The following is a 115,343-nucleotide window of genomic DNA, read 5'->3' on the forward strand; positions in this document are numbered from 1 at the left end:
GTCCAATCTCCCCCCCCCCCCCCCCTCCCCCCCCCCCCACCCCCCCCCCTCCCCCCCCCCCCCCCCCCCCCCCCCCCCCCCCCCCCCCCCCCCCCCCCCGGGCCCGCGACCGCGAAGGGCAGCCTCGTCGCGCGAGGGGTCAGCTACTCGTACGGCCCCGACCGCCAGGTGCTCCACGACGTCGACGTGCGGTTCGAGGCGGGGGAGCGGGTCGCGCTCGCCGGCGAGACCGGCTCCGGCAAGACGACGCTCGCGAAGCTCCTCGCCGGGCTGTACACGCCGGACAGCGGCACGGTCACCTACTGCGGCACCGACCTCGCCGACGTGCCGTACGCCGCGCTGCGCCGCCGGATCATCCTCGTGCCGCAGCAGGTGCACCTGATCACCGGCACCCTCGCCGACAACCTCGCGCTCGCGCCCGGCGGCCCGGGCCGCGCCGACTTCGAACGCGCGGTGCGGACCCTGGACCTGGAGGGCTGGGTCGCCGCCCTGCCCGACGGCTTCGACACCGACCTCGGCCCGCGCGGCGCCCACCTGTCCGCCGGCGAGCGGCAGCTCGTCGGGCTGGTCCGCGCCGCGCTCGTCGAACCCGACGTGGTCATCCTCGACGAGGCCACCGCCGACCTCGACCCCGTCACCGCGCACCGCCTCGAGACCGCCGTCGGTAACCTGCATGCCGACCGGACCCTGATCGTCATCGCCCACCGACAGGCCACCATCGACGCCTTCCCCAGGGTGATCCGGATGGCCGCCGGAGCGATCGTCCAATGAGGACCCACGCATGCCGTTCGTGAACACCGGTGCGGTGACCCTGCACTATGAAGACTCCGGCAGCGGCGACGCTGTCGTCCTGCTGCCCGGCACCGGCGCCGGCGGGCGCACCTGGCGGCTGCACCAGGTGCCCGCGCTCGTCGCCGCCGGGTACCGGGCCATCACCGTCGACAACCGCGGCATCGCCCCCAGCGAGCCGGCGGCACCCGGGCTCACCGTCGCGGACCTCGTCGCCGACACCGCCGGCCTGATCGAGCGGCTGGTCGGCGGGCCCTGCCGGCTCGTCGGCTCGTCGATGGGCGCCCACATCGTGCAGGAGCTCCTCGTCGCCCGCCCCGACCTGGCCCGCCAGGCGGTGCTCATGGCCAGCCGGGGCCGCCCCGACGCGTACTCCCGGGCGCTCGCCGCCGCCGAGCAGTCGCTGTACGACGAGCGCGTGCGCCTGCCCGTCGCGTACGACGCCGCCATGCGGGCCATGCAGAACCTGTCGCCGCGCACGCTGCGGGACGAGCAGGCGGTGCAGGACTGGCTCGACCTGTTCGAGATGGCCACCGCCGACATCGAGGACGTGGGTGTGCGCGCGCAGCTCGAGGTCGACATCACCACCGACCGGCTCGCCGCGTACCGGGGGATCCGCACCCCGACGCTCGTGGTGTCCTTCGCCGACGACCTGGTCGCGCCGGCGGCCCGCGGCCGGGAGCTCGCCGCCGCCATCCCCGGCGCCCGCTACACCGAGATCCCCGACGCCGGGCACTACGGCTACCTGGAGCAGCCCGCGCCGGTGAACGCCGCCCTGCTCGAGTTCTTCGCCGACCCCGCCTCCGCAGACCCCGCCTCCGCAGACCCCGCCTCCGCAGACCCCGCCTCCGCAGACCCCAGGGAGCCCCGATGACGACCCCGACCCGCGAGATCGAGATGGTCTGGCACGACCTCACGCCCCGGCTGCTGGAGGTGGCCAGGGTCGAGCGGGTCACGCCGCGGACCGTGCGCGTCACGCTCACCGGCGAGGACCTCGACGGGTTCTGCTACGCCGCGCCCGACGACCACGTCAAGGTGTTCTTCCCGGAGCCCGGCGCCGAGCTGCCCGTCATGCCGACCCTCGGCGAGGACGGTCTCGAGCCGCCGCCGCCCGGCGCGCCCCGGCCCACGTTCCGCGACTACACGGTGCGCCACCTGCGGCCCGAGCGGCGCGAGCTGGACATCGACTTCGTCCTGCACGGCTACGGGCCGGCGGGGGCGTGGGCGGCGCAGGCCGCGCCCGGGCAGAAGGTCGGCGTCCTCGGCCCGCGCGGCTCCAACATCAACCCGATGAACTTCGACTGGTACCTGTTCGCCGGGGACGAGACCGCGCTGCCGTCGCTCGCCGCCTGGCTGGAGAAGGTCCCGGCCGGGGTGCCGGTCTTCGCGTTCGTCGACGTCGCCGACGCCGCCGAGGAGCAGGACCTGGCCGTCACCGCCGACACCACCCTGGTGTGGCTGCACCGCGACACGAGCATCGACGGCGGGCACCTGGAGCGGGCCATCCGCGGCCTGGAGCTGCCGCCCGGCGACGGGTACTGCTGGGTCGCCGGCGAGGCCGGGACGCTCAAGCCGATCCGCCGCTACCTGCATACCCTCGGCCTGCCCCGGGACTGGGTCGAGGTCGACGGGTACTGGAAGCGCGGCGTCGTCAACCTCGACCACCACGACGATGACGAAGACTGACGCGTTACCCACCCTGGTCAAGGCGCGGTCTCCCTGGCGGGCGCGGGTCGCCGTGCTCGCCGGGCTGGTCGCGCTCGCCGGCGTGGCGGTGCTGCTGAGCCTCGGCCTGGGCGCGCAGACGCTGCACCCGGCCGAGGTGTGGGGCGCGATCGTCGCCCCCGACGGCGGCGACGCGACCGCGGTCGTGCGGGAGCTGCGGCTGCCGCGCACCGTCCTCGGCGTGCTCGTCGGCGTCTCCCTCGGCGTCGGCGGCGCGCTCATCCAGGGCCACACCCGCAACCCGATCGCCGACCCGGGCCTGCTCGGCGTGTCCGCGGGCGCGTCGTTCGCCGTCGTGCTCGGCACCGCCGTGTTCGGCGTCGGCTCGCTCACCGGCTACATCTGGTTCGCGTTCGGCGGCGCGCTCGCCGCCAGCCTCGTCGTGTTCGGCATCGGCGCCACCCAGCGCGGCGGCCCCACCCCGGTGACGCTCGCCCTCGCCGGCATGGCGATCAGCGCGCTGCTGAGCTCGTTCACCTCGGCCGTGCTGCTGTCCGACGCGGCGTCGCTCAACAGCTTCCGCTTCTGGGTCGTCGGGTCGCTGTCTGGCCGCGACCTGGACGTCGCCTGGCAGGTCCTGCCGTTCATCATCGTCGGTCTGGTACTGGCCGCCGTGAACGCGCCCGCCCTCAACGCCCTCGGGCTCGGCGAGGACGTCGCCCGCGCGCTCGGGCAGCACATCGGGCTCGCCCGTGCCGTCGGCGTCGCCGCGATCATGCTGCTCACCGGGGCGGCGACCGCCGCGTGCGGGCCGATCGGCTTCGTCGGCCTCGTCGTGCCGCACCTCGCCCGTGCCATCACCGGGCCGGACCACCGCTGGCTGCTGCCGTACTCGGCGTGCCTCGGCAGCTGCCTGGTGCTGATCGCCGACGTCGCCGGCCGCCTGGTCGCCCGCCCCGCCGAGCTGCAGACGGGCATCGTCCTGGCCGTCTTCGGGGCGCCGTTCTTCGTGTACCTCGTCCGCCGCGTCAGGCTGGTGGCGCTGTGACCGTGCCACGCACCCGGCGCGAGACCGTGCTCCTCACCCCGCGCACCTCGCACAGGACCTTCGTAACCGTGCCTTCCGCGCCGCGCACCTCGTGCAGGACCTTGGTGACGGTGCCTTCCGCGCCGCGCATCTCGTGCAGGACCTTGGTGACGGTGCCTTCCGCGCCGCGCATCTCGTGCAGGACCTTCGTGACGGTGCCTTCCGCGCCGCGCACCTCACGCGGGATCGGACCGGTGGCGCCGTGACCGTGCTGCCCCGCGCGCCGCGCAAGACCGGCGACGCCGTCACCGCGCTGCCGCTGCCCGGCCGGGTCGTGCTGCGCGCCGGGCCGGTGTCCGCCGCCGTGCCGTTCCGCGCGGTCGTCGTCGGTGCCCTCGCCCTCGCCGTCGCCCTGGTCCTGGCCGTGATCAGCGTCGGGCGGGGCGAGTTCCCGATCCCGCCCGGCGCCGTGTGGGACGTCCTCAACGGCGAGGGCACCCGCGCCCAGCGGCACATCCTGCTGCAGCTGCGGATGCCCCGGGTGGTGTGCGCGCTGCTCGTCGGCTGCGCGCTGGCCATGTCCGGCGCGCTCACCCAGACGTTCGCCCGTAACCCGCTCGCCAGCCCCGACGTCCTCGGCGTGACCGGGGGAGCGGCGGTCGGCGCGGTCGGCGCGATCGTCCTCGGCGGCGCCGCCGGCGGCATGCTCGGCGTGCCGGTCGCCGCGCTGCTCGGCGCCACGGTCAGCGCCGCGCTCATCTACGTCCTCGCGTACAAACGCGGCATCGACGGCTACCGACTCGTCCTCGTCGGCCTCGGCGTCGGCGAGGTCCTCCAGGCGGTCGTGTCCTACCTGCTCGTCCGCGCGGACCTGGTCGACGCCAAGCAGGCCACGATCTGGCTCACCGGATCGGTCAGCGGCCGCGACTGGAGCAACGTGCGGCCCCTGGCCGTCGCCCTGCTGGTGCTCGCCCCGTTCGCCGTCGCCGCCGTGGTCGCGCTGCGGGTCCTGCAGTTCGGCGACGACACCGCCCGCGCCCTCGGGCTGCGGCTGCAGACGGCCCAGTTCGCGGTCGTCGCGATCGCGGTCGCCCTCGCCGCGGCGGCCGTGTCGGCGGGCGGGCCGGTCGAGTTCGTCGCGTTCGTCGTGCCGCAGATCGCGCTGCGGCTGTGCGGCGGCAGCCGCCCGCCGGTGATCGTGTCGGGGCTGCTGGGCGCGCTGCTCGTGGTCGGCGCCGACCTCGCCGCCCGGATCGTGGTCGCCCCGCGGGAGCTGCCGGTCGGCCTGCTCACCGCCATGATCGGCGCACCGTACCTGCTGTGGCTGCTGCTGCGCGGCACAAGGAGGACCACCGCATGAGCACCCCGCTGAACGGCGCCGCCCCGACCGCCGCGGTCACCACGAGCCGGTTGCAGGCCCGCGACCTGCGCCTGGCGTACGGCGACGTGACCGTCGCCGAGCACCTCGACGTCGACGTCGTCGACGGGGCGATCACCGCGATCATCGGGCCCAACGGCTGCGGCAAGTCGACGCTGCTGCGGGCCCTCGGCCGGCTGCTGCGCCCGGCCGCCGGACAGGTCCTGCTGGACGGCAAGCAGATCGACCGGGTGCCGACGAAGGAGGTCGCGAAGGTCGTCGGGGTGCTGCCGCAGGCACCCGTCGCGCCGGAGGGTCTCACCGTCGCCGACCTGGTGATGCGCGGCCGGCACCCGCACCAGAGCTGGTTCAGCCAGTGGTCGCGCGCCGACGAGGGCATCGTCGCCGAGGCGCTGCGGTGGACCGACATGATCGAGCTCGCCGACCGGCCCGTCGACGCGCTGTCCGGCGGGCAGCGGCAGCGGGCGTGGATCTCGATGGCCCTCGCCCAGGGCACCGACCTGCTGCTGCTCGACGAGCCGACCACCTACCTGGACCTCGCGCACCAGATCGACGTGCTCGACCTCGCCGCCCGGCTGCACCGGGAGCGGGAGCGGACCGTGGTCATGGTGCTGCACGACCTGAGCCTCGCCGCGCGGTACGCCGACGTCCTCGTCGCCATGAAGGACGGCCGGATCGTGGTGTCCGGGCCGCCGCAGGACGTTCTGACCCCCGAGATGCTCGCCGACGTGTTCGGGCTGCGGGCGCTCGTCGTGCCGGATCCGGCGACCGGCACCCCGTTGGTGGTCCCGCTTCCCAGGTGATGTTTCCGTCAAGTGACACGGGACCGCTCGACCACTATCTTGTTAGGCAAGGCTAAGCTTAAATATAGGGAGCTGCATGCGCGCGTCTGGGATCGAGGGCATGACCGCGCTCGTCACCGGTGCCGGCCAGGGGATCGGCCTGGCCGTGTCGGCCGCGCTCGCCGCGGAGGGCGCCCTGGTCGCGGCGGTCGACCTGCCCCGCAAGGAAACCGAACCGCCCCAGGACGAGGCCGGGTCCCGCCAGGAGGCCGGGTCCCACCAAGAGGCCCGGTTCCACCAGGAAGCCAGGTCCCGCCGGGAGCCCGCCGGCCCGCGGGGCCGTGTCGCCGGCTACGTCGCCGACGTCGCGTCCTCCTGGGAGGTCGACGCGGTCGTCGAGCGGATCGAGCGGGACCTCGGCCCGATCGGCATCCTGGTCAACGTCGCCGGCGTCCTGCGCCCCGGCGCGGTGGTCGACACCAGCGACGGCGACTGGTCCGACACGTTCGCCGTCAACGCGACCGGCGTGTTCAACACCAGCCGTGCCGTCGCCCGGCGGATGGCCCCGCGCCGCCAGGGCGTCATCGTGACCGTCTCCTCCAACGCCGCCGGGGTGCCACGCAGCGGGATGGCCGCCTACGCCGCCTCGAAGGCCGCCGCGACCATGTTCACCAAGTCGCTCGGGCTGGAGCTCGCGCCGTACGGCATCCGCTGCAACGTCGTGGCGCCCGGCTCGACGGACACGCCGATGCAGCGGGCACTGTGGACGGACGGCGGCGCCGACCCCGTCATCGCCGGCGACCCGCGCCGCTACCGCACCGGGATCCCGCTGGGCCGCATCGCCGAGCCCGCCGACATCGCCGACGCCGTGCTCTTCCTCGTGTCCGACCGGGCACGGCACATCACCATGCACGACCTGTATGTCGACGGCGGCGCGACGCTGCGCGCCTGAACCCCCGCGCATCGTCCGTACCGGCACCCGGCAGCCCACCTGCCGACGAAGGGAGCACCATCCGTGACCACCGTCTCCGCCGCCTCGACCGCGGCCGACCTGATGTCCGCCTACCGGCCGGGCACGTCGTCGCTGTTCGCGTCGCCGTCCGGCACGCTGCTGGCCGAGGGCACCTACTTCGCGGTGCCGCCGTCCGGCCGCCGGGACGGCCTCGCCGACCTCGCGCGCCGGGTCGACGCGGTGCTGCGGGTCGCCGAGGCGGCCGGCCACGAGGTCCGCACGGTGGTGGGCGCCGTCCCGTTCGCCCCGGACGCCGCCGCCCGGCTGATCGTGCCGATGCGGCTGCGGCGCGGCGGCCCGCCGGTCGCGTCGCCGTTCCAGGCCACCGGCGCGGGCGTCGTCAGGGTGCACCCGGTGCCGGATCCGTCGCGGTACGAGGACGCCGTCGCCCGCGCGGTCGGCCGGATCCGCGCCGGTGAGCTCACCAAGGTGGTCCTGGCGAGGTCGCTGCGGGTCGACGCGCCCCACTTCGACGCCCGTCCCGTGCTGCGCGCCCTCGCCGCTCGCGAGCCCGGCGGGTACACCTTCGGCGTCGACCTCGGCGACGGGCGGACCCTGCTGGGAGCCAGCCCCGAGCTGCTGGTCAAGCGGTCCGGCCGGCACGTCGTGGCCAACCCCATCGCCGGGTCCGTGCCCCGCAGCGCCGACCCGGTCGAGGACGCCCGCCGCGCCGCGGCGCTGCTCGCCTCGGCCAAGGCCCGGCACGAGCACGTCGTGGTCAGCGCCGCGGTCGTCGACGGGCTGCGCCCGTTCTGCCGCGACCTCGACCTGCCCGCCGAGCCGTCCCTGGTGCGCACCGCCACGGTGTGGCACCTGTCCACAGTGGTCACCGGCGAGCTGCTCGACCCGGCGGTGTCGGCCCTGGAGCTGGCGACCGCGCTGCACCCGACGCCCGCCGTCGGGGGCACGCCGACGGCCGCCGCGTGCGCCGCCATCGCCGAGCTGGAGCCCTTCGACCGGGGCTTCTACGCCGGCATGGTCGGCTGGGGCGACGCCGAGGGCAACGGCGAGTGGGCCGTCACCCTCCGGTGCGCCACCGCGGACGCCGACGGTCTCGACCTGTTCGCCGGCGCGGGTATCGTCGGCGACTCCGACCCGGCCGCGGAGCTGCGCGAGACCACCGCGAAGCTCGGCACGATGCTCGCCGCCCTGGGACTGTCCGATGTGGCCTGAGGACGCCGCCCGCCGTTACGTCGAGCGCGGCTACTGGACCGGCGAGACGTTCGACGACTTCCTGCGCGACCGCGCGGCGAAGCACGGTGAGCGGGTCGCGGTCGTCGACGGCGGGCGGCACATCACCTACACGCAGCTGCGCGACCGGGCGCTGCGCCTGGCCGGGGGCCTGCACGGGCTCGGGATCGGCCACGGCGACCGGGTCGTGGTGCAGCTGCCGAACGTCGCGGAGTTCTTCGACGTCATCTTCGCCCTGTTCCGCCTCGGCGCGCTGCCGGTGTTCGCGCTGCCCGCGCACCGCTCCGCGGAGATCGGCTACTTCCTGGCGCACACCGGAGCCGCCGCGTTCGTCACGACCGGCGTGCACGAGGGCTTCGACCACCGCACCCTCGGCGGCGACACCCTGACGATCGTCGCCGGCGACCCCGGTGGGCACACCGCCCTGGCGGATCTCTACACCGGCCTCGCCGGCGACGTGCCGCGGCCCGGCGCCGGGGACGTCGCGATCCTGCAGCTGTCCGGCGGCAGCACCGGCCTGCCGAAGCTGATCCCCAGGACGCACGACGACTACCTGTACAGCGTCCGCGCCAGCGCCGACATCTGCGAGCTGACGCCCGAGGACGCCTACCTGGCGGCGCTGCCCGTCGCGCACAACTTCACCCTGTCCTCGCCGGGTGTCCTCGGCGCCCTGCACGCGGGTGCCCGGGTGGTGCTCGCCCACCGCCCGGACCCGGCGACCGTCCTGCCGCTGATCGAGGCCGAGCGGGTCACCATCACCGCCGCCGTGCCGCCGCTGGCGCTGGTCTGGCTCGACGCGGCGTCCTCCGGGAAGGCGCCCGACCTGAGCAGTCTCAAGGTGCTGCAGGTCGGCGGGGCCAAGCTCGCGGCCACCGTCGCCGCGCGGGTCGGCCCGGTGCTGGGCTGCCGGCTGCAGCAGGTGTTCGGGATGGCGGAGGGCCTGGTCAACTACACCCGGCTCGGCGACGGCGACGACATCGTCCTGCACACCCAGGGCCGCCCGATCTCACCCGACGACGAGGTCCTGGTCGTCGACGACGACGACCGGCCCGTCCCGGACGGCGAGGTCGGCCACCTGCTGACCCGCGGGCCCTACACGATCCGCGGGTACTGGCGGGCCGAGGAGCACAACCGGGCCGCGTTCACCGCCGACGGCTTCTACCGCACCGGCGACCTCGTCCGGGTCCTGGACGGCGGCTATCTCGTCGTCGAGGGCCGGGCCAAGGACCAGATCAACCGGGGCGGGGAGAAGATCGCCGCCGAGGAGGTCGAGAACCATCTCCTCGCCCACCCGGACGTGCACGACGCCGCCGTCGTCGCCGTCCCGGATTCGTACCTGGGGGAGCGCAGCTGCGCGTTCGTGGTCGCCCGGCCCGGCGCGGCGCCGCTCACCCTCGCCGCCGTCCGCGCCCATCTGCGCGAGCGCGGCCTCGCCGCCTACAAGATCCCGGACCGGGTGCAGCTGGTCGCCGAGTTCCCGACCACCGGTGTCGGCAAGACCAGCCGCCGCGAGCTGCGTTCCCTGCTGCGCGACGCGGCAACCACGAAGAAGGGCTGAAACCCGTGCTCCCACGTATCACCGCGTACCAGGTGCCCACCGACATCGGACGCGGCACCGCGAAGGTCGGCTGGCGGCTGGATCCCGCCCGGGCCGTGCTGCTCGTGCACGACATGCAGAACTACTTCCTCGCGCCGTTCGGCACCGCGGACCGGGCGCTGCTGGCCCGGGTCATCGACAACATCTCCACGCTGCGCAAGCACGCCGCCGAGTTCGGCATCCCCGTCGTGTACTCCGCGCAACCGGGCGGGCAGAGCCGCGAGGAACGGGGGCTGCTGCGGGACTTCTGGGGCGACGGGCCGCCCGCCGACCCGCGCGCCCTCGCGATCGTCGACGCGCTCACGCCGGGACCGTCCGACGTGGTGCTCACGAAGCGGCGGTACAGCGCCTTCGTCGGCACCCGCCTGGACGAGCTGCTCGGCGGGCGTGACCAGCTGGTCATCACCGGCGTCTACGCGCACATCGGGGTCCTCGCCACCGCCCTGGACGCGTTCATGCGCGGCGTGCAGCCGTTCGTCGTCGCCGACGGGGTCGCCGACTTCAGCCCCGCCGACCACCGGGCCGCGCTGCGGCACGTCAACGACCGGTGCGGCGCCGTCGCGCTCACCAGCGACCTCGCCGACGACCTGCAGCGGCCCGCGCACTGACGCCGCGGCGGCGTGACCATCGCCGCTTTACTCGCCAAAAAAGTTAGGCTAGCCTTGCCTCACATTCGCCGCTGCCAGTGTGTTCGGATGCCGTTCGCGCTGCGCAGGCCGCGGTCGCGGATGCCCGGACACGCAAGACCCGATCATCGAAGGATGGCCGCATGACCGCACCCCTGAGCCTCGACCGACTGCGCAGTGACGTCGCCGAGGCGCTCGACGAGGAGCCGGGCAGCATCGCCGACGACGAGAACCTGCTCGACCGCGGCCTCGACTCGATCCGCATCATGAGCCTCGCCACCCAGTGGCGCGAGGCCGGCTTCGAGGCCGGCTACCTCGACCTGGCCCAGGAGCCCACGGTCGCCGCCTGGTTCACCATGCTCAAGCAGAACGCGGAGGCGGCCGGATGAGCGCCGTTGTCGAGCAGGCCGACGTCGTCGTGGTCGGCGGTGGGCCCGGCGGGTCCACGGTCTCCACCCTCATCGCTCAGCGCGGCCACCGGGTGGTGCTGCTGGAGAAGGAGACCTTCCCGCGGTACCAGATCGGCGAGTCGCTGCTGCCGGCCACCGTCCACGGCGTCTGCCGCCTCCTCGGCGTCACCGAGGAGATGGAGAAGGCGCAGTTCACGGTCAAGCGCGGCGGCAGCTTCCGCTGGGGCACCAACCCGCAGCCGTGGAACTTCCTGTTCGCCTTCGCGCCCGAGCTGTCCGGCCCGACGTCGTTCGCCTACCAGGTCGAGCGGATGAAGTTCGACGACATCCTGCTGCGCAACGCCGCGAAGCACGGCGTCGACGTGCGGGAGAACAGCGCCGTCAACGAGATCCTCGGCGACGACGAGCGGGTCCGCGGCGTGCGGTACACCGACCCGGCCGGCGTCGTGCGGGAGATCCAGGCGCAGTTCGTCGTGGACGCGTCCGGCAACCGCAGCCGCATCCACCAGAACGTGCGCGGCGAGCGGCTGTACTCCGACTTCTTCCGCAACATCGCGCTCTTCGGCTACTTCGAGGGCGGCAAGCGCCTTCCCGCCCCCGACTCCGGCAACATCCTGTGCGCCGCGTTCGACGAGGGCTGGATCTGGTACATCCCGCTGTCCGAGACGCTCACCAGCGTCGGCGCGGTCATCAGCCGCGAGCACGCCGCGAAGCTGCAGGGCGACCAGGAAGAGGCGCTGCTCGGCTTCATCGACCGGTGCGAGATCGTCAAGGGCTTCCTGTCCGACGCGACCCGCGTCACCGAGGGCACCTACGGCGAGATCCGTACCCGCAAGGACTACTCCTACACCAACAGCACGTTCTGGCGCCCGGGCATGCTGCTCGTCGGCGACGCCGCGTGCTTCATCGACCCGGTCTTCTCCACCGGTGTGCATCTGGCCACCTACTCGGGCCTGCTGGCCGCCCGCTCGATCAACACCGTCCTGGCCGGCGGCTCCTCCGAGGAGCGGGTGTTCACCGAGTTCGAGGGTCGGTACCGCCGCGAGTACCGGGTCTTCTACGAGTTCCTCTCGGCGTTCTACGACATGCAGAGCAACGAGGAGTCGTACTTCTGGAAGGCCCGCAAGGTCACCAACTTCAACGCCAGCGACCTGGAGGCGTTCGCGACGCTCGTCGGTGGCGTGCACTCCGGTGAGACGGCCCTCGTCGACGGCTTCCGCGCCTCCTCGGAGAAGCTTGCCGACGCGATCGAGAAGACCGGCACGATGCAGACGCCGTCCGGCGAACGCATGAACCACCTCTTCGGCACCCCGGTGGTCCGCGAGGTCATGACGGAGATGAACAACATCCAGGTCCGTGGCGTGCAGGGCGAGGCGGCCCGCGAGCTGCCCCTGCTGGAGGACGGCCTCGTCCCCTCCGCCGACGGCCTCGCCTGGGTGGAGTCGTCGGTCAAGGTCTCATGAGCACACCCTTGCCGAGCCTCGGGGGCCACGAGCTGCTGCTCTTCCTGCTGCAGGCGAGTGTCCTGCTGCTCGTGGCCCTCGCGCTCGGCCGGCTCGCCGTCCGGCTCGGCCTGCCCGCCCTCGCCGGTGAGCTGCTGACCGGTGTGCTGCTCGGCCCGTCGCTGCTCGGCACCATCGAGCTCGAGCCGGTCACCTGGCTGCTGCCGGCCGACGCGGGCCAGCTGCACCTGATCGACGCCGTCGGTCAGGTCGGCGTCCTGCTGCTCGTCGGCGTGACCGGCGCGCAGCTCGACGTCGGGATGCTGCGCCGCCGCGGCGCCACCGGACTGCGGATCAGCCTGTTCGGCCTGGTCATCCCATTCGGCCTGGGCATCGCGGCCGGCTACCTGGTGCCCTCGGAGCTCATCCCGGGCGACATCTCCCGGGACGTCTTCGCGCTGTTCATCGGCGTCGCGATGTGCGTGACCGCGCTGCCGGTCATCGCCAAGACCCTCGCCGACCTGCGCCTGCTGCACCGCGACATCGGGCAGCTGATCCTCACCGCCGGCACGTTCGACGACGCCGTCGGCTGGTTCCTGCTGTCGATCGTCGCCGCCGCGGCCACCGCCGCCGGGGTGTCCGGCGGGGCCGTGGCACTTTCCGCGGCCTACCTGATCGGGTTCCTCGCCGCGGCGCTGATCATCGGCCGCCCCCTGGTGCGCTGGGCGATGCACCACGCGGGGAAGTCCGCCGACCCCGGCCCGCGGGTCGCCGTCGCGGTCGTGATCGTGCTGCTCGGCGCCGCCGCGACGCACGCCATGAAGATGGAGGCCATGTTCGGCGCGTTCGTCGCCGGCATCCTCATCGGCCAGTGCCGGCGCGACGACGAGCCACGCACCCTGTGGCAGGACCTCGGTCCACTTCGGACGGTCACGCTGTCGGTCCTCGCGCCGCTGTTCCTGGCCACCGCCGGGCTGCGGATGGACCTCACCGAGCTGGCCGACCCGAAGGTTCTCGTGGCCGCGCTGGTACTGCTCGCGATCGCCGTGCTGGGCAAGTTCGCCGGGGCGTACCTCGGCGCGCTCGGCAGCAGGCTGAGCCGCTGGGAGGCGACCGCCCTGGGCGCCGGCATGAACTCGCGCGGCGTGGTGGAGGTGGTCATCGCCTCGGTCGGGCTCCGGCTCGGGGTACTGACCACCGCCGCCTACACGATCGTGCTGCTGATCGCCGTGGCCACGTCCCTGATGAGCCCGCCCATCCTGCGGTGGGCGATGTCGCGGGTGGAGACGACCACCGAGGAGCACGACCGCGAGGCCGCGCTCGCCGCCAAGTGATGTTCCCGAAGTTCCGACAGTTGACAAGGATGATGACCATGAAGCGCAGATTCAGCGCGGGTGTGCTGAGTGTGCTGGTGGCCTCGACGGCCGCCCTGACCGCCTGCGGCGACGACGCCAAGGACACGGCCGCACCGGCCGCGACCGGTCCGGCGTCCGCGGCGGCCGCGTTCCCGGTGACGGTGACGCACAAGCTCGGCAAGGTCACGCTGGACAAGGCGCCCGAACGGATCGTGGCGCTGTCCGACGCGGACCTCGACGCGCTGCTCCTGCTCGGCATCCAGCCCGTCGGCATCGCCGCGTCGCTGGACGAGGGCGGCATCACGCCGTGGGCGAAGCCGAAGATCACCGGCAAGCCGGCGCTGCTGGAGGCCGGCGACGAGGGCGTCAACGCCGAGGAGGTCGCCAAGCTCAACCCCGACCTCGTGCTCGCCGGCAGCGACTACTACATCGACCAGGAATACCCGAAGCTGTCGCCGCTGGTGCCGACGACCGCCTACGAGACCGGCCCGTTCGAGGACCCGTGGCAGACCACGCTGCGCCAGGTCGCGAAGCTCGTCGGCAAGGTCGAGCAGGGCGAGACGATCATCAAGGACGTCGAGGCGAAGGTCGCCAAGGTCAAGACCGACCACCCGCAGCTCGCCGGCAAGACGTTCTCGCTGTCGCAGGTCTTCGAGGCCGGCACCATCGGCGTGCTGCGCTCCGAGAAGGACTCCGGCGTCAAGGGCCTCAACGGCTTCGGCCTCACCCTCGCGCCCGAGGTGGCGAAGCTGACCGGTGACGACTTCGCGACCACACTCAGCCTGGAGAAGATCGCCACGATCGACGCCGACGTCGTGCTGATCTACTGCACCGAGCCGGACCTGAAGACGGCGCTCGAGGGCAACACGCTGTTCAAGAACCTCAACGCCGTCAAGAAGAACGCCTACGTGCCGCTGACCCGGGAGCAGTTCTCGGCGCTGCGCTACCCGACGCCGCTGACCATCCCGTACTTCATCGACAACGTCATCCCGACGATCGCGACGGCCGCCAAGGCCGGCGGCTGACTTGGCCGCTGACTTGGCCGCTGAACTGGCACCCGAACAGGACATCCGCCGGCCGGCCCAGCTGGACCGGCCGGCGGATGCCGCCACCTCGTTCCGCGAGGTGCGCGACGGCCTGTCCGACGCGGTGCTCGCCGCCGGACCCCCGCCCCTGCCGGTCCTCGGCCCGCCGTGGCGGCTGCGGCAGGCCGACCCGGACTCCGGCGACCCGGCGCTGATCGCCGAGTGGATGTCGCTGCCGCACGTCGACCGCTTCTGGGACCAGGCGTGGCCGGCCGTGCGCTGGGCCAGGCACCTGCGCGGGCAGCTGGACGGCGACTGCACCAGGCCCTGCGTCGTCACCCACGACGACATCCCGCTGGCGTACCTGGAGCTGTACCGCACCGCGCGGGACGTCGTCGGGCAGCACTACCCGGCGCACCCGCACGACCTCGGCGTCCACATCGCCATCGGGCCGCCGGACGGCACCGGCCGCGGCCACGGGCGGGCCCTCGTCCGGGCGGTCGTCGCCGGCCTGTTCGCCGCCGACCGGCGCTGCGCCAGGGTCCTCGCCGACCCCGACGCCGCGCACGTGGTCGCCCGGCGCATGTTCACCGCCGCCGGGTTCGCCCTCATGCAGGAGAGCGAGCTCGGCCACAAACGCGCGGCCCTGATGGTCGTGGACCGCCGACCCGCCCTGAGGAGCACCTGACGATGAGCAACCCCTTCGACGACGAGACCGGCACCTTCCTCGTCCTGGTCAACGACGAGGGCCAGCACTCGCTGTGGCCGTCCTTCGCGCAGGTACCGGCCGGCTGGACCGTCGTCCTGCCGGAGACCGACCGGGCCGCCGCGCTCGCCTACGTCGAGGCCAACTGGACCGACCTGCGCCCGAAGAGCCTCGCCGCACAGCTGGACGCCGCGGGCTGACCTCCTGCCCACTGTGCCCTCGCACCACTTCTGAAGACGTTATGGAGCCCGCGTTGACCCGCCACGACGAACAGCTGCCACTCACCGGCGCCCAGGCCGGAGTCTGGTTCGCCCAGCAGATCGACGCCACCAACCCCGTCTTCAACACCGGCGCCGGGATCGTCGTGCACGGGCCGGTCGACCCGGACCGCTTCGCCGGGGCGGTGCGCAGACTGGTCGACGAGGCCGACGTGCTGCGCATCCGCCTCGTCCAGGACGGCGACGACGTCCGGCAGGTCGTCGCCGCGACCTGGACCGGCGACCTCACCGTCGTGGACCTGCGCGGCGAGGCGGACCCGGACGCGGCCGCCGGCGCGTGGATGCGCCAGGACCTGCGGACCCTCACCGACCTGTCCACCGGCCCCGTGCACCACCAGGCGCTGCTGCGGCTCGCCGGCGACCGGTCGATCTGGTTCCAGCGGTGCCACCACATCGCGATGGACGCCTACACCTTCGGGCTGCTCGCCCGGCGTCTCGCCGCGCTGTACACCGCCGGCCCGGACGCGGCCGGGCCCAGCCCGTTCCGGCCGCTGCGGGACTTGGTCGCCGAGGACGCCGGCTACCGCGCCTCCGGCGCCTTCGAGGACGACCGGCGGTTCTGGGCCGAGCACCTCGCGGACCGGCCCGACACCGTCAGCCTCGCCGACGGCGCCGCACTGACCTCGCACACGTTCCTGCGCACCGACCGCGGCCTCGACGCCGCCGTCACCCAGCGGCTGCACGCCCTTGCCCGCGCCGCCCGGGCCACCCACGTCGAGGCGCTCCTCGCCGCCGTCGCCGTCTACGTGCACCGGCTCACCGGCGCCCCCGAGGTCGTCCTCGGGCTGCCCGTCATGGGCCGCCTCGGCCGGGTCGCCGCCGCCGTGCCGGGCACCGCTGTCAACGTCCTGCCGCTGCGGGTGCCGGTCGCGTCCACCAGTACGGTCGCCGAGCTCGTCGGCCGGGTCGCCGGGCAGCTGCGCACCACCCGCCGGCACCAGCGCTACCGCGGCGAGGACATCCGCCGCGACCTGCGGCTGCTCGGCGGCGACCGGCGGCTCGTCGGCCCGTGGGTCAACATCAAACCGTTCGGCGCCGAACTCGACTTCGGAGGGCACCCCGGCCGTCCCCTGTACCTCGCCGCCGGCCCCGTCGACGACATCGCCGTCACCATCGACGACCGCGGCGACGGCCGGCTCGGCGTCACCGTCGAGGCCAACCCGGCCCTGTACTCCGCCGACGCCGTCACCGCGCACGCCGAGCGGCTCGTGGCCCTGCTCACCGCGTTCGCCGCGGCGCCGGAGACGCTGCCCGTCGGCCGGCTCGGCGTGCTGCACGGCGCCGAGCTGGCCGGCAGCCGCGCGGCGGCGCAGGGCCCGGCCCGGCAGATCCCGGACGGTGACCTGGACGCGCTGTGGCGTCCACAGGTGGCCCGCACCCCATCGGCGACCGCCGTCATCGGGGACGGCGCCGCCCTCACCTACGCGGAGCTCGACGCGGCCGTCGACCGGCGCGCGGCGCACCTGCGGCGGCTGGGTGCGGGACCGGGCCGGCTCGTCGCGGTCAGCATGGCCCGGTCGCCGCAACTGCTCGTCGCGCTGCTCGCCGTCGCCCGTACCGGCGCCGCCTACCTGCCGCTCGACCCGGACTTCCCGGCCGACCGCATCGCGCTCATGCTGTCCGACGCGTCCCCGGCGCTGCTGGTCACCGACGACGGCGTGGAGACCCTGCCGGGCGGCGGGTTCGACGCGGGCGCGGCCTACGTGCTCTACACGTCGGGGTCGACCGGCCGGCCCAAGGGCGTCGTCGTCACCCACCGCAACCTCGTCAACTTCCTGCTCGCCATGCGTGACCTGGTGCCGCTGTCCGGCGCCGACCGGCTCCTCGCGGTGACGACGGTCAGCTTCGACATCTCCGCGCTGGAGCTGTACCTGCCGCTGCTGTCCGGCGCGTGCGTCGTCATCGCCGCGAAGGAGGCCGTGCAGGACCCCGACGTCCTCGGCGCGCTGGTCGCCGCGACGGGCACGACCGTGCTGCAGGCGACCCCCACGCTGTGGCGGACCATGGTCGGCGGCACCGCGCTGCGCGGCGTGCGCGCCCTCGTCGGCGGTGAGGCGTTGCCGGCCGACCTCGCCGCGGCGATGCTGGAGCGCACCGCCTCGGTCCTCAACGTGTACGGGCCGACGGAGACGACCGTCTGGTCCACGGCGCAGGCGATCGACGCCGGCACGGCCGCCGCCCCGCCGATCGGCCGGCCGATCCTCAACACCCAGGTGTACGTCCTGGACGGCGCCCTGCAGCACGTGCCCGCCGGCACCGTCGGCGAGCTGTACATCGCCGGCGACGGCGTCGCCCGAGGCTACCTGGGCCGCCCCGAGCTGACCGCGGCCCGGTTCGTCGCCGACCCCGACGGCCCGCCCGGCAGCCGCATGTACCGCACCGGCGACCTCGCCCGCCGCCTCCCGGACGGCACCTTCGAGGTCCTCGGCCGCGTGGACCACCAGGTGAAGCTGCGCGGGTTCCGCATCGAGCTCGGCGAGATCGAGGCCGCCCTCACCGCCGACCCGGCCGTCGAGCGGGCCGTCGTCGTCCTCCGTGAGGACACCCCGGGGCAGCGCCGCCTGGTCGGCTACGTCACGCCGGGCAATGGGTCCACAGTGGACACGGCCGTCCTCCGTGGACGGTTGCGGGCCGCGCTCCCGGAGTACATGGTCCCGGCCGCGGTGGTCGTGCTCGACGCGTTCCCGCTGACGCCGAACGCGAAGCTGGACCGCAACGCCCTGCCCGCGCCGGAACTCGCCGGCACCGCCGACGCGGACGTGGCGCTCACCTCCGTGCAGGAGATCCTCGCCGGGATCGTCGCCGACGTCCTCGGGCTGCCGGCCGCCGGCCTGCACGACAACTTCTTCGACCTCGGCGGCCACTCGCTGCTCGCCGCGCGGGTCGTCGCCCGGGTCCGGGCCGTCTTCGGCGCCGACCTCACCATCCGCGACGTCTTCGACGCCCCGACCGCCGCCGGGCTCGCCGCCCGCCTCGACCGGGCGCCCGCCGGTCGTCCCGCGCTGACCCGGGGCGCGGCGCAGGACCGGACGCCGCTGTCGTACGCGCAGCGCCGGCTGTGGTTCCTCGGCCAGCTCGACGGCCCTGACCCGACCTACAACCTGCCGCTCGCGCTGACCCTGACCGGTGACCTGGACTTCGCCGCGCTGCGGGCCGCGCTGGACGCGGTCGTCGCCCGGCACGAGCCGCTGCGGACCGTGTTCGCCGCCGTCGACGGCGTCCCGCACCAGGTCGTCCACCCACCCGCGCCGGTGCCGCTGCACGTCAGCGACGCCGCCGACGCCGCCGACGCCGACGGGGTCGTCGCGGCCGCCGTCCGGGTCCCGTTCGACCTCGAACGGGACCTGCCGCTGCGCGCGTACCTCTTCCGCCACCACGACCGCGAGCACACGCTGCTGCTCGTGGTGCACCACATCGCCGGCGACGAATGGTCGCTCACGCCGCTGCTCGGCGACCTCATCGCCGCCTACAACGGCGAACCCGGCCGGGCCGCGCTGCCGGTGCGGTACACCGATTACACCCGCTGGCAGCAGGAGCTCCTCGACGGCCCGGACGGCGTCCGCGCCCCGCAGCTCGCGCACTGGCGCGACGCGCTCGCCGGGCTGCCGCCGCAGCTGCCGCTCCCCACCGACCGGCCCCGGCCGACCCGCGCCACCCCGGACGGCGCCACGGTCCGCTTCGCGCTGCCGGACGGGCTGCCGGCCGCGCTGCACCGCACCGCCCGCGCCTGCGGCGTCACCATGTTCATGCTCGTGCAGGCCGCGACCGCGGTCCTGCTGCACCGGCACGGCGCCGGCACCGACATCCCCCTCGGCACGCCCGTCGCCGGCCGGCCCGACGACGCCCTCGACCCGCTCGTCGGCTTCTTCGTCAACACCCTCGTCCTGCGCAACGACCTGACCGGCAACCCCACGTTCCGCGACCTGCTCGCCCGGGTCCGCGACACCGACCTCGCCGCGCTCGCCAACGCAGACCTGCCCTTCGACGTCATCGTCGACGCGCTGCAGCCGGAGCGGACGCTGCACACGACCCCGCTGTTCCAGGTGATGGTGTCGTACCAGAACGCCCTGCCCGACACCGGCGCGCTGCGCGGTCTCGGCGTCGCGGCGCGGCTGGTGGACACCGGCACCGCCAAGTACGACCTCACGTTCGACATCGCCGAGGAACGCGGCAGCGACCGGCTCACCGGCAGCGTCGAGTACCGCACCGCCCTGTTCGACCGGTCCACCGTGGACGGTCTCGCGGAGCGGCTCGTGCGGCTGCTGACCGCCGTCGCCGCCGACCCGGGCACCCGCATCGCCGACATCGACCTGCTCGGCGACGCCGGCCGCGCCGACGCGCTGACCCGCGGCACCGGGCTGCCCGGGGCGGTCGCGCCCGCGACGCTGCCGGAGCTGTTCGAGCGGCAGGCCGCCGCCACCCCCGGCGCGGTCGCCGTCGAGTGGACCGGCGGCGCCCTCACCTACGCCGAGCTCGACGCCGCCGCGGACACCCTCGCCGCCCGGCTCGCCGCGGCCGGGGCGGCACCGGAACGGTTCGTGGCCGGGCTGCTGCCCCGCTCCGCCGACTCGGTCCGCACCCTCCTGGCCGTCGCCAAGGCCGGCGCCGCGTACGTGCCCCTGGACCCGCAGTACCCGGGCGCGCGGCTGGCCATGATGACCGCCGACACCGCACCCGTGCTGCTGGTGACCACCACCGAGCTCGCGGAGCGCGCCCCCGCCGGCATCCCGGTGCTCCTGCTCGACAGCCCCACCGGACCTGCGGCACGGCCGACCCGGCCGCAGGCGTGGCACCCGGCGTACGTCATCTTCACGTCGGGCTCGACCGGCCGGCCGAAGGGCGTCGTCGTCCCGCACGCCGGCCTCGAGGACCTCGCCGCCTCCGTCGCGCGGACGTTCGGCACGGGGCCGGGCAGCCGCGGCAGCCAGTTCGTGTCGCCCGGCTTCGACGTCGTCTACAGCGAGCTCGCCATGACGATCCTGTGCGGCGGCACCCTCGTCGTCGTCCCCGAGGACCGCCGCACCGGCGCCGACCTCACCGGCTTCGTCACCGGACGCCGCCTCACCCACGTCGACCTGCCGCCGGCGCTCCTCGCCGCGCTGCCCACCGGCGCGCTGCCCGCGGACCTCACGATCGTCGTCGGCGGCGAGCAGTGCACCCCGCAGCTCGTCGAGCGGTGGGCACCCGGTCGCGCCCTGTTCAACGCCTACGGCCCGACCGAGACCACCGTCACCGCCACCACGTGGCGCGCCACCCCCGGCGGCCCGGTCCTCATCGGCCGGCCCGACCGCGGCCGCACCGCCCACGTCCTCGACGACCGGCTGCGCCCCGTCCCGCCCGGCGTCGTCGGCGAGCTGTACCTCGGCGGCTCCGGCCTCGCCCGCGGCTACCTCGGCGCGCCCGCGGCGACCGCCGCCCGCTTCGTCGCCGACCCCTACGGCCCGCCCGGCGCCCGGCTCTACCGCACCGGCGACCTGGCCCGCTGGGTCGGCGCCGACCTGGAGTTCGCCGGCCGCGCCGACGACCAGGTGAAGCTGCGCGGGTTCCGCATCGAGCTCGGCGAGGTCGAGGCCGCGCTCGCCGCCCTGCCCGGGGTCACCGGCAGCGCCGCCACCGTCCGCGAGGACACTCCCGGCATCCGGCGGCTCATCGCGTACGTCACGGGCACGGCCGACGGCGACGACCTGCGCGCCGCACTCGCCGCCACCCTGCCGGAGCACATGCTGCCGGCCGCGATCGTGCACCTGGACACGCTGCCGTTGAACGCCTCCGGCAAGGTCGACCGGGCCGCGCTGCCCGCACCCGACCTCACCCCGGTGGTGCGGGTCGCACCGCGTACCCCCGCCGAGACGACGATGTGCGAGCTCTTCGCGGGTCTCCTCGGGCTGCCCGAGGTCGGCGCCGACGACAGCTTCTTCGCTCTCGGCGGCGACAGCATCGTGTCGATCCAGCTGGTCGCCCGCGCCCGCAACGCCGGGCTGAGGATCACGCCCCGGCAGGTGTTCGAGCACAGGACACCCGCCGCGCTCGCCGCCGTCGCCACCGCCGGCACGGACGGGCCGGCCGGCGACGACCGGGGCACCGGCGCGGTGCCGCTGACGCCGATCCTCGCCTGGGCCCGCGACCTCGGCGCCCCCATCGACCGCTACTCGCAGGCGATGCTCGTGCACGCGCCCGCCGACCTGACCGCCGACGGCCTCACCGCGGCCGTGCAGGCCCTGCTCGACACGCACGACGTGCTGCGCGCCCGCTGGACGCCGGCGGGGCTGGACGTGCCCGCCGCCGGCTCTCCGGACGCCGTGGCCGCCGCGGCCGTCACCAGGGTCGTGCCCGGCGGTGACCCGGCAGCGGAGTTCGCCGCCGCCGCGGACCGGCTCGCCCCCGCCGACGGGGTCATGCTGCAGGTCGTGTGGCTCGGCGACCGGCTGCTGCTCGTCGCGCACCACCTCGTCGTCGACGGCGTCTCGTGGCGGATCCTGCTGCCGGACCTCGCCGCCGCCTGGGCCGCCGTCCGCGCGGGGGAGCCGGTCCGGCTCGCCCCGGCCACCACCTCGTTCCGCCGCTGGGCCGAGCAACTGTCCACCGTGGACCGCACCGCCGAGCTCGACCGCTGGCTCCCGCCGGCCGGCGTCCTCGGCACCCGGGACGCCGCGGCGGGCACGGCCGGGCAGCTCGAGCACCGCGACGTCGAGCTCGACCTGGCCCCGCTCACCGCGACCGCGGACGCGTTCCACGGCAACCTGCAGGACGTCCTCCTCGCCGGGCTGGCGACCGCCGTCGCCGACGGAGCGGCCGGCACCGTCCTCATCGGACTCGAAGGGCACGGCCGCGAGGAGCACCTGGTCGCGGGCGCCGACCTGAGCCGGACCGTCGGCTGGTTCAGCACCGAGTTCCCGGTCGCGCTCACCGTGACCGGGCAGCCGGGCGCGACGCTCAAGGCCGTCAAGGAGCACCTGCGGACCCTGCCCGACGCGGGCGCCGGCTACGGACTCCTCCGCCACCTGCACCCGGAGGCCGGGCCCGTCCTCGCCGCGGCGCCCCAGCCGGCGATCGTCTTCAACTACCTCGGCCGGCTCGGCGGCGACACGGGCGGGGAGCCGTTCACGCCCGCGCCGGGGCTGCCGCCCGCCGCCGTCGCCCTGAGCCCCGGCATGCCCGTGCGGCACGCCCTGACCGTCAACGCCACGGCCGGTGACACGCTGCGGCTGCGGCTCACGTACCTGCCGGGCGGCCTCGACATCGACGGGCTCGTCGCCCGCTGGACCGCCGCCCTCGCCGCCCTGCGCACCGCACCCGGCGGGCGCACCCCGTCGGACCTACCGCTGCTGCGGCTGCGCCAGGACGACGTCGACCGGCTCGAACGCGCGCATCCCGGCCTCGCCGACGCGTGGCCGCTCTCCCCGCTGCAGGCCGGCCTGCACTTCCACGCCGACTACGACCACGACGGCGACGACGTCTACACCGTGCAGCAGGTCTTCGACCTCACCGGCCCGCTCGACGCCGGCCGGCTCCGCGCCGCCGCCGACGCGCTGCTCGTGCGCCACCCCAACCTCCGCGCCGCGTTCGTCACCATGGACGACGGCCCGATCCAGGTCATCCCGTCCACGGTGGACGCGCCGTGGTCCGATGTGGACCTCACCGCCCTGCACGGCGACGACCGCGACACCACCCTGCGGGACCTGCTCGCCGAGGACCGGGTCCGGCGCTTCGACCTGAGCGCCCCGCCGCTGCTGCGCCTCACCCTCATCCGGCTCGGCGTCGAACGGCACCTCCTCGCCTTCACCCAGCACCACCTGCTGCTGGACGGCTGGTCCGGACCGATCGCCGCCCGGGACCTGTTCACCCTCTACGCCGGTGGGACGCTGCCCGCGGTCCGCCCGTACCGCGACTACCTGCGCTGGCTGACCTCGCAGGACCCGGCGGCGACCCTGGCCGCGTGGCGGTCCGCCCTCGACGGCCTCACCGAGCCGACCCTCATCGCCCCGGACGCGGGCAGCGCCACCGCCGTCGTCCCCCGGGTGACCGAGCTGCTGATGCCGGCGGACCAGCTCACCGCCGTCGCGCGCCGGCACGGCCTCACCCTCAACACCGTCGTGCAGGGCGCCTGGGCCGTCCTCCTCGGCCGGCTCACCGGCCGCGCCGACGTCGTCGCCGGCGCCACCGTCTCCGGGCGCCCCGCCGACCTGCCCGGCGGGCAGGACATCGTCGGCCTGCTCATCAACACCATCCCGGTGCGCACCCGGCTGCGGCCCGCCGACACCTGGCTCGACCTGCTCACCCGCCTGCAGGCAGGGCAGGCGGAACTCCTCGACCACCAGCACGCGGGCCTCGCCGACCTGCAGGCCGCCGCCGGGCTGCCGCGGCTCTTCGACACGCTGACCGTCTTCGAGAGCTACCCTCTCGACGCCGGTGCCCTCGACGCCGCCGTCGCCGGCACCGGGCTGCACGTCAAACCCGGGATCCCGCTCGACGCGACCCACTACCCGCTCGGCCTGGTCGTCATCCCCGGCGACCCGCTGCGGCTGCGCCTGGAACACCGCCCCGACCTGTTCGACGAGGCCGCCGCCCGGGTGATCCTGGACCGGTTCGCGGACCTGCTCGCCGGGTTCGCCGACGCGCCGGACCGTCCACTCGCGACGCTCGACGTGCGCACCGCCGCCGAGCGCGCCGACCTCGCCGCGTGGAACGCCACCGCCCGGCCCGTCGGCGCCGGCACCGTCGTCGACGTGTTCCTCGCCCAGGCCGCCCGGACCCCGGCCGCGCCGGCCCTGGTCGCCGACGGCGAGACGCTGTCCTTCGCCGGCCTCGCCGCCCGCGTCGACGTCCTCGCCCGGCGGCTCGCCGCCGCCGGCGCCGGACCGGAGCGGGTCGTCGCGGTGCTGCTGCCCCGCGGCGCCGACGCGATCGTCGCGTGGCTCGCCGCGCTGCGGGCCGGCGCCGTCTACCTGCCCGTCGACGCGGACCTGCCGGCGGACCGGATCCGCTTCATGCTCGCCGACGCCGGCGCCGCCGTGGTCGCCACCACCCGGCGGCTGGCCGGCCTGCCCGGCACGGTGCCGGTCCTGCTGGTCGACGAGCTCGCCGAGGTCCCGGCCGTCGACCTGCCCGCGGTGACGCCCGCGATGGCCGCGTACGTGCTGTACACGTCGGGCTCGACCGGGAAGCCGAAGGGCGTGGTGGTCGAGCACGGGGCGGTGGTGAACTTCTTCGAGCACCACCGGCGAGAGCTGTTCACCGAGCGCCGGATTCGCGTCGGCCTGTCCGCGGCGCTGTCGTTCGACACGTCGTGGGAAGGCGTCCTGTGGCTCCTCGCGGGTCACGAACTGCACCTGTTCGACGACGAGACCCGCCGCGACCCCGCGCTGCTCAACGCGTATGTCGCCGAGCACGGCATCGACTTCCTCGACGTCACCCCGTCCCTCGCGGACCGGCTCGTCGCCGAGGGGCTCCTCGACCATCCGCCCGCGATCCTGGCCCTCGGCGGTGAGGCGGCGGGATCCGCGCTGTGGACCGCGATCCGCGACGCCGACGGTGTCACCGGTGTGAACCTGTACGGCCCGACCGAGGCGACCGTCGACACGTTGATGGCGTGGATCGGTGACAGCGACACCCCGCTCGTCGGCCGTCCGATCGCGAACACCCGCGCCTACGTCCTGGACAGCGCGCTGCGGCAGGTCCCGGTCGGGGTGGCGGGGGAGCTGTACCTCGCCGGGGCACCCCTCGCCCGGGGCTACCTCGGCCGGCCGGATCTCACCGCCGAACGGTTCGTCGCCGACCCGTTCGGCGGGCCCGGGACCCGCATGTACCGCACCGGAGACGTCGTCCGGTGGACCGCCGGCGGATCCCTGGAGTACGTCGGTCGGTCCGACGACCAGGTGAAGATCCGCGGGTTCCGGATCGAGCTCGGCGAGATCGAGACCGTCCTCGCCCGCCACCCCGGCGTCGTCCAGGTCGTCGTCACCGCCCGCGAGGACACCCCCGGCGTCAAGCAGCTCGTCGCCTACGCCACCGGTGACGGCCTCGACGCCGCCGCGCTGAAGGCGACCGCGGCGGCGAGCCTGCCCGAGCACATGGTCCCGGCCGCGTTCGTCGTCCTCGACGCGCTGCCGTCCACGACCGCCGGGAAGGTCGACCGCAAAGCGCTGCCCGCACCCGACCTCGCCGCCGCCGTGGGGGGCGTCGCCGCCCGTACCCCCGCCGAAACCCTGCTGTGCGCGCTCTTCGCGCAGCTGCTCGGCCTGCCGACCGTCGGCATCCACGACGACTTCTTCGCCCTCGGCGGCCACTCGCTCCTCGCGACGAGCCTCACCGCCCGCACCCGCGCCGTGTTCAACCGGCCGCTGTCGATCCGGACCGTGTTCGAGGCGCCGACCGTCGCCGCCCTCGCCCGCCGCATCGCCGAGACCGGCCCCGGCGGCGCGCCGCGCCCCGAACTGCGCCGCCGCCCCGACGGCGACCGGCCCGCCCTGTCCTACGCCCAGCAGCGCCTGTGGTTCCACCACCGGCTCACCGGGCCCAGCGCCACCTACAACGTCGCGTTCGCCGCCCAGCTCACCGGCGCGCTCGACGCCGGCGCGCTGCGGGCCGCGCTCGGCGACGTCGCCGCCCGGCACGAGAGCCTCCGCACCGTCTTCGCCGAGGAGCACGGCCGGCCGTACCAGCTGATCCTGCCGCCGACCGCCCCGGTGCTCGAGGTCGTGGACTGCACGGACGAGGGGCTGACGGCGCGGCTCACCGAGGCGGCCCGCTACCCGTTCCGGCTCGAGGCCGAACCGCTCATGCGGACCACCCTGTTCCGGACCGGCCCGCAGACCGCGACACTGCTGATCCTGCTGCACCACATCGTCACCGACGAGTGGTCCGAAGGCCGGCTCATGCACGACCTCGGCCTCGCGTACGCCGCCCGCACCGCCGGCGTGGCACCGCGCCAGCCCGCCCTCGCCGTCCAGTACGCCGACTACGCCCACTGGCAGCGGGAACTCCTCGGCGACCCGGCCGACCCGGCGAGCCTCCTGCACCGGCAGGCCACCTACTGGCGCGACGCGCTCGCCGGCGCACCTGAGGAGCTGGCGCTGCCCACCGACCGGCCCCGCCCGCCGGTCCCGTCCTACGACGGCGGCATCGTCACCTTCACCGTCGGCGCGGACGTCCACGACCGCATCCGCCGCCTCGGCCGCGACGTCGGCGCCACCACCTTCATGGTCGTGCAGGCCGCCACCGCCGTGCTGCTGCACCGGCTCGGCGCCGGCGACGACATCCCGCTCGGCAGCCCCGTCGCCGGCCGCGACGAGGAGATCCTCGACGACCTCGTCGGGTTCTTCGTCAACACCGTCGTGCTGCGCACCGACGTCTCCGGCGACCCGACCTTCCGCGACCTCGTCGCCCGCGTCCGGACCACCGACCTGGACGCGTTCGCGCACGCCGACCTGCCGTTCGAGCGGCTCGTCGAGGCGGTCAACCCCGAGCGGACCCTGTCGCGCAACCCGCTGTTCCAGGTGATGGTGTCGCACCAGCACGTGCCGGCGAAGACCCCGGCGCTGCCGGGCCTGCGCAGCACCCCGCTACCGATCGACACCGGCGTCGCGCAGTTCGACCTCGGCATCGTCGTCACCGAGGAGCACGGCGTCGACGGGCTGAGCGGCATCATCGAATACGCCACCGACCTGTACGACCGCGACACCGCCGCGCGGCTCGCGACCTGGCTGGTGCGGCTCCTCGACGCGCTCACCGCGGCCCCGGACCGGCCGATCGGCGCCGCGCCGCTGCTGTCCGGGGCGGAGCACCGCGCGGTGCTCGCCGCGTCGCACGGCGCGCCGCTGCACGCGGCGGCGCAGACCCTGCCGGCGATGTTCGAGGCGCAGGCCGCCGCGACCCCCACCGCCACGGCGCTGGTCGACGGCGGCACGACCCTCACCTACGCCGAGCTCAACGCCGCCGCGAACCGGCTCGCGAGGGTGCTCGCCGACCGTGGCGCCGGACCGGAGCGGGTCGTGCTGGTGCTGCTGCCACGCTCCGCGGACCTGATCGTGGCGGAGCTGGCCGTGGCCAAGGCCGGCGCCGCGTTCCTGCCCGTCGAGCCCGGCCAGCCCGCCGACCGGCTCGCCGCGATGATCGACGACGCGGCACCCGTCCTGGCGCTGGTCCGCTCGGCCGACCGCGTCGAGCTGCCGGTGCCGCTGCTCGCCGTCGACGTCCCCGCGCTGACCGCCCGCCGCGACGACGGCGACCTCACCGACGCCGACCGGCGCGCCTCGCTGCGCCCGGACCACCCGGCCTACGTCATCTTCACGTCGGGCTCGACCGGCCGGCCGAAGGGCGTCGTCGTCCCGCACGCCGGGCTCGCCGGGCTCGCCGAAACGTTCGTCACCACCTTCGGCATCGGCGCCGGCAGCCGGGTCGTGCAGTTCGCGTCCCCCAGCTTCGACGTCACCGTCGCCGAGCTCGTCATGTCGCTGCTCGCCGGCGCCACGCTCGTCGTCGTGCCCGACGAGTCCCGGCTCGGCCCGCCCTACGCGCAGTTCCTCGCCGACGCCGGCATCACCCACTTCGCGCTGCCGCCGTCGGCGCTCGGCGCGCTGCCCGCCGGCAGCATCCCCGCCGGCGTCACCGTCGTCACCGGCGCCGACCGGTGCCCGCCGGACCTGGTCGAACGGTGGGCGCGCACGCACCCGATGTTCAACGCCTACGGTCCCACCGAGGCGACCGTCAACGCGACCCTGTGGGCGTGCGAACCCGGCGCGGTCCGCATCGGCCGCCCCGACCACGGGCGCACCGCCTACGTCCTGGACGACCGGCTCCGGGTCGTCCCCGACGGCGTCACCGGCGAGCTGTACCTCGGCGGCGACGGTCTCGCCCGCGGCTACCTCGGGCAGCCGGGCCTGACCGCCGGGCGGTTCGTCGCCGACCCGTTCGGGCCGCCCGGCGCCCGCCTGTACCGCACCGGCGACGTCGTGCGGCGGGTCGGCGGCGACATCGAGTTCGTCGGCCGCGCCGACAACCAGGTGAAGGTCCGCGGCTTCCGGATCGAGCTGGGCGAGGTCGAGGCCGCCGTCCGCGCCCAGCCGGGCGTCGAGGCCGTCACCGCCGGCGTCATGGACGGCCGGCTCGTGGCCCACGTCGTCGGCCGGGCCGACCTCGAGGCGCTGCGCGCGGTCCTGCCCGACTACATGGTCCCGGCCGCCGTCGTCACGCTCGCCGAGCTGCCGCTCACCAGCAGCGGCAAGGTCGACCGGCGCTGGCTGCCCGCCCCCGACTTCACCGCCGCCGGTGCCGCGTCCGAGGCGGGCACGCCCGTCGAGCAGCTGCTGTGCGACCTGTTCGCCGAGATTCTCGGGGTACCGGCCATCGGCCCCCACGACAGCTTCTTCACCCTCGGCGGCGACAGCATCATGTCGATCCAGCTGGTGTCCAAGGCCCGCGCCGCCGGGCTGCGGGTCAGCCCCCGGCAGGTGTTCGAGGCGAAGACCCCCGCCGGGCTCGCCGCCGTCGTCTCCGCCGAACCCGCGCGGGCGGCGGAGCCCGACGGCGCCGGTCTCGGCCTGGTCCCGGTCACCCCGATCGTCGCGTGGCTGCGCGACCTGGCCACCCCGATCGACCGCTTCCACCAGTCGCTGCTGATCCGGGTCCCGGCCACCGCGACCCCCGGCTCCCTCGCCGCGGCGCTGCAGGCGGTCCTCGACACGCACGACGCGCTGCGCGCCCGGTGGACCCCGGCCGGGCTGCACGTGCCGCCCGCCGGGACCGTCCGCGCCGCCGGCCTGCTGTCCACGGTCGGCGACGAGGCCGCGCTGCCCGCCGCGTACGCCGCCGCCGTGGCCCGCCTCGACCCGGCCGCCGGGGTCATGGTGCAGGCCGTCGCCGCGCCCGGCCGGCTGCTGCTCGTCGCGCACCACCTCGTCGTCGACGGCGTCTCGTGGCGCATCATCGTGCCCGACCTGCGCGACGCGTGGGACGCGGTCACCGCCGGGCGGGCGCCCGCGCTGCCGCCGGTGCCGACGTCGCTGCGGCAATGGGCGCACGGCCTCACCGCCGCCGCGGCCGCCCGCACCGGCGAACTGGCCTTCTGGCAGGCGCAGGCCGCGCCGCCCGTCCTCCCCGTGCCGGGCCGGGCGGCGCCGCTGCGGCACCTCACCCGCACCCTCGAACCGGAGCGGACCGCGCCGCTGCTGACCACCGTCCCGGCCGCCTTCCACGCCGCCGTGCCCGACGTGCTGCTCACCGCCCTCGCCGTCGCCGTGCGGCAGTGGCACGGGGGGGTCACGGGGATCAGCGGCAGCACGGGTCCGCTCGCCGTCGACCTCGAAGGCCACGGCCGGGAGGACGTCGTGCCGGGCGCCGACACGTCCCGGACCGTCGGCTGGTTCACCACCTCCTACCCGGTCCTGCTCGACCCCGGCCCGGTCGACCCCGCCGACGTCGCCGCCGGCGGGCCGGCCGCCGGGCACGCGCTCAAACGGGTCAAGGAGCAGCTGCGGGCCGTGCCCGGCAACGGCATCGGCTACGGCCTCCTGCGCCACCTGCACCCCGCGCCCGCCCTGGCCGAGGCCGCCGCGCCGCAGGTGCTGTTCAACTACCTGGGCCGCTTCGGCGCCGGCCCGTCGGACCTCTGGACGGCGGACCCGCTGGACCTCGGGGTCGTCGAGGACGGGCTGCCGGTCAGCCACGCCCTGGACATCACCGTCACCACCCTCGACGGCCCCGACGGGCCGGAGCTCGAGGTGCGCTGGGCCTACCCGGCGGACCTGTTCACCGACAACGACGTCGCCACCCTCGCCGGTGCCTGGTTCGCCGCCCTCGCCGGCCTCGCCACCCACACCAAGGACGGCGCCGCCGGCGGCCACACCCCGTCCGACCTCCTGGTCACCCTCAGCCAGGACGAGATCGACGAATTCGAAGACGACTGGAGCGATCTGTGAGCGCGAGCAAGCCGGCCGGACTGCAGGACATCCTGCCGCTTTCCCCGCTGCAGGAGGGCCTGTACTTCCTCGGTACCTTCGACGAGCCCGCCGCCGTCGACGTGTACTCGGTGCAGCAGATCCTCGACCTCACCGGCCCCCTCGAAGCCGACCGGCTCCGCGCCGCGGCCGCCGCGCTGCTCGACCGGCACCCGAACCTGCGGGCCGCGTTCCGCCCCCGCAAGACCGGCGAACCGGTCCAGCTGATCCCGGCGAAGGTCACCCCACAATGGACGTTCGCCGACCTGACCGGGCTTCCCGCCGCCGCGGCACAGGCCGAGGTCGAGCGGCTCGCCGCCGACGACCGAGGACGCCGCTTCGACCTGGGCAAGCCGCCGCTGCTGCGGTGGACGCTCATCCGGCTCGACGGCGACGCGCACCGGCTCGTCATGACCGGCCACCACATCCTGCTCGACGGCTGGTCGGCGCCGCTGCTCGTCCGGGACCTGCTCGCCCTCTACGCCGGCACCCCGCTGCCCGCGCCGCGCCCCTACCGCGACTACCTCGCCTGGCTCACCGCGCAGGACCTGGCCACCGGCCGCGCCGCGTGGCGCGAAGCCCTCGACGGCGTCACCGAGCCGACCCTCGTCGCGCCCGCCGACCCGGCCCGCCGCCCCGTCGTCCCCGCGATCCTCGACGCCCGCCTCGACGCCGCCGCCACCGCCGCGGTCACGGCCGTCACCCGGCGGCTCGGCGTCACCCTCAACACCGTCGTCCAGGCCGCCTGGGGTCTCCTCGTCGGCGGGCTCACCGGCCGCGACGACGTCGTCTTCGGCGCCACCGTCTCCGGCCGGCCGCCGCAGTTGCCCGGCGTCGAAGAGATGATCGGCCTGTTCATCAACACGCTCCCCGTCCGGGTCCGGGTCCGCCGCGACGACACGTGGACGTCGCTGCTCGACCGCGTCCAGCGCGAGCAGGCGGCGCTGCTGGACCACCAGTACCTGAGCCTCACCGAGATCCAGCGGCAGACCGGGATCGGCGCGCTCTTCGACACCCTCACCGTCTTCGAGAGCTACCCCCTCGACGAGGAGGGCATCGCCGCCGGGCAGGGCGCGTCCGGGCTGCGGCTCGCCGCCGTCACCGGGCACGACGCCACCCACTACCCGCTGACCCTGACCGTCGTGCCGGACACGGACCTGGTCCTCGGCCTGGAGTACCGGCCCGACCTGTTCACCGCGGAGACGGCCGCCGGGCTCCTGGACCGGCTCACCGCGCTGCTGCGGACCCTCGCCGCCGACCCGTCCACCCCGCTGTCCACGGTGGACCTGCTGCTGCCCGGTGAGCGCGCCGGCCTCGCCCGCTGGAACAGCACCGCGCACCCCGTGGCGGCCGCGTCGGTCGTGGACGTGTTCCTGGCGCGGGTCACCGCCTCGCCGCACGTGCCCGCGGTCGTCTTCGGCTCGCGGTCGTTGACCTACAGCGAGCTGGCCGACCGGGTCGACGTCCTGGCCCGCCGTCTGATCGGGATGGGTGCCGGGCCGGAGCGGGTGGTGGCGGTGGTGCTGCCGCGGGGCCTGGACTCGATCGTGGCGTGGCTGGCGGTGCTGCGGGCCGGTGCGGTGTATCTGCCGGTGGACGTGGATCTGCCGGTGGACCGGGTCGATTTCATGCTGGCCGACGCGGGTGCCGCGGTGGTGCTGCGGTCGGTGCCGACGTCCGGTGACGTCCCGCTGGTCGACCTGCCGGTGGTGAGCCCGGCGATGGCGGCGTACGTGCTGTACACGTCCGGCTCGACCGGCCGGCCGAAGGGCGTCGTCGTCGAGCACGGCGCGGTGGTGAACTTCTTCGAGCATCACCGGCGGGAGATCTTCGAGCGGTTGACGTCCGGCCGGATCCGGGTGGGCCTGTCCGCGTCGCTGTCGTTCGACACGTCCTGGGAGGGCGTGCTGTGGCTCGTCGCGGGGCACGAGCTGCACCTGTTCGACGATGAGACCCGCCGCGACCCGGCGCTGCTGAACGCCTACGTGGCGCGGCGCGGCATCGACTTCCTGGACGTGACGCCGTCCCTGGCGGACCGGCTGGTCGCGGAGGGTCTCCTGGAGGACCCGCCCGCGATCCTCGCGCTCGGCGGTGAGGCGGCCGGGTCCGCGCTGTGGACAGCGATCCGCGACACCGGCGGCGTGACGGGTGTGAACCTGTACGGCCCGACCGAGGCGACGGTCGACACGTTGATGGCGTGGATCGGTGACAGCGACACGCCACTGGTGGGCCGGCCGATCGCGAACACCCGGGCGCACGTCCTCGACGGGATGCTGCGGCCGGTCCCGGTCGGTGTGGCGGGGGAGTTGTACCTGGCCGGTGCGCCCCTGGCCCGGGGCTACCTCGGCCGGCAGGGCCTCACGGCGGAACGGTTCGTCGCCGACCCGTTCGGTGCGCCGGGTTCCCGCATGTACCGCACCGGCGACGTCGTGCGGTGGACGGCCGGCGGCTCCCTGGAATATGTCGGCCGGTCCGACGACCAGGTGAAGATCCGCGGGTTCCGGATCGAGCTCGGCGAGATCGAAACCGTCCTCGCCCGGCACCCCGGGGTCGTCCAGGTCGCCGTCGCGGCTCGTGAGGACACCCCGGGTGTGAAGCAGCTCGTCGCCTACCTGGTCGGCGACGGGCTCGACGTGGGGACGCTCAAGGAGACCGCGGCGGCGAGGCTGCCGGAGCACATGGTCCCGGCGGCGTTCGTCGTCCTGGACGCGCTGCCGTCCACGTCCGCCGGGAAGGTTGATCGGAAGGCGTTGCCGGCGCCGGACTTCGCGGCGATGGCGGGTGCGGTCGCGCCCCGTACCCCGGTCGAGGAGGTCCTCGCCGGGCTCTACGCGCAGGTTCTGGGTCTGCCCGCGGTCGGGGTCGAGGACAGCTTCTTCGCCCTCGGCGGGGACAGCATCGTGTCGATCCAGCTCGTGGCCCGCACGCGTGCCGCCGGGCTGAGGATCACGCCGCGGCAGGTGTTCGAGCACCGCACCGTCGCCGCCCTCGCCCGCGTCGCCACCCCGCTCACCGAACCCGCCGCCGCACCGGCCGACGTCACCGGGCCCGTCCCGCTCACCCCGATCGTCGCCTGGCTCGCCGAACAGGACGCGCCGCTCGACCGGTACAGCCAGTCGGTGCAGCTCAGGGTGCCGGCCGCGCTGACCGCCGCGACCCTCGCCCACACCCTCCAGACGGTCCTCGACGCCCACCCGATGCTCCGCGCCACGTGGACCGGACAGGCCCTCACGATCCCCGACGGTGCGGGCCCCCGCGCCGCCGACATCATCCAGCGGGTCCCGGCCGCCGGTCTCACCGCCGCCGCCCTCGACGCGCTCGCCGCCGCCGAGACGACCGCCGCCGCCACCCGGCTCCAGCCCACCACCGGCCGCATGGTCCAAGCCGCGTGGCTCGACGCGGGACCCGACACCCCCGGCCGGCTCGCCGTCGTCGCCCACCACCTCGTCGTCGACGGCGTCTCCTGGCGGATCCTCGGCGCCGACCTCGCCGACGCCTGGCACGCCGGCAAAATCGGCGCCGGCAGCACCCCCTTCCCGGTCTGGGCGGCCGGGCTCGCCAAGGCCGCCGACCGGCCCGCCGCCGAACTCGACCTGTGGCGGACCATCGCCGCCGGCACGGAGACACCCCTCGGCGCCCGCGCCCTCGACCCGGCCCGGGACACCGTCGCGACCAGCCGCGTCGTCACGGTGGAGGTGCCGCCGGAGCGGGCCCTGCCGCTGCTGGAGACCGTCCCGCGGGCGTTCCACGCCGGCGTCCAGGACGTCATGCTCGCCGGGCTCGCCGCCGTCCTGCCCGGCAGGGTCGGCCTGGAAGGGCACGGCCGCGAAGAGGACCTCGTGCCCGGCGCCGACCTGACCCGCACCGTCGGCTGGTTCACCGCCGAGTACCCGATCCGGCTCACCGCCGGCGAGGACCCGGCCACGGCGGTGGCGGCCGTCAAGGAACACCTGCGGTCGATCCCGGCCGCCGGGCTCGGCTACGGCCTGCTCCGCCACGTCAACGCGGCCACCGCCGCCGAGTTCGCCGCGCACCAGCCGCCGCAGGTCCTGTTCAACTACCTCGGCCGGTTCGGCGCCGGCGACGACGCCGACTGGGCGCCCCTCGACGGGATCGGCGGCGCGGCCGACGCCGGCGCCCCGCTCACCCACGCCCTCGACATCAACGTGTCCACACTCGACACTCCCGCCGGGCCGAAGCTCACCGCGCACTTCGCGTACCCGGCGGAGGTCTTCACCGACGCCGAGGTCGAGACGATCGCCGCCGGCTGGCTCGCCGCCCTCGACGCGATCGTGGCCGCCGTCGCGGCCGGCGCCGGCGGGCGCACCCCGTCGGACTTCGACCTCGTGCGCCTCCGACCGGCCGACATCGCCGCGGTCGACGCCACCCACCCCGGCGCCGACGTGTGGTCGCTGTCGCCGCTGCAGGAGGGCCTGTACTTCCTGTCGTCGTTCGACGACACCGACGTCGACGTCTACACCGTCCAGCAGGTCCTCGACCTCACCGGGCCCGTCGACACCGGCCGGCTCCGCGCCGCCGCCGCGACGCTCTTCGCCCGGCACCCCAACCTGCGCGCCGGCTTCACCACCACCGCCGGCGGCGCCGCCGTGCAGGTCGTCCCGGCGGCCGTCGACGTGCCGTGGGACGAGGTCGACCTGACCGGCGCCACCGACCGGCAGGCCGCGTTCGAGGATCTCGCCCGCGCCGACCGGGGGCGCCGCTTCGACCTCGCCGCGCCGCCGCTGCTGCGGTTCACCCTGGTCCGCCTCGCACCCGGCGCGCACCGGCTCATCATGAGCAGCCACCACATCCTCCTCGACGGCTGGTCCGGCCCGCTCGTCGTCCGTGACCTCCTCGACGCCTACGCCGGCACCCCGCTGCCCGCCGTGCGCCCCTACCGGGACCACCTCGCCTGGCTGCGCGACCAGGACCGCGACGCGACCCGCGCCGCCTGGCGGGCCGCCCTCGACGGCGTCGACGAGCCGACCCTCGTCGCCCCCGGCGCCCCCGCCCTGCCGCAGCTGCCCGGCCTCACCAGACGCGTCGTCCCGGCCGGAGTCACCGCCGCGGTCACCGCCCTCGCCCGCGGGCACGACGTCACGCTCAGCACCGTCGTGCAGGTCCTGTGGGGCGTGCTCCTCGGCCGGCTCACCGGCCGCGACGACGTCGTCTTCGGCGCCACCGTCTCCGGCCGCCCCGCCCAGCTCACCGGCGTCGAGGACATGGTCGGCCTGTTCATCAACACCCTCCCGGTCCGGGTCCGCGTCCGGCGCGACGACACGTGGCTGACGCTGCTGCGCCGCGTCCAGGGCGAGCAGGCGGCGCTGCTGGACCACCAGTACCTCGGCCTCACCGAACTGCAGCGGATGACCGGCGTCGGCGAGCTCTTCGACACCCTCACCGTCTTCGAGAGCTACCCCGTCGACACCGACGCCCTCGACACCACCCAGCGGGCCGCCGGGCTGCGGATCTCCGCCGTCGGCAACCTCGACGCGACCCACTACCCGCTCACCCTCACCGTCGTGCCGGACGCGGCGCTCGAGCTCGGTCTCGAATACCGCACCGACCTGTTCGACGCCGCCGCCGCCGACCGGCTCCTCGACCGCTTCGAAACCCTGCTGCGCTCCCTCGCCACCGACCCGTCGGCGCCGCTGTCCACTGTGGACGTAGTGCTGCCGGGTGAGGCGGGCGACGTCGCGTCGTGGAACGCGACCGGCCACCCCGTCGGCGGCGGCACGCTCGTCGACGCGTTCCTGGCACGGGCCGCGGCGACCCCGTCGCTCACGGCCGTGGTCTTCGGCTCGCTGTCGTTGACCTACAGCGAGCTGGCCGACCGGGTCGACGTCCTGGCCCGCCGTCTGATCGGGATGGGTGCCGGGCCGGAGCGGGTGGTGGCGGTGGTGCTGCCGCGGGGCCTGGATTCGATCGTGGCGTGGCTGGCGGTGTTGCGTGCGGGTGCGGTGTATCTGCCGGTGGACGTGGATCTGCCGGTGGACCGGGTCGATTTCATGCTGGCCGACGCGGGTGCCGCGGTGGTGCTGCGGTCGGTGCCGGCGTCCGGTGACGTCCCGCTGGTCGACCTGCCGGTGGTGAGCCCGGCGATGGCGGCGTACGTGCTGTACACGTCCGGCTCGACCGGCCGGCCGAAGGGCGTCGTCGTCGAGCACGCGGCGCTGCTCAATTTCTTCGAACACCACCGGCGGGTGCTGTTCGAGCGGTTCGCACCCGGCCGCATCCGGGCGGGCCTGTCCGCGGCACTGTCGTTCGACACGTCCTGGGAAGGCGTGCTGTGGCTCGTCGCCGGGCACGAGCTGCACCTGTTCGACGACGAGACCCGCCGCGACCCCGCCCTGTTCGTCGACTACGTCGCCCGCCACGACATCGGCTTCCTCGACGTCACCCCGTCGCTCGCCGACCGCCTCGTCGCCGAAGGGCTGCTCGACCACCCGCCGGCCCTGCTCATGGTCGGTGGCGAGGCCGTCGGCACCGCCCTGTGGACCGCGCTGCGCGACGCCGGCGGCGTCGACGGCGTCAACTTCTACGGGCCGACCGAGGCGACCGTCGACACGCTGATGGCGTGGATCGACGACACCGCGACGCCCGTCGTCGGCCGGCCGATCGCCAACACCCGCGCCCATGTCCTCGACGGGATGCTGCGGCCGGTCCCGGTCGGTGTGGCGGGGGAGCTGTACCTGGCCGGTGCGCCCCTGGCCCGCGGCTACCTGCGCCGGCCCGGGCTGACCGCCGGACGGTTCGTCGCCGACCCGTTCGGCGCGCCCGGCGACCGCATGTACCGCACCGGCGACATCGTGCGCTGGAACACCGACGGCAACCTCGAATACGTCGGCCGGTCCGACGACCAGGTGAAGATCCGCGGCTACCGGATCGAGCTCGGCGAGATCGAAACCGTCCTCGCCCGGCACCCCGGCGTCGTCCAGGTCGCCGTCATCGCCCGCGAGGACACCCCCGGCGTCAAGCAGCTCGTCGCCTACGTCGCCGGTGCCGGCCTGGACACGGCCGCGCTCAAGGAGACCGCGGCGGCGAGGCTGCCGGAGCACATGGTCCCGGCGGCGTTCGTCGTCCTGGACGCGTTGCCGTCCACGTCCGCCGGGAAGGTTGATCGGAAGGCGTTGCCGGCGCCGGACTTCGCGGCGATGGCGGGTGCGGTCGCGCCGCGGACCGCGGTCGAGGAGGTCCTCGCCGGGCTCTACGCGCAGGTTCTGGGTCTGCCCGCGGTCGGGGTCGAGGACAGCTTCTTCGCCCTCGGCGGGGACAGTATCGTGTCGATCCAGCTCGTGGCCCGCACGCGTGCCGCCGGGTTGAGGATCACGCCGCGGCAGGTGTTCGAGCACCGCACCGTCGCCGCCCTCGCCCGCGTCGCCACGACCCTCGACGGGTCCGGCGGGCTCGGCGGCGACGCCACGGGGCCGGTGCCCGTCACGCCGGTCATCGGGTGGCTGCGCGGCCCGATCGACCGGCTCAGCCAGTCGGTGCTGCTGCGCGTCCCCGTCGCCGCGACCACCGCCGAGCTCACCGCCGCCGTCCAGGCCCTGCTCGACCACCACGACCTGCTCCGCGCCCGCTGGACCGGCAGCCACCTCGACGTGCCCGCCACCGGCAGCGTCACGGCCCGCGTCCACGAGGGCACCGGCGACGCGGCCACCGAACACGCCGCCGCCGTCTCCCGGCTCGCCCCGGCCGACGGCAGGATGCTGGAGGCGGTCCGGCTCGCCACCGGGGAACTGCTCGTCGTCGCGCACCACCTCGTCGTCGACGGCGTCTCCTGGCGGATCATCGTCGAGGACCTGCGCACCGCGTGGGAGGCCGCGCACCGCGCCGAGACCCCCGCGCTCACCAGCGCCGGCACCCCGTTCCGGACCTGGGCGGCCGCGCTGCGCCGGGTGACCCTCACCGACGCGGAGACCGCCTACTGGGCACAGGCCGAGGAGGGCGACGAGGCCCCGCTCGGCGCCCGGCCTGTCGACCCGGCCACCGACACCGTCGCCACGACAAAGGTGCTCACCGTCGAGCGGCCCGCCGGCGCGCTGCTCACCGACGTGCCCGCCGCGTTCCACGCCGGAGTCCAGGACGTCCTGCTCGCCGGCCTCACCACCGCCCTGTCCACCAGGACCGGCGGCAGCGTCCGGATCGGGCTCGAAGGCCACGGCCGTGAGGAGCAGCTCGTCCCCGGCGCCGACCTGACCGGCACCGTCGGCTGGTTCACCAGCGAATACCCGGTCCGGCTCACCCCCGGCGACGACCCCGCCAGGTCGGTGCAGCACGTCAAGGAACAGCTCCGTGCGGTGCCGAACAACGGCGTCGGCTACGGGCTGCTGCGCCCCGACGGCCCCCGCCGGCCACCGCAGGTGCTGTTCAACTACCTCGGCCGGTTCGGCGCCGGCGACGACACCACCGACGAGTGGACGCCCGCCGGCGGCATCGGCGGCGACGCCGACCCCGGCGCCCCCGTCCCGTACGCGCTCGAGATCAACGTCAGCGCCCTCGACACCACGCTGTCGGTGGACCTGAGCTACCCGGCCGGGGTGCTCACCGACGACGACGTGCGCGACATCGCCGACGACTGGTTCGCCGCGCTCGACGCGATCAGCGCCGCCGTCGCCGCCGGCGCGGGCGGCCGCACCCCGTCGGACTTCGACCTCGTCACGCTCACCGCCGCCGACATCGCCGCGCTCGACCGCGACACGCACGACCTGTGGTCGCTGTCGCCGCTGCAGGAAGGGCTCTACTTCCTGTCGTCGCTGGACGAGACCGCCGTCGACGTCTACACCGTCCAGCAGGCCGTCGACCTCACCGGCCCGCTCGACCCGGACCGGCTGCGACGGGCCGCGGCGCGGCTGTTCGACCTGCACCCCAACCTGCGGGCCGGCTTCGCCACCACCGCGTCCGGCGCGCCCGTCCAGGTCATCCCCGCCGCCGTCGAACCCCGCTGGGACACCGTCGACCTCACCGGCGAGGACGACGCCGACGCCGCCACCGCCCGGGTCCTCGCCCGCGCCCGCGAGGACCGCTTCGACCTCGCCGCGCCGCCGCTGCTGCGGTGGACGCTCGCCACCCTCGGCCCCGACCGGCACCGGCTGATCAGCACCGAGCACCACATCCTGCTCGACGGCTGGTCCGGGCCGCTGCTCGTGCGGGACCTCCTCGCCCTGTACGCGGGGCGGACCCCGGCACCGGCCCGGCCCTACCGGGACCACCTCGCGTGGCTCGCCGCGCAGGACCGGGAAGCGGCCGCCGCCGCGTGGCGGGACGCGCTCGTCGGCGTCGCCGACGCCACCCGGATCGTGCCGCCGGACGCCGCCCGCGACGGCATCACCCCCGGCTACCTCGACGCCGCGATCCCCGAATCCCTCGCCACCGCCGCCGGCGCGGTCAGCCGGCGGCTCGGCGTCACCGTCAACACCCTCGTCCAAGCCGCCTGGGGCGTGCTGCTCAGCCGGCTCACCGGTCGCGACGACGTCGTCTTCGGCGCCACCGTCTCCGGCCGCCCCGCCGACCTCGACGGCGTCGAGGACATGATCGGGCTGTTCATCAACACCGTCCCCGTCCGGGTCCGGGTCCGCGCCGGCGAGTCGTGGGCCGGGCTCCTCGCCCGCGTCCAGGCCGAGCAGGCCGCCCTGCTCGACCACCACCACCTCGGGCTCGCCGACATCCAGCGGGCGCACGGCATCGGCGAGCTGTTCGACACGCTCACCGTGTACGAGAGCTACCCCGTCGACGAGGACGCCCTCGCGGCGCAGGAAACGGTCGCCGGGCTGAAGATCGGCGCCGTCGAGCAGCACGACGCGACCCACTACCCGCTGACCCTCGTGGCCGGCGACGACGGCGGACTGCACCTCACCCTGGAGTACCGCCCCGACCTGTTCGACCGGGCAACCGCCGAGCGGACCCTGGCCCGGCTGGTCGGGATCCTCGGCCAGGCCCTCGCCGACCCCGACGCCCCCGTCGGGCGCACCGACGTGCTGCTGCCCGACGAGCTGCACACGATGCTGCGCGAGTGGAACGCCGACACGCTGCCCGTCGCCGCGTCGACACTGCCCGCGATCCTGAGCCATTGGGCTTCGACGACACCGTCGGCGGCTGCGTTGACGGTACGGGAGGAGACCCTGACCTACGCGCAGCTGGACGCGCGGGCCAACCGGCTCGCCCGCCTGCTGGTCGAGCGCGGGGCGGCACCGGAGCGGATCGTCGCCCTGATGCTGCCCCGCGAGGCCGACATCATCGTCGCGATCTGGGCGGTCCTGAAGTCCGGTGCCGCATACCTGCCGATCGACCCCGACTATCCCGCCGACCGCGTCCGGTACATGCTGGACGACGCGCGACCGGTCCTCGTCGTCACCGACGACGCCCACGCCGCGACCCTGCCCCCCGGCACGCCCACCTGCCGCGTCGTGGACGCTTTAACCTGCGACGACGGGCCGTTCACGACGCCCGCGCTGGGCAACGGCAACGCCGCCTACGTCATCTACACCTCGGGCTCCACCGGGCAGCCGAAGGGCGTCCTCGTCCCGCACCAGAACGTCGTCAACCTGTACACCAGCCACGACCGCGACGTGCTCGCCCCCGCCTCGCGGCAGCTCGGCGGGCGCAAGCTGCGGGTCGGGCACAACTGGTCGTTCGCGTTCGACGCGTCCTGGCAGCCGATGCTCGGCTTCCTCGGCGGCCACCACCTGCACCTGGTCACCGAGGAGATCCGCCGCGACCCGGCGGCGCTGACCGCCTTCATCATCGACCGGGAGATCGACTTCATCGAGGTCGCGCCGTCGCACCTGGAGCAGCTCATCGGCGCCGGCCTGCTCGACTCCGGCCGGCTGCCGCTCACCATCCTCGGCGTCGGCGGCGAGGCGATCCCGCAGCCGCTGTGGGAGCGGATGCAGCGCTTCGAGGGCACCGAGACGTACAACTTCTACGGCCCCACCGAATGCACCGTCGATGCGCTGGTGGCCCGCATCCGCGACTCGGACCGGCCGCTCATCGGCCGCGGCATCGCCAACGGCGCGCTGTATGTCCTGGACCGCTGGCTGCGCCCGGTGCCGCCCGGGGTCGACGGCGAGCTGTACATCGGCGGCACCCAGGTCGCGCGCGGCTACCTGCGCCGCGCCGCCCTCACCGCCGAACGCTTCATCGCCGACCCCTTCGGTCCCGCCGGCAGCCGCATGTACCGCACCGGCGACGTCGTGCGCTGGACCGCCGACGGCCGGGTCGACTTCGTCGGCCGCAGCGACAGCCAGGTGAAGATCCGCGGCTTCCGCATCGAGCTGGGGGAGATCGAGGCGGCCCTCGCCACCCACCCGGCTGTGCGGCAGGCGACCCTCGACGTGCGCGAACACACGCCGGGTGTGAAGCGGCTCGTCGGCTACGTCGTGCCGAACTCCCCGGTGACCACCGCCGACCTGCGCGCCCACCTGGTGGCCCGGCTGCCCGAACACCTCGTCCCGGCCGCGTTCGTGCTCCTGGACACGATGCCCGTCACCGTCAACGGCAAGATCGACCGCGCCGCCCTCCCCGCGCCGTCCCTGGTCGGCGGCGGCCGGACCGCCGCACCGGCAACGCCCGAGGAACACCAGCTGTGCGCCGTTTTCTCAGCCGTGCTCGGCGTCGCCGACGTCGGCGTCGACGATGACTTCTTCGCCCTCGGCGGCGACAGCATCCTGTCGATCCAGCTGGTCACCCGAGCCCGCGAGGCCGGCCTCACCCTCCGCATCCGCGACATCTTCGCCGGCCGCACCGTCGCCGCCATCACCCGCCTGCTGTGACCGCCCGCCACGGCGCGGCCGGTCCTGACAGGTCGCGCCGGTGGGGGGTCAGGCGGCGGAGGCGACGATCTCCCTGACGCCGGACTGGATGGTGGCCGGCGACGCGGTGTCGACCTTGGTGAAGGGGGCCGAGCCCGGATTGCCGCCGATCGCGACCTGCTTGACGGACGCGAACTTGGCGTAGCCCTCCAGCATCGCGGCGACCGGGGTCGGGCCGGCGGCGACGATGACGGCGCACTGCTGCACGCCGAGGGTGTTGTAGTACGACACGCCGTTCGCGGCGGTCTGTGGGCCGGTGATCGCGAGGTGCTGCACCTTGATCAGGGTGGCCGTGGAGGCTTCCTGCATGCCGGCCCAGGCGGCCTTCGCGGTCGCGCCGTTGAGGCCTTCCTCGTCGGTGAGCAGGCACGCGGTGGACGCCTTGTAGTGGCGCTCGCGGGGTGGTGGCGGCGGGTCGTCGGGCCAGAGCAGCCAGCCGGCGAAGCCGGCGGCGACCACGAGCACGACGGCCGCCGCGGCGATGCGGCGGCCTCGGGTGAACCAGGGCATGGGCGGCGTCCTTCCCCGTGACTGGGCGCCAGGTCGGCACGACGATAGCGGCCCGGCCGACGCTGCGGAAGACCCCAAGATCCGAGTTCGCCCAACGGCGCAGACAACGGAATGTGCTGCGGTAAAGATGCCTCAAGCAGACATTGGTGGATCTTTGCACTGACGATCTCGAATGCCTTGTGCGCATGATCATGCGCATGCACACTGCTCCCGTCATCTTGCTGGTAACGGGGAGATTCTCTTGAGCAGTCCCTCTGCGATCGATGCTGCGCGCCCTCCGGCGGGTCGTCGCGCGTCTCGTGTCACCGGACGTATCGGCGTCGTCGCCGTCGTCGCCATGCTGCTCAGCCTCGGTGTCCCGGCAGGAGTCGTGGAGCACGGCGACGGCTTCCCGCTGTCGTGGGTGACCGACTGGTTCGCGCAGCGGCCGTCCTGGGCGAAGGAGGACCCGAAGCTGCCGCAGCAGCTGGAGGGCACCGGCGTGCCGTCCAGCCACTACGTTGACTCGCCGGTCGTGCGCGACGACGGCAAGCCGACGCCGAAGGCGAAGGGCGAGCTGGCCCGCTACAAGCCGCAGCAGCTGGCCGCGCAGGTACGCGACACCGGCAAGACCGACAAGGGCTTCGACCTCAAGACCAGCAAGCGGGTCGCGGGGATGGCGACCGCGAAGTCGGACACGTTCCAGAACGCCGACGGTTCCTACACGCGGCGGGTGTACCGGGAGCCGGTGAACTTCAAGGCGGCCGACGGGGTCTGGACGCCGATCGACAGCAAGCTGGCGCTGGACAGCGGCAAGCGGCCGAAGGCGACCGCGAACGCGTTGCAGGTGAGCTTCGCGGCCGGCTCGCCGCAGCGCTTCGACACCGACGGCACCGTGCTGAGCCGGTCCGCGGCGGTGGCCGGCGACGACCTGTTCCGGATGACGGTGGCGCCCGGCGCGGAGCTGGCGTACTCGCTGCAGGGCGCGGTGCTCAACACCGCCACGGTCGACGGTCAGGTCGCCCGCTACCGCAACGTGTTCCCGCGGGTCGACCTGGAGATGGGCGCGCTGTCCGGCGGGGCGAAGGAGACCCTGCTGCTGCGCGCGGCCGACGTCCCCACCGAGTACGTGTACCCGCTGCGGCTCAAGGGCCTCACCGCCCGTATCGGCGCCGGCGGCGCGGTCGAGTTCGTCGACGCCAAGGGCGCGGTCGCCGCGACGACGCCGGTCGGCTACCTGGAGGACGCCGCGGTCGACGCGTCGGGTGCCGGCGCGATGTCGCACGACGTGCGCTACGAGATCGTCACCGTCGACGGCGCGCCGGCGATCAAGATGAGCATCGACGGTGCCTGGCTGCGGGCGCCGGAGCGCAGGTTCCCGGTCAAGCTGGACCCGACCACGTCCACCACCTGGGCCGACACGTACGGGCTGTCGTCGTCGTCCACCACGAACTACGCGACCGTGGACAACGTCGCCGTCGGCACCTGGAACGCCGGTGGGCAGAAGGCCCGCGCGTTCCTCAACTTCGACGGCTTCCCCGCCTCGGTCGCCGGGCTGAAGATCGACTCGGCGCGGCTGAACCTGTTCATGTCCTATGCCGGCGACGGCGGCACCTGCGTCGGGCGCCGCTACGACGTCAGCGCCGTCACCGCCGCGTGGAGCGCCCCCTCGCTGACCTGGGCGAACATGCCCGGCTACGGCGCCTCGATCGGCTGGGACCAGCCCTACAGCACCGCGGCCTGCAACAACACCGCCGCGACGCGCAACGTGGGCGTGTGGTCCCCGTCAATCCTGAACAACCAGACGATGATCGACTGGGCGACCACCGGCGGCTACACCGGCCTCGCGGTCTGGGCGTCGGAGAGCGACAGCGAGAGCTGGAAGCGGTTCACCTCGTCGGAGCCGAACCTCATCTGCAACCATGCGACGTTCGGCGCGATCCAGTGCGACCCGTTCATCGACGTCACGTACAGCCCGAACCTGGCGCCGCAGATCACCGCCCGGTACCCGGCGTCGAACCAGGCGGTCAACACGCTCACCCCGGAGTTCGCGGCGAGCGGCCGGGACAACGACACGTACCCGAACAAGGGGCTGCGCTACCGGTTCTTCCTCTACGACGACAAGGGCAACCAGTTCCTGACGTCGCCGTGGACGAACGGCACCTGGAAGCCGCCGGTCGGCACCCTGTCGTGGGGCAAGGTCTACATGTACGCGGTGCAGGTCGACGACTACTCCAGCAGCGCACCCGCGGTCCCTGAGGTGTGGGCGTTCTCCACCCAGGTGCCGCAGCCGGCGGTGACCTCGTCGCTGGCGCAGAACGGCGGCAAGGGCTTCGAGCCCAGCGCCGGCAACTACACCACGAAGGACACCGACGCCCAGATCGCGGTCGCCGGCCCGGCGCTGTCGATCAACCGGGAGTACAACAGCCTCGACGTGCGCGACACCTCCGGCTTCGGCCGCGGCTGGTCGTCCATCGTGGACATGCAGGTCCGCGAGAACGTCGACGCCGACGGGGTGCTGCAGACCGCGACGATCCGCTACCCGAACGGCCAGGAGGTGTCCTTCGGCCGGAACAACGACGGCAAGTGGGTGCCGCCGTCCGGCCGGTACTCCATCTTCGAGCCGGTCACCGGCGGCTACAAGCTGACCGACAAGGACACCACCAGCTACGAGTTCACCAAGTCGGTGTCGACCGGCCTGTACGGCGTCACCAAGGTCACCGATGCGAACGCGCGGTCGCTGTCGTTCACGTACGACACCAACAACCGGATCACGCTGATCAAGTCGGACGCCTCGAACCGGAAGCTGACCCTGGGCTGGAACATCCCGGCCGGGTCGACCTACGCGCACGTGGCGTCGGTGACCACGGATCTGGCCGACCCGCTGGTGTCGACCAGCGCGCTGGTGTGGAACTACACCTACACGGCCGACAAGCTGATGAAGGTGTGCCCGCCCGGCACCACCACCCTGTGCACCGCGTACGAGTACCGCGCCCTTGCGCAGCACGCGAACACCGTGCTCAACCACGGCCCGTACTCGTTCTGGCGGCTCAACGAGAGCACCGGCACCGTGGCGAAGAGCTCGGTGCTGTCCAACGACGGCACCGACGACGCCGTCTACACCAGCCCGGGCCTCGGGGTCACCGGCCCGCTGAGCGACTCGACCTCCACCGCCACCCAGTTCAACGGCACCAGCAGCACGGTGAAGCTGCCGGTCAAGCAGGCGAACGAGAGCTCGTACCAATCGATCAGCATGTGGTTCAAGACGTCGACCGCGATGGGCGTGCTGTTCTCCTACCAGAAGGACGCGGTCACCCCGGGCGTCGCGGTCACCGGCGGCTACGTGCCGGCGCTCTACATCGACAACACCGGCAAGCTGCGCGGGCAGCTGTGGAACGGCAACCCGGGCACCACGCTGGTCTCGCCGAGCGTCGTCAACAACAACGTCTGGCACCACGTCGCGCTGGTCGGCAACGGCGGCGGCCAGCAGCTGTTCCTCGACGGCGCGCAGGTCGACAGCCTGCCCGGCGCGATCACCCTGCACACGGTGGACCTGCCGAACGTCTACGTCGGCGGCGGCATCATCGGCGGCGGCTGGCCGGCGCAGAACTACACCGCCGCGCCCGCCGCGAACTTCTTCACCGGCACGATCGCCGACGTCGCGTACTTCAACAAGCCGCTGACGGCCGCCACCGTCAGCAGCCTGTACACGTCGAAGTCCTCCTCGTCGGCGATGACGAAGATCACCAGCAGCGCCGGCCGGGTCCGGGCCAACGTCGCCTACGACACCGTCACCGGCCGGGTCAACCAGGTCACCGACGAGGTCGGCGGCGTGTGGAAGGTCAGCAACCCGACGAACAGCGGCTCCAGTCAGGTGTACGTGTCCGCGGTGCTCGGCACGCAGCCGCGCGAGTACTACCGCTTCGCCGACACCACCGCCCCGCCCGCGCCGGTCAGCCAGGTCATCGGCGTGAACCCGGGCGCCTACAACAACGTCACGTTCGACACGACACAGCCGAACACGACCAGCCCGTTCGCCGACTCGTTCGGTGCCGGCTTCAACGGCACCACCTCCAACGTGCGGGTGTCGGAGAGCTTCGAGTTCAACCCCGGGCAGACCGGGCCGAAGACCGTCGAGCTGTGGTTCAAGATCCCGGCCGGCTGGTCGTCCAGCGGCGTGCTCTACTCCTACCAGGCGGGCACCCTGGCCGAGGACCCGACCACCTGGACCCCGGCGCTGTACGTCGGCGGCGACGGCAAGCTCCGCGGCAGCTTCTGGTACGGCTCGGTCAACCCGATCACGTCCAGCACCGCGGTCAACGACGGCAACTGGCACCACGTCGTGCTCAGCGCCACCGACGTGTGGGACCAGACCGACTCGCAGTCGTTGTACCTGGACAACGTGCTCGTCGGCAAGCAGAGCGGCGAGAAGTGGATCACGACCGAGCAGGGCTACGCCTACGTCGGCGCCGGCAAGACGCTGTTCTGGCCGAGCTCCACCAGCAACGTCAGCTACTTCAAGGGCAACATCGCCGAGTTCGCGTTCTACGAGTCGGCGCTCACCGCGGCGCAGGTCGACTCGCACTACAAGGCGCGGCAGAGCGCGCTCTCGCCGCCCGGCGTGTCGGTGCTGACCCCGGTCACCTCGATCACCATCACCGACCCGGGCAACAAGCCGGCCACCAAGGTCTTCGACACGCTCAACGGCAACCGGCTCATCGCCAGCACCGACACCCTGGGCAACACCACGTCCTACGGTTACGACGTCGGCGGCTTCGTCTCCGTCGTCTACGACCCGCTCGGCCGCAAGACCGAGACCGGCAAGGACTACCGCGGCAACACGGTGCGCACCACCACGTGCTACTTCGACCCGCTGATGGGCGACTGCCAGACCACGTTCTACAAGTACTACCCGGACCCTGATCCGTACCCGAACCCGTTGACCCCGAGCCCCCTGAACGACCAGCTGAAGGAGATCACCCCGCCGGAGTCGTCCCAGCGCCACTTCGAGTCGTTGTCGACCACGTTCGAGTACGACGCGCAGGGCAACCGGACGAAGGTGACGACGCCGCCGGTCATCGGGTTCGACGCCGGCCGGTCCACGGTCACCACGTACACCACGGCGAGCACCGCCGCGCTGCCCAGCGGCGTGACCCCGCCGGGCCTGCCGTTCACGGTGACGTCCGCCGGCGGCAAGCAGCAGAAGACGGAGTACAACACCGCCGGTGACGTCGCCCGCATCACCGACCCCGCGGGGCTGAAGACCGAGTTCAAGTACGACAATCTGGGCCGGGTCGTCGAGAAGAAGATGATCTCGACCGCGTACCCGTCGGGCCAGGTCACCACGTACAAGTACGACGGCGACGGCCAGCTGACCGAGGCGGTCGAGCCGGTCTCCGTCGACAAGGTCACCGGCGCCACGCACTCGGCGAAGACCGTCGACGTGTACGACGCCGACGGCAACGTGCTCACCCGGACCATCACCGACGCCACCGGCGGCGACGCGGCCCGCGGCATGACGAACGAGTACAACACCCGCGGCCAGCTGGTGAAGACCGTCGACGCGACCGGCTCGGTGTCGATCTTCTCCTACGACGCCTACGGGCAGCAGAACAAGGTCGTCGAGTGCAACAGCAACCCGGCGCCCGCGACCGCCTGCCCGGCAGCGGACGTCCTGCGCACCACCACGCACACCTTCGACGCCGAGGGTCACCTGCTGACCACCACCCTCACCGGCAAGGACGGGGTCAGCACCAGGCTCACGCTCAACACGTACTACAAGGACGGTGCGATCGCGTCGGAGACCGACGCGATGAACTGGACCACCAACTACGCGTACTTCAACGACGGCAAGCTCAAGAAGGTCTCCCGCACCGACGGCACCAAGACGTACGTGGTCAAGGAGTACACGTACGACCTGGCCGGCAACCCGATGACCCAGAAGGAGAACAACGGGGCGCTGGAGACCAGGTTCCAGTACGACGCGGTCGGCCGGGTCCAGTCCGAGAGCCGCAACGTCGCCGGCCTCGACCGGATCACCAACTACGTCTACGACGCCGACGACAGGGTGATCACCACCCGGGAGAGCATCGCCGACTCGTACAACAGCGCGGTGCCCACGGTGCTCAGGACCGTGCAGAACACCTATGACCCGATGGGCCGGATGCTGACCGAGAGCATCAGCACCGCCAGCGCCTCGACCCCCGTCGGCTGGTGGAGATTCAACGAAACCGCGGCGTCGGACCAGTACTTCTACTCCGCCGACGCGTCCGCCTCGGCGAACCACATCCACAACGAGGGCCCGGTCGCGGTCGGAGGCGGGCAGGCCACGTTCCTGGGCGGCATGCTCTCGGGGGCCTCGGCGGTGGACACGTCGCAGTCCTACTCGATCTCGGCCTGGGTCAACCAGTCCGACCTCAACGGCGACCAGACCGTGGTCGGCCAGGCCGCCGAGAACAATCAGGCCTTCCACCTGCAGTACAGCCAGTCCATCGGCAGATGGCGGTTCATCTCGCCGGGCACAGACTCCGCCTCCCCGTCGGCCTACTACGCCGCGACGTCACCGAACACCGGCACGACGGGCAGCTGGGTCCACCTGGTCGCGGTGTTCGACGCCAACACCAAGGTGATGTCGCTCTACGCCAACAACGTCAAGGGCGCCGACGGCAACAACCCCACCCCGTTCAACGCGATCCGCGGGATCGGCGTCGGCGGCATCTGGTCCAACGGACCCGCCAACCTGTTCCACGGCTCGATCGACAACGTGCAGATCTACCAGCGGGCCCTGTCCGCGACGGACGTCGGCACCCTGTGGAAGGCCGGCGCGGGCCGCACCGACGACGCCCTCACCGCCGGCAGCGGCCTGCTGACCACCACGTACACGGTGGACAACCGGGGCCTGACCACCGCGGTGAAGGACCCCCGCAACAACACCACCAACTACGAGTACGACGAGGCGGGCCGCCTGGCCAAGGTCCTCGCCCCGACCGTCTCCACCGAGACCCTCGCCGGCGGCGTGGTCTCCATGCGCCCGATGACCCTCACCGGCTACAACACCTTCGGCGACGTGGTCGAGGAGCAGGACCAGCTCGGCCGGGTGGTGCAGACCAGGGTCGACGCCGCGGGCCGCCCCACCCAGGTGATCCTGCCCGACTACACCCCACCGGGCGGCACCCTGATCACGGGCGCCAGCAGCAGCACCGTCTACGACAAGCTCGGCCAGGTCTACTCGACCACCGACCCGCGCAACAAGACGACGCTGTACGAGTACGACAACTTCGGCAACCCGACCAAGGTCACCGGCCCCACCGGCAAAATCACGACGGCCAAGTTCGACAAGCTCGGCAACCAGATCGAGGGTGTCGACCCGACTGGCGGGAAGAACGCCGCGACCTACGACTACATGGGTCGCAAGCTCACCACCAGCACCGTCGTGCGTCAGCCCAGCACGGTCACGAACACGACCACATACGAGTACGGCACCGGGCTGTACGGCGACACCGCCGACGCCGGCCCGTGGCTGCGCAAGACCACGTCCCCCGCCGGTGTCATCACCACGATGACGTACAACAACGCCGGCGAGCGGCTGACCATCACCGACGCCGCCAACAACACGATGAGCACCGAATACGACGGTCTCGGTCAGGCCGTGAAGCTCATCCGTCCTGACGGCACGAAGCAGACCACGCTGTACGACGGCGCCGGCCGCGTCACGCGGGTGCAGGAGCTGGACCCGGCGAACGCGGTCCTGAAGACGGATTCGGTCGGCTACGACAACAACGGCAACGTCACCTCGATCAAGGACGCCCGCAACACCACCACGACGATGGTGTACGACGCCCTGAACCGGGTCACCAGCCAGGTCCAGCCGACGGTGGGCTCCACCACGTTCACCACATCGTTTGCCTACGACCCCACCGGCAACCCCACCAGGTTCACGGATGGCCGCGGCAACGCATTCTGGACCACCTACAATTCCTGGAGTCTGCCTGAGTCGCAGGTCGAGCCCTCGACCACGGCGCACCCCGCGGACGCGGACCGCACCTTCACCGCCGCGTACGACGTGGCGGGCCGGCTGGTCAAGCAGACATCGCCGGGTGGTGTGTCGATCACCAACACCTATGACGACCTCAACCGCCTGACCGGCCAGACCGGTGCCGGTGCCGAGGCCACCACTGCGGCCCGTTCGTTCGGTTACGACGACGCCGGTCGCGTCACCACAATGTCCGTGCCGGGCGGCACGAACACCATCACCTACGACGACCGTGGTCTGCCGCTGACGATCAGCGGACCGGCCGACAGCAACACCTTCACCTACACCAAGGACGGCAGGACCGCCTCGCGGACGGACGCGGCCGGCGCCACGTCGTTCACTTACGACACCTCCGGCCGGATCAAGACCGCGGCGAACGCCACGACCGGCATCAACGTGCTCGTCGACTACAACGCCAACTCGCAGCCCTCGAAGCTGACGTACGGCACGAACGGCAACGCCCGGACGCTGACGTACGACGGCCTGCAACGGCTCAAGACAGACACATTGAAGACCTCCAACGGGGCTACGACGCTCGGGTCGATCACCTACGGCTACGACGCCAACGGCAACGAGACGTCGAAGGTGACGACTGGCGTCGCCGGGGCATCGTCCAACACGTACACCTACGACCTGGCGAACCGGCTCACCGGCTGGACCGTCGGTTCCACCACGACGACCTACGCTTACGACGCCTCCGGCAACCGGACCCAGGCCGGCGCGAAGACCTTTACCTACGATCAGCGCAACCGGCTCATGTCGCAGAGCGGCGGCATCAGCTACGTCTACTCCCCGCGCGGCACGTTGAAGCAGACCACCAACGGCGGGGTCTACAACACCACCGCCGACGCGTTCGATCAGGTGATCACGCAGCAGGCCGCCGGTGGCACGAGCACCTATACCTACGACGCAAAGGGCCGGGTCGTCAGGCCCGGGTTCAAGTACAGCGCCCTGGGCAACGACCTGGCGCAGGACCCGACCGCGACGTACACCCGTGACCCCGATGGTGGACTGATCGGTGAGGGCACCGGCGCGGGCGCTGGTTCGCGGTATGCGTGGCTGGACCAGCACGAGGACGTGGTCGGTCAGTTCACCGCGACCGGCACCACGTTGACCGGATCGGCGACCTACGACCCGCTCGGCAAGGTCACGGCCACCTCGGCGATGATCGGCAGCCTCGGATACCAGTCGGAGTGGACCGACTCCGTCACCGGCCGCGTCAACATGATGGCCCGCTGGTACAACACGGACACCGGCCAGTTCGACTCCCGCGACACCGCCAACAACAACCCGGTGCCTGCGTCGGTCAATGCCAACCGGTACCAGTACGGTGACGGCGGCCCGCTGACCACCACCGACCCGACCGGACACTTCGGCTGGTCGAGCGTCACGAGCGCCTGGAACAGCACCGTCAAAGCGGTGTCGAACCCGGTCGCCACCTTCAACACGGCCGTGTCCTACGCCAGCAGTGCCTACACCTACGTCGCTTCCGGTCAGGCGTGGCAGGACGTGAAGACCACGGCCAACAAGGCGTGGGACGCGGTCAAGGACACCACCGTCGTCAAGTGGGGCCGCGAGAAGGTCAACCAGGTCAAGGACAGCTACAACGCCGCCAAGAAGTGTCTGCAGTCCGGTGTCAGCAAGTGTGTGGACACCACGGTGAAGGCAGCGAAGAAGGCGGTCGTCGACAAGGTCACCAACACGATCAAAGCGATCAAGGAAGATCCCTGGAAGTTCGTCGCCACCGCGGCGGTCGGACTTGCCGCAGCGGTCGCTGTCGGCGCGCTGTGCGCCACAGGAATCGGCTGCCTGATCCTCGCGGGCGCAGTTGCCGGTGCGATGTCGGCCGGCGCGGGCTACATGGTCGATGTCGGCCGGGGCGACGCCGAGTTCTCCTGGAACGGCCTCGCCGACACCATGATCCGTGGTGGTCTCGACGGTGCGCTCAGCGCCGGTATCGACAAGTTCACCAAGCTGCCCAAGCTCGGCGGCAGGTCTCCGCGCGGCGGTGGCGGCGGCGATGCGCGCGCCTCCGGTGGCGGCGGCGGGTCACGCAGTCCTGGAGCGTCTTCATCCAGCGGTGCCAGGACCGGCCCGTCGAGCATGCCGGGCGCGAGCCGTCCGGCGCGTGCGAGCGGTGGCTCAGGCGGCGGTGGCCAGCGACCGGCCGGATACCAGGGTCAGCACCGCGCGCCGGAGAAGACCACCTGCCACAGCTTCGATCCCAGCACATTGGTGCTCCTGGCGGACGGGTCGGCCAAGCGCATCGACGAGGTCAAGGTCGGCGACGCGGTTGTCGCGACCGACCCGGAGACGGGTGAGACGCAGGAGCAGCCGGTCGAAGCGCTGCACCTGAACCAGGATGTGGATCTCACTGATCTCACGATCACGGTCGAGGACGCCACTCCGGCTGACGGGACCGACGGCGACGTCACGGCGACGATCCAGACGACATGGCGGCACCCGTTGTGGGACGTGACCGTCGGCAGCTGGGTAGACGCCGCAGACCTCGTGGCGGGACACCAGCTGCGGACCTCGGACGGTGACATTGCGACCGTCGCGTCCGTCCGCAACTACGTCGACACGAAGACGATGCACGACCTCACGGTCGCGACGGTCCACACGTACTACGTCGTCGCCGGTGGATCTCCGGTCCTGGTCCACAACTGCGGGGGCACCCACCCCGACGGACACTCCACGACCTGCACCTGCGCCAACGGTGGTCAGCCTCGGATGGCCGACGGCACGATGGGCCGTAACCCCCCGGGTACCCCGGAGCGGTTCAATCGCGAGAACCAGTACGGCGGCGGTTACAGCGAGGCCACGCACGACTACATGACCACGAACTTCACCGTGGAAGGCCTCATGATGGGCGGCGTCCCGAGGTTCCCGAACGGGGAGCGTATTCCCAGAAACATGCTCACTTGGTTCGACTACCAGGGAAACTTCATCCCGCTGGGCGAGCAGACCTACGACCACTGGCCGGTCGGAGTCGGTGAGCACTGGAACAACGGGGGAAACAACATGAGCTGGGCGGGCCGCCGTGCCTTCTACGACAACATCGCCAACCTGCGCGTGATGCGGGGGCCCGGTGTCGGCGGCAACTTCTCTCTGGGTGGTCAAAGATTCGATCAGACGACCGGGCCGAACTACACCCCGTGACCTCGGCCGCGGCGGGGGATGTGCGCGTCACGTCCCCTGCCGCGCCGGATCGTGCTGCAATGATGCAGTTCGCCGATCGTCTCGACGCACAGGAGCACGCCATGACGGACCTGCCCGCGCTCCTACGCGCGAGTGTCCCCATCGCCGAGCCCGCTGCCGGTATCGACAATGTCTGGACCTGGTCCTACATCCGGTTTCACTTCTTCGCGGCGTTGAGCTGGGACGAGCGGTTCTTCTACCGCATCTCGGTCACGGGCGAGGTTGATGAGACGCTGCTCTGGAGCATGGTCCGGCTGCTGCGGGACCGGCGGGCCGACCCCGGCGACGCGCTGGTCACGGTCGTCGAGGGGCTGGATGTGCCCGGGTATCCGTTCGACACCGTCGTGGTGCTCGGCCGGCAGGTGTACCACTACGACGTGGCCGGGATCCCGGAGATCGTGCCGTTCTCGTACGTGACGTTCCCGGCGGTGTCGTGTGAGTTCTCCGGACACGAGACGCGGGACGAGGCGGAGCACCGGGTGACGCGGATGATGTCGGTGGGAGAGCTACGGCGGCCGGTGTCGCCGTTTCTCAAGCTGGCGTACCGCAACGACGCGCGAGGCAGCGCGACCCGGGGCGCGGAGCGAGTGTTCCACCATTACAGGGAACTCGTCGCCAAGATCGAAGCGCTCGAAGGCAACCCGGACGCCTGGGTCGTGCTGGAGAACTCGGTCGGCCGGGCGTGGCGGGTGACCTGGGACGGGCAGTTCGCCGTGGCCGAGGAGCCGGCCGGGCCGGTCGTGCGGGTGGACCTGCCGGAGGCGCTGGGCCTGGTCCGGCAGGCGGTCTACCAGGAGACGCGCCCATCCTGAGGTCGCCGACGGGCCGTAACGAACGCGCGAGGTTGCTCGGCATCACCGCAATGGCTTTTGCTGGGGCCCTGCGGGTTCTGTATGGACGGTATTCGACAACTACTTCCGCCAAATTCGCAGTTGACAGTGCGGTTCCGGATCGATCAGGTATTTGACGAAGTGACCTTCTCCAGGAACTAGGTCAGGTATTCACGATGGGTGCAGATCGTTGTCGGGTCTGCACCCATCTTTTGCTGAGCATTGCGCGTCTGGCATCATCGCACGGTGACCGCCGGGCCGCCTGATCCGTCGAAGATTCTCAGTGCCACGGACTGGTCGAGCCTGGAGCAGGCGTATGGCCCGGCTTTCCCTGAAACGCCGGTCAAGCTCGCCGGTTTGGCCTCGGGCGACCCGGATTCCGTGCGGAGCGGGCTCAGTCACCTTGCCAACGCGCTGCTGCATCAGGGGACTGTGTTCTCCGCAACGGTGCCCGCCGTCCGGTATGTCGCCGGGCTTCTGGGTGATCCGGCAAGTAGCAGGTCCCTTCGTCCTGACTGGGAGGAGGGGAGGTATCCGCTTCGGGCGAAATTGCTGATCTGGTTGGCAAACGTGGCGAGCGAGGTCAGTGCAACGGCCGAGCGGCGAGTTCGATCCTGGGCCGGATTTTCCGACGACGTGGTACTTTCACTGTTTGAAGAAATTCGAGGGACATTTCCTGAGGTATACGCCGGCATATCCGCCTGTCTCGATGACGCCGATTCCGCGGTGCGCGAAGCTGCGCTACTCCTCGCGATGCTGCTCGTCGACCATCCAGATCTGATCTCGCGTCGTGAGGCGCTGATGCCGTCGGTGCGGCAGCTGCTGGCCACCAGTGCTGAGGGGACGAGCCGGCGAGCCGCGATCACGGCGCTCGCGGCCTGGGGAGCGAGCGTCGACGCGCGCAGCGCAGAAGTTTGGTCGAACCCGATCGACGAGGATGTGTGGACCGACCCATGGGAGCCGACCGACGGGCCGGACAACGAGCCGCCGTTCTGACGCAGACCGGCGCGCCCGACAACAACAGCGACTGGGACCGCAACGCAATGCTGCGCCGGTTGTCGGGGCAGCTGCGTGAGCCGGTTTCGCGGCCGCACGCCGCCGTACTCGCCTCGCCGAGCGGCCGGAGCTCGCGGGGCACGAGGTCCGTCCGCTGGTCGAGCCGCCCGGCAGCTCCCGCCGGGCCTGGGCGAGATCCTGTACGTGACGTTCCCGGCGGTGTCGTGTGAGTTCTCCGGACACGAGACGCGGGACGAGGCGGAGTACCGGTGACGAGGATGATGTCGGTGGGAGAGCTGCGGTGCATTCGATTGCGTCGGCTGAGCAGATCCTGAGGGACCTCGGGGGATTCGGCCGCCATGAGGTTGCCGCACCCGCGGTGGATCGGGTGGTTGCCGCGATCGGCAGCGTCGGCGGCGTGGGGTTCGACCTGCCCGATATGGCCGGGGTCGACGGCTTCCTGTTCGAGTACGGGGCGTACGGCCTGATGTCCGAGCCGGAGTTCAGCATCGGTTTTGTCAGGCAGTTCGAAGAGGTGGGTGACGACGGCGAGCACGACGGGTTCGTGCAGCTGCGCTGTGAATTCAGCTATGCGCTGGATCCTGGGCTGGCCGGCATCCGTCCGCACATCTCGTGGTGGTTTCCGGAGGACGACCTGTCGTTCGAGCAGTGGCACACCGCGGCTGCCGAGGATCCCGTCTGGGACCTCGTCCGTGACCGGAGGCCGGCAGGTTTCCTGATCCACCAGGGACCGGTGTAGCGCGCCGGCGTCGGGGCGGTGCCAGGATGGCGGGGTGGAGCTTGAGGCGCTGCTGCCAGTGGTGAACCGGTCGCCGGTGGACTACCGGCGGGCGGCCGAGGACCCGCGGCTCGACCCGGAGGGGTTGTCGACGCTCGCCGGCAGCCCGTTCCCGTTCGTGCGGCTCGCGGTCGCCCGGCAGGACCGGGCCACCGCCGGTGCGTTGCTGCGCGTGCTGGACGGCGACTACAGCGACTGGGACCGCAACGCGGTGCTGCGGCTCGTCGCCGGGCATCCGCACGCCGACCGGGTCGTGCTCCTGGAGGTGCTGCGCCGGGTGTCGCGGCTGCTGCGTGAGCCGGTTTCGCGGCCGTACGTCGCCGTGCTGGCCCTCGCCGAGCGGCCGGAGCTCGCGGTCCATGAGGTCCGTCCGCTGGGCGAGCTGCCCGGCAGCTCCCGCCGCCTGCGGCGCCGCCTCGGCGGGATCCTGGCCGCCCGGGGTTCAGAGACCGATCAGGAGGAGAGGTCTGGATGATCCGGCCGGAAGTGCGTGCGTTCGTCAGCCTCGGACGACTGCCGTCGGAGGATCTTGAACCTGACGACGTCCTTGAGGTTCTTGTCAGGCGGGCCGGGGAGTTGCTGGACAGTGTTCCGCGCCCTGTGACAGACGAGGAGGCGCTCGCGTTGGCCGAGTGCTTCGGTGACGACGAGTGTTTCGGCCTGGCGCATACTCTGCGGCACACCATCGAGACTGCTCCGGCCGGGGAGTCCGACGGTGTCCGGCGGTGGCGTGAGCGAGCATTCGGCATCGTCGAATGACGACGCGTCCCGGTCTGCCCGACAGCTGTCATGTGGTGAACCAGGCACGCCAGCGGCGGGTGGGTCCAGGGTCGGTGAAGTCGACGATCGAGTGGCGCCGCAGGCCGTGCCGCGTCAGGGACTCCAGCTCCGCGCGGGTCAGCGGCCACGGCAGGTCGCCGGGTGGGTCGTGCTCGTCGCGGGCCACGGCCACGACGAGGAGTCGGCCGCCAGGCGCGACGAGGCCCGCCAGCGCGGCGATCGCGGCGCGCCGGGTCGGGCCGGTCAGCGCCTGCAGCGTGAACACCTCGACCACCAGGTCGAACGCCTGCGCCCACTCGGCCGGTGGGGCGAGCAGGTCGGCGGTGACGTAGTCGACGGGCGAGGCGGGGAAGCGGCGGCGGGCCATCGCCACCGCGGTCGGGGCGATGTCGAACGCGACCGTGCGCGGGCCGAGCGCCGCGACGTGCTCGGCGTCGTCGCCCAGCCCGCAGCCGACCACGGCGGCGCGGCCCGTCCACACCCCGCCCGCCAGGGCGGACACCAGCCGCGGGTTCGGGGCGCGGGCCGCCCACGGGATGCCCGTCGTGCCGCGGTCGGCGGCGGCGTACAGCGTCTCGAACCAGCCGGTGTCGTCGCCCCGGGCGATCGCGTCCGCCGCGAGCCGGCGCGCGTACGACCAGGCGGCGTCCATCACGGTCCCTCGACGGGGCGGCCGAACGTGACCGCCTCCCGCACGACGACGGGGGTGGCGTCGTGCATGGGCCGGTCCGGGCGGGCGCCGAGCGCGTCGTTGACGGTCGAGAACGCCAGCCGCAGCGCCAGGAACACGGTCATCGTGAAGACCTGCGAGTCGGTGAACCCGGCGTCGCGCAGCCGCTGCACGTCCTCGGCGGTGGTCGCGTTCGGGTCGCGGGCGACCTTCCGGGCCCAGTCGGCCATCGCCCGCTCGGCCGGGCTCAGCCCGGCGTCGGTGCCGGTGAGCACCCCGGCGGCGGTCTCCGGACCGCTGAGCTGCGCCAGTTTCCGGCCCCACGCCAGGGCGCAGTAGGCGTCGCCGTACGCCGACGCGCACGCCGTGACGAGGATGCCGCGCTGCCGCAGCGTGAGCCGGTCGGTGGCGTTGGCCTTGCCCATCAGGTCGAACAGGCCGGTCATCGTCTCCGGCTGGTAGGCCCACAGGCGGGAGCAGTTCATCACGAAGCCCAGCTCGTCGATGTCGTCGTCGAACAGGCGCTGCGCCTCGGCGGTGGTGTCGGGTGCGGCGAGAAAACCGGCGTCGTCCATGCCGACCATCCTCGCCGCGGAAGGATCGCCGGACATCCGTGCGGACCACGGAACGTCCTACGGATACGGACAAGTGCAGAATGCCCAGATGGGGTTTGAGCGGCTGGCCGCCGCGGGCGTCACCGGCCGCGAGGCGGAGGTGCTGCGGGCGGTCGGGGAGCGGTTGCGCAACCGGGAGATCGCCGAGCGGCTGCACCTGTCCGTGCGCACCGTGGAGAGCCACGTCGCGGCCCTGCTCCGCAAGCTCGCCGTCGCCGACCGGGCCGCGCTCGTGGAGGCCGGTGCCGCGCTGCGCCGCCCGCCCCGCGGCACGCCGTCGCTGCCCGCGCCGCTGACCACCCTCGTCGGCCGGGAACGCGAGACCGCCGAGGTCGCCGCCCTGCTGGCCGGGCACCGGCTGGTGACGCTCATCGGCCCCGGCGGGGTCGGCAAGACGCGGCTCGCGGTCCAGGTGGGCACCGGCGGCTTCGACGGCGGCGTCCGGCTCGCGGACCTGGCACCGGTCACCCCGGATCTCGTCGGCGACGTCGTCGCGCGGGCGTTGGGTGTCGTACCGGAGCCGGGCTGGTCACTGACGGACATCCTCGGCGACGCCGCGGCCGGCATGTCGGGGCTGCTGCTCGTCGACAACTGCGAACACGTGGTGGAGTCCGCCGCCGACGTCGTCGCCACGCTGCTGCGCGCCGGCGGCCCGCTGCGGGTCCTCGCGACCAGCCGGGAGCCGCTCGGCGTGCCGGGTGAGGTGACGTACCCCGTCGACCCGCTCGCGGTGCCGGTGGCGGGCGCCGCCACGACCGCGGGCGACATCGAGGACACCGCCGCCGTGCGGCTGTTCGTCGACCGGGCCGCGACCGCCGCGCCAGGTTTCGCGCTCACCGACGCCATCGCCCCGGCCGTCGCCGCCCTCTGCCAGCGGGTCGACGGTCTGCCCCTCGCGATCGAGCTGGCCGCGTCGCGGCTGCGCACGTTCAGCCCGGTCGAGCTCGTCGAGCACCTCGACCAGCGCTTCGACCTGCTGTCCGGGGGCGCCCGGACCGCCGGGCCCCGGCACCGCACGCTGCGCAGCGCCATCGACTGGAGCTACGAGCTGCTCGAGGACGACGAACGTGCCCTGTTCGACCGGCTCGGCGTCTTCCCCGCCGACTTCGACTTCGCCGCCGTGCGGGCCGTGCACCCCGACCAGGCCGTCGTCCGGGTCCTGCCGAAGCTGGTCGACAAGTCGCTGGTGTCGACCGTCGGCGGGGACGTCCGGCGGTACCGGATGCTGGAGACCATCCGGTCCTACGCCGCGGAACGCCTCGCGGCCGGCGACGGCGAGCACGACGCGCGCCGCCGGCACGCCGCGCACTACATCGCCTGGACCGAACGCGCCGCCGAGGGGCTCAGGCACGCCGAGCAGGGGACGTGGCTGCGGCGCATGTCGGCGGAGCAGCCGAACGTGCGCGCCGCGTTCTCGTACAGTGCGGACATCCGCGACCCGGAGCAGGCATGGCGCTGCATCGGCGCCCTGGAACGCTTCTGGGACCTCACGGGGCAGCGCCGCGAGGCGTTGGAGTGGATTCAGCGGACCCTCGCGCTCGGCGACCCGGCGCCCGCGCCCGCGGCCGTCGCCGGGCTCGCCGCGGCGAGCGCCCTGCTGCACCCGAGCGACTCCGGCACCGCCTTCGACCTCGCCGTGCGGGCGCAGCGGCTGGCGGCCGGCCACGACGCACCGGCCCGGGCGGTGGCCGCCCGCGCCGTCGGGATGAGCTCGCCGTGGATCCGGCCGGAGCTGACCCGTCCGGCGCTGCTCGACGCGCTGACCGGCTTCGCCGACGACCACGTCTGGGACCGCGCGCTCACCATGCAGGGCCTCGTCCTCGGCTCCCCGGCGCTCAGCGACGCGCTGCGGTGGGGCCACGACAGCGTGACCCTGTTCCGCCGGGCGGGCGACCACGTGTACGCGGCCAACACCCTCTTCATGATGGCGCAGCGGGCCATGTCCGCCGGCGCCACCGGCGACGAGATCCACGCCTGGCTCACCGAGAGCCGCGCCATGGCCGCGTCGGCGGGCAGCGAGGCGGACATCGCGCACGCCGACGTGGGCCTCGCCCAGTGGTCGTGGGTGCGCGGCGCGCACGACGAGGCCGCCGGCCGCATGCGGGACGTCCTGCCGGCGCTGCGCCGCCTCGGCGACCGGCGCTGCGCGGGCCGGGCCCTGTTCGTCCTCGGCGAGCGGGCCCGCCGCGGCGGCGACCTGCCCGGCGCCGAGGAGCAGCTGCGCGCCGCCGCGGAGGCGGTCCTCGTCGCCGGCCAGTCCGTCGTGCTCGTGCAGGCCCTGGAAGCGCTCGCCGCGGTCGCCGCCGCCCAGGACCGGCCGGTCGCCGCGGCGGTGCTCCTCGGCGCCGCCCAGGGCCGCCGCGACGCGGTCGGCACCCACCTGGCGCCCGTCCAGCCGCCGGACGAACACCTGCGCTCGCTGCTGGTGCGGTCCCTGGGCCCGGCCGGCTTCGACGCCGCCTACACGTCCGGCCTGTCCGGCCCGCCCGCCGCCGCCCTGCGGCAGGGTGGCATCGACGATGCATGATGGGTGGCGTGGCTGACACGGCGAAACGGGTGGGGTTGTTCGTGGCGGCCGCGGTGTGGGCGCTGCTGGCGACCGTCTGCGTCGTGTTCCTGATCGGGCCGCGGGTGCTGGCCGCCGCCGGGGTCGGACCGGCGGCCGGGACGGTGGCGGTCGGCTCGTGCTCCGAGGCGACCAGCGCCGACGGCTTCGCCGACGGTCACCGGTGCACCGGGGTCCTCACCCGCACGGGCGAGCGGCAGCCGGCCGGGACGGTGACGTTCCGGTCGAGCGGCATGCACCGCGGCGGTGACTTCGAGGTCCGGGTCGCGGGCGGCGAGTACACCGAGGCGTACGCCGGCGGCGTCCTGGACTTCGCGTGGTGGGGGCTGCTGATCGCCGCGCTGGGGTGGCCGCCGCTCGCGTGGCTGATCGTGCGGGGCCGAAGGGACCACTCCACGGTCGACGAGCTCGTCTTCGGCCAGCTGGGCGTGATCGTCGTGGTGCTCGTGCTCGGGCTGCCGATGACGATGTTCGGCTGACGGACCGGTCACGCGTCGCGTCTGGTGAACAGCAGGCCGCCGAGGAGCAGGGCGGCGGCCGCGTAGGCGGCGAGCACCGCGAGGTCCGCGGTCATCGGCGCGAGCCGCTGCACCCGGTGCAGGGCAGTGTCCGGCATCGGGACCAGGAGCGTCACCAGGTACGGGACGTAGAGGAGCACGACCATGGCGCCGATGGCCGCGCCGGCGTGCCGGACCGCGGTGGCCACGCCCAGCGCCAGCAGGGCGACCAGGGTCAGGTACGCAACCGTCCCGGCGGCCGCGTGCGGCCCGAGGCCGGCGGCGACCCCGCGCCGGGACAGCAGCGCCGGGCCGGCGAGCATCGTGGCGGCCGTGCCGAGGGTCGCGGCGAGCAGGACCGTCGCGCCGAGGACGGCGGCCTTCGCGGTGAAGACGGTGACCCGGCGCGGGTGCATGGCCAGGGTCGTGCGCAGCAGCCGCGGGTGGAACTCGCCGCAGATCAGGGCGGCGGCGAGGGCGACGGCGGCGAGCTGCGCGAAGTGGGTGCCCGACAGGAGCAGCACGGTCGGGGCGCGGTCCGGCCGGTCGGTGACCATGATGACGGCCGCCGCGCCGGCGAGCGGGAGCCCGGCGACCGCCGCCGTCGACCAGACGTTGGACGGCAGGGTGCGCAGCTTGGTCCACTCGGCGCGCAGCGCGCGGGTCACGCGTCCCGCCTTCGCAGCAGCCAGTACGCGGCGCCGAGCGCGACGGCGGTGTACCCGCACAGCACCGCGAAACCCGTCCACGGCCCGGTGACCGTGTCGTTGGACCCGGGCGGGAACGTCACCGACTGCACGATCGACGTGCCCGCGACCGGCGTGAACCGCCGCAGCCAGCCGTCGCCCTGCGCGGAGCTGCCGGCGACGACGATCGGGACGACCACCAGCAGGGTCAGCAGCGTGGTGACGGCACCGGCGGTGCGCCGCACGACGGTACCGACGGCGAGGCTGAACAGGGCGATGAGCGCGAGATAGCCCGCGGCGCCGGCGATCGCCCGCACGACGACCGGGTCGGCGAGCGCGGGCTCCGGGTAGACCGGCGGGCCGAAGCCGTTGCGGTCCTGCAGGGGCTGGGTGACGAGGAAACACAGCACGCCGGTCGCCAGGCCGGTGAGGAACACGACGCCGCCGAGCACCACCGCCTTCGCGGCGAGCACGACGCCGCGACGCGGCTGCACGGCGAACGTCGTGCCGATGGTGCGGGTCCGGTACTCCGCCGTGACGGCGAGGGCGCCGAGCGCGACGGCGCCGACGATGCCGAGCTGCACGCCGAACAGACTGTCCTTCACCCGGTCGAAGTCGGCCAGGTCGATGCCGCCCATGCCGGCCCGGCCGATGTCGCCGCCGCCCCGGATCGTCACCGACGCGTCGCCGGTCCAGACGCTGCCGCCCGGCAGGATCTCCAGGTAGGGCAGGCCCGTGTCCAGCGGCGGCGGCGCCGGCCGCAGGCCCCGCGGCGTCACGTCGGTGTCCTGCCAGCCGTCCCGGTCCGGGGTGGCGCCGCCGACGGTGACGTGGTCGAACATCGCCTCGCCGATCGTCGGGTCGTACCGCCTGTACTCGCCGCCGGAGAACTCGGTGAAGCGCACGTACGGCGGCGAACCGACGAACAACCCGGCCCGCGCCGCGACGGGCAGCTCGGCGACGGTCACCGTGCCGACGTCGTGCCAGGTGGCGCCGTCGGCGGACTCGGCGCCGGTGAACGTCTGCCCGCTGCGGGTCAGCCGCAGCCAGCGGTCGCCGGTGGCGCCCGGCCGGCGCAGCTCCGTCGTGGCGTTGCCCTGCAGCAGCACGCCGTGCTCCGGGGTGACCATGAGCGCGACGTACGGCGCGCCGCTCACGTCGCTCGCCTTGACCATGACGCCGGCCTTCGCCCAGCCGCCGCTGGGGGCCTGCGCGGACACGCGGGCGGTCACGGTCCCGTCACCGGTCATCGGCCGGTGGACGAAGTGGAACTGGTCGACGGTGAGCACGCCCTGGTTGACGGTGCTCTCGCTGAGCGACGCCGACAGCAGGCCGAGGAACAGCGTCAGCGCCGCCATCGCCAGCAGCGCCAGCCCGGTGCTGCGCACCGACCGCAGCTTGGTCCACTCCGCCCGCAGCGCCCGAATCATGCCGGGGCCGCGAACGTCGTGTGGGCGCGGGTCATCTCCATGTACACGTCCTCCAGGGAGGCGCGGTGCCCGCCGACGCCGGAGAACGGCACGCCACCGGCGGTCAGCGCGGCCACGACCCGTTCGGCGTCCAGGCCGGCGACCGTCACCGTCTCCGGTCCGGTGACGGTGACCGTGGCGCCCGCGTTGGCGAGCACGTCGACGGCCCCGGCGCGGTCCCTGGTCCTGACCTCCACCAGGCCGCCCGACGCCGCGTCCAGCAGCTCCCGCACGCTCGCGTCGGCGAGGAGCCGGCCGCGGCCGATGACGACCAGATGGTCGGCGGTGTCCTGCAGCTCGCCCATCAGATGGCTGGAGACCAGCACCGTGCGGCCCTCCGCGGCGAGGGACCGCAGCAGCCCCCGGATCCACGCGACGCCGTCCGGGTCGAGACCGTTGACCGGCTCGTCGAGGATCAGCACCGCGGGGTCGCCGAGCAGCGCGCCGGCGATGCCCAGGCGTTGCCGCATGCCGAGGGAGTAGCCGCCGACCCGGTCGCGGGCGACCGACGCCAGCCCGACCTGCTCCAGGACGGCGTCGACGCGGCTTCGGGGGATCCCTGTGTACCGCGCCATCCACAGCAGATGGTCCGACGCGCGCCGGCCCGGGTGGACCGCCTCGGCGTCCAGCAGCGCGCCGACCGTGCGGGCCGGCTCCCGCAACGTGCGGTAGCGCCGGCCGCCGATGAGTGCCTCGCCCCCGTCGGGCCGGTCGAGCGCGAGCATGACCCGCATGGTGGTCGACTTGCCCGCACCGTTGGGACCGACGAACCCGGTGACCTTCCCCGGCCGCACCGTGAAGCTCAGCCCGTCGACCGCCACGGTGCCGCCGTACCGTTTCGTCAGGTCGCGCACCTCGATGGCGATGTCCGGCATGACGTGACCGTATGGGACCGGGGCCGCCGCGCGCCGTCGCGGGCGCGAGCGAAATTCCGCGGCCGACCTCCCTCTCGCGGGGGACCGCACCGGGCGGAAGCTGCTCCATACTGACGGCGTGCGTCTGCCGAGGCTCCCCGACACCGTGGCGCCACACCTGCCCATGGTCGCCGCGGCCGGGCTGGGTACGCTCGGAGCGCTCGAGGCGGTGCTGGCCTCCGCCGACCGGTCGGCCGTCGCGCTGCTGGCCGCCGTCGCGCTCGCGCTGTGCGCCACCCTGCCGGTCGCCGCCGCCCGGGACCGTCCCGTCCTGGCGGCCGCGGCGGGCAGCGGCGCGACGCTGGCGGCGGCGGTGCTCGGGCCGCGCCCGGCGGTCGCCGCGCTGATCGCCCAGACGGTCCTGCTCCACCTGGTCGGTGCGCGGGCGCCGGGCCGGGTCGCGCTCCTGTTCGCCGTGCCGTACGCGGCGTATGCGATCGGGCACGCGGGCGTGCCCGGCACCCTCCTGCTGGTCGCGTCCGCGGCCGCGCTCGCGCTCGGCGCGCACACCCGGGCCGGCACCGAGTCGGCGGGCCGCGCCGTCGTCGACGGCGACCTGCACGGCATCACCCGCGCGTATGTGGTCCGCGACGAGCGGGCCCGCATCGCCCGCGAGCTGCACGACGTCGTCGCGCACCACATCTCGCTGCTGGCGGTGCAGGCGGACACCACCCGGCTGGCCACGCCCGGCCTGCCGGACGTCGCCGCGGCCCGGCTGCTCGCGATGGGCGACACGGCGCGCCTGGCGCTCACCGAGATGCGGCGGGTGCTCGGCGTGCTGCGCGACGACGCGGACGCCCCCGCCGCACTGCCGCAGCCGTGCCTCGCGGAGCTCGTCGACCTGGTGGACGAGGCGCGGGCGGCCGACGGGTCCCGCATCCACCTGGTCGTGCGCGGGCCGTACCGCCGGCTCGACGCGGGCCTGGAGGTCATCGCCTACCGCATCGTGCAGGAGGCGCTGACCAACGCGCGCAAGCACGCACCCGGCGCGGCCGTCGACGTCGGCATCACCTACGGCGCGGACCGCCTGGAGCTGTCGGTGTGGGACACCGGCGCCGCCGTCTCCAGGATGCCGGCGGCCTCCGGGTTCGGGCTCGTCGGGATGCGCGAGCGGGTGGCGATGGCCGGCGGCACCCTGCAGACGGCGCGGGGCCCGACCGGCGGGTTCGCCGTGCGGGCCGTCCTGCCGGTCCCGGCGGGGCGGCGATGAGCGGCGACGGTGTGGCGGTGCGGATCGTCGTCGCCGACGACCAGGAGGCGGTCCGCGCCGGGTTCGCGACTCTGCTCGACACCCAGCCGGACTTCACGGTCGTCGGCACCGCCGGGGACGGCGCGGCCGCGGTGCGGCTCTGCCGGGAGCTGCGCCCCGACCTGGTCCTCATGGACGTGCGGATGCCGGTCATGGGCGGCATCCAGGCCACCCGCGAGCTCCTGCACGGCGCCCGGCCCGGCCCGGCACCGCGGATCGTCATGCTCACCACCTTCGACCTCGACGAGTACGTCTACGACGCCCTCGACGCCGGCGCCAGCGGCTTCCTGCTCAAGGACATGGCCGCGGAGCGCCTGTTCGAGGCGGTGCGTGTGGTCGCGGCCGGCGAGGCGCTGCTGGCGCCGACCGTCACCCGCCGCCTCATCAGCGAGGTCAAACGCCTGCGCCCGGGCACCGCCCCCGCCAGGCTCCCGGCGCTGTCACCCCGGGAGACCGAGATCCTGCGCCTCATCGCCGAGGGCCTGTCCAACGCCGAGATCGCCGAGCGTCTCGTGGTGAGCACCGAGACCATCAAGACCCACGTCAGCCGCCTCCTCGCCAAACTCGCCGTCCGCGACCGCGTCCAGGCCGTCATCGCCGCTTACGAGTACGGCGTCGTGACCCCCCGCTCCGGCCGCTGAGCCGCGTGGCGGCCGAGGGTCGGGGCGGCGTCCGCGCTCGCGGTCGGGGATGCTGGCGGGGGTCGCCGCGCACCGCGGTGGCCGGCCCGGCCGCCGACAAACCCGTGAGGACGTATGGACAGCAGACTGCGCAGGCACGGTGACACGTCGACGGCGCTGGCGTTGCTCGACGACCGGCGGCTCGCCCGGCTCGTCGACGAGGCCCGGCCGCTCGGCACCGGCGTCGGCGGCGCGTCAGCGGTGCTGGACGTCGACGGCGTGCCCGTGTTCGTGAAACGGATCCCGCTGACCGACCTGGAGCGCGACCCGCGGCACGTCAGGTCCACCGCCAACATCTTCGAGCTGCCCGTGGTCTGCCAGTACGGCGTCGTCGAGTACGCCAACGGTGGCTTCGGCGCGTGGCGGGAGCTCGCCGCGAACACCATGACGACGAACTGGGTGCTCACCGGGCGGAGCGAGGCGTTCCCGCTGCTGTACCACTGGCGGGTGCTGCCCGGTGCGCCGCCGCCGACCGAGGAGCACGCCGACGTCGACCGGGTCGTCGACTACTGGGACGGCTCGCCCGCGGTCCGCCGGCGCCTGGAGGCCCTGGCGGCGGCGTCGGCGAGCCTGGTGCTGTTCGCCGAGCACGTCCCGCACCGCCTGGACACCTGGCTGGCCGGTCAGGACCCGGACGCCTGCCTGGGCGTCGAGCGGCAGCTGCGGGAGGCCGTCGCCTTCATGAACGGCAATGGCCTGCTGCACTTCGACGCGCACTTCCGCAACATCCTGACCGACGGCAGCCGCCTCTACCTGACCGACCTCGGCCTGGCCACGTCACCGCGGTTCGACCTGTCCGAGCAGGAGCGGGCGTTCGCGGTACACCACGCGAACCATGACGCGGCCTATGCCATGCGGGAACTGCTGAACTGGATCGTCGCCAACGTGGCCGGGATCACCGACGTCGCCGAGCGGTACGCCTACATCCGCCGCTGCGCGGAGGGCGCGCCACCAGCCGGCGTCCCGGAAACGCTGGCGCCGCTGTTCACGCGGAACGCGCGAGCGGCGGCCGCCATGAACGAGTTCTACTGGCACGTTTACGGGACAAGCCGGACAACACCGTTTCCGGCGGGGGCCTTCTAGTCCTGCTCCTCCGCGTCGGCCTGCTCGTGGCGCGGGGCGGCCATGAGCTCGCCGGGGACCGCCTCGGCCTCCTCGATCTCCGCCTCGACCTGCGGCTGGCTGACCCAGAGGGCGCGCATCTGCTGCTGCATGAACGAGGTGAGCCGCGACCGGTACTCGTGGTCGAAGCGCTCCAGCGCCTCGATCTGCTGCTGCAGCGCCTGACGCTTCGAGGTGAGGCCGCCGACCACGTCCTCGTAGATCTGCTCGGCGCGCTGCTTGATGTCGTGGGCGTTGGCGCGGGCCTGCTGGACGATCTTCTCCGAGCGGGACTGGGCCTCGGCGAGGATGTCGTTGGCGTTCTGCTCGGTCTCGGCGGCGAAGGCCTCCGCCGACTGGGCGATGCTCTCGGCCTGGGCGCGGGCCTCGGCGATGAACTTCTCCGCCTCGGCGTGCAGCGCGTCGGCGCGGGCCTGGGTCTTCGAGACGATCTGTGCCGCCTCGGCGTGGGCCGCGGCGCGGATCTGCTCCGCCTCCCGGCGGGCGCCGTCGAGGTGCTCCTCGGCGGTGCGCTGCGCCATCGTCAGGACCTGCAACGCCTGCGCGTTCATCATGTCGGGGCGGGGAGCCTGCTGCTCCGCGGTGTTGTTCAACGTCGCGTGACCGTTCGCGAGACGTTCGTCATACGGTCGCATCTGGTGCTGCGTCATGGTCCCTGCCCTCCTCGGCGGCGATTCGCATTTCGCCGGATCCCCGCGGGGGAGGCGGGGCGTGACCGGTGCAGAATGCCACGCGGACAGTACCCGAGATACCGCCGGAAGTCAGCACCCACGGTTACCGCTGCCGGTCGCCGGCTCCGGTACGGTTGACCCGATTCATCGGGGGTGGTCGGTGCGGTTCCTGGTCCTGGGCCCGCTCGAGGTCATGGCCGGCGGCGAGCGTCTCGACCTCGGCAGCCAGCGGCAGCGCACGGTCCTGGCCGCGCTCGCCCTGGACGCCGGCCGGCCCGTCCGCCTCGACCGGCTCGTCGAGGCCCTCTACGGCGAGGACCCGCCGTCGACCGCGCGGGTGCAGGTGCAGATCTGCGTGTCAGCGCTGCGGCGTCTGTTCGCTACGCACGGTCACCCCGACGCGATCGTGACCGAAGCTCAGGGATACCGTCTGGACGCCGGCGACCTCGACCTGCACCACTTCGAGGAGGCGCTGCGGCAGGCCCGGCAGCAGAGCCGCCCGGAGGACGCCGTCGCGCGCTACCGGGAGGCCGCGGCGCTGTGGCGCGGACCCGCATTCGACGGTCTCGACAGCCGGATGCTGCGGTCCGCGGCGGCGCGGCTCACCGAGCGGCGCTGCACGGCGGTCGAGGAGTGCGTCGAGCTGGAGCTCGGGCTCGGCCGGCACCGCGAGCTGGTCGACGAGCTCACCGCGCTGGTCGCGGAGCAGCCGTTGCGCACGAGGCTGCGCGGGCAGCTGATGCTCGCGTTGCACCGGTCGGGCCGCGCCCCCGAGGCCCTGGACGCCTACCGGGCCGCCCGGCGGCACTTCGCCGACGAGCTCGGCCTCGAGCCCGGGGAGGAGCTGCGCCGCCTGGAGCACGCGATCCTCACCGACGACCCGGGGCTCGCCCCGCCGGAGACCGTCACCGCCGCGCCGGCGCCGCACCTGCTGCCCACCGACATCGCCGACTTCACCGGCCGCAGCATCCAGCTCGACGCGATCGAGCGGCAGCTGACCCAGGCCCCGTCCCGCTACGCGGTGCCCGTGGTGGTGATGCCCGGCAAGCCCGGCGTCGGCAAGACGACCCTCGCGGTGCACGCCGCGCACCGCCTCGCCGCCCGCTACCCCGACGGCCAGCTCTTCGCCGACCTGCACGGCCGGCACAGCGACCAGGTCAGCGCGATCCAGGTCCTCGAGCGGTTCCTGCGGGCGCTCGGGGTGCCGGGCCCGCAGATCCCGACGACCCTCGACGAGTGCGCGGAGCGCTACCGGGCGTTGCTGTCCAACCGGCGGATGCTCGTCGTGCTCGACAACGCCAGCAGCGAGAGCCAGGTCCGGCCGCTGGTGCCGGGCACGTCCCGCTCGGCGGTCATGGTCACCAGCCGGGGACGCCTCGCGGGCCTGCCCGGGGCGGTGCACGTCGACATCGACGTGTTCGACGCCGCGCATTCGGTGCAGCTGCTGTCCCAGGTCGTCGGCGCCGACCGGATCGAGGCCGAGTCCGACTCGACCGCGGAGCTCGCCGAGCTGTGCGGGCACCTGCCGCTCGCGCTGCGGATCGCCGGCGCGCGGCTCGCCGCCCGTCCACATTGGAGCGTCGACCAGCTGCTGCGGCGGCTCGCCGTCGAGGCGCGGCGGCTCGACGAGCTCAAGCACAGCGGGATGGGCGTGCGGGCCAGCATCGCCCTCACCTACGACCACCTCGACCCCGACGCCCAGCGGCTGCTGCGCCTGCTCACCGTTCCGGAGGTGCCGCACCTGTCGGGCTGGGCGGCGGCCGCGCTGCTGGACATGCCGCTGCCCGACGCGCAGGATCTCCTCGACGAGCTCGCCGACGCGCAGCTGGTGGAGACCGGCGGCGCCCGCGGCGAGGCGGCCCGCTACCGGCTGCACGACCTGATCCGGGTCTTCGCCCGCGAGCACCTCCTCGACGGCGAGGCGGGCCCGGCGCTGGAGCGCTACCTGGGCGCGCTGCTGCACCTCGCCGGCGCCGCGCACACCGCCATGTACGGCGGTGACTTCCTGCGGCTGCGGTCGCCCGCGTCGCTGTACCCGGTGCAGGAGCGGATCGGCCCGCCGCTGCCGTGGTTCGAACGCGAACGACCCGTGATCGTGGCGGCCGTGCGGCAGGCGGCCCGGGCGGGTCTCGTCGAGCACAGCTGGGGCATCGCGATGACCGCGGTCACGCTGTTCGAGGCCCGCAACTACCTCGGCGACTGGCGCGAGACGCACCGGATCGCCCTCGCCGCGGCCGTCGAGGCCGGCGACGTGCGGGGGCAGGCGACGATGCGGTACTCGATCGGCTCGCTGCGCATGTTCGAGCAGCACTTCGACGAGGCGGTCGAGATCCTCGCCGAGTCGCGGGAGCAGTTCGACCAGGTCGGCGACGCCCAGGGGGTCGCGCTGGTCGTCGGGCACAAAGCGTTCGTCGACCGGATCCAGGGCAGGTATCCCGAGGCCATCGAGGGCTACGAGCAGGCGCTGGCCACGTTCCGTGCGGCCGGTGACCCGGCCGCCGCCGCGTACGTGCTGCACGGCCTGGCCCACATCAGGCTGGAGCTCGGCGACATCGAGGCGGCCCGCGCGATCCTGCCGGAGGCCCTGGAGGACACCCGCCGGGCCGGCAGCCGCCGGGTCGAGGCGCAGGTCCTGCACCGGCTCGGCGACCTGCACCTGCGGGCCGGTGAGCCGCGGGCCGCCGCGTATGTCTTCGAGCAGACCCTCACCGTCGTGCGCGAGCTCAGCGACCCGGTCGGTGAGGCGTACGCGCTGCTCGGCATCGGCACCGCCCGGCTGCGCGACGGCGACCTGACCGGCGCCGCGGCCGCGCTGCGGGACGCGCGGCGGCTGGCCCGCGAGGCGGGGGAGCGCATCGTCGAGGCCCGCGTGTCGATGGCGCTCGGCGAGCTGGCGTCCGCGGGCGGCGACCCGGCCCGCGCCGCCGCCGAGCTGCGGCACGCCCTGGACCTGTTCCAGACCGTCCGCGCGCCCCGGCTGGAGGCGCAGGCCCGGGCGCTGCTGACCGCGCTGGGACCCGGATAAGCCGTCGATGTCACCTCGATAACCCGCTGCCGCAGCATCGAAGGACAGCAGGACGAATCGAGGAGATCGCCGTGTACCCCATCCGCGTTCGCGGGCTGACCGTGCCCGCTTGTCAGGTCACCGCGCTGGTCGGCCCGGCCGGCGCCGGGAAGTCCGCCGTCGTCGACCTCGTGCTCGGCCTGACGCCCGCCGAACCGGGCGAGGTGTCGGTCTTCGGCGGTCCGCCGCGCGCCGCGGTCCGCGCCGGCCGGGTCGGCGCGATGCTCCAGCACGGCACCCTGCTCGACGACTGCACCGTGACCGAGACCCTCGGGATGATCGCGGCGCTGCACCGCACCGCGCGGCCGGTGACCGAGGCGCTGACCCTGGCCGGCGTCGCGGACCTCGCCCGGCGCCGCTGCGCCACCCTCACCCCCAGCCAGCGGCAGCAGGTCCGCTACGCGGTCGCCCTCGCCGGCGCCCCGGACCTCGTCGTGCTGGACGAGCCGACCTCCGCGATGGACCCCGCCGCCCGCCGGATGTTCTGGGCGTCGCTGCGTGGCCTCACCCGGCGCGGCACGACCGTGCTGTTCGCCACCCGCTCCCTCGCCGACGGCTTCTGCGACCGGCTGGTCGAGCTGCCCGCCGCCGTCGCGGCCCGGACCCGCTGAGGAGACCGCCATGCTCGGATATCTCGTGCTGGACAGCCGGCGGGCCCTGCGCGACCGGCGCTACCTGCTGCTCGCCGTCGCCCTGCCCGCCGCGCTGTACCTCGGCTACCGGGCCGTCCTGCCGGACCGGGTGCCGTCCAGCGGCCTGCCGTACGCCGCCTACCTCGTGCCGACGCTCGCCGCGTTCGGCGCCTACGTCGCCGCGACCGTCCCGACCTCGCGGATCGCGGCGGAACGCGGCTGGCAGCGGCAGCTCCGGCTGACCCCGCTGACCCCGGCGGCGTACCTGGCCACGAAGGCGATGACCGCGATGCTCGTCTCCGCCACCCCGATCGCGGTCGTGTGCCTCCTCGGCCGGTTCATCGACCAGGTCGACCTCACCGCCGGCGCGTGGACCCGGATCGTCGCCGGCATCTGGCTCGCCACGCTGCCCTTCGCGCTGCTCGGCCTCGTCCTCGGCCAGCTCGCCGGCGCCGGTGACCAGCCCCGCGTCACCAGCGGCGTCCTCACCGTCGGCGCGCTGCTCGGCGGCCTGCTCGTCCCGGTCGTGCTGTTCCCCGCCTGGCTCGTCGACCTGGCCAAGGCCCTGCCGACGTACTGGCTCGGCGAGGTCGGCCGCGGCGCCGTCGACGGCCGTGCCGACACCCGCCACGCCGCCTGGATCCTCGCCGCCTGGGCCGCCGAGGCCGCCCTCGTCCTCGCCGTCCACCACTGGCGCCGGCGCCCGCGGCGCTGACCGCGGGCCGGCCGGACGGCCGCCGGCGCCGCCCCGCGCTGTTACCGTTCCGGCGTGAACGGGTAGCCCCGTCTCGTGGAGGTGTCTCGATGCGCGCGCTGACCGTCGAACCCGGTAAGGCCCGCTCTGCCGCGATCCGTGAGCTGCCCGACCCCGCGCCCGGCGCGGGCGAGCTCCTCGTCGAGGGCGTGGCGCTGGGCGTCTGCGGCACCGACCGGGAGATCGCCGCCGGTGACTACGGCTGGGCGCCCCCGGGCAGCGACCGGCTCGTCCTCGGCCACGAGTCGCTCGGCCGGGTCCGGCAGGCCCCCGCCGGCAGCGGCTTCACCCCCGGCGACCTGGTCGTCGGCGTGGTCCGCCGCCCCGACCCGGTCCCGTGCGGCGCCTGCGCGCACGGCGCGTTCGACATGTGCCGCAACGGTCGATACACCGAGCGTGGCATCAAGCACCTCGACGGCTACGGCAGCGGGCTGTGGACCGTCGAGACCGACTATGCCGTGAAGCTGGACGCCCGTCTGGATGCGGCAGGTGTACTGATGGAGCCCACCACCGTCGTCGCGAAGGCCTGGGAGCAGGTCGAGAAGGTGGGCGCCCGGTCCTGGTTCGACCCGCGCCGGGCCCTCGTCACCGGCGCCGGACCCATCGGCCTGCTCGCCGCGATGCTGGGCGTGCAACGCGGCCTGGAGGTCCACGTCCTGGACAGGGTCACGTCCGGCCCGAAGAAGGACGCCGCCGAGGCGCTCGGCGCGCGGTACCACAGCAGCAGCGTCACCGACGTGGCCGCCAGCGCGAAACCGGACGTCATCATCGAGGCCACCGGCGTGTCCAGCGTCGTATTCGAGGCGATGGCCGGCACCGCCGCCTACGGCATCGTCTGCCTCACCGGCGTCTCCCCGGTCGGCCGGAAGGTCTCGGTCGACCTCGGCGCCGTCAACCGCGAGATCGTCCTGGAGAACGACGCCGTCGTCGGCTCCGTCAACGCCAACCTGTCCCACTACGCCGCGGCCGCCGACGCCCTCCTCGCCGCGGACCCCGCCTGGCTCGCCCGGCTCATCACCCGCCGCGTCCCGCTGGCGCGGTTCGCGGACGCCCTCGAGTCCCGCCCCGACGACATCAAGGTCGTCCTCGACCTCCAGTGACGCGACAGTCCGGCGGCGGTCACGGCCGCCGCTGTTCGGCGGTCCAGAGCAGGTCGGTCAGGACGAGAGCGGGCAGCGGGACGCCGGCGGCGGACGTGACCTGGAACGTGCCGCCGCGCGCCTCCGGCGTCCAGCCGGCCCGCAGGCCGTGCTCGACGATCGCGCGGACGTCGGCGGCCTCCGGATACGGATACGACCCGGCCGGGGGCGACTGCGGCCGGCCGGTCACGTCGGCCTGCAGGACGCAGCCGTTCTTGCCGCCGCCCCAGACCCGGATGCGGACGCAGCGGCGCCGCCGGCCGTCGGGTCCGGCCGCGACCCGCACGTCGGCCTTCCAGACGTACTCCCGGTCGTCGAGGTGGAGCTTGCGCAGTCTCGGCTTCACCGGCCCGTGGTCCCGCCGGTTGCCGTCGCCTGCCGTCCCTGTGCGTGGCGCGGCCGCGCCGCCGCACCGGTGCGGGCCGCCGCCGGGCCGGTCACGGCTGGCTCCCCGCCGTGTGGTGCGGCTGGCCCGGCTCCTGTCCCAGCTGGTCGCGGCGGCGGGTGAGGTAGGCGGTCTCGGCGGTGTTGCCGGCCAGGGCGATCGCCTGGTCGTACGCCAGGCGGGACTGCCCGCCGAGGCCGAGGCGGCGCAGGAGGTCGGCGCGGGTCGCGTGGTAGGCGTGGTAGCCGGCCAGCCTGTCGCCGAGGCGGTCGACTGCGGCCAGGGCGACCTCCGGGCCGTCGAGCTCGGCGACCGCGATCGCCCGGTTCAGGGCGACGATCGGCGAGGCGTCGAGGTGGACGAGCTGGTCGTACAGGGCGACGACCTGTGACCAGTCGGTGTCGCGGACGTCGCGGGCGGAGGTGTGCACGGCGTTGATCGCGGCGAGGATCTGGTAGCGGCCCGGTGCCTCCCCGGCCGCGAGACGTTCGCGGACCAGGCGGTGCCCCTCGGCGATGAGCGCGGCGTCCCAGGCGCCGCGGTCCTGCTCGGCGAGGGTGACCAGCTCGCCGGTCGCCGAGACGCGGGCGGTGCGGCGGGCGTCGATGAGGAGCATCAGCGCCAGCAGCCCGGCCACCTCGCCGTCGCGGGGCAGGAGGGCGCGGATCAGGCGGCCGAGGCGGATCGCCTCGGCGGTCAGGCCGGGGCGGACCGGGTCGGTGTCGGGGCCGGTGGCCAGGTATCCCTCGTTGAAGATGAGGAAGAGGACGGCGAGGACGCCGCTGACGCGGGCCGGGAGGTCGTCGGCGGACGGCACGCGGTACGGGATGCGGGCCGCCTTGATCTTGGACTTGGCCCGGGTGATCCGCTGGCCCATGGCGGTCTCCTGGACCAGGAAGGACCGGGCGATCTCGGGCACGGTGAGACCGCCGACCATGCGCAGGGTCAGCGCCACGCGGGTCTCCATCGCCAGCGCGGGGTGGCAGCAGGTGAAGATCAGGCGGAGGCGCTCGTCGTCGATGGGGCCGGTGGGCTCGGGCGGGTCGTCGTCGAGGAGCATCTGGGCCTCCTTGTGCTTCTCGTCGCGCTTGCTCTCGCGCCGCAGCCGGTCGATGGCCTTGCGGTTCGCGGTGGTGGTGAGCCAGGCGCCGGCGTTCGGCGGCACGCCGTCGGCGGGCCACCGCTCGACGGCCGTCGCGAACGCCTCGGCGGCCGCCTCCTCGGCGACGTCGAGGTCGCCGAAGCGTCTGGTGAGGGCGGCGACCACCCGTGCCCACTCCTCGTGGTGGGCCCTGGTGATCGCGGCCCCTACGTCCGTGGCGCTCACAGGAACGGGCGCACCTCGACCTTGCGGTTGCAGGCCTTCGACCCGTCGGCGGCGAGCTTGAGCGCCACGTCGAGGTCGGGCGCCTCGAAGACCCAGAAGCCGGCGAGGTACTCCTTCGCCTCCACGAACGGCCCGTCGGTGAAGAGCGCCTCGCCGCCCCGGTTGTCCACGACGGTCGCCGCGGTGGGCGCCGCGAGGCCACCGGCGAAGACCCAGTGGCCCTCGGCGGTGACGCGCTCGTTGAACACGTCGATGGCGGCCATCTCCTCCGGCGTGGCCAGGGTGTCGTCGGCCTCGAAGATCACGGAAACCAGATACTGCATCGTTCGATCATCTCCTGTGCTGCGGCGCGCCCCTCGCGGGCGGCGCTCACTCCTGCAACGAACACGCCGGCCCCGATCCGACAGCCCCGCTCAACCTTTTTCCGGCGCCCGGGTCAGCAGGCAGTCCGCGAGGATGGCGGCGGTCCGCTCCTGCCACTGCTGCGGCGTCCACCCGCAGACGTCGGTGAACTGCAGGTAGCTCTCCACGTTGGTGATCGTGAAGGCGATGTCGCGGGCCTGCCCGACGTCCATCCCCGGCCGGAGCGCGTCGCGGTCGGCGAGCAGCTGGGCGAGCATGGCATAGGCGGTGCGGGTCTGCTGCTGGTTGGTCTCCCACTGCGCGGCCAGCTCCGGGTCGGTGCCGACGGCGCCGCGCACCACCCGCATCAGCGGGGCCACCCGGTGCAGGATCTGGCGGCCGTTGGCCACCCACAGCTCGATGATCCGCCGCGGGTCGGGCTCCCGCTGGACCTGCTGGAACCACGGGCGCTCGAGCACCGGCACGGGCTCGTCGTCGCCGACCGCGGCGACGTCCATGACGTGCTTGAGCAGGGTGCGCTTGTTGCCGAAGTGGAAGTAGACGGTCTGCACGGCGACGCCGGCCTGCTCGGCGACCTGGTCGAGCAGGGCCGCCCCGTAGCCGTGGGCGACGAACTGCTCGGCGGCCGCGGTCACGATCCGGCGGCGGGTGGCGCGCGCCTGCTCGGCCCGGGTGAGCCGGGGGCCGCTGTCGCTTTTCGGCGCTCGCTTGACAGGGTCGGTCATTCGCTAGAGTCTACTCTAGTCACTCACTAGAAGCGCTTCTAGCGAAAGGGGTCGCCCGTGATGCCCGACCTGTCCGGCGTTCACCACGTCAAACTGCCCGTCTCGGAGCTGGACCGCAGCCGCGACTGGTACACGAACGTCCTCGGCATGCACGTGGACATCGAGTTCACCGAGGACGGCGTCGTCATGGGCCTGGCGCTCAGCGACGCCGGCGGCACCGTGCGGCTGGCCCTGCGCCACGACCCGGCGCGGGCCCGGGCGGTCGCCGGGTTCGACCTCATCGCCCTCGCGGTGCCCACGCGCGAGGGCGTCCAGGCCTGGCGCGAGCGGCTCGACGGGCTCGGCCAGCCGCACGGCGGCGTCGTGACCGGCCACCACGGCGGCTCCGTGCTCGTCGGCCTGCACGACCCCGACGGCGTCGAGATCCGCCTCTACGCCGACTAACCCATGATCAGGAGAAGATTGCGATGACCGGGATGCTCCGGTGGAACACCGGCACCGTCGAACTGTCCTACACCGACTCCGACCCCTCCGGCGGCGACGCCATGCTGCTGATGCACGGCGGCGGGCTCGCCGACTGGATGACCCCCCTCGCGGCCGAGCCGGCGCTGCGGGGACACCGGGTGATCCGGCTGGTCCGCGCCGGGTACACCGACGCGCCGGCGCCGGACGGGCTCAGCGTCGCCGACCACGGCGAGCACGCCGCCGCGCTGCTGCGCCACCTCGGCGCCGGGCCAGCCCACGTGGTCGCGCACTCGTCGGGCTGCGCCTTCGCGCTGCAGCTCGCCGCCGCGCACCCGGACCTGGTCCGGACGCTCACCCTCGTCGAGCCTCCGCTGGTCGCCGCGCTCGCCGACCCGGCCGACCACGACCTGCTGGCCGCCCGGTTCGGCCCCGTCTTCGGCGCGGTGGGGGAGGCCCTCGCCCGTGACGACCTCACCACGGCGTTCGACACGTTCATGACCCTGGTGTGCGGGCCGGACCACCGCGGCGTCATGACCGGGACGCTCGGTGCCGACGTGGTCGAGGACGCGGTGCGCCGCTGCCGGTACCTGTTCACCGAGGAGTCCGCGGCCATCAACGCGTGGACGTTCGACCCGGCGGCCCTGCGGCACCCGCCCGTCCTGCTGGTCCAGGGCGGCACCAGCCCGCCGCCGACCCACCGTCTCGTCGCCCACCTCGCCGGCCGGATCCCGGGCGCGGCGGTCGCGACCGTCGCCGGCACCAACCACCTGGTGCCGCTGACGGACCCGGCCGGACTCGCCCGTCTGGTCGCCGGCTTCGTCCGGTCGCCGGCGCCGGCTCAGCCGGCCTGAGCCGGCGCGGTGACGCCGGGTCCACCGGGCCGGTGGACCCGGCTCCGCAGAGCGGCGGTCGCGGCGGTGGTCGCGCTGTGGAAGGAGACCTCGCTGAGCAGGCCCGGGGCGGCGACCATGTCGCCGGCGAGGTAGACGTCGCCGCCGCGGGCGATCGCCGGCCGGTCGCGCCAGGTCTGGCCGGGGAGGTCCAGAGCGCCGGTGCGGCGGTTGGCGACGCCGTCGCGGCGCCAGGTGGTCCGGTCGCGCCAGCCCGGCAGCGCCGCGTCGGTCAGCACCGACAGGCGGGCGAGGCCGGCCGCCTTGCCCTCCGACGGGCGCAGCGGCAGCTGGGCCTGCACCAGGGACTCACCCGGCGGGGCCAGGGCCGGGTCCGGCAGCGAGTACCGCTCCAGCCACCCCGCCCCGTCCAGGTCCGACACGACGAACGCGTCGCCCCGCCGGGCGTGGACCGCGACGTCCAGGAGCACCGTCCTGCCGCTCTCCACGTGCGGCAGGACGGTGCCCAGCAGGCGGCCGGCCGCGTCGAGGGACGTCGCGACGATCACCGGCGGGGGTGGCAGCTCGGTCACGCGGGCACCGGTCTCGATCGCCACGCCGGCCGCGCGGGCGTGGGCGGCCAGCCGGTCGACGAGCCCGTTCCAGCCGCCGCTGACGTACCGCGCGGGCGGCCTCGGCGCGAACACGCGCAGCAGCCGGGGCCACACGAACGCCGCGGAGAGCCGGCCGGGATCGGCGTCGAACGTCGCCACGCCCATCAGGTTCGACGCGGCCGACGCCGCCGCGTCCCCGTGCCGGCCGGCGATCCAGGTGCGGAAGTCGACGTCGACGGGGGCGCTGCGGCGCCGGCCGGCCAGGACGGGCAGCAGCGCCGCCGGTGGCGTCCGGCGCAGCCGGCCGCCGTGCCGGAACCGGAACCCGGCCAGTCCCCGCACCGGCACCCCGGTCGCCGCGCCGATCAGGCCGCGCGCGGCGAGCCACCGCCACCACGGGCCGTCGCGGTAGAGCACGTGCGGGCCGTCGTGCGCGACGTACGGCCCGGCGGTGGCCCGGGCCCGCCCGCCCAGCGTGTGGTGCGCCTCCAGGAGCGTGACGGACGCCCCGGCCTCGGCGCAGGTGATGGCGGCGACAAGGCCGGCGAACCCGCCGCCGACCACGGTGATCCTCTGCATGACGGGGAGACGGGGTACGCCACAATCATGTGACATGGACGAGGGCGAGCAGCACCGCCGCTACCTGTTCGCGGTGGCGTACCGGCTGCTGGGCAGCGCCGCCGACGCCGAGGACGCCGTCCAGGAGGCGCTGCTGCGGCGGTACACCGGCGGCATCGACGACCTGACCGACGAACGGGCGTGGCTGACCACCGTCACCTCCCGGATCTGCCTCGACCAGCTGCGGTCGGCCAGGGTGCGCCGCGAGACCTACGCCGGGACGTGGCTGCCCGAGCCCCTCGCGGGCTACGACGACACCGACCTCGGCGACACGGTCGCGCTGCGCGAGTCGGTGCGCACCGCCGTCCTGCTCGTCATGGAGAGCCTGTCACCGGCCGAGCGGGTGACGCTCGTGCTGCACGACGTGTTCGGCATGGACTTCGACCGTCTCGCCACCGTCGTCGGGCGCACTCCCGCGGCGTGCCGGCAGCTCGCGTCCCGGGCCCGCCGCCGCGTCCGCGCCGAGGCCCCGCCGCGCACGCCCGTCCCGGCCGCCGAACACCGCCGCGTCATGGAAGCGTTCCTCAAGGCCACCGCCGACGGCGACCTCACCGGCCTGATCCCGCTGCTCGACCCGCGCGTCGTCCTGCGCTCCGACGGCGGCGGGGAGGTCACCGCCGCCCGCGTCCCGGTGCACGGCCCGGACCGCGTGCTGACCCTGCTGTCCGGCCTCGGCCGCCGGTACGCCGGTGTGCGCGCCCGCCCGCTGCGCCTCGCCTCCGGCGAAGGGTTCGCCCTCGAACTCGACGGCACCCTGCTCGGGGTGATCGGCGTCGAGCTCGACGCGGGCCGGATCACCGAACTCAACCTGGTCGTCAGCCCCACCAAACTGCGCCGCGGCCTACCATGATCACATGCCGCCCTGCATGGATGTGTACGTATGGGTTCCGGAGGTGGATCCCGGCACGCTGACGGGCTTCATCGAGCGCTATGTCGACGTGGCGGCCGGTGATGACCGCCTGTCCGCTTTCATGCGGGCGTACGTGGAGGGGACCGCGGACGACGCCGACCGGGCCGCGCTCGCCGACCTGCGCCGTGATCATTCCGAGGAGGGCTTCTCGCTCTACCTCAAGGCCCGTGACCACTACGGCTCGATCATCACGGTGACGCGGGAAGGCGCGCTGGTGCTCGGGGTGAGCCTCGACGACCCGGACGGCTCCGCCGCCGTCGAGGCGCGGGCCCGCACGCTGCTGGACGCGCTCCGCGAGGAGTTCGGCGCCCGGGAGGGCCGCGGCGGGGTGGAGCTGGCACCGGCGCAGTCCCGCCGGGAGTGGGACGACGACGCGACGGTGCTGTTCCGGGCCGGCGAGTGACGGTCAGGCCTGCCGGGAGATCTCGCGGAGCCGCAGCTCAGGCGCCATCTCCGCCCAGGTCGAGGTGTCGTGGAAGTCGGGCCGGCAGTACAGGTCCAGGGCGGCCGGCGCGAGACCGAAACCGACGAGCCGGTGGCTGACCCCGATCACCCGGTTCATGACGCGGGTGACGGCCTGCCCGGCGAGGAACCGATGCGTGAGCTCTCCTGCAAGCGCCATAGGATGCAGCGTAACGCTTTTCCTACTTAAGCGATAGGATTAGTTCCATGAGGGTGATGTGGACCCGCACCTTCGACGGCAGCAGAGCAGACCGACGGATCACCCTGAGCAGAGGACGCGCATGAGCACCGCACCGGATCGCCGCCCGCAGGTGTCGACGGACATCCATCCGCTGGACCAGGCGGCGTGGGCGTCGCTCACCGGCCCGCACGCCCGCTTCGCGGAAGGCCCCGGCAGGGCGCTGCGGTACCCGGCCGACGTCTCGCCCATCATGGCCGTGCCGCCCGTCGTGGACGAGCGGGTCTGGGCCGACCTCGGCACGCTCGCCGGACCGGGCGGGACCACGATGCTGGCCGGTGACCCGTTCACCCCGCCGGACGGCTGGCGGGTCGAGGTCGCCGTGCCCGGCGTCCAGCTCGTCGCCACCGGCGCGCTGCAGTCGCGCCCCGGCGAGGGCCTGCTCACGCTCGGCGCCGCGGACGTCCCGGAGATGCTGGACCTCGTGTCCCGCACGCGACCCGGTCCGTTCGAGCCCCGCACGTACGAGCTGGGCACCTACCTCGGCGTGCGCCGGGCGGGGGTGCTGGTCGCGATGGCCGGTGAACGGCTGCACCCCACGGGCTTCACGGAGATCAGCGCCGTCTGCACGGACCCGGCGCACCGCGGTCAGGGCCTGGCGACGACCCTGGTCCGCGCGGTCGCGCACAACATCCGCGACCGCGGCGAGACCCCCTTCATGCACGCGGCCCGCGACAACGCGGGCGCCATCGGCCTGTACCTGTCGATGGGCTTCGAGCTGCGCCGCGAGGTGCTGTTCTCGGTGCTGCGTAGTCCGTCGGACGCTGGGTAGGGTGCCGCGGTGGCAGTCAGATGGATCGCGCCGCAGTTCGGCGGGCCGCTCGTCCTGGTCGAGACCGACGTCCCGCCGCCCGGCCCGGGCGAGGTGACGATCGACGTGCGGGCCGCCGGCGTCAACCCGGCCGACTACAAGCACCTCGAGGCCGAGCGCGGCCCCGACCGGCCGTTGCCGCTGCCGGTCGGCTACGAGGTGGCCGGCGTCATCAGCGCCGTCGGCCCCGGCACGCCGGACGCGCCGGCCGGCTCAGTGGCCGGCTCAGTGGCCGGCTCAGTCGGCGACGAGGTCGTCGCGTTCCGCATCAGCGGCGGCTACGCCTCCCAGGTGACGGTGCCCGCGAAGGACGTCTTCGCCAAGCCCGCGACGCTCGGCTTTCCCGCCGCCGCGAACCTGCTGCTCGCCGGTACGACCGCCGCCGAGACCCTGCACGTCACCGGCGTGGCGCCCGGCGAGACGATCCTCGTGCACGGCGCGTCCGGTGCGGTCGGCGTCAGCGTCCTGCAGCAGGCCCGCCTGCTCGGCGCCACCGTCATCGGCACGGCGAGCCCGCACAACTTGCAGCTGCTGCGCGACTTCGGCGCCGTCCCGGTCGCCCACGGTCCCGGCCTCGCGGACCGCGTCGCCGCCGCCGCGCCGCAGGGCATCGCGGCCGTCATCGACACCGTCGGCACCGACGACGCCATCGCCTCCGCCCGCGCCGTGCCGGACGGCCGGTCCGTCACGATCGTCGCCTCGGCGGCGTCCAGGGCGGCGGGCATCCCGGCGATCGGCGGCGCCCAGCCGGCCAGCGCCGCCTTCCGCGACGGCGTCCGCGCCCGGCTGCTGTCCCTCGCCGCCGCCGGACAGCTGACCGTCCCGGTCGCCAGGACGTTCCCGCTCACCGAGGCCCTCGCCGCGATCGAGCTCGTCCGCACCGGCCACCCCGGTGGCAAGGTCGCCCTGATCCCTTGACCGGAGCCAGGGCGCGGTTTCGGTCCACTTGCACGGGTAATGGGCGAATTGTCGATGCCGGCGTGCGGATTGCCGCGGTGAATGGCGGTTCGCGGCGGGCGGGCGGGGTACGGAGGCTTCACCACCAGCGGGAGGAGCCGGCATGGCCTTGGCAATGGGTGCGGCCCGGTGGATCTGACGATCGCCGTGTCGGCCGGACCCGGTGAGGAGCTCGTCGAGCTCGGCGGGGTCCTCGACTTCGCGTCGATCCCGTATCTGCGGCACGTCGTGTTCGAACTGCTCGACGAGCAGCGGTGCCGGATCGTCGTCGAGGTCTCCGGACTGCGGCTGATGGACGCGGCGTCGATCAAGCTGCTGCTGTACCTGCGCGGCCGCGCCGAACAGCTCGGCGGTGACCTGCGGCTCGCCGGGGCGACCGGCACCGTGCTGTCGGCCCTGGAGGTCACCGGGGTCGCCAAACAGCTGGACGCCTACGGTGAGCTGGGCTGGACGGTACACGAGCGGCAGAAACACGTCGTCGACCTCGACGCGATGCGGGTCGGCCACGGCGAATGGCCCGCGAGGACGACCGAACTGCTGATGCGGCTGGACGCGCTGGCCCCCGGCGACCCGCAGTGGCGGCGCACGCGCGACGCGGTCATCGAGCTGTGCCTGCCCACCGCACACCGGCTGGCCCGCCGGTACAACCGGGGCAGTCACCCGGCCGCCGACGTCGACCAGGTCGCGGCGCTGGGGCTGGTCAAGGCCATCGACGGCTTCGACGCCACGCACGGGGTCGAGTTCGGCGCGTACGCGACGCCGACGGTCCTCGGTGAGATCAAACGCTTCTTCCGGGACCGCACGACGGGGATCCGGATGCCCCGGCGGCTGCAGGAGCTGCGGCTGTCGGTCAACAAGGTGCGCGACGAGCTGACCCAGCGGCTCGGGCGCACGCCGACGACCGCAGACCTCGCCGCGCACCTGGGCGTGGACCGGGCCGAGATCGTCGAGATGCTCGGCGCGGCCAACGGGCACCAGCCGCTGTCGCTGGACCTGCCCGGGGCCGGCGCCGAGCACGACACGACCCTGATGGACGTCCTCGGCGCCGACGATCCGGCCTTCGACCTGGTGGAGCACCGGCAGGCGCTGCGGGTGCTGGTGGCCCAGCTGCCGCGGCGCGAGCAGCAGATCCTGAGCCTGCGCTTCTACGGCAACCTCCCGCAGGCGCAGATCGCGGCGCGCGTGGGTCTGTCGCAGATGCACGTGTCGCGCCTGCTGCGCCAGTCCCTGGCCACCCTGCGCCGCAGACTCTCCGAATAGCCCCGAAACGGCGGTCAGCGCCCGAAACAGCGATCGCCGATGACGGCGCCGCCGGGAACGGCGGTCAGCCGAGCGCGCACCACACGATCTTGCCGCCGGGGGCCGGGATGGCGCCCCACGCGGTCGTGAACGCCTCGACGATCAGCATGCCGCGACCGCCCGCACCGGGGGTGTCGCCGGCGACGACCAGCCGGGGCGGCGCCGGGGCCGCGTCCCGCACGGCGAGGTGGAGCCGCCCGCGGTGCACCGACGCCCACGCGGTCCGCGGGGCGGCGCCGTGCACGAGCGCGTTGACGACCAGCTCCATGACGACCGCCTCGGCGGGGTCGGCGAGCCCGCCGAGCCCGTGCCGCGCGCAGAGCTCGCGGACCACCGCCCGCGCCTCGGCGAGGCAGTCCGGCCCGCCGGTGACGTCCCACCGCACCCGCGCGGGGCTGCGCCGCCGACCGGCGAGGACCTCGGCCGCGCTCCGGTCCGCGACGATCGGCACCTGCCGGCCGATCGCCAGGTCGTCGAGCTCCCGCCAGAGCGGCGGCGGCGCCGAGTGCAGCGTCAGGTCGGCGCCCGGCCACGCCGCGGCGGCCCGGGCCAGCGACAGCAGCGCGGTGAGCGCGATCGGCTCGGTGCCGGTGACCCCGGCCAGGTCGATGAGCACCGCCTCCGGCTCGGCCGCCAGCGCCGCCAGCACACCACCCCGCAGCTGTGGGGTGGTGTGCGGGTCGATCCTGCCCATGACCGTCACGTGCGCGAGCGGCGGCGCGGACTCGACCTCGCAGCGGAGAGCGGCGGTCGGCACCCCACCAATGTAAGGCCCCGGCTGCGATGATGCTCGGGTGAGCGACGAAGGCGGGTATCTGCTCGACAACCGGCAGCAGGAGGCCGGTGCCAGGTTCGGCGCCCTCGCGGCGCTGTTCGACGCGTCGACGTTCCGGCACATCGACGCCCTCGGGATCGGTGCCGGCTGGCGGTGCTGGGAGGTCGGCGCCGGCGGCACGAGCGTGCCGGCGTGGCTCGCCGGGCGGGTCGGTCCCACCGGCCACGTGCTCGCCACCGACATCGACGTCTCCTGGACCACGGGTGGCGCCGGGTATGAGGTCGCCCGCCACGACGTGGGCGTCGACCCGCCGCCGGCGGAACAGTTCGACCTCGTGCACGCCCGCCTGGTCCTCGTCCACGTCCCGCAGCGCGACCGTGCCCTCGCGGCGATGGCGGCGGCGGTACGACCAGGCGGCTGGCTCCTGATCGAGGAGGCCGACCCGGCGCTGCAGCCCCTCGTCTGCCCGGACGAGTCCGGCCCGGCGCAGCGCCTGGCCAACAAGCTCAAGCACGACTTCCGCACCCTGATGGCCGCCCGCGGCGTCGACCTCGGCTACGGCCGCACGCTGCCGCGACTGCTGCGCGCCGCGGGCCTCACCGACGTCGCCGCCGACGCGTACTTCCCGGTCACCGGGCCCGCCTGCGCCGCCCTCGAGCACGCCACGGTCCGCCAGATCCGCGGCCACCTGACCGTCGCCGGCCTCGCCACCGATGCCGAGATCGACGCCCACCTCGCCAACATCGAGGCCGGCCTCCTCGACCTCGCCACCTCACCCATGATCTCGGCGTGGGGCCGCCGCTGACCGTCCTGCCCGTGCCCGGCATCGGGCGCCTCATCGACCGGACCGGGCCGGGGTAGCGTGTCGTCAGTGGGCAGGGCTGGGAACGATCCGGTGCGGGTCTGGACGGTCGGGCACGGGGCGCGGCCGATCGGGACGCTGCTGGACATCCTGGCCGGGGCCGGCGTCGGCACGCTGGTCGACGTGCGGCGCTTCCCGGGGTCGCGGCGGCATCCGCAGTTCGGCCGGGACGCGCTCGCCGAGGCGGTGACCGGCGCCGGGCTGCGGTACACGTGGAAGGGCGAGACGCTCGGCGGCCGGCGCGGATCCGGGCCGGGCACGCGGCACACCGCGCTGCGCAGCGCCCAGTTCGCCGCGTACGCCGACCACATGGACACCCCGCAGTTCCGGGCCGCCGTCGACGAGCTGATCGGCGGGGCGACGGCCGAGCGGCCCGCGGTGCTGTGCGCCGAGACGCTGTGGTGGCACTGTCACCGGATGCTCGTCGCGGACGCGCTCGTCATGCGCGGCGCGGTCGTGGAGCACCTGCTCGACGCCGGCACGCGGCAGCCGCACCGGCTGACCGAGGGGGTCCGCCGCGGCGAGGACGGCTGGCCCGTGTACGACGACAAGCAGACGCTGCCCGGCCTATGATCCGCTGCTGAAAAGTCGGCTAAACCTCCGCGGCCACCGCTTGCGTCTACCGGGGTGGAACGTGGGCCATCGGAGGGGGACGACGCGGGTGCGGGTCGACGAGGAGCACGAGTACGTCGAGTACGTACGGGCGCAGTTGCCTCGCCTGCACCGGGTCGCGTGGCTGGTCCTGGGCGACCGGGACCGGGCCGAGGACGCCGTGCAGAACGCGCTGACCACGCTGTACAAGCGCTGGGGGAGACGCGGTGAGGTCGACAACCTCGACGCGTACGTCCACTCGATGGTGGTCCGGGCCTGCCTGAGCGACCAGCGCCGCCCGTGGACGCGGGTGTTCCTGCGGGACACCCCACCGGACACCGCGGTCGAGGCGGCGATCGGGCAGGTCGACGAGCGGCTGTTCGTCGGTCAGGCGCTGCGCCGGCTGCCGGAGCGGCAGCGGATCGTGGTGGTGCTGCGGTTCCTGTGCGACATGCCGGTCGCCGAGGTCGCCGCGGTACTGGGCCGCTCGGAAGGCACGGTCAAGGCGCAGACGTCGACGGCGCTGCGGACGCTGCGCGAGCTGTTCGAGGCGACGCCGCGCACCGGACAGCCGATGAGGAGGCCCGCGTGAACCCCGAAGAGGTGCTGCGGTCCCACGCCGCGCGGGAGGCGCCGCCGGTGCGGCTGCTCGCCGACGACGTGCTCGTCACCGTCCGGCGGCGGGTCCGGCGCGGGCGGATCAGGATGGCCGCCGGGGTCGCGGTCGCCGTCGTGCTGGTCGCCGGGGTGGCGTTCGCGTCCCAGCCGCAGTGGCCGGACGGCGGGCCGCCCGCGGTGAACCCGACCCGGCCGCCGGTCCCGCCGAGCCGGTCGGTCGCGCCGCTGCAGTGCGTCGCCGCCGCGGTCCCGGTCCCGCCGGGCCTGTCCGCCGGGCAGTGGGCGGTCCACGCGGTCGACCCGACCGGGCGGTACATGGCCGGCGGCTACGGCTCCGCGCAGTCCGTGACCGGCCTGGTCCTGTGGAAGGACGGCGTGCCGGGCCGGCCGGCCGCGGCGGCGCAGTTCTCCCCGAACGCCGTCAACCGCGACGGGACCGTCGTCGGCAACACCCGCGAGGCCGGCGGCGTGCGGCGCGCGGCCCGGTTCCGCGACGGCACCGTCACGCAGCTGCCGCTGCCGGCGGGCGCGACCGCCAGCGACGCGGTCGCCGTCAACGCCCGCGGCGACGCCGTCGGCTACGCGATGCTCGGCGACAGCAAGGGCGTCGGGCTGATCTGGCCGGCCGCCGGCGGGTTCGTCGAGCCGTCCGCCGGCGAGGGCCGCACGGCGCAGGTCACCGGTGTCACCGACGACGGCGTGGTGGTCGGCACGAGCAAGGCACCCGACGGGGCGACCGCCGCGTACCGGTGGAGCGTCGACGGCCGCGGCGGCGCACCCCTGGCGAAGGGCGCGGCCGGGTCCGTCACCGCGGCCGGCGGCGACTGGGCGGCCGGCCCGGCGCCGGTGACCCGCCCCCGGGACCCGGACGAGCCCGGACCGTGGCACGCGCGATGGAACCTGCGCACCGGTGCCGTCGAGTCGCTTGGGCTGTTCACGCCGTACGCCGTCAGCGCCGCCGGGACCGTGCTGGGCAGGGCCACGGAACGCTCGCCCGGGCTCGCCCTCTGGCACGACGGCGGCGTCACGTCGCTGCCGCCGCCGGACCCGGCGCGTCCGGCGGTGTGGCGCGCCGGCATCACCGCCGACGGCACGACGATCGTGGCCAGCTGGTTCGAGGGCGACAAGAACGACGAGTACGACAACACCCGCTGGACCTGTTGATCGTGGGCGAGGAAGAGGAGACCACAGGAATGCGCAGGAGCCGACAGGTGCTGGCCGCGGTGGTACTGGTGGCGGGGCTCGCGGGCTGCGACCGCCACGAGCCCCCGGCGCCGGTCGCCGCGCCGGGCGTGGCGGCGACGGCGGCGCCGAGCGCCTGCGGGTCGTCGCCGCTGCCGCTGCCGCCGGACGCCAACGGGCTCGACATCCGCGCCGTGGACCCGGCGGGCCGGCTGGTGGTCGCCGTCCCCAACCACAACGCCAAGGAGATGGGGGCGATGCTGTGGACCGACGGCGGGCAGCCCCAGCTCCTGACCGCCGCGAAGGACGTCACGGTCGCGGGCGTCAATGCCGCCGGCGTGATCGCCGGGACGCGCCGCCCGCCCGGGGTCTCCGGCGAGCAGGCGGTCGTGATCCGCGACGGGAAGCTGGTCCCGCTGCCGGTGCCCGCCGCCGCGGCGGCCACGTCCGCCACCGGGATCAACGCGCGCGGCGACGTCGCCGGCACGGCCAGGCTCAAGGCCGGCGGCGAGCGGGCGGTGCTGTGGCCGGCCGGCGCCTCCGCGGCGACGCTGCTGACCGTCGGCACCCGCTCGACGAAGGCGGTCGGCGTCACCGACGACGGCGTCGTGGTCGGCAACGCGGGCGACCTCCCGCACGGGTTCCGCTGGGCGGCGGACGGCGCCGAGACGGCCCTCGCCGTGCCGGCCGGCTACCTGAAGGCCGACGCGCGGGCGGTGTCCGGCGCGTGGGTGCTCGGCTGGGCCGAGGCCGAAACCGTCGAGCGGGACGGGAAACTGGTCGACGACCCGGCCCACCCGGACCGTGGCGTGCGGTGGAACTTGCACACCGGCGCCGTCGAGGTGCTCGACAAGATGGTGAACCCGATGGCGGTCGGCGCGTCGGGCGTGACCGCCGGCGCGATCGACGGCACGGGCCGCTCCGCCGTGTGGCGCGACGGCGTGCCGTTCGTGCTGCCGATGCCGATGCCCGACCCCGCGCCGAGCATGATCGACTGGGTGGGCCCGGACGGTCACACCCTGATCGGCACGGTCCGCCACGACGACCTCGGCGCGCAGCTGGCGGTCTGGCGCGGCTGCTGACCCTCCCCGGCAGGGGTTGACACCAGAAGTGTTATCGCTAACATCTGCTGCAAGCATCACGCATCGACGGCCGTCCCGCCAAAGCGGCCGTTCACGCGTTGCCCCGATCCGCCACGTACACGGGGACTTTGCCGGGCGCAAATTGTGAGCGCTAACAATCCTCAGGAAGGGTCTGCCACCGTGCACCTTCGTCGTCGTACCTTCGTCCAGCTCACCGGGTTGTCGGCCGCGGCCGCCGCGGTCGGGGTCGCCGCCACGCCCTCGGCGGCCGCCGCCGCGAACACCGCCTACGCCTTCGTCTACTTCACCGAGACGCCCAACCAGAGCGGCGCCAACTACGGCCTGCACGTCGCGGTGAGCACCGACGGGCTCAACTGGTCGCCGCTGAACCAGAACAACCCCGTCGTCACCCCGACCGCCGGCACGCTCGGCCTGCGCGACCCGTTCATCCTGCGCAAGCAGGACGGCACGTTCGTCATCCTCGCCACCGACCTCAACGGCACCGACTTCGGGCAGAACAACCAGTACCTGCACGTGTGGGACTCGGCGAACCTGACCAGCTTCACCGGCTACCGGCGGGTCAGGATGCACAACCTCGCGACGCACACGTGGGCGCCGACCGCGTTCTGGGACGCCTCGCGCGGCCAGTACGGCATCGTCTACTCCGCCAACAACGGCAGCGACGTGTTCATGGTCAACTACACCTCGGACTTCCGCACGGTCAGCGCCAACCAGGTCTACTTCAGCCCGGGCTTCGCCGTGCTCGACGGCGACGTCGTCGTGGACGGCTCCACCTTCTACCTGTACTACAAGAACCTCGGCAACGGGCTGACCTACGGCGCCCGCTCGTCCACCGGCGCGGCCAACAGCTTCACCACGTACACCGGCGGCCTGAAGCAGGGCAATGCCATGGAGGCGCCGATGCTCGTCAAGAGCAACAGCGGCTCCGGGTGGTGGCTGTGGGGCGACTCGTTCAGCCCCGTCAACAACGACTACTACGCCTGGTCGACGAGCAACGTCGGCGGCGGCGCCTGGACCGTGCTCAACCAGCGCGACTACACGCCCCCGCTGAACGCCAAGCACGGCTCGATCGTGGGCATCACCGCCGCGGAGTACAACGGCCTCGTCTCCCGGTGGGGCCTGCCGGCCTGGGTGCGGCTCAAGTCGTCGAACTTCCCCGACCGGTACGTGCGGCACGCCGACAACATCGCCCGGCTCGACGCGTACCCGTTCGACCCCCACCAGGACCAGCTGTGGAAGATGGTCCCCGGCCTCGCCGACAGCGCGGGCGTGTCGTTCCAGTCGGTGAACTACCCGGCCCGGTACCTGCGCCACTACAACTACGAGGTCCGGCTCGACGCCAACGACAACACCGCCGCGTTCCGCGCCGACGCCACGTTCACCCGCGTCGCGGGCCTCGCCGACGCCACGTGGTCGTCGTTCCGGTCGTACAACTTCCCCGACCGCTACCTGCGCCACGCCAACTACCTGCTGCGCATCGACCCGCTCAGCGGCTCCTCCAGCGCCGGCGACCGGCAGGATGCGACGTTCAAGGTCACGTCGTGAAGCGGGCGCTGCTCGTCGTCGCCGCGGTCCTGCTCGCCGTTTTCGCCGCTCCGGTACGAGCGGACGCCGGCCCGGCGTTCACCAACCCGCTCAACAGCTCCGGCCCGGACCCGTTCATGACCTGGTACAACGGCAACTACTACCTGATGACCACGCCGTGGAGCGGCCCGCTGACGATGCGGAAGGCGCCCACGATCGCCCAGCTGAAGAGCACCACCCCAACGGCCGTGTTCAGCGCGCACGCCGCCGGGCGGGACCGCAACATCTGGGCGCCGGAGTTCCATCTCCTCGACGGTCCCAACGGGCAGCGCTGGTACGTCTACTACTCCGCCGGCAACGGCGACATCGAGGGCCAGCGCGTGCACGTCCTGGAGAGCGCCGGCCTGGACCCGATGGGCCCGTACACGTACAAGGGCGTGGTCTTCGGGTCGAACAACTGGTGGGGCATCGACGGCAGCGTCGTCACGATCGGCAGCCAGCTCTACTTCATGTGGTCCGGCGTGCCGACCGTGCTGTGGCGCGACAGCGACCCGCACATCTACCTCGCCGCGATGAGCAACCCGTGGACGGTCACCGGCGCCCGCACCGCCATCTCCGAGCCGCTGCTGTCCTGGGAACGGCAGGGGACCCCGATGAACGAGGGGCCCGTCGCCATCCAGCACGGCGGTCGCACGTTCATCACCTACTCCGCCAGCGCCTGCCAGGGCCCCGACTACAAGATCGGTCAGCTGGCGTACACCGGCGGCGCGGTCCTCGCCGCCTCGTCCTGGGTGAAGAAGTCCACGCCGATCTTCCAGCGCAACGACGCCGCCGGCGTCTACGGGCCCGCGCACCACGGGTTCTTCAAGTCGCCCGACGGCACCGAGGACTGGATCGTCTACCACGCCAACGCCTCCGCCTCCGACGGCTGCGGATCCACCCGCACCACCCGGATCCAGCGGATCAGCTGGAACGCCGACGGCACCCCGAACCTCGGCGTCCCGGTCGCCACGGGGACCGTGCTCGCGCCGCCGTCCGGTGAGCCCGCCGGGCCCGCCGTGACGACGTGGCGGCTGCAGTCGGCCAACTTCCCGGACCGGTACGTGCGGCACGCCAACTACGACGCGCGCATCGACCCCGACGTGACCCCCGCCGCGGACTCGCAGTGGAAGGTCGTGCCGGGGCTGACCGGCGGCACCGGATACGTCTCGCTGGAGTCGGCGAACTTCCCCGGCTATTTCCTGCGCCACTCGAACCACGACTTCTCGCTGGTCCGCAACGACGGCAGCGCCGGGTTCGCCGCCGACGCGAGCTTCCGGCAGGTGGCCGGCCTCGCCGACGCGACCGGGGTGTCGTTCCAGTCCTACAGCCACCCCGACCGGTACATCCGCCACTACAACTACCTGCTGCGCCTCGACCCCGTCGGCACGGCGACCGCCCGCGCCGACGCGACGTTCCGGCTCGTCGCATGAGGACCCTCGCCGTCGCCCTGCTGCTCGCCGGTACGCCGGCCCTGGCGGCTCCCACCGTCACCACGGGGGCGCACTCCTTCGAATCCGTCAACTACCCCGGCCGGTACGTGCGACAAGGCCAACTCGATCCGGTGTCCGCGTCCAGTACCGCCCAGACGAAGGCGGACGCCACGTTCACCGTCGTCAACGGGCTCGCGTCCCCGGCGTGCTACTCGCTGCAGACGAAGAGCGGGCTGTTCCTGCGGCACCGCGACTACCGGCTGCGGGTCGACGCGAACACCGGCGATCCCACGTTCCGCGCCGACGCGACCTTCTGCCCCGCCGACGGGTCCGTGGCCGGCTCGGTGGCGTTCACCTCCTACAACTACCCGTCCCGCCGCATCCGGCACCGGGACTTCGCGCTGTGGCTCGACCCGTTCCAGGACACGGCGGCCTTCAAGGCGGACAGCTCGTTCCGGATCGGCGCGCCGTGGGCACCGAAGACCACGAAAGGCCCGGTGATCCCCGGGCTGTTCGCCGACCCGCACCTCACCGTCTTCAACGGCCGCTACTACCTGTACCCGACGACCGACGGGTACGCCGGCTGGAGCAGCCCCTACTACAAGGCGTTCTCCTCCACCGACCTGGTGAACTGGACCGACCACGGCGTGGTCCTCGACCTCGGCCCGGACGTGTCGTGGGCGGACAACTCGGCGTGGGCGCCCGCGGTCGCCACCCGCGACGGCCGCTACTACCTGTACTTCAGCGGCGGTGCGGCCACCGGGGCGAAGCAGCTCGGCGTCGCGGTCGCCGACAGCCCGGCCGGGCCGTTCCGCGACGCCCTCGGCCGGCCCCTGGTCCGCGGCGACCAGTTCAGCGGCGGGCAGGCGATCGACCCGATGGTGTTCACCGACACCGACGGCCAGTCCTACCTGTACTGGGGCCAGGGCGTCGCCCGCGCCGTGCGGCTCGACGCCGACCTGACGTCGTTCGACCCGGCGCAGGTCCGGGTCGTCACCCCGGCCGGCTACAACGAGGGGTCGTTCGTGTTCAAACGCAACGGCACCTACTACTTCATGTGGTCGGAGAACGACACCCGCAGCGAGGACTACCGGGTGGCGTACGCGACCGGATCGTCGCCGCTCGGGCCGTGGACGAAGCGCGGCGTGGTGCTGCAGAAGCGGCTCGACGCCGGCATCAAGGGCACCGGCCACCACTCCGTCGTGCAGGCGCCCGGCACCGACACCTGGTACATCGCCTACCACCGCTTCGCGGTGCCGGCGGGCGACGGCACCAACCGGGAGACCGTCATCGACCTGCTGTCGTTCAACGCCGACGGCACCATCCGCCCCGTGTCTGTTTCTCTCTGATCAGGAGCGTCATGCGCAAACTGTTCGTCCGCGCGGTCGCGGCGCTGTTCACCGCGAGCCTGCTGCTCGCCTTCCCGGGACCCGCCGCCGCGCTGGACCCGTTCACCGGCTACCTGATGGCCCACTTCACCGGCGAGTCGTCCACCGCCCAGCAGATCTACCTCGCGCACAGCAAGGACGGGCTGCGCTGGACCGACCTCAACAATGGCGGCCTCGTCCTGCAGTCCAACGTGGGCACCCGCGGGGTGCGCGACCCCGCCCTGGTCCGCTCGCCCGCCGGGGACCGGTACTGGATCATCGCGACGGACCTGTGCATCGGCTGCGGCCAGGACTGGTCCACGTCCATCAACAACGGCAGCCGCAACCTCGTCGTGTGGGAGTCCACCGACCTCGTCGCCTGGTCCGCGCCGTGGCTGCTCAACGTCGCCGGCGCGATCCCCGACGGCCGCAACGCCTGGGCGCCCGAGGCGATCTGGAACCCGGCGACCAACGACTACGTCCTCTACTGGGCCACGAACGTGCCGCTGAACGGTGCCACGAAACACCGCATCTACTCCGCCCGTACGTCGAACTTCCGCACGATCACGACGCCGCAGCCGTACATCACCCGGCCGGGCGGCCAGGAGATCATCGACACGCAGATCGTCGAGGTGCCGGCCGGGGTCGGCGGTTACCGCTACGTCCGCACGTCCGGCGACGGCCAGATCACCATCGAGGGCAGCAACTCGATCCTCGGCACGTGGACGACGCTCGGCAACCTGTCGGGCATCGGCCTCACCGGCGCGCAGGTCGAAGGCCCCATGTGGGTCAAGTTCAACACCGGCAACTCGTGGGCGCTGTACCTCGACCAGTACGCCTCGGGCCGCGGCTATATGCCGGTGCTGACCGGCAACCCGTCCAGCCCGTCCGCCTACCAGATCCCGGCGGCCGGCTCCTACGCCATGGGCGGCACGAAGAAGCGCCACGGCGCGATCCTCAACCTCACCGCCGCCGAGGAGACCCGCGTCCTGAACCGCTGGCCCAGCACCAGCACGGTCAACCGCATCCAGTCCTACAACTTCCAGGACCGCTACGTGCGGCACAGCAACTACGACGTCCGCATCGACGCCAACGTGAGCCCCGCGCAGGACGCCCAGTTCCGTGTCGTGCCGGGCCTCGCCGGCACCGGCACCGTCTCCTTCCAGTCCGTCAACTTCCCCGGCTACTACCTGCGGCACTACAGCTACGACTTCGTCCTGGCGGCGAACGACGGCACCACCACCTTCGCCGGCGACGCCACCTTCCGCCAGGTCGCCGGGCTCGCCAACAGCGCCTGGTCGTCGTTCCAGTCGTACAACTTCCCCGACAGGTACATCCGCCACAGCAACTACCTGCTGCGCCTCGACCCGATCACCGACGCCACCGGCCGCTCCGACGCGACCTTCCGCATCACCACCTGATGAGAGCGCGGCCGGCGCCCGCCGTCGCGGGGCGCCGGCCGCTTCACCCCACCCCGGTCCCGCCGGCGGCCGGGCCGAGCGGGGCCACCGCCGGCGGCGGGACCGGTGACGGCTCCTTGAGCTCGACGAAGACGGCGTGGGTGTCGGTGGTGCCGATGTTCTCCCCGGTGTGCTCCTGGGCGCCGACCCAGCGGGCCTGGGCGGCGGGCAGGGAGATGTCGGCCTGGCGGCCGCCGCTGGAGACGCGGCGCTGGAACGCGGCCAGCGTGACCATGACGCTGTCGGGGTGGCTGTGGGGATGGGTGCGGTCGCCGGGGTGGTCGCGATACTGCAGCACCCGCACCCGCTCGTTCTCGAACAGGACGCTGTAGAGCTCCGGGTCGGTGACGACAGGGACGGGCGATCGGCTGGATCGAGCACGCCCTCGAGCCGCTGCGCCGCGACGGGTCCGGCGTCGACGTGCGGGCGCTCGCGGTCGCCGTCCGCTCCGCCACCGGCATCGAGACGCTGATCTGGCTGACCGACATCGCCGGGCAGAGCAGGCAGGAGGCCGCCGAGACCGTGCGCCGCACCGCCCGCGCCCTCCTCGCGGCCGCCCTGGCGGAGCGCGTCACACGTCGCGGCGGCGGATCGTGAGCAGAGCGAGGACCGCGGCGGCCGTTGCCCACACCGCCAGCGCGGCGAACGACTGCGGGACGGAGGCGACGTGCTCGCCCGGGATGGTGTGCTGCGGGTCGATGTTGACGAGGCGTTGCCACGCGCCGTAAGGCAGCGCGTGCGCGACGGCGGCCTGCAGGGCGTCGCGGCGGTCGTCGAAGAAGTTCGGCACGATGATGAGCAGCGCGGTGGTGCCGACGACGGTCGTGGCGCTGTGCCGGACGACGACGCCGAGGGCCAGCCCGGTCAGGGCGGACACCGGGGCCATCAGCGCGGTCCCCAGCCCGGCCCGCAGGACGCCGGGGTCACCGGCGGACACGCCGTGGCCGCCCAGGATCGACTGGCTGACGCCGAACGAGACGGCCGCGATCAGCACGCCCACGAGGCCTGCCACGGCGGCCACGACGAGCACCTTGGCGAGGATCACGGACACCCGGGCCGGGACCGCGGCGAACGTCGTGCGGATGAGGCCGCTGCTGTACTCGCTGACGACCACGATCGCACCGATGCCGCCGCACCCGAGCATGAGGATCAGGACGCCGCTGTTGCTGAACGCGTCCTTCAGCGCGTAGAAGTGCGGCTGCTCCGTGTGCCGCAGCACGCCGGCGTCGACGCGGGCGCCGTTGGCGTTGATACCGATGACGACCAGGGCGAGCGTGAGCAGGCCGTACGGGATGGACGGCAGCGACCGCAGTTTGATCCACTCGGCGGCGAGCAGGTCCCGGAAGCGGGCGGTCATCGGGTGCCTCCCGACCGGTGCTCGGCCTGGCCGGCGGTCAGCCGCAGGAACGCGTCCTCCAGCGACGGCCGGTGCTCGGTGAGCCCGGACAGCGGGACGCCGGCGGCCGCGGCGAGCTCGCCGATGCGGTCCGCGCCGAGGCCGGCGACGGTGAGCGTCCCGGCGCCGCGGGACAGCAGGGTGGCCCCCGCCGACGAGAGCAGCCCGGCGAGCGCCGACGAGGACGGGGTGCGGACGGTGCAACTCGGCGCGGTGAGGTCCCGGACGCTCCCCACCGCGACCAGTGAACCCTTGCCGATCACGACGAGCTCGCCGGCGGTGTGCTCCATCTCGCGCATCAGGTGGCTGGAGACGAACACGGTGCGGCCCTGCGCGGCGAGGCGCTGGAACAGCCGCCGCACCCACAGCACGCCCTCCGGGTCGAGGCCGTTGAACGGCTCGTCGAACAGCAGGACCGGCGGGTCGCCGAGCAGCGCGGCGGCGATGCCGAGCCGCTGCCGCATGCCGAGGGAGAAACCGCCGACGCGGCGGTGCCGCACGCCGTCGAGGCCGACCTCGGCGAGCACCTCGCCGACCCTGGCGCGCGGCAGGCGGTTGCTGACGGCGAGGGCGGTGAGGTGCGCGCCGGCGGTACGTCCGCCGTGCACGTCGGCGGCGTCGAGCAGGGCACCGACGTGCCGGAGCCCGCGGGACAGCCGGTGGAACGGCGTGCCGCCGACGGTGACGGTCCCGCCGGTGGGCCGGGTCAGACCCATGATCATGCGGAGCGTCGTGGACTTGCCGGCGCCGTTCGGCCCGAGGAACCCCGTCACGACGCCCGGCCGGACGGTGAGGGTGAGGCCGTCGACCGCAGTCGCCGCCCCGTAGCGTTTCGTCAACCCGTTGAGTTCGATCACGACACCCACCGTGCCCGCCGGGCCGCCGGTGGCGCATCGGCCCGCGCGCCGCACCCGAGCGGTCGGGATGCGCCCCGGGGCGTACGCCCACGGGCCAATGCGCTCGGGGACGGCCGGCCAATACGATGGGCCGGTGCTGCGCTGGGCCTGCCTGCTCGCCTATCCGCTCGTCGTGTTCGCGGCCGTCCGCACCGGCGTGCACGACCCGTCCTGGTTCCCGTTGCTGCGGTACCTGCTGCCGTTCCTCGTCGTCGCGGTGCCGGCGGTGCTGCTGCGGCGGCTGCCGGCGGCCGGGCTCGGCCTGATGCTGCTCGGCACGGCCGTCATCACCGGCACGATGCAGTCGATGGAGGACGGGTACTTCCGGGACGTCCGCGACATGCAGTTCATCACCGTCGACGCCGCGGTCGGCTACGTCGCCGCCCGCACCACGCCGCGCCGGTCCGCGTGGGCGGCCGGCGCGGCGCTCGCCGTGCAGGTCGCCGTCATCGAGGTGAACCCGTTGCGCGGCCGGGCGGCCGAGAGCGCCGTCATGCTCGCGACGCTGATGCTCGCCACCGCCTGGATGGCCGGCACGCTCATCCGGCAGCGCTCCGAACACGCCACGGCACTGGCCCAGCAGGCCGTCACCGCCGAGCGGCTGCGCATCGCCCGGGAGCTGCACGACATGGTCGCGCACAGCATCAGCGTCATCGCGATCCAGGCCGGCGTCGGCAGCCGGGTGCTGGACTCGCAGCCGGCGCAGGCCCGCCGCGCGCTCGACGCGATCGAGCTGACCAGCCGCGACACCCTCGCCGGGCTGCGCCAGGCGCTCGGCGCGCTGCGCGGCGCCCCGCTCGGCCCGCCGCCGGGCCTGGACGACGTGGAGCGTCTCGCCGGCACCGTCCGCGGCGCCGGCCTGCACCTGGAGGTCCGGTGGCTCGGCGACCGCCGGCCCGTCCGGCCCGACATCGACCTGTCCGCGTTCCGCATCGTCCAGGAGGCGGTGACCAACGTGGTCCGGCACGCCGGCGTCCAGACCTGCCGGGTCAGCATCCGCTACGACACCGACGAGCTGAGCCTCGAGGTGTGCGACGACGGCACCGAGACGGCGCACCCCGGCGACGGCTACGGCCTCGCCGGCATGCGCGAGCGGGCCGGGCTGCTCGGCGGCACCCTCGAGGCGGGCCCGCGCCCCGAGGGCGGCTTCCGGGTCGCCGCGCGGCTGCCGCTGTCCCCGGCGGGCGCACCGTGACGATCGGGGTCGTCCTCGTCGACGACCAGCCCCTGATCCGCGCCGGTCTGCGGGTACTGATGACCGAGACCCCCGACATCGCGGTGCTCGGCGAGGCCGGCAACGGCGCCGACGCGATCACGGCCGTCGAGCGCCTGCGCCCCGACGTCGTCGTCATGGACATCCGGATGCCGGGCGTGGACGGCATCGAGGCGACCCGCCGGATCACCGCCGCTGATGCCGCGCCGCGGGTACTGGTCCTGACCACGTTCGACGACGACGAGTACGTCTTCGGCGCGCTGCGCGCCGGGGCGAGCGGCTTCCTGGTCAAGGACATGGCCCTGGAGGAGATCCTGGCCGCGATCCGGGTCGTCGCCGCCGGCGACGGGCTGCTCGCCCCGTCCGTCACGCGCCGGCTCATCCACGCGTTCGTCCAGGCGCCGCACCGCGCCCACGCCGCCCTGTCGCCGGTCACCGGCCGGGAACGCGAGGTGCTCGTCCTCGTCGGCCGCGGCCTGTCCAACGCCGAGATCGCGGCCGCGCTGTTCATCAGCCCGGCGACCGCCAAGGCCCACGTCGCCCGCCTGTTCACCAAGCTCGGCGCCCGCGACCGGGTCCACCTCGTGATCGCCGCCTACGAGGCCGGTCTCGTCTGACCGTCAGCAGCCGGTGTCGAGCGTCCACGGTCGTCGCCGCCGGGCCGTAGCTCAGTGCCAGCCGCGCAGGGCGAGGGTCTCGCCGCGGGCGATGGCGGCGAGGGCGTCGGCCACGTAGTCGACGACGTCGGGCGGCAGCGCGGCCGGGTCGGTCCAGCGCAGCTCGCTGCACTTGGCGGGCTCGCCGATCACCGGTTCGCCGGACCAGCGGTCGACGGTGAAGAACAGGTGGAAGTATTCGCTGTCGTCGGCGTCCTCGGGTGCGGAGTGCAGCAGCAGCGCGAGGCGGCAGCTGTGCGGGTCGGCCTCGACGCGCAACTCCTCCCGCAGCTCCCGCACGAGCCCGGCGACCGCGTCCTCGGCGCCGTCGAGGTGCCCGGCGGGCAGGCTGAGCTGCCCGTGCCGGAAGGTCGTCCCGGCCCGCCGCAGCAGCAGCACCGACCCGTCCCCGTCGCGGAGGATCCCGTACACAGCGGCGGCAACACGGAACCGTTCACCAGGCATCTGCAGATCTTAGGTCGGTCGCCGCCGGACGTGACGGACGGTACTGCGGCGGGGCGCGATGCGTTAATCTCGCTGGACCGTCAGACGTCATCACCGGCACCGCGTTTCAGTGAGCAGGGGCGATGCGGCAGGAAGCGAAAGCGCACGGTCCGGCGGTCTCGGCCGAGCGGACCGGCGAGGCGCGGTTCGACCGGACCGAGGGCGTCAACGTGGCGGTCACCGGGGCCCTGACCGGCGCGGTGACGGTGCTCAACTTCGTCGGCCTGCCGATCACGGTCCTCGGCGTCCTGATCACCGTGGTCGTCGCCGTTCTGTACTGGGACGACATCGCCGGACGGTTCGGGCCGGCGGCGGTGCCGGTCCTGGTCGGCGGCTGGGCGCTGCTCATGGTCCTCATGTTCGTGGGCGGGGTCGTCGCCCGGCGGTTCCGGGCGCTCGGCTCGGCGGCGGACGCCGCGCTGGGCCGCTCGCTGAGCAGGTATCACCACCACTACCGGGTCTGGGTGATGCGGCAGAACGCGCACGCCCGCACCGCGCATCCGCGGCCGACGATGGGCCCGTCGAGCCCCGAGCTCGACAAGGTGTTCGTCGACGTGAGCCTGGTGCCGCGGCCGCCGCACTCCGTCGGCGGTCACCTGTTCGCCGACGCGCCACCGACGGTCGTCGAGCGGCTGTCGATCTGGCTGTTCCTCAACCGCCGAAGGCCGCAGACGCTCGTGGTGCTGGGCGCGCCCGGCAGCGGCAAGACGACCCTGCTGCGGCACGTCGCCCGGCGGGTCGCGAGCCGCGCGCTGCTGCCCGGCCAGCGGGCGATCCCGGTGCTGCTGGAGATGCGCTCCTGCGTCCGGAACATCCGGGAGGACGCCGACCTGTCGCTGCCGGCGCTGGTGCGCGCGGTGACCCGGGAGATCCCGGCCCGGGAGCCCCGGGACTGGTGGGAGGTGCGGCTGCGCCGCGGCAGGTGCGTCATCCTGCTCGACGGGCTCGACGAGATCGTGCGGCCCCCGGACCGGACCGCCGCCGTCGCATGGCTCGAACGGCAGATGCTCAACTACGGTGCGAACCATTTCGTGCTCACCTCGCGCCCGCACGGCTACGAGCGCGTGCACCTCGCGGCCGCGACGGTCCTGCAGGCCCGGCCGTTCACCGACCGGCAGGTGAGGGCGTTCCTGCGGCAGTGGTATCTCGCGGTCGGCCAGCGCGAGGCCGCCGACCACGACGTGCGGACGGGCCGGGCGGAGCAGCAGCGGCAGGCCCACGCGTCGGCCGACGAGCTGTTCGGCCTGCTCGCCGCCACGCCCGCCCTGCACGACATGATGGCCAACCCGCTGCTGCTGACCATGATCGCCAACGTCCACAAGTACCGCAAACAGCTCCCCGACAACAGGGTCCTGCTCTACGAGGAGGTCTTCGAGGTGATGCTCACCCCGCGGGGCGAGCCCGACCCCCAGACCGCCCGGGCGTCGTGCGACCAGCTGGCGGCGCTGGCCTTCCACCTGATGGCCACCGGCAGCGCCGTGCTCGACGTCGGCACCGCCCACGGCACGGCGCCGCCGGTGCTCGCCGACGCGAAGAACAACGGCCTGCTGGTGGAGCGCCAACCGGGCATCTTCGAGTTCGCGCACCTCACCTTCCAGGAGTACCTCGCCGCCCGGCACGCCGCCGACGCCACCTCGATCGGCGTGCTCGTCGACGGCCTGGGCAGGTCGCACTGGCGCGAGACGATCCTGTTCTGGGCCGCGATGCGCCCGGCGGACCCGATCGTGTCCGCCGCCCTGGACACCAACTCGGTCGCGGCGCTGTCGCTGGCCTTCGAGTGCCTGGAGCTGACCCCCTCGATCGACGGCGCGTTGCGGGCGCGCCTCGACGATCTCATCGCCGCCGCGCACCACGCCGACGCATCCGCCGACCTGCGCCGACTGGCCGGTGGTGTGGAGGCCACCCGCTACCTGCGCAAGGGGGTCCCGACGTCCGCCGGTGGCTCCGTGTGCACCGCGGGTGTCCCGGCAGGGCTGTATCACCTTTTCATCCGCGACACCGGCACTCCACCGCCGGACCGGCCGCTGCCGGGCGATCCGCGCGCTCAGGCGGTCGCGCAGGGCATGTGGGCCTCCGACGCGGCGCGGTTCGTCGAGTGGGTCAACGACGTCGTGCGCGATTCGGACAACCTGGTGCCCGCGTGCCGGCTCGCCACGGTCGAGGAGCTCACCGAGGTCGACGTCCGCGTGCGGTTCGCCAATGTTGCGGTCTGGGCCGCGCCGCGGGCCGGTCGCCTGCCGGAGCGCTGGCGGCCGGGAGGGGCCACCATGGTGGCGTCGCTGCGCGTCGCCGTCGTGCAGGACGCCACGCGGGCGCCGCTGGTCTGCCAGGTGCTCTCGCATCTGGTCCCTGACCGGCTCACCCTCATGATCCGGACGCTGGAGCCGCTCGCCCGCAGCGTCGGCCGCGTGCGAGCGCAGAGCCGAGCGGTGATCAAGGAGGAGGCCGAGCAGGAGCGACGTACCATGACGACGTACGACGGCGGGCCTCCGCGCACCGAATACGTGCGCGATCCCGACGCGCCGAACGGCTACAGAATCCGGCATACCGGTGGCGACACGGATGAGGTGCGGGGGCAGGCCCGCGCGCGCCATACCACGCTGGTCCATCTGCTCGCGGCGTCCGACGACCCCGACTGGTTCGCGACCCGCGAATACGACCGCTACGACCACATCCGCGTCAGCGACCAGCTGGCGTTCGCCGGCGCGCTCGTGACACTCACCGGGCGGGCACTGCAGGCGGTCGCAAGGGTGGCCGACCGGAGCCGGCAGCACGGCCTCGGCACCGTCGCCGGCATCGCGGACACGACGGAGGCCATCCGCGTGGCGCGGCGCCTTCACGACGCGCTCGAGGTGTGTGCCGCCGCGGACGAAGCGGTCCGGCGTGCCTTCGACAATCCCAGATCGACCTACACCCAGACCCAGGAGTGGCGGCAGGCGTGGCTCAAGGCGATCCGGGACATGTCCTCGGTCGTCGACGAGGTCACCGAGGCGGGGGTGCTGCTGGACCGGGTCGCCCTGACGGACGTGACGGTGGACGTGGAGCCGGGACAGCCGGGCGGTGTCGGCGCTGTGCTCGGGCCCGCGCTGGTGTCGGCGTGTTCCGCGTTGACCGCCGCGGACGACGTCGCCGGCCGGGATCGGCCTGAGGAGCAGTTCGCCTCGACATTGCTGCGCAGGGCGGGCGTCGATGGGTCGACCTACCCGACGATGCGCCTCGAGTCGATCGCCGGCGAGGTCAAGGCGCTGATCGAGCGGTGGCGGCACGGCCCGGACGAGCGACGTCCGCGTGCGCGGATCCTGGACCGTCATGTGCTGCCGCTGTTCAGCAGGGCCGAGCCGGCGGACGCCGCGCGGGCCGCGAACGTCATGTGCCTCACGCTCGGCTTCACCGCCATGGCAACGGAGGAGCGAGACTGGCGGGTGCTCGTGGCGGCCGCGGACGGCGCGGTCGAACTGCGGCGGCGGGCGGTTGATCTCGCTCCGGAGATGATCGTACTGGCGCGCAGCGAACTCGGCGCCGAGGATTGAGGAGGTCGACGTTGCACGGACGTCCACTGTGGATCTGGGCGGGGCGGGTCGTCTGCGCCGCGGTCGTGGCCGGCCTGGCGGTGTACCTGGTCGCCGTCGGGCTCGATCGGGCGGACAAGATCGCCAGTGCGGTGGCGGCGGTCGCCGGGCTGCTCGCGCTCGTCGCGCCGTACCTGGTGCCCGTGTCGCAGCCGCCGGGGGCGCCGAGCATCCGGGTGTCCGACACCGGCGGCGCCACGGTGCGCGGATCGGGCAGCGCCAACACCGGCCTGCGGGCGCGGCGGGCGCCGGCGGGCGACGTGACCGTTGAGCGGACCGGTGACGCCAGTGCCAACGGCGGCGACGCGAGCACCGGCGCCGACCTGGACTGACGGTCGAGGGCTGTGTCCCGGCCGGCGGGGGAGCCGTCCGGGCGGTAACGGTGCCGACCCGAAACATTAAAGAATGTAAATATTGCCGGGTCTCGACGGAAGAATTCCGGGCGCCTACCGTCGCGTCATGGATCGTCGCACCATGCTGCTCGGGCTCGGCGCGGCCGGCGTCGCCGCCGCCGGGGTGCCGGGCCGGGCAACGGCAGCCGCCAGGCCGAACATCGTCGTCGTGCTCATCGACGACCTGGCGCGGCGCGAGATCGGGTGCTACGGCAACACGTTCAACGAGACGCCGAACATCGACCGGCTCGCCGCCGACGGTGTCCGGTTCACCGCCGGTTACACGGCCGCGCCGGTGTGCTCGCCGACCCGGGCCAGCATCATGACCGGCCAGTACCCGGCCCGCGTCGGCATCACCGAGTACCTCGGGCCCAGCGGCGACGACTTCCTGCCGACCAGCCACACCACGCTGCCGGAGACGCTGCGCGACGCCGGTTACCGCACCGGGCTCATCGGCAAGTGGCACCTCACCGAGACCTACACCGGACCGGTCCGGGATCGGCCCGGCAACCCGTGGTCGCACGGGTTCACCGACGTGATCGCCTCCGAGCAGCAGTACATCGCCGGTGGTGACTACTTCCACCCGTACTTCATGCTGCCGGACCTGCCCGCCCGCAAGGAGAACGAGTACCTCGTCGACCGGCTCAACCTCGAGGCCGTCGACTTCATCACGGGCTCGCACCAGCAGGGTAAGCCGTTCCTGCTGTATCTCGCCCACTACGCCACCCACGCGACGCTCGCCGCGCCGCAGGCCATCGTCGACAAGTACCGGGCGAAACCGGGCTCGGGGCAGCCCGGGAAGAACCCCGTCCTGGCCGCGATGCTGGAGGTCATCGACGACGGCGTCGGCGCGATCCGGGCCACCCTGACGCGGCTCGGCATCGCGCAGGACACCGTCATCCTGCTGCTGTCGGACAACGGCGGTGACAGCGCCGTGGCGCCCAGCACGCCGCTGCGGGGGGCCAAGGCGACCCTCTACGAGGGCGGCGTCCGCGTGCCGATGATCGCCTACCATCCGGCCGGCGCCGCCGGGCGGGTGGTCGACACGCCGTTCAGCACGGTCGACTTCATGCCGACGTTGCTCGACGTCGCCGGTGTACCGCGACCCGCCGCGCAACGGCTCGACGGGGTCAGCTTCGCGGGGCTGCTCGCCGGCGGTGCGGCACCCGCGCGCGAGGACCTGTTCTGGGTGTACCCGCACTGGCACCCGCCGGGCTTCCCGTCCGCGTCCGTCCGCAGTGGACGGTACAAGCTGCTGCGCCGCCTGCACGACGGCCGGGAGGAGCTGTTCGACCTCGTCGCCGACCCTTCGGAGGCAAACGACCTGGCCGCGGCGCAGCCGGCGCGGGTGCAGGCGCTGCGGTCCGCATTGGACGCACATCTGCGCGACGTCGGCCTGCTGCCGCCGTACCCGACGCCGGAGAACTTCCCGGACGTGGTGCTGGAACAGGAGTTCGACGCGGGTCTCGGCGGGTTCACGGTCCTCGCCCCGGCGCCGGAGGGGCGCGCCGGGACGGTGCAGGCGGCGGGCGGCGCGCTGACCGTCGCGGCCGGGGGAGCGCCCGCGTTCGCGTTGCTGCGCTCGACCGCCGCCGCCACCGTGTCGCCCGTCGCGGTCGTCGCCAGCCAGCGTTCGTACGCCAACGCGGCCGCCACCAGCCAGGACACGCTGTTCGCCGGGCTGGTCAAGGACGCGCAGAACTACGTGCTCGTCTGGTACAACCACCGGCTGAAGCGCACCGGCTGGGACGTGCGGATCGGCAACACCCTCACCGGCCAGCGCGTCACCCAGCTCGACGCGGCGATCGCCTACCCGGGGCCGAACGCGCGGCTGGCCTGCGTCCTGCACCGCGACGAGGTCACCGCCTACGCCGTCGCCGCGGGCGGTGCGTGGCAGTACCTGTTCACCGCCGACGTCGGCCGCTTCGTCCGCCTCGACGACCCGGCGGTGCGCGCGCAGTACCGCTACGGCTTCGGCGTCCGCGTCGACGGCGGAACGCTCACCGTCGAACGGTTCGCCGTCCGCCGCTGAACCACTGCATAACATTGCGGTTATATGAGGATTGGGTAATACTCGCTGGGTGGACGTCTTCACCGCGCTCGCCGACACCACCCGGCGGGGCATGCTGGACCTGCTCGCCGACGGCGAGCGACCCGCCGGCGACCTCGTGGCCGCCTTCCCCGGGCTGACCCAGCCGGCGATCTCCCGCCACCTGCGGGTGCTGCGCGAGGTCGGCCTCGTCGAGGTCCGCGCCCGCGCGCAGCACCGCATCTACACCCTCAGACCCGAGGGACTGTCGGAGGTCGACGCCTGGCTGCGGCGCTACCGCGAACACTGGGCCGGCCACCTCGACGCCATCGAGCGCCACCTCGCCGGCACCCGAGCCGAGCAGAAAGCAGCTGAGTGATGACCATCGACGACCGCCTCGGCCACCTCGACGTGCACGGCGACGAGGCCACCATGACCTTCCGCCGCCGCCTGCCGTTCCCCATCGACGCCGTCTGGGCCGCGATCACCGACCCGTCCCAGCGCGCCGCCTGGTTCGGCGCCACGACGATCGAGCCCCGCGCCGGCGGCGCGATCACGATGATGCCCGACGACCCGCCGGCCGCCCCCGAGGCGAAGGAGATGACCGGCCGCATCCTGACCTGGCAGCCACCGTCGGGCGCCGCCCCCCGCACCGCCGTCCTGGAGCACGAGTGGCGGCAGCGGATCGTCGAGGACGGCGTGGTGCGCTACGAGCTGACCGAGGACGGCGACGCCACCGTGCTGCTGTTCGTGCACCGCGGCCTGAGCGTCCGCAACGCGCAGGGCTTCATCCCCGGCACGCACGCGTTCCTGGACCGGCTCGCCGCCCACCTGGCCGCCGGGGACCTCCCGGACTGGGGCCAGCGCTACGCCGAGCTCGCCCCGGCGTACCGGTAGCCGGTCCCGGCCGGCCGGCGGCGACGGCTAGCATGCCGGGCATGATCGAGGAGCTGATCAGGAAGGCCGCCGCCGGGGACGACGACGCCGCCGAGGAGCTGGAGGCGATGGCCGCGGCCGCGCCGGAGCGGCTGGTGCCGCATCACGGACTGCTGCTCGACCTCGACGTGTTGTGGCCGCCCAAGGTGTACCGGGGAGCCGGCGCCGACGTGGTGCGCCGCCTCGTCGAGCGGGTCGACGGCGGGCAGACCCCGGACGCGCTCAACCATCTGCTGCTCGCCCTCGCGCACACCCGCCATCCCCACGCGGAGGAAGCCTTCGTCCGGTGGGAGGCGCAGCCCCCGCCCGGCTCCGCCGACCTGCACGTCGGCCCGCTGCAGTACGCGAAGGAAGGGGGCTGGACCGCCGGCGGCCGGGACCTGTGCGGGGACACCGCATTCGAGTGGCACCTGACCGCCGCGCCGCCGGTCGCCGGCGGCCCGGTGTGCCCGTGGTGCGCGTCGCCGCTGTGGACCGCAGCCGACGTCGACACCGCCGAGCCCGCGGTCAGCGCCGCGCTCGCGCACACCGGCTGGACCGGCCGGCTCGTCGTGCGGACCTGCCACTTCTGCGCCTGCTACGCGACACTGTTCAGCGAGGTCACCGCCGACGGGGGCAGCACGTGGTGGCCGGGCAACACGCTGCCGAGCTACGCCCCGACCGGCACCGGCCCGGAGGACCCGCCCGCGCTGCTGCCGGTCACCGGCCCGCGGCGGCCCAACCCGTTCCTGGCGAGCGCGTGGCACGACGGCGGCTCCACGCTCGGCGGCCACCCCGAATGGATCCAGGACGCCGAGCACCCCGACTGCCCCGGATGCGGCCGGCCGATGGACTACGCCGGCATGCTGTACGGCGGCGACTTCGACGACTACGGCGAAGGCGCCTACTACCTGCACGTCCACGCACCCTGCGGCTTCGCCGGCGTCAACTACCAGCAGAGCTGATCCGGTCGGCGCGACCGCCGTCATGCCAGGTAGCGGACCTCGAAGGTGATCGAGATGCGGTTGTTGGTGGTGTCGTACTCGTCGAAGTGGCCCGCCGTCCACAGCGTGAACGTGTACGTGCCCGGCCGTTGCGGCGCCCGGAACGCGATCGTGCACTCGCCGTAGGACATGGTCGGGATGCCGGGGCCGTAGCAGACCGCGTTGCGCGGCCCGTGGCCGGACGACATGCTCGTCAGGTAGAGCGACGGCCACGGCACCGGCTCGTAGAACTCCGGATACTGCTCCGGGCTGTCCGGCGCGAACTCGACGAACACGGTGCCGGCGGCCGGCCCGGGGAACGGGCGGGGCCCGGTGATGCCGCCCGTGCGCCAGCCGGTGTTGTGCGCGCGGACGGTGACATACTGGATACCGCCGGGGAACACCGGGGCGGGATTGCTGAACCCTTCGAGGGTGATGTCCGCCCGAAACCGGTAGCAGTTCACCGTGCAGGGCGCCGCCGACGCAGGGATCGCCGGGACACCGGCCCCGGCAAGTGCCAGGCAGGCCGTCAGGATGTGCCGCAGCCACCGCATGGGCAGACGGTAGAGCCGGACGACGGCACGGGCAACGCTCCGGCCTCGATCCGACAGCCGGTCGGCGGCGGCGGTCCGGCCCATCGGGCAATGCCCCACCCCGGCGCCGAGATGATCTTATGTGCGCATGAACCGGCGCATGCAGCTCGTCATCGGCGCCGCCGTGGCCGTCGTCGTGCTCGTCGCCGCCGGCGTCGTGTGGGCCGGCAACCGGTCCGGCGCGCCGGGCAAGACCGCCGGTGACCCCCGGCCGGTGTTCGCGGGCGAGCCGAAGACCGTCGGCAGCGCCGGTGACGTGGTGAAGAACGAGCACGTCACGGTCACCGTCGATGCCGGTACCGTCGCCGCCGGGGCAGCCCTGAAGGTCGGCCTCGGCGCGCCGCCGGCCGGCGTCACCGGCCCCTTTGCCGAGGAGGCCTGGGGCGCGCCGGTCCAGGTCGAGCACGGCGCCCCGCTCGCGAAGCCGGTCACCCTGACCTGGGACGTCGCTTCGCTCACCCCGGCCGAGCGGGCCACGATCGTGCTCGTGCGGTGGAACCCCGACCTCGCCGCGTGGGCGCCGACCGGCGAGCCGGTCACCGTCACCGACACGACCCTGACCGCGCGCGTCACCCAGTTCTCCATCATCGACTGGGTCAGCAACGGCGCTGCCGGGCTCGGGCAGACCATCGGGGAGTGGCTCGGCAAGCGCGCCGACGCGCCCAAGTGCAACGGCAAGGACCTGCCGTCGTGGGTGCGCTCCGTCGTGCGCCCCGACGAGGACCTGAGCGCCGCCGCGATCCGGACCTGCGTGGAGCCCGACAAGTCCGGCGTGATCACGGTCCGGGTCGCCAACAACCGCTCGCACGGCCAGCGCATCACGCTCACCCCCGGCGGGGTCGAGTGGGCCTGGGTGTGGAACGGGGAGGCCGACGTGTCGCCGGCCGGCTGGGCGTGGACCGCGGCGCGGGCGGCGTTCGACTCCCGCAGCCGCGCGCTGATCCCGCAGGTGCACACGATGGCCTTCGGCGTCGCCCGCCCGGCCACCCCCGGACCCGCCGAGATCACCATGACCGCGCACACGTCCGTCGTCACCATCTTCACCGACATCGTCGGCATGGTCGTGGACAACCTCACCATCAAGGGCTCCGGGTCGCCGGTGGTCGACGCGTTCCTGCAGGGCCTCTACGAGTGCGGCGGCAAACGCCTGCTCAGCAGCCGGCCGGAAAGCTTCAAGGAGGCGACGACCATGGCGCTCGGCGTGGCCGTCGACTGCGTGAAAGCCGTCCTGGAGCCGAGCGACGACGCGCTCGCGACCGCGGTCGTCACCGCCTACGAGAACGCGCTGCGCGCCCAGATCGCCAAGGGCGGCGCCGCCGCGCAGAACGCGGTCAAGGCGGGCCGGCTCACCCACGAGATCTCCCGGCGGCTGCGGTACCTGCAGCTGTTCGAACTCACCGAGTACCTGAGCAGCCAGCTCGCCGACGCCTTCGTCACGGCCGTCAGCATCACCCTGCACCTGACCGGCGCGCCGCAGGACCTCGGCGCGTGGACCGCCGGGTGCGCCGACGCGGCCGCGGACGCGAACCTGCTGTACCGCAACCTCGCGCTGCAGGACCGGTTCGCCGACAAGAGCAAGGAACTGTGGCAGTTCCCGACCTGGGCCACCGACGCGAAGACCGCGGTGAAGCCGCTCGGCAGGTGCACCGCCGCCCAGCACGACGCGGCCGCCGCGCAGGTCGACAAGACGTGGGGCGACAAGAAGGCCGCGGCCGTGGTGTCGCAGGCGATCCGCGAGCTGACGCCGGGCACCCGCATCGTGTCCGCCGACCCGTGGGGCGACGGCTCCGCCGGCTCGGCGAGCACCCGCCGGGGCGGCGGCGACGACAACTGCATCCCGTCGGAGCTCGCGCCGCGCCCCGACGGCTTCCGCTGCTTCGCCGGCGGCACCATCTCCGACCCGTGCTTCGCCAATCCGCGCAGCACCACCGAATACCTGTGCGCACCGGAGGGGATGACCGGCGCCTGGACCCTGCTGAAGGGCGTCCCGCGCGGCGCCACCTTCGTCAACGACGGCCCCGCCGCCATCTTCGCCGTCCGCCTCACCAACGGCGCCGTCTGCCGCCGCTCCTCGGGCTCCGGCCCGGCCGGCGTCCCCGGCTACCCGTACTGGACCGGCTGGTGCACCGGCGGCCCATGGGGCACCGGCAGCAGACTGTGGCGCGTCGGCGACGGCATGAACGACGCCCCGAACTACCCCCTGTATCCGACGAACGACCCGAAGGTCTTCGCCGCCGCCGTCGAAACGTCCGAAGGCAAGGTCGAACGCCTCCCCGCCGCAACCGCCTGGCGGTGACGCACAGCGCCGGACCGACGCGACCGTCCGCACCGTCAGCAGAACTGACGGTCGTCAGATCGGCTGCTCCCACGGCACCATCATGTGGAACGACCGGCCCAGGAGCAGCCGCAGCGCGGGCCCCTGGGCCGTCAGGTGGGTCAGCAGCGGCGTCGCGGGATCGCGGGCGGCAGGCAGCGCGGCGGGATCGAGCCGGCACAGCCGCAGCAACTCCCCGGGCCCGGCGCGGGGATCGTCGAACGAGGACAGCGCCGAGCGCAGCATGTCCTGCTCCGGCGGGTCGTCGGCCCACTCGATCGTCAACCACGCACCGGGGAACCACTGCAGCGCCTGCCGGAGCAGGTCGGCGTGCGTGGACACCGACGGACCGAACCACCGGTCGAGCACCGGCACCGCGGCGGCCAGGCCGGCGAGGCCGCGCTCCCGCGGCACCAGCAGGTCACCGCGAAACAGCGTGAGCCACAGCAGCGGCACCTCCCGGTCGGCGACGGCGACGACCTGCTCGGCCTCGAAGTCCGGGTCCTGGTCGATCGGATCGGGCCCGGGCCAGCCACTGGCGCACAGGAATACCATCGCCTCGCTCACCGCCTCGAGACTATCGACGGTCGGCCCGGACGGTCGAGGACCTGAGCGGAAAGGCCGGCGGGTGCCGATCACGGGCTGCCGCGCTCAGGTCGGCCCGCCGGGTCGTGCGAGCAGCTGCTCGCGGAGGATGTCGGCGTGCCCGGCATGGCGGGCGAAGTCCTCGATGAGCAGCAGCGAGATGAACCTGAGGCTGACGTCGCCGGGCGATGGGCGCACTCTGGTGTCGTTGAGGTCGAAGCCGGCGGCGATCGTACGGGAGCGGGCGCTGGCGCGTCCCACGGCGCCGCGCCATGGCGTTGGATCGCGGCGCCGGCCGTGGCGGAAGGTCCTCGGGGAGCGGTGCGTCCAGAGCCGACGAAGGCCGGATCGACGACCAGGATACGGCAGGCCGGAGGCGCCCCGCCCGGTCTGACGGGGCGCCCCGCGGCGGGACGTCAGTCGAGCGGCTGGCGGGACAGGGTCGCCGGTTCCCGGCCGGCGAGGAGCCAGCCACCGGCGTACGCGGCCACCGGCAGCCCGACCAGGATCGCGGCCAGGCTCAACACGGGTGGGTGGCCGAGCCAGTGCAGAGCGCGATGGTGCCAGGCGATCAGGGCCAGGTACGCGCCGCCGGTGCCGATCACCGCGCCCAGCACGGCGAGCGACGCGGCGGTCGCCGCGGTCAGGGCCCGGCGGGTCCTGCGCGGTGCTCCGGCGGCGGTGAGGGTGCGCAGGTCGCGGGCGGTCTCGCTGCGGATCAGGCCGACGGTCATGGCGAGCACGCCGAGGGCGACCGCGCCGCCGATCGCGGTCGCGTACCAGGCCAGGCGGGCGACGTCCGCGCCGGTCGGGCGGGTCTCGACGGTGAGGCCCGCCGCTTGCGCCGTGTCCTCGGTGCGTTCGATGCGGGTCTGGTCCATCGGCCGCGGGACCTTGAGCAGCCAGCCGGCGGGGACCACATTGAGGTGCAGGGCGTCGATGGCGTGGGTGGTGATCAGGGACCGGGGCAGTGACGTGTAGGCCGGCAGGTCCGCGTGCTGGACCTTCGGGCGCCACGTCCTGTTCTTGGACGTCGGGAAGAAGTCGTACCCGTCGTAGTTCGCGCGATAGGTGACGATGTCGACGTCGGCGGCGATGCCGGACGGGTCGATGCCGTAGTGGGCGAGCAGCTCGGGTGTCGCGACGAAGAGCGGCTCGGACTCGTCGCCGCTGTACGACGTCATGGTGCGGCCGTCGACGGTCCGGGTGCGCGGCGGCCCCATGTGGGACACGGGCCGGCCCTGCCGGTCGCCGCGCGACATGGGGGTCTCCGGGTCCACCGTGACCTGCAGGGGGAGCACGGAGGTGGCGTTCAGACCGGCGGCGATCGCGTCGACCCGCTGCCGGGCCACGGTCGCCTGTTCGGCGGTGACCTCCGGCACCGGCCCCTCGACGCCGTCGGTGCCGAGCCACACGATCAGCTGGTCGGCGGGCATGGTGCCGCCGATGGGCGCGGCGGCCTTGGCGACGGTCACGGCCGCGCTGAGCGCGACGACCGCGGCGATGCCGACGGCGAGGGTGATCGCGGCGAGCGCCGCACCGGAGCGGGCCCGGAACCGGGCCAGGTCGCGCAGCGCCAGCCGGGGCGCGACGGGTGCGCGGCGGGCGAGGCGACCGGCGGCGGCGATGCCGACGGGGGCGAGCAGCAGCAGTCCGAGCGCGGTGCCGAGGACGCCGCCGATGATGTACGGCGGTTTCGTCTGCTGCGACGCGGCGAGGGCGCCGAGCCCGGCGGCGAGCAGGACCGCCCCCGGCACGGCGAAGCGGTGGGAGGGGCGCGGCGGCACCGGACGGGCGGACAGCGCGGCCACGACCGGGACCTTCGCGGCCGTGCGGGCGGGCCACCATGCGGCGCAGACGGCGGTGAGGAACGCCAGCAGTACCGCCGCCGCCAGCGACGACCAGGACAGGTCGAACCGGTCGATGCGGCGCCCGAGCAGCGGCTCGAGCCGGGGGCCGAACGCGAGCCAGGCGGCGAGACCCGCGGCGGCACCGCCGAGCGCGCCGACACCGCCGATGACCGCGCCGTTGGCGACGAGGACGAGCCGGATGTGCCGGTGGCTCGCGCCGAGCGCGCCGAGCATGCCCAGCGACCGCATGCGCCGTTGCGCCATGACGGTGAACCCGGCGACGGCGAGCAGGCCGACGAACAGCAGCCCTACCGTGGTCAGCATGAGCACCAGGACGCTGCCCGGGTCGGCTCCCGTATCCCGGACGTTGATCGACATCCCGGACGGCTTCGGCCGCGCGGCGAGCTCGTCCCGGGACGCCTGGATCAGCACGACCGTCTCGCCGACCTGGGTGAGCTGGCCCGGGGCGACGAGCGCGAACCGGTCCCGCAGGTCCAGCGGGTTCTCCACGAGGCCGACGACCGTACGCTGCCGGCCACCGGCGTCCCAGGTGCCGCCGACCCGCAGCCCGAACAGCTTCGCGACCCGCTCGGTGACGGCGACCTCGGCGGGGCCCTGCGGGTAGCGGCCGCTGTCCAGTCGCAGCAGGATCCGCCCGTACGGCCCGTCGGGGTCCTGCGCGCGCAGGTCGACGGCGTTCGCCGAGCCGGGCACCGGGATCTTCTGGTAGTCGATGACCTCGATCGTGCCGAAGGAGCTCCGCAGCGTGGCCACGTCGGCGGCGGCGTCCGCGCCGGCGGTGCTCAGCGAGGCCCGGAGGCTCGCGGTGCCGAACATCGCGGCCTGCGGATCCCCCGCGGTGCCGGCGACGCCGAGCCCGACCGTGGTGGCGGCGACGGCCGTCATCAGCAGCGCCAGGACGAGCGACTGCTGGCGCCATTCCCGGCGGAACAACCGCCACGCCCAGCGGCCGACGGCCCGCCGTGCCTGCATGCCACCGTGGCCCTTGCCCAGCGCGAGTGGGCGGTCGTCGAGGTCGACGCTCACCGCGCCGGCCCCCCGGTCTCGCTGAGCAGCGACTCGGGGCCGGGCCGCGGCGCCGTGCGGTCGACGATGCGGCCGTCGCGGATGAACACGACCCGGTCGGCCCACGAGGCGAGCTGCGCGTCGTGCGTCACGACGACGGCGGCCAGGCCACGCTTGCAGGCGGCGAGCAGCATCCGCATGACGGCTTCGCCGTTGGCGGAGTCGAGCGCGCCGGTGGGCTCGTCGGCGAGCAGCAGCCGCCGGTCGCCGACGACGGCCCGCGCGATCGCGACCCGCTGCCGCTCACCGCCGGACAGCTGGTCGGGGAAGCGGGCCGCCCGGTCGCCGAGCCCGAGGTCCTCCAGCACGCGCAGCCCGGCGCCACGAGCCTTCCCGGCCTTCACCCCGTCGAGCTCCAGCGGCAGCGTCACGTTCTCCGCCGCGGTGAGCCCGGGCAGCAGGTTGAAGTCCTGGAACACGTAACCGATGGCGCGGCGCCGCAGCCGGCTCCGGTCGTCACGCGACATCGCCGCGAGCGGCTGCCCGGCGACGAGGACCTCACCACTCGTCGGCGCTTCGAGCGCGCCGGCGATGGTCAGCAGCGTGCTCTTGCCCGAGCCGCTGGGGCCCATCACCGCGACCATTCTGCCGGCCTCGACCGACAGCTCCACCTCGCGCAGCGCGTGCACCTCGTCGGTGCCGTCGAGGTAGGTCTTCGAGACGTTGCGAAGCTCGAGGACGGGGCTCATCGCCGCACCCCCGCCCGGCGCCGGATCAGCGGGGCGGCGGGCTTCTGCGCCGGGGGCTCCAGCGCGGCACGCTTCAGCCGACCGTCGGCGGTGTCCAGCCACTGTACGACCGAGTCGAGGCGGTAGAGCTCGGCGTCGACCACCAGCGCCAGGCCGAGGTCGAGGTCGGCTTCCTCGTCCTTGAGCCGGGTCCACTGCTGCATCAGCTCGACCAGGTAGCGCCGGTGCGTCTGGATGACCTCGTGCACGTCGACGCCGGGCAGCCGCACCGCGACGAGGACCTTGATGACCAGCTCGTCACGGGGCGGCGACTCCAGGTTGGGCGGCGTGCGCAGCCACCCGGCCAGCTCCTCGGCACCGTCCTCGGTGATCCGGAACCCGCGCTGCGGCCCGGGCTCGGCGTCGCCGTCGGACTGCACGAGCCCGTCCCGCTCGAGGCGCTGCAGGGTCGTGTACACCTGCCCGACGTTGAGCGGCCACACCTCCCCGGTGCGCGCCTCGAACTCTTCCCGCAGCTGCAGCCCGTACTTGGGCCCTTCACTGAGCAACGCCAGCAACGCGTGCCGGATGCTCATGCCCACCACATCCTCGATAGCATGACCGGTATAATACTCGGTATACAAGCCTTGTCGACCCCCGCCGCCGGCACTAAATCGGTGTCCGGGCGGGCGGGTGCGGTGATAGACAGCCTGGGTGGGCTCGACCCGCTTCGACCGGCTCGTGGAATGGGACCCGGATGACTGAGTGGCTGCAGTGCACGTGTTCGAACCGGCGCTCGTGGACCCCGCCGGCGCCCGTCCCGGCAGGCCCGGCGACCACCTGCCGCCCCTCA

84 protein-coding genes are annotated in these 115,343 nt (G+C 73.7%); 59 read left to right on the forward strand and 25 right to left on the reverse strand.

Annotated features, from left to right (window positions below; translation table 11 throughout):
* The first annotated feature begins 168 nt into the window (after nt 1–168).
* The 4 genes from ACZ6TV_RS07415 to ACZ6TV_RS07430 are packed head-to-tail and all read left to right on the forward strand — an operon-like array spanning nt 169 to nt 3,502.
* Nucleotides 169–771 (forward strand): ATP-binding cassette domain-containing protein, encoded by a 603-nt coding sequence (locus tag ACZ6TV_RS07415; RefSeq protein ID WP_465296312.1) that lies wholly within the window; start codon nt 169–171, stop codon nt 769–771.
* A gap of 10 nt (nt 772–781) precedes the next feature.
* Entirely contained in the window at nt 782–1,663 is an 882-nt protein-coding gene (locus ACZ6TV_RS07420; protein ID WP_465296313.1) for an alpha/beta fold hydrolase, read from the forward strand.
* Nucleotides 1,660–2,475, forward strand: coding sequence for a siderophore-interacting protein (locus ACZ6TV_RS07425; RefSeq protein ID WP_465296314.1), 816 nt, complete (start codon nt 1,660–1,662; stop codon nt 2,473–2,475). The genes ACZ6TV_RS07420 and ACZ6TV_RS07425 overlap by 4 nt, the downstream gene beginning before the upstream one ends.
* A complete protein-coding gene (locus tag ACZ6TV_RS07430) occupies nt 2,462–3,502 on the forward strand; it encodes a FecCD family ABC transporter permease (protein ID WP_465296315.1) in 1,041 nt (346 codons plus the stop codon). Before ACZ6TV_RS07425 ends, ACZ6TV_RS07430 begins: the two co-directional genes overlap by 14 nt.
* Here ACZ6TV_RS07430 and ACZ6TV_RS07435 read toward each other — a convergent pair.
* Complete coding sequence (locus ACZ6TV_RS07435) at nt 3,483–3,716, reverse strand: hypothetical protein (protein ID WP_465296316.1); 234 nt, start codon at nt 3,714–3,716, stop codon at nt 3,483–3,485. The genes ACZ6TV_RS07430 and ACZ6TV_RS07435 overlap by 20 nt on opposite strands.
* 27 nt (nt 3,717–3,743) lie before the next feature.
* Between ACZ6TV_RS07435 and ACZ6TV_RS07440 the strand changes: the two genes are divergently transcribed.
* The 14 genes from ACZ6TV_RS07440 to ACZ6TV_RS07505 all read left to right on the forward strand — a co-directional run bounded on the left by ACZ6TV_RS07440 (nt 3,744) and on the right by ACZ6TV_RS07505 (nt 41,990).
* Entirely contained in the window at nt 3,744–4,841 is a 1,098-nt protein-coding gene (locus ACZ6TV_RS07440) for a FecCD family ABC transporter permease (protein ID WP_465296317.1), read from the forward strand.
* Nucleotides 4,838–5,662, forward strand: coding sequence for an ABC transporter ATP-binding protein (locus ACZ6TV_RS07445; protein ID WP_465296318.1), 825 nt, complete (start codon nt 4,838–4,840; stop codon nt 5,660–5,662). Before ACZ6TV_RS07440 ends, ACZ6TV_RS07445 begins: the two co-directional genes overlap by 4 nt.
* 76 nt (nt 5,663–5,738) lie before the next feature.
* Nucleotides 5,739–6,593 carry a 2,3-dihydro-2,3-dihydroxybenzoate dehydrogenase gene (locus ACZ6TV_RS07450; protein ID WP_465296319.1) on the forward strand — a complete coding sequence of 285 codons (855 nt, stop codon included), beginning with the start codon at nt 5,739–5,741 and terminating at the stop codon, nt 6,591–6,593.
* Nucleotides 6,594–6,656: 63 nt separating this feature from the next.
* Complete coding sequence (locus tag ACZ6TV_RS07455) at nt 6,657–7,826, forward strand: isochorismate synthase (RefSeq protein ID WP_465296320.1); 1,170 nt, start codon at nt 6,657–6,659, stop codon at nt 7,824–7,826.
* Nucleotides 7,816–9,402 carry a (2,3-dihydroxybenzoyl)adenylate synthase gene (locus ACZ6TV_RS07460; RefSeq protein WP_465296321.1) on the forward strand — a complete coding sequence of 529 codons (1,587 nt, stop codon included), beginning with the start codon at nt 7,816–7,818 and terminating at the stop codon, nt 9,400–9,402. The genes ACZ6TV_RS07455 and ACZ6TV_RS07460 overlap by 11 nt, the downstream gene beginning before the upstream one ends.
* A gap of 5 nt (nt 9,403–9,407) precedes the next feature.
* Complete coding sequence (locus tag ACZ6TV_RS07465; protein WP_465296322.1) at nt 9,408–10,049, forward strand: isochorismatase family protein; 642 nt, start codon at nt 9,408–9,410, stop codon at nt 10,047–10,049.
* A 161-nt stretch (nt 10,050–10,210) separates the two neighbouring features.
* Entirely contained in the window at nt 10,211–10,456 is a 246-nt protein-coding gene (locus ACZ6TV_RS07470; protein WP_465296323.1) for a phosphopantetheine-binding protein, read from the forward strand.
* On the forward strand, nt 10,453–11,940 hold the full coding sequence (locus ACZ6TV_RS07475; protein WP_465296324.1) for a tryptophan 7-halogenase: 1,488 nt from the start codon (nt 10,453–10,455) through the stop codon (nt 11,938–11,940). Before ACZ6TV_RS07470 ends, ACZ6TV_RS07475 begins: the two co-directional genes overlap by 4 nt.
* Nucleotides 11,937–13,253 (forward strand): cation:proton antiporter, encoded by a 1,317-nt coding sequence (locus ACZ6TV_RS07480; protein WP_465296325.1) that lies wholly within the window; start codon nt 11,937–11,939, stop codon nt 13,251–13,253. The genes ACZ6TV_RS07475 and ACZ6TV_RS07480 overlap by 4 nt, the downstream gene beginning before the upstream one ends.
* 38 nt (nt 13,254–13,291) lie before the next feature.
* Nucleotides 13,292–14,299, forward strand: a complete 1,008-nt coding sequence (locus ACZ6TV_RS07485) for an ABC transporter substrate-binding protein (RefSeq protein ID WP_465296326.1) — start codon at nt 13,292–13,294, stop codon at nt 14,297–14,299.
* A 13-nt stretch (nt 14,300–14,312) separates the two neighbouring features.
* Nucleotides 14,313–14,987: a GNAT family N-acetyltransferase gene (locus ACZ6TV_RS07490; protein ID WP_465296327.1), complete on the forward strand. Its 675-nt coding sequence runs from the start codon at nt 14,313–14,315 to the stop codon at nt 14,985–14,987.
* A gap of 2 nt (nt 14,988–14,989) precedes the next feature.
* A complete protein-coding gene (locus tag ACZ6TV_RS07495) occupies nt 14,990–15,205 on the forward strand; it encodes an MbtH family protein (protein ID WP_465296328.1) in 216 nt (71 codons plus the stop codon).
* A 53-nt stretch (nt 15,206–15,258) separates the two neighbouring features.
* Nucleotides 15,259–30,198, forward strand: a complete 14,940-nt coding sequence (locus tag ACZ6TV_RS07500; RefSeq protein WP_465296329.1) for an amino acid adenylation domain-containing protein — start codon at nt 15,259–15,261, stop codon at nt 30,196–30,198.
* On the forward strand, nt 30,195–41,990 hold the full coding sequence (locus ACZ6TV_RS07505; RefSeq protein ID WP_465296330.1) for an amino acid adenylation domain-containing protein: 11,796 nt from the start codon (nt 30,195–30,197) through the stop codon (nt 41,988–41,990). The genes ACZ6TV_RS07500 and ACZ6TV_RS07505 overlap by 4 nt, the downstream gene beginning before the upstream one ends.
* Nucleotides 41,991–42,038: 48 nt before the next feature.
* On the opposite strand, the gene ACZ6TV_RS07510 is transcribed toward ACZ6TV_RS07505, so the two are convergent.
* Complete coding sequence (locus tag ACZ6TV_RS07510) at nt 42,039–42,539, reverse strand: hypothetical protein (protein ID WP_465296331.1); 501 nt, start codon at nt 42,537–42,539, stop codon at nt 42,039–42,041.
* A 337-nt stretch (nt 42,540–42,876) separates the two neighbouring features.
* On the opposite strand from ACZ6TV_RS07510, the gene ACZ6TV_RS07515 reads away from it, so the two are divergent.
* From ACZ6TV_RS07515 to ACZ6TV_RS07540, 6 genes are all read left to right on the forward strand, one after another.
* Nucleotides 42,877–53,712, forward strand: coding sequence for a LamG-like jellyroll fold domain-containing protein (locus ACZ6TV_RS07515; RefSeq protein WP_465296332.1), 10,836 nt, complete (start codon nt 42,877–42,879; stop codon nt 53,710–53,712).
* Between the two features lie 59 nt (nt 53,713–53,771).
* The gene (locus ACZ6TV_RS07520; RefSeq protein WP_465296333.1) at nt 53,772–54,563 is read left to right on the forward strand and encodes a hypothetical protein; all 792 of its coding nucleotides are present in this window, start codon (nt 53,772–53,774) and stop codon (nt 54,561–54,563) included.
* Nucleotides 54,564–54,827: 264 nt separating this feature from the next.
* Nucleotides 54,828–55,577 carry a hypothetical protein gene (locus tag ACZ6TV_RS07525; protein WP_465296334.1) on the forward strand — a complete coding sequence of 250 codons (750 nt, stop codon included), beginning with the start codon at nt 54,828–54,830 and terminating at the stop codon, nt 55,575–55,577.
* A 301-nt stretch (nt 55,578–55,878) separates the two neighbouring features.
* Nucleotides 55,879–56,337 carry a hypothetical protein gene (locus ACZ6TV_RS07530; RefSeq protein WP_465296335.1) on the forward strand — a complete coding sequence of 153 codons (459 nt, stop codon included), beginning with the start codon at nt 55,879–55,881 and terminating at the stop codon, nt 56,335–56,337.
* A gap of 34 nt (nt 56,338–56,371) precedes the next feature.
* On the forward strand, nt 56,372–56,851 hold the full coding sequence (locus tag ACZ6TV_RS07535; protein WP_465296336.1) for a hypothetical protein: 480 nt from the start codon (nt 56,372–56,374) through the stop codon (nt 56,849–56,851).
* A complete protein-coding gene (locus ACZ6TV_RS07540; protein ID WP_465296337.1) occupies nt 56,848–57,135 on the forward strand; it encodes a hypothetical protein in 288 nt (95 codons plus the stop codon). Before ACZ6TV_RS07535 ends, ACZ6TV_RS07540 begins: the two co-directional genes overlap by 4 nt.
* A gap of 28 nt (nt 57,136–57,163) precedes the next feature.
* Here ACZ6TV_RS07540 and ACZ6TV_RS07545 read toward each other — a convergent pair whose 3' ends face one another.
* Both ACZ6TV_RS07545 and ACZ6TV_RS07550 read right to left on the reverse strand, forming a co-directional pair.
* On the reverse strand, nt 57,164–57,808 hold the full coding sequence (locus ACZ6TV_RS07545; protein WP_465296338.1) for a class I SAM-dependent methyltransferase: 645 nt from the start codon (nt 57,806–57,808) through the stop codon (nt 57,164–57,166).
* On the reverse strand, nt 57,808–58,401 hold the full coding sequence (locus tag ACZ6TV_RS07550; protein WP_465296339.1) for a carboxymuconolactone decarboxylase family protein: 594 nt from the start codon (nt 58,399–58,401) through the stop codon (nt 57,808–57,810). Before ACZ6TV_RS07550 ends, ACZ6TV_RS07545 begins: the two co-directional genes overlap by 1 nt.
* Nucleotides 58,402–58,489: 88 nt before the next feature.
* Between ACZ6TV_RS07550 and ACZ6TV_RS07555 the strand changes: the two genes are divergently transcribed.
* Both ACZ6TV_RS07555 and ACZ6TV_RS07560 read left to right on the forward strand, forming a co-directional pair.
* Entirely contained in the window at nt 58,490–60,967 is a 2,478-nt protein-coding gene (locus ACZ6TV_RS07555; RefSeq protein ID WP_465296340.1) for an ATP-binding protein, read from the forward strand.
* Between the two features lie 8 nt (nt 60,968–60,975).
* Entirely contained in the window at nt 60,976–61,485 is a 510-nt protein-coding gene (locus ACZ6TV_RS07560; RefSeq protein WP_465296341.1) for a hypothetical protein, read from the forward strand.
* A gap of 8 nt (nt 61,486–61,493) precedes the next feature.
* On the opposite strand, the gene ACZ6TV_RS07565 is transcribed toward ACZ6TV_RS07560, so the two are convergent.
* From ACZ6TV_RS07565 to ACZ6TV_RS07575, 3 genes are read right to left on the reverse strand one after another with little or no spacing between them, the layout of a single operon-like run.
* On the reverse strand, nt 61,494–62,171 hold the full coding sequence (locus ACZ6TV_RS07565) for a hypothetical protein (protein WP_465296342.1): 678 nt from the start codon (nt 62,169–62,171) through the stop codon (nt 61,494–61,496).
* Nucleotides 62,168–63,577 carry a hypothetical protein gene (locus ACZ6TV_RS07570; RefSeq protein WP_465296343.1) on the reverse strand — a complete coding sequence of 470 codons (1,410 nt, stop codon included), beginning with the start codon at nt 63,575–63,577 and terminating at the stop codon, nt 62,168–62,170. The genes ACZ6TV_RS07565 and ACZ6TV_RS07570 overlap by 4 nt, the downstream gene beginning before the upstream one ends.
* Before the next feature lie 38 nt (nt 63,578–63,615).
* Nucleotides 63,616–64,533, reverse strand: a complete 918-nt coding sequence (locus ACZ6TV_RS07575; RefSeq protein WP_465296344.1) for an ABC transporter ATP-binding protein — start codon at nt 64,531–64,533, stop codon at nt 63,616–63,618.
* A 118-nt stretch (nt 64,534–64,651) separates the two neighbouring features.
* Here ACZ6TV_RS07575 and ACZ6TV_RS07580 point away from each other — a divergent pair, with 118 nt between their 5' ends.
* The 3 genes from ACZ6TV_RS07580 to ACZ6TV_RS07590 all read left to right on the forward strand — a co-directional run bounded on the left by ACZ6TV_RS07580 (nt 64,652) and on the right by ACZ6TV_RS07590 (nt 67,584).
* Complete coding sequence (locus ACZ6TV_RS07580; RefSeq protein WP_465296345.1) at nt 64,652–65,782, forward strand: sensor histidine kinase; 1,131 nt, start codon at nt 64,652–64,654, stop codon at nt 65,780–65,782.
* The gene (locus ACZ6TV_RS07585; RefSeq protein ID WP_465296346.1) at nt 65,779–66,462 is read left to right on the forward strand and encodes a response regulator; all 684 of its coding nucleotides are present in this window, start codon (nt 65,779–65,781) and stop codon (nt 66,460–66,462) included. Before ACZ6TV_RS07580 ends, ACZ6TV_RS07585 begins: the two co-directional genes overlap by 4 nt.
* Nucleotides 66,463–66,576: 114 nt before the next feature.
* Complete coding sequence (locus tag ACZ6TV_RS07590) at nt 66,577–67,584, forward strand: BUD32 family EKC/KEOPS complex subunit (protein WP_465296347.1); 1,008 nt, start codon at nt 66,577–66,579, stop codon at nt 67,582–67,584.
* Here ACZ6TV_RS07590 and ACZ6TV_RS07595 read toward each other — a convergent pair.
* Nucleotides 67,581–68,273 carry a hypothetical protein gene (locus tag ACZ6TV_RS07595; RefSeq protein ID WP_465296348.1) on the reverse strand — a complete coding sequence of 231 codons (693 nt, stop codon included), beginning with the start codon at nt 68,271–68,273 and terminating at the stop codon, nt 67,581–67,583. The two genes, ACZ6TV_RS07590 and ACZ6TV_RS07595, sit on opposite strands and share 4 nt — an antisense overlap.
* Before the next feature lie 181 nt (nt 68,274–68,454).
* On the opposite strand from ACZ6TV_RS07595, the gene ACZ6TV_RS07600 reads away from it, so the two are divergent.
* The 4 genes from ACZ6TV_RS07600 (at nt 68,455) to ACZ6TV_RS07615 (ending at nt 73,844) form a co-directional block, all read left to right on the forward strand.
* The gene (locus tag ACZ6TV_RS07600) at nt 68,455–71,319 is read left to right on the forward strand and encodes an AfsR/SARP family transcriptional regulator (RefSeq protein ID WP_465296349.1); all 2,865 of its coding nucleotides are present in this window, start codon (nt 68,455–68,457) and stop codon (nt 71,317–71,319) included.
* Between the two features lie 71 nt (nt 71,320–71,390).
* Nucleotides 71,391–71,969, forward strand: coding sequence for an ATP-binding cassette domain-containing protein (locus ACZ6TV_RS07605; RefSeq protein ID WP_465296350.1), 579 nt, complete (start codon nt 71,391–71,393; stop codon nt 71,967–71,969).
* 10 nt (nt 71,970–71,979) lie between these two features.
* On the forward strand, nt 71,980–72,705 hold the full coding sequence (locus ACZ6TV_RS07610; RefSeq protein WP_465296351.1) for an ABC transporter permease: 726 nt from the start codon (nt 71,980–71,982) through the stop codon (nt 72,703–72,705).
* Nucleotides 72,706–72,794: 89 nt separating this feature from the next.
* Nucleotides 72,795–73,844: a glucose 1-dehydrogenase gene (locus tag ACZ6TV_RS07615; protein ID WP_465296352.1), complete on the forward strand. Its 1,050-nt coding sequence runs from the start codon at nt 72,795–72,797 to the stop codon at nt 73,842–73,844.
* Between the two features lie 19 nt (nt 73,845–73,863).
* On the opposite strand, the gene ACZ6TV_RS07620 is transcribed toward ACZ6TV_RS07615, so the two are convergent.
* The 4 genes from ACZ6TV_RS07620 to ACZ6TV_RS07635 form a co-directional block, all read right to left on the reverse strand.
* Nucleotides 73,864–74,229, reverse strand: a complete 366-nt coding sequence (locus tag ACZ6TV_RS07620) for an integrase (RefSeq protein ID WP_465296353.1) — start codon at nt 74,227–74,229, stop codon at nt 73,864–73,866.
* 91 nt (nt 74,230–74,320) lie between these two features.
* Nucleotides 74,321–75,595: an RNA polymerase sigma factor gene (locus ACZ6TV_RS07625; RefSeq protein ID WP_465296354.1), complete on the reverse strand. Its 1,275-nt coding sequence runs from the start codon at nt 75,593–75,595 to the stop codon at nt 74,321–74,323.
* Nucleotides 75,592–75,918: a YciI family protein gene (locus tag ACZ6TV_RS07630; RefSeq protein ID WP_465296355.1), complete on the reverse strand. Its 327-nt coding sequence runs from the start codon at nt 75,916–75,918 to the stop codon at nt 75,592–75,594. The genes ACZ6TV_RS07625 and ACZ6TV_RS07630 overlap by 4 nt, the downstream gene beginning before the upstream one ends.
* 90 nt (nt 75,919–76,008) lie before the next feature.
* Complete coding sequence (locus tag ACZ6TV_RS07635; protein ID WP_465296356.1) at nt 76,009–76,683, reverse strand: TetR/AcrR family transcriptional regulator; 675 nt, start codon at nt 76,681–76,683, stop codon at nt 76,009–76,011.
* Nucleotides 76,684–76,743: 60 nt separating this feature from the next.
* On the opposite strand from ACZ6TV_RS07635, the gene ACZ6TV_RS07640 reads away from it, so the two are divergent.
* Both ACZ6TV_RS07640 and ACZ6TV_RS07645 read left to right on the forward strand, forming a co-directional pair.
* Entirely contained in the window at nt 76,744–77,127 is a 384-nt protein-coding gene (locus ACZ6TV_RS07640) for a VOC family protein (RefSeq protein WP_465296590.1), read from the forward strand.
* A 23-nt stretch (nt 77,128–77,150) separates the two neighbouring features.
* Entirely contained in the window at nt 77,151–77,999 is an 849-nt protein-coding gene (locus ACZ6TV_RS07645; RefSeq protein WP_465296357.1) for an alpha/beta fold hydrolase, read from the forward strand.
* Here ACZ6TV_RS07645 and ACZ6TV_RS07650 read toward each other — a convergent pair.
* Nucleotides 77,987–79,171, reverse strand: coding sequence for an FAD-dependent oxidoreductase (locus tag ACZ6TV_RS07650; RefSeq protein ID WP_465296358.1), 1,185 nt, complete (start codon nt 79,169–79,171; stop codon nt 77,987–77,989). The genes ACZ6TV_RS07645 and ACZ6TV_RS07650 overlap by 13 nt on opposite strands.
* Nucleotides 79,172–79,205: 34 nt before the next feature.
* On the opposite strand from ACZ6TV_RS07650, the gene sigJ reads away from it, so the two are divergent.
* Complete coding sequence (gene sigJ, locus ACZ6TV_RS07655; protein ID WP_465296359.1) at nt 79,206–80,060, forward strand: RNA polymerase sigma factor SigJ; 855 nt, start codon at nt 79,206–79,208, stop codon at nt 80,058–80,060.
* A 16-nt stretch (nt 80,061–80,076) separates the two neighbouring features.
* The gene (locus ACZ6TV_RS07660) at nt 80,077–80,523 is read left to right on the forward strand and encodes a hypothetical protein (RefSeq protein ID WP_465296360.1); all 447 of its coding nucleotides are present in this window, start codon (nt 80,077–80,079) and stop codon (nt 80,521–80,523) included.
* Between the two features lie 3 nt (nt 80,524–80,526).
* Here the strand turns inward: ACZ6TV_RS07660 and ACZ6TV_RS07665 are convergent, their stop codons facing one another.
* The gene (locus ACZ6TV_RS07665) at nt 80,527–80,742 is read right to left on the reverse strand and encodes a hypothetical protein (protein ID WP_465296361.1); all 216 of its coding nucleotides are present in this window, start codon (nt 80,740–80,742) and stop codon (nt 80,527–80,529) included.
* A 121-nt stretch (nt 80,743–80,863) separates the two neighbouring features.
* Between ACZ6TV_RS07665 and ACZ6TV_RS07670 the strand changes: the two genes are divergently transcribed.
* The 3 genes from ACZ6TV_RS07670 (at nt 80,864) to ACZ6TV_RS07680 (ending at nt 83,848) form a co-directional block, all read left to right on the forward strand.
* Nucleotides 80,864–81,592: a GNAT family N-acetyltransferase gene (locus tag ACZ6TV_RS07670; protein WP_465296362.1), complete on the forward strand. Its 729-nt coding sequence runs from the start codon at nt 80,864–80,866 to the stop codon at nt 81,590–81,592.
* Nucleotides 81,593–81,601: 9 nt separating this feature from the next.
* Nucleotides 81,602–82,549 (forward strand): quinone oxidoreductase family protein, encoded by a 948-nt coding sequence (locus tag ACZ6TV_RS07675; RefSeq protein ID WP_465296363.1) that lies wholly within the window; start codon nt 81,602–81,604, stop codon nt 82,547–82,549.
* A gap of 168 nt (nt 82,550–82,717) precedes the next feature.
* A complete protein-coding gene (locus ACZ6TV_RS07680) occupies nt 82,718–83,848 on the forward strand; it encodes a SigB/SigF/SigG family RNA polymerase sigma factor (RefSeq protein WP_465296364.1) in 1,131 nt (376 codons plus the stop codon).
* A 64-nt stretch (nt 83,849–83,912) separates the two neighbouring features.
* On the opposite strand, the gene ACZ6TV_RS07685 is transcribed toward ACZ6TV_RS07680, so the two are convergent.
* A complete protein-coding gene (locus ACZ6TV_RS07685) occupies nt 83,913–84,644 on the reverse strand; it encodes an ATP-binding protein (protein ID WP_465296365.1) in 732 nt (243 codons plus the stop codon).
* A gap of 37 nt (nt 84,645–84,681) precedes the next feature.
* Between ACZ6TV_RS07685 and ACZ6TV_RS07690 the strand changes: the two genes are divergently transcribed.
* The 9 genes from ACZ6TV_RS07690 to ACZ6TV_RS07730 all read left to right on the forward strand — a co-directional run bounded on the left by ACZ6TV_RS07690 (nt 84,682) and on the right by ACZ6TV_RS07730 (nt 94,802).
* Nucleotides 84,682–85,467, forward strand: a complete 786-nt coding sequence (locus tag ACZ6TV_RS07690) for a methyltransferase domain-containing protein (RefSeq protein WP_465296366.1) — start codon at nt 84,682–84,684, stop codon at nt 85,465–85,467.
* Between the two features lie 66 nt (nt 85,468–85,533).
* The gene (locus tag ACZ6TV_RS07695) at nt 85,534–86,097 is read left to right on the forward strand and encodes a DUF488 domain-containing protein (protein ID WP_465296367.1); all 564 of its coding nucleotides are present in this window, start codon (nt 85,534–85,536) and stop codon (nt 86,095–86,097) included.
* A gap of 88 nt (nt 86,098–86,185) precedes the next feature.
* Entirely contained in the window at nt 86,186–86,707 is a 522-nt protein-coding gene (locus tag ACZ6TV_RS07700; protein ID WP_465296368.1) for a SigE family RNA polymerase sigma factor, read from the forward strand.
* A complete protein-coding gene (locus tag ACZ6TV_RS07705) occupies nt 86,704–87,897 on the forward strand; it encodes a hypothetical protein (protein ID WP_465296369.1) in 1,194 nt (397 codons plus the stop codon). The genes ACZ6TV_RS07700 and ACZ6TV_RS07705 overlap by 4 nt, the downstream gene beginning before the upstream one ends.
* 29 nt (nt 87,898–87,926) lie before the next feature.
* Nucleotides 87,927–88,997, forward strand: a complete 1,071-nt coding sequence (locus tag ACZ6TV_RS07710) for a hypothetical protein (RefSeq protein ID WP_465296370.1) — start codon at nt 87,927–87,929, stop codon at nt 88,995–88,997.
* A 180-nt stretch (nt 88,998–89,177) separates the two neighbouring features.
* Nucleotides 89,178–90,563 carry a glycoside hydrolase family 43 protein gene (locus tag ACZ6TV_RS07715; RefSeq protein ID WP_465296371.1) on the forward strand — a complete coding sequence of 462 codons (1,386 nt, stop codon included), beginning with the start codon at nt 89,178–89,180 and terminating at the stop codon, nt 90,561–90,563.
* Nucleotides 90,560–92,014 carry a family 43 glycosylhydrolase gene (locus tag ACZ6TV_RS07720; RefSeq protein ID WP_465296372.1) on the forward strand — a complete coding sequence of 485 codons (1,455 nt, stop codon included), beginning with the start codon at nt 90,560–90,562 and terminating at the stop codon, nt 92,012–92,014. Before ACZ6TV_RS07715 ends, ACZ6TV_RS07720 begins: the two co-directional genes overlap by 4 nt.
* Nucleotides 92,011–93,363, forward strand: coding sequence for a family 43 glycosylhydrolase (locus tag ACZ6TV_RS07725; RefSeq protein WP_465296373.1), 1,353 nt, complete (start codon nt 92,011–92,013; stop codon nt 93,361–93,363). Before ACZ6TV_RS07720 ends, ACZ6TV_RS07725 begins: the two co-directional genes overlap by 4 nt.
* Nucleotides 93,364–93,374: 11 nt before the next feature.
* The gene (locus ACZ6TV_RS07730; RefSeq protein ID WP_465296374.1) at nt 93,375–94,802 is read left to right on the forward strand and encodes a glycoside hydrolase family 43 protein; all 1,428 of its coding nucleotides are present in this window, start codon (nt 93,375–93,377) and stop codon (nt 94,800–94,802) included.
* Nucleotides 94,803–94,845: 43 nt separating this feature from the next.
* On the opposite strand, the gene ACZ6TV_RS07735 is transcribed toward ACZ6TV_RS07730, so the two are convergent.
* On the reverse strand, nt 94,846–95,139 hold the full coding sequence (locus tag ACZ6TV_RS07735; protein WP_465296375.1) for a cytoplasmic protein: 294 nt from the start codon (nt 95,137–95,139) through the stop codon (nt 94,846–94,848).
* Between the two features lie 122 nt (nt 95,140–95,261).
* Here ACZ6TV_RS07735 and ACZ6TV_RS07740 point away from each other — a divergent pair, with 122 nt between their 5' ends.
* Nucleotides 95,262–95,438 (forward strand): hypothetical protein, encoded by a 177-nt coding sequence (locus ACZ6TV_RS07740; RefSeq protein WP_465296376.1) that lies wholly within the window; start codon nt 95,262–95,264, stop codon nt 95,436–95,438.
* On the opposite strand, the gene ACZ6TV_RS07745 is transcribed toward ACZ6TV_RS07740, so the two are convergent.
* Both ACZ6TV_RS07745 and ACZ6TV_RS07750 read right to left on the reverse strand, forming a co-directional pair.
* Complete coding sequence (locus tag ACZ6TV_RS07745) at nt 95,413–96,198, reverse strand: ABC transporter permease (protein WP_465296377.1); 786 nt, start codon at nt 96,196–96,198, stop codon at nt 95,413–95,415. The two genes, ACZ6TV_RS07740 and ACZ6TV_RS07745, sit on opposite strands and share 26 nt — an antisense overlap.
* A complete protein-coding gene (locus ACZ6TV_RS07750) occupies nt 96,195–97,103 on the reverse strand; it encodes an ABC transporter ATP-binding protein (RefSeq protein WP_465296378.1) in 909 nt (302 codons plus the stop codon). Before ACZ6TV_RS07750 ends, ACZ6TV_RS07745 begins: the two co-directional genes overlap by 4 nt.
* A gap of 124 nt (nt 97,104–97,227) precedes the next feature.
* Here ACZ6TV_RS07750 and ACZ6TV_RS07755 point away from each other — a divergent pair, with 124 nt between their 5' ends.
* Nucleotides 97,228–98,328 (forward strand): sensor histidine kinase, encoded by a 1,101-nt coding sequence (locus ACZ6TV_RS07755; protein ID WP_465296379.1) that lies wholly within the window; start codon nt 97,228–97,230, stop codon nt 98,326–98,328.
* A complete protein-coding gene (locus ACZ6TV_RS07760; RefSeq protein ID WP_465296380.1) occupies nt 98,325–98,963 on the forward strand; it encodes a response regulator in 639 nt (212 codons plus the stop codon). The genes ACZ6TV_RS07755 and ACZ6TV_RS07760 overlap by 4 nt, the downstream gene beginning before the upstream one ends.
* 51 nt (nt 98,964–99,014) lie before the next feature.
* On the opposite strand, the gene ACZ6TV_RS07765 is transcribed toward ACZ6TV_RS07760, so the two are convergent.
* A complete protein-coding gene (locus tag ACZ6TV_RS07765) occupies nt 99,015–99,467 on the reverse strand; it encodes an NUDIX domain-containing protein (protein ID WP_465296381.1) in 453 nt (150 codons plus the stop codon).
* A 122-nt stretch (nt 99,468–99,589) separates the two neighbouring features.
* Here ACZ6TV_RS07765 and ACZ6TV_RS07770 point away from each other — a divergent pair, with 122 nt between their 5' ends.
* The 6 genes from ACZ6TV_RS07770 to ACZ6TV_RS07795 all read left to right on the forward strand — a co-directional run bounded on the left by ACZ6TV_RS07770 (nt 99,590) and on the right by ACZ6TV_RS07795 (nt 107,376).
* Complete coding sequence (locus tag ACZ6TV_RS07770; RefSeq protein WP_465296382.1) at nt 99,590–103,036, forward strand: NACHT domain-containing protein; 3,447 nt, start codon at nt 99,590–99,592, stop codon at nt 103,034–103,036.
* 11 nt (nt 103,037–103,047) lie between these two features.
* The gene (locus tag ACZ6TV_RS07775) at nt 103,048–103,407 is read left to right on the forward strand and encodes a hypothetical protein (protein WP_465296383.1); all 360 of its coding nucleotides are present in this window, start codon (nt 103,048–103,050) and stop codon (nt 103,405–103,407) included.
* 127 nt (nt 103,408–103,534) lie between these two features.
* Nucleotides 103,535–105,499: a sulfatase gene (locus tag ACZ6TV_RS07780; RefSeq protein WP_465296384.1), complete on the forward strand. Its 1,965-nt coding sequence runs from the start codon at nt 103,535–103,537 to the stop codon at nt 105,497–105,499.
* Nucleotides 105,500–105,548: 49 nt separating this feature from the next.
* Nucleotides 105,549–105,875, forward strand: coding sequence for an ArsR/SmtB family transcription factor (locus ACZ6TV_RS07785; RefSeq protein ID WP_465296385.1), 327 nt, complete (start codon nt 105,549–105,551; stop codon nt 105,873–105,875).
* Nucleotides 105,875–106,393 carry an SRPBCC family protein gene (locus ACZ6TV_RS07790; protein ID WP_465296386.1) on the forward strand — a complete coding sequence of 173 codons (519 nt, stop codon included), beginning with the start codon at nt 105,875–105,877 and terminating at the stop codon, nt 106,391–106,393. The genes ACZ6TV_RS07785 and ACZ6TV_RS07790 overlap by 1 nt, the downstream gene beginning before the upstream one ends.
* Nucleotides 106,394–106,434: 41 nt before the next feature.
* The gene (locus ACZ6TV_RS07795) at nt 106,435–107,376 is read left to right on the forward strand and encodes a hypothetical protein (protein WP_465296387.1); all 942 of its coding nucleotides are present in this window, start codon (nt 106,435–106,437) and stop codon (nt 107,374–107,376) included.
* Between the two features lie 20 nt (nt 107,377–107,396).
* On the opposite strand, the gene ACZ6TV_RS07800 is transcribed toward ACZ6TV_RS07795, so the two are convergent.
* Entirely contained in the window at nt 107,397–107,948 is a 552-nt protein-coding gene (locus tag ACZ6TV_RS07800; protein WP_465296388.1) for a hypothetical protein, read from the reverse strand.
* A gap of 127 nt (nt 107,949–108,075) precedes the next feature.
* Here ACZ6TV_RS07800 and ACZ6TV_RS07805 point away from each other — a divergent pair, with 127 nt between their 5' ends.
* Complete coding sequence (locus ACZ6TV_RS07805) at nt 108,076–110,283, forward strand: hypothetical protein (protein WP_465296389.1); 2,208 nt, start codon at nt 108,076–108,078, stop codon at nt 110,281–110,283.
* Between the two features lie 54 nt (nt 110,284–110,337).
* On the opposite strand, the gene ACZ6TV_RS07810 is transcribed toward ACZ6TV_RS07805, so the two are convergent.
* The 5 genes from ACZ6TV_RS07810 to ACZ6TV_RS07830 form a co-directional block, all read right to left on the reverse strand.
* On the reverse strand, nt 110,338–110,868 hold the full coding sequence (locus ACZ6TV_RS07810) for a hypothetical protein (protein WP_465296390.1): 531 nt from the start codon (nt 110,866–110,868) through the stop codon (nt 110,338–110,340).
* A gap of 84 nt (nt 110,869–110,952) precedes the next feature.
* Nucleotides 110,953–111,357 carry a mycothiol transferase gene (locus tag ACZ6TV_RS07815; RefSeq protein ID WP_465296591.1) on the reverse strand — a complete coding sequence of 135 codons (405 nt, stop codon included), beginning with the start codon at nt 111,355–111,357 and terminating at the stop codon, nt 110,953–110,955.
* Nucleotides 111,303–113,783: an FtsX-like permease family protein gene (locus ACZ6TV_RS07820; protein WP_465296391.1), complete on the reverse strand. Its 2,481-nt coding sequence runs from the start codon at nt 113,781–113,783 to the stop codon at nt 111,303–111,305. The genes ACZ6TV_RS07815 and ACZ6TV_RS07820 overlap by 55 nt, the downstream gene beginning before the upstream one ends.
* Nucleotides 113,780–114,511, reverse strand: a complete 732-nt coding sequence (locus ACZ6TV_RS07825; RefSeq protein WP_465296392.1) for an ABC transporter ATP-binding protein — start codon at nt 114,509–114,511, stop codon at nt 113,780–113,782. The genes ACZ6TV_RS07820 and ACZ6TV_RS07825 overlap by 4 nt, the downstream gene beginning before the upstream one ends.
* Entirely contained in the window at nt 114,508–115,086 is a 579-nt protein-coding gene (locus ACZ6TV_RS07830; RefSeq protein WP_465296393.1) for a PadR family transcriptional regulator, read from the reverse strand. The genes ACZ6TV_RS07825 and ACZ6TV_RS07830 overlap by 4 nt, the downstream gene beginning before the upstream one ends.
* Nucleotides 115,087–115,343 lie beyond the last annotated feature (257 nt).

This window comes from Dactylosporangium sp. NPDC051087 (assembly GCF_055586325.1).

Bases quoted from the DNA above. Each gene is read 5' to 3' on its own strand.
- ACZ6TV_RS07615 (WP_465296352.1), top strand. From the start codon at position 72,795: ATGCGCGCGCTGACCGTCGAACCCGGTAAGGCCCGCTCTGCCGCGATC.
- ACZ6TV_RS07670 (WP_465296362.1), top strand. From the start codon at position 80,864: ATGAGCACCGCACCGGATCGCCGCCCGCAGGTGTCGACGGACATCCAT.
- ACZ6TV_RS07630 (WP_465296355.1), bottom strand. From the start codon at position 75,918: ATGCAGTATCTGGTTTCCGTGATCTTCGAGGCCGACGACACCCTGGCC.
- ACZ6TV_RS07470 (WP_465296323.1), top strand. From the start codon at position 10,211: ATGACCGCACCCCTGAGCCTCGACCGACTGCGCAGTGACGTCGCCGAG.
- ACZ6TV_RS07460 (WP_465296321.1), top strand. From the start codon at position 7,816: ATGTGGCCTGAGGACGCCGCCCGCCGTTACGTCGAGCGCGGCTACTGG.
- ACZ6TV_RS07830 (WP_465296393.1), bottom strand. From the start codon at position 115,086: ATGAGCATCCGGCACGCGTTGCTGGCGTTGCTCAGTGAAGGGCCCAAG.
- ACZ6TV_RS07550 (WP_465296339.1), bottom strand. From the start codon at position 58,401: ATGGACGACGCCGGTTTTCTCGCCGCACCCGACACCACCGCCGAGGCG.
- ACZ6TV_RS07520 (WP_465296333.1), top strand. From the start codon at position 53,772: ATGATGCAGTTCGCCGATCGTCTCGACGCACAGGAGCACGCCATGACG.
- ACZ6TV_RS07780 (WP_465296384.1), top strand. From the start codon at position 103,535: ATGGATCGTCGCACCATGCTGCTCGGGCTCGGCGCGGCCGGCGTCGCC.
- ACZ6TV_RS07770 (WP_465296382.1), top strand. From the start codon at position 99,590: ATGCGGCAGGAAGCGAAAGCGCACGGTCCGGCGGTCTCGGCCGAGCGG.
- ACZ6TV_RS07555 (WP_465296340.1), top strand. From the start codon at position 58,490: ATGGGGTTTGAGCGGCTGGCCGCCGCGGGCGTCACCGGCCGCGAGGCG.
- ACZ6TV_RS07420 (WP_465296313.1), top strand. From the start codon at position 782: ATGCCGTTCGTGAACACCGGTGCGGTGACCCTGCACTATGAAGACTCC.
- ACZ6TV_RS07800 (WP_465296388.1), bottom strand. From the start codon at position 107,948: ATGCGGTGGCTGCGGCACATCCTGACGGCCTGCCTGGCACTTGCCGGG.
- ACZ6TV_RS07450 (WP_465296319.1), top strand. From the start codon at position 5,739: ATGCGCGCGTCTGGGATCGAGGGCATGACCGCGCTCGTCACCGGTGCC.
- ACZ6TV_RS07665 (WP_465296361.1), bottom strand. From the start codon at position 80,742: ATGGCGCTTGCAGGAGAGCTCACGCATCGGTTCCTCGCCGGGCAGGCC.
- ACZ6TV_RS07575 (WP_465296344.1), bottom strand. From the start codon at position 64,533: ATGCCGGACATCGCCATCGAGGTGCGCGACCTGACGAAACGGTACGGC.
- ACZ6TV_RS07730 (WP_465296374.1), top strand. From the start codon at position 93,375: ATGCGCAAACTGTTCGTCCGCGCGGTCGCGGCGCTGTTCACCGCGAGC.
- ACZ6TV_RS07805 (WP_465296389.1), top strand. From the start codon at position 108,076: ATGAACCGGCGCATGCAGCTCGTCATCGGCGCCGCCGTGGCCGTCGTC.
- ACZ6TV_RS07475 (WP_465296324.1), top strand. From the start codon at position 10,453: ATGAGCGCCGTTGTCGAGCAGGCCGACGTCGTCGTGGTCGGCGGTGGG.
- ACZ6TV_RS07645 (WP_465296357.1), top strand. From the start codon at position 77,151: ATGACCGGGATGCTCCGGTGGAACACCGGCACCGTCGAACTGTCCTAC.
- ACZ6TV_RS07510 (WP_465296331.1), bottom strand. From the start codon at position 42,539: ATGCCCTGGTTCACCCGAGGCCGCCGCATCGCCGCGGCGGCCGTCGTG.
- ACZ6TV_RS07660 (WP_465296360.1), top strand. From the start codon at position 80,077: ATGGATGTGTACGTATGGGTTCCGGAGGTGGATCCCGGCACGCTGACG.
- ACZ6TV_RS07585 (WP_465296346.1), top strand. From the start codon at position 65,779: ATGAGCGGCGACGGTGTGGCGGTGCGGATCGTCGTCGCCGACGACCAG.
- ACZ6TV_RS07745 (WP_465296377.1), bottom strand. From the start codon at position 96,198: ATGACCGCCCGCTTCCGGGACCTGCTCGCCGCCGAGTGGATCAAACTG.
- ACZ6TV_RS07590 (WP_465296347.1), top strand. From the start codon at position 66,577: ATGGACAGCAGACTGCGCAGGCACGGTGACACGTCGACGGCGCTGGCG.
- ACZ6TV_RS07430 (WP_465296315.1), top strand. From the start codon at position 2,462: ATGACGAAGACTGACGCGTTACCCACCCTGGTCAAGGCGCGGTCTCCC.
- ACZ6TV_RS07595 (WP_465296348.1), bottom strand. From the start codon at position 68,273: ATGACGCAGCACCAGATGCGACCGTATGACGAACGTCTCGCGAACGGT.
- ACZ6TV_RS07515 (WP_465296332.1), top strand. From the start codon at position 42,877: ATGCTGCTCAGCCTCGGTGTCCCGGCAGGAGTCGTGGAGCACGGCGAC.
- ACZ6TV_RS07790 (WP_465296386.1), top strand. From the start codon at position 105,875: ATGACCATCGACGACCGCCTCGGCCACCTCGACGTGCACGGCGACGAG.
- ACZ6TV_RS07640 (WP_465296590.1), top strand. From the start codon at position 76,744: ATGCCCGACCTGTCCGGCGTTCACCACGTCAAACTGCCCGTCTCGGAG.
- sigJ (WP_465296359.1), top strand. From the start codon at position 79,206: ATGGACGAGGGCGAGCAGCACCGCCGCTACCTGTTCGCGGTGGCGTAC.
- ACZ6TV_RS07445 (WP_465296318.1), top strand. From the start codon at position 4,838: ATGAGCACCCCGCTGAACGGCGCCGCCCCGACCGCCGCGGTCACCACG.
- ACZ6TV_RS07710 (WP_465296370.1), top strand. From the start codon at position 87,927: ATGCGCAGGAGCCGACAGGTGCTGGCCGCGGTGGTACTGGTGGCGGGG.
- ACZ6TV_RS07545 (WP_465296338.1), bottom strand. From the start codon at position 57,808: ATGGACGCCGCCTGGTCGTACGCGCGCCGGCTCGCGGCGGACGCGATC.
- ACZ6TV_RS07795 (WP_465296387.1), top strand. From the start codon at position 106,435: ATGATCGAGGAGCTGATCAGGAAGGCCGCCGCCGGGGACGACGACGCC.
- ACZ6TV_RS07495 (WP_465296328.1), top strand. From the start codon at position 14,990: ATGAGCAACCCCTTCGACGACGAGACCGGCACCTTCCTCGTCCTGGTC.
- ACZ6TV_RS07425 (WP_465296314.1), top strand. From the start codon at position 1,660: ATGACGACCCCGACCCGCGAGATCGAGATGGTCTGGCACGACCTCACG.
- ACZ6TV_RS07480 (WP_465296325.1), top strand. From the start codon at position 11,937: ATGAGCACACCCTTGCCGAGCCTCGGGGGCCACGAGCTGCTGCTCTTC.
- ACZ6TV_RS07765 (WP_465296381.1), bottom strand. From the start codon at position 99,467: ATGCCTGGTGAACGGTTCCGTGTTGCCGCCGCTGTGTACGGGATCCTC.
- ACZ6TV_RS07610 (WP_465296351.1), top strand. From the start codon at position 71,980: ATGCTCGGATATCTCGTGCTGGACAGCCGGCGGGCCCTGCGCGACCGG.
- ACZ6TV_RS07635 (WP_465296356.1), bottom strand. From the start codon at position 76,683: ATGACCGACCCTGTCAAGCGAGCGCCGAAAAGCGACAGCGGCCCCCGG.
- ACZ6TV_RS07650 (WP_465296358.1), bottom strand. From the start codon at position 79,171: ATGCAGAGGATCACCGTGGTCGGCGGCGGGTTCGCCGGCCTTGTCGCC.
- ACZ6TV_RS07825 (WP_465296392.1), bottom strand. From the start codon at position 114,511: ATGAGCCCCGTCCTCGAGCTTCGCAACGTCTCGAAGACCTACCTCGAC.
- ACZ6TV_RS07485 (WP_465296326.1), top strand. From the start codon at position 13,292: ATGAAGCGCAGATTCAGCGCGGGTGTGCTGAGTGTGCTGGTGGCCTCG.
- ACZ6TV_RS07540 (WP_465296337.1), top strand. From the start codon at position 56,848: ATGATCCGGCCGGAAGTGCGTGCGTTCGTCAGCCTCGGACGACTGCCG.
- ACZ6TV_RS07725 (WP_465296373.1), top strand. From the start codon at position 92,011: ATGAGGACCCTCGCCGTCGCCCTGCTGCTCGCCGGTACGCCGGCCCTG.